Genomic DNA, 111,368 nt, shown 5'->3' with positions numbered 1-111,368 from the left:
GCCGGCGGCGAGGCCGACCAGCGCATAGCCCATGTGGCCGATCGAGGAATAGGCCATCAGTCGCTTGATGTTCTTCTGGCCGATTGCCGCGAAGGAGCCGAGCAGCATCGAGGCAATCGAGATGAAGGTGATGACCTGCTGCCAGTCGGCAAGGATCGGCTGGAAGGCCGTGATGACGATGCGGGTCATCATCGCCATGGCGGCAACCTTGGGAGCGCCGGCCAGGAAGGCGGTAACCGGGGTCGGCGCACCTTCGTAAACGTCCGGCGTCCACATGTGGAACGGAACGGCCGAGATCTTGAAGGCGATGCCGGCGAGTATGAAGACCAGGCCGAAGATGAGGCCGAGCGAGCGAGCGCCATCCGCCGTCAGCGCATGGGCGACGTCGACGAAATGCGTGTGGCCGGTGAAGCCGTAGACCAGCGACATGCCGTAGAGCAGCATGCCCGAAGACAGGGCTCCGAGGACGAAGTACTTGAGACCGGCTTCCGTCGACTTCAGGCTGTCGCGGTTGATCGCGGCGATGACGTAGATCGCGAGCGACTGCAGCTCGAGGCCGAGATAGAGCGAGATCAGGTCGTTTGCCGAGATCATCAGCAGGATGCCGAGGGTGCTCAGCACCAGAAGCACGGGGAACTCGAACTTGTCGAGCTGGTTCTCCGAAGCATGGTTGAGAGACATGAACAGCGCCACGAAGGAACCGATCAGCGCGGTAACCTTCATGAAGCGGGAGAAGCCATCCGCGAGATAGACGCCGCCATAGGCAAGGCCTTCGCTGGGCACGAAGATCAGCCAGAGAGCCGCTATGGCAAACACGATGAGCGCGAGCACGCTCACCATCCGCCCCGAGCGTTCGCCCGCAAAGACGCCGATCATGAGCAGAACAAGTGCGCCGACCGCGAGGATGAGTTCCGGGACGGAAAGATGCAGGCTTGCGAGAATTGTGTCAGCGGTCATGTCGAAAAAGTCCTGTCATCATTTCATCGACAGCGCAACATTCTGCGCGGCGTGCAGGGCTGCGGTGTAGTTGTTCACGAGATGGTCAACCGAAGCAGCCGTCGCGTCGAAGATCGGGGCCGGATAGACGCCGAAGAAGATCGTCAGCGCGATCAGCGGATAAAGGATCAGCTGTTCACGCGGCGACAGATCGAGCAGCGCCTTCAGCTTTTCCTTCTCCAGCGCACCGAAGATCACGCGGCGGTAGAGCCAGAGCGCGTAGGCGGCCGAGAGGATGACGCCGGTGGCGGCAAAGAGCGCAACCCAGGTATTGGCGCGGTAAGCGCCGATCAGCGTCAGGAATTCGCCGATGAAGCCCGACGTACCAGGAAGACCGACGTTTGCCATGGTGAAGATCATCATCGCAACGGCGTATTTCGGCATGTTGTTGACCAGACCGCCGTAGGCGGAGATCTCACGGGTATGGGTGCGGTCATAGATCACGCCGACGCAGAGGAAGAGCGCGCCGGACACGATACCGTGCGAGAGCATCTGGAAGATAGCGCCCTGAACGCCCTGCTGGTTGGCAGCGAAAATGCCCATGGTGACATAGCCCATGTGCGCAACCGAGGAATAGGCAATCAGCTTCTTGATGTCTTCCTGCATCAGCGCCACCAGCGAGGTGTAGATGATGGCGATGACCGACAGCGAGAAGACGAAGGGTGCGAAATAATGAGACGCATCCGGGAACATGGCCAGCGAGAAGCGGATGAGGCCATAGCCGCCGAGCTTCAGCAGAATACCAGCCAGGATGACCGAGCCTGCCGTCGGCGCCTGAACGTGCGCGTCAGGAAGCCAAGTGTGAACCGGCCACATCGGCATTTTGACAGCGAAGGACGCGAAGAAGGCGAGCCATAGCCACGTCTGCAGCGCCGGCGGGAACTTGTAGGCGAGCAATGCCGGGATATCGGTCGTGCCGGCCTGCCAGTACATTGCCATGATGGCGAGCAGCATCAGCACGGAGCCGAGCAGCGTGTAGAGGAAGAACTTGTAGCTGGCGTAGACGCGATCCTTGCCGCCCCAGACGCCGATGATGAGGAACATCGGAATGAGGCCGGCTTCGAAGAAGACGTAGAACAGGACGATATCGAGGGACACGAAAACGCCGGTCATCATCGTCTCGAGGACGAGGAAGGCGATCATGTAGTCCTTGATGCGCTTTTCGATCGAAAGCCAGCTTGCCAGGACGCAGAAAGGCATCAGGAAGGCGGTCAGGACGACGAAGAGCATCGAAATGCCGTCGACGCCGACATGGTAGGAGATACCCGTGCTCAGCCAATCATGCTTTTCGACCATCTGGAAGCCGGGGTTCGAGCTATCGAAGCCGGCCCAGATTAAGAGCGAGACGATGAAGGTGAATACCGTCGTCGCCAGCGAGATGTTCAGGACATTGCGGCGGCCGTTCGGTCCGTCATCCCGCATGAAGAGCAGGAGCAGGACGCCGACCAGCGGCAGGAACGTGACCGTTGTAAGAATGGGCCAATCGGTCATCAGAAGGAACTCCCGAGCATCATCCAGGTAACGAGGGCCGCGACACCGAGCAGCATCGCGAAGGCATAGTGGTAGAGGTAGCCCGTCTGCAGACGGACAACGCGGTTGGTGACATCGACGACGCGGGCAGCCACACCATTCGGGCCGTAACCGTCGATGACGGTGCCGTCACCCTGCTTCCAGAGGAAGCGGCCGAGAGCCTTGGCGGTGCGAACGAAAAGGAAGTCGTAAAGCTCGTCGAAGTACCACTTGTTGAGCAGGAATTCGTAGAGCACGCGGTGCTGGCGAGCCAGTACCTTCGGAGTTTCCGGCGACCTGATGTACATGTACCAGGCGATCACGAAGCCGAGCACCATCGAAATAAAGGGGCTGAGCTCGACCCAGGCCGGGTTATGCTCCATCTCTTCCAGGATCTTGTTGTCCGGCAGAGTGAACAGCGCATTCTTCCAGAACTCGCTGTAGGCTTCGCCGACGAACGCGCCATGGAAGACGAAACCGGCAAAGACGGCACCGATCGCCAGCAGGTAGAGCGGGATCAGCATGACATTCGGCGATTCATGCACGTGGTGCATCACCTCATGCGAAGCGCGCGGGGCACCGTAGAAGGTCATGAAGATCAGACGCCAGGAGTAGAAGCTGGTGAAGAGCGCCGCGATGACGAGCAACGTGAAAGCGAAGCCGGATGCCGGGCTGTGCGACGCGTAGGATGCCGCAATGATCGCATCCTTCGAGAAGAAGCCTGCAAAGCCGATCGGCGTAAAGGGGATGCCGACGCCGGTGATCGCGAGCGTGCCGATGATCATCATCAGGAAGGTCTTCGGGATATGCGTGCGAAGGCCGCCCATGTGACGCATGTCCTGCTCGCCGTCGACGGCGTGGATAACCGAGCCGGCGCAAAGGAAGAGTAGCGCCTTGAAGAAGGCGTGCGTGAAGAGGTGGAAGATCGCTGCGCCATAAGCGCCGACACCGAGCGACACGAACATGTAGCCGAGCTGCGAACAGGTCGAATAAGCGATGACGCGCTTGATGTCGTTCTGCACCAGGCCGACGGTTGCCGCAAAGAAGGCGGTTATCGCACCGATGACGGTCACGAAGAGCAGCGCATCATGCGACAGTTCGAAGATCGGCGACATGCGGGCGACGAGGAACACACCGGCGGTGACCATGGTTGCTGCGTGGATGAGCGCCGAGACCGGGGTCGGGCCTTCCATGGCATCCGGTAGCCAGGTGTGCAGCAGGAACTGTGCCGACTTACCCATCGCGCCCATGAAGAGCAACAGGCAGACGCCGGTCAGCGCATGAGCGCGATCGAGCTGCATGCCGAAGAGGTTCAGCACGATATCGCCGGGCTGTCCGCCCTGCCCTGCAGCGAAGCTCTGGGCGTTTCCGAAGATCACGTCGAAGTTGATCGAGCCGAAGAGCACGAAGACGCCGGCAATGCCGAGAACGAAGCCGAAGTCGCCGACGCGGTTGACGATGAAGGCCTTCATTGCAGCTGCGTTTGCTGACGGCTTCTTGAACCAGAAACCGATGAGCAGGTAGGAAGCGAGACCAACGCCTTCCCAGCCGAAGAACATCTGGGCAAGGTTGTCCGACGTTACCAGCATCAGCATGGCGAAGGTGAAGAGCGACAGATAGGCAAAGAAGCGCGGACGATGCGGATCGTGATGCATGTATCCGATCGAATAGACGTGAACCAGTGTCGAAACCGAGTTCACGACGATCAGCATGACCGAGGTCAGCGTATCGATGCGCAGCGCCCAGGAGACGTCTATGCCGCCGGACTGGATCCAGCGCAGAACCTCAACCTTGATCGGCAGGTCATGCGGTTCGCCGAGCGCGACGGTGAAGAAAACGATCCACGACAGGATGGCCGCGATGATCATCAGGCCAGTGGTAATATATTCCGAAGCCTTCGAGCCGATCTGATTGCCGAGAAGGCCGACGATCAAGGCGCCGATGAGAGGAAGAAAGACGATAGCCTTATAGAGAAACATAGCTGTATCAGCCCTTCATCATATTGACGTCTTCCACGGCGATGGAGCCGCGGTTGCGGTAGAAGACGACCAGAATTGCAAGACCGATGGCCGCTTCCGCAGCTGCGACGGTCAGAATGAACAGAGCGAAGACCTGGCCGACGATATCGTTCAGGAAGGACGAGAAGGCGACCATGTTGATGTTGACCGCGAGCAGAATGAGCTCGATCGACATCAGGATGACGATGACGTTCTTGCGGTTCAGGAAGATGCCGAAGACGCCGAGCACGAAGAGGATGGCGCTGACCGTCAGGTAGTGGGAAAGTCCGATGACCATGTGTTTGTTCCTTGACCTTGCGTCCGCCTTACATCACGCCTTCGCCCGGCTTCACCTTGACCACCTCGATGGCGGTGGCGGGTGTGCGGGCAACCTGCCTTGAAATATTCTGGCGCTTGATATGCTGGCGATGCTTGAGCGTCAGCACGATCGCGCCAATCATCGCGACCAGCAGCACGAGGCCAGAGATCTCGAAGAAATAGACGTAGTTGGTATAGAGCACGTCGCCGAGTGCGGCGGTGTTCGTCCGCTCCGTCAGCGCCGGGATAGGCATGGCAACCGACTTGGCAACCTGGGGCGAAATCACGCTGCCGCCGACCACGACGATCAGCTCGGCCGCCAGAATGAGCCCGATCACCGCTCCGATCGGCGCATAGTTCAGAATGCCGGACCGCAGCTCGGAGAAATCGATATCGAGCATCATCACGACGAAGAGGAAGAGAACCGCGACGGCGCCGACATAGACGACCAGCAGGATCATCGCCAAGAACTCGGCTCCCAGGAGAAGGAACAAGCCCGCCGCGTTGAAGAAGGTGAGGATCAGGAACAGGACCGAATGGACCGGGTTCCGCGCGGAGATAACCATGAACGCCGACGCCACGGCGATAAAGGCGAACAGATAGAAGAATAGAGCCTGCAGACCCATGTTGGTGCCTTTTTCATCTTCCCCCGGGCAGCCGGGAGTGTCCCTGCCCGATGGAGCTTCGCAGACGATTGCCCGGCAAAGCTCCGGTCTCAATTGCACCGTGACGATATCAGCAATGGCCGCCCGTCACGGCATATTCAAATTCCGGCTCAGCGGTAAGGCGCATCCAGCGCAATATTGCGCGCGATTTCGCGTTCCCAACGGTCGCCATTTTCCAGAAGACGCGCCTTGTCGAAATAAAGCTCTTCGCGCGTTTCCGTAGCAAATTCGAAATTCGGCCCTTCGACGATCGCGTCGACCGGGCAGGCTTCCTGGCAGAAGCCGCAATAAATGCACTTCACCATGTCGATATCGTAACGCACCGTGCGGCGAGTGCCGTCGTTGCGGCGCGGGCCGGCTTCGATGGTGATTGCCTGTGCAGGACAGATCGCCTCGCACAGCTTGCACGCAATGCAGCGCTCCTCACCATTCGGATAACGGCGCAGAGCATGTTCTCCGCGGAAGCGCGGGCTGACCGGTCCCTTTTCGAAGGGATAGTTGATCGTTGCCTTCTGCTTGAAAATATAACGAAAGGTCAGCCAGAAAGCGCCGACGAATTCCTTAAGAAACAGCGAGCTGACGGCGTTGGACAATCCTGCCATCTTAACCTCCAAATAGACCGAAACCACGGACGGACATGATCACGCCCATCCCGTCAGTTTCAGCACGAATGCAACGATGACGACCATGGCGAGCGACAGCGGCAGGAAGACCTTCCAGCCAAGGCGCATCAGTTGGTCATAGCGGTAGCGCGGTACGAATGCCTTGACCATCGCGATCATGAAGAACACGAGGCAGGACTTCAAAAGGAACCAGATGACACCCGGGACCCAGTTGAGGATCCAGATATCGACCGGCGGCAGCCAGCCCCCGAGGAACAGGATCGTCGTCAGCGAGCACATCAGCACGATGGCGGCATATTCGCCGAGCATGAACATCATGTAGAGCGACGAGCCGTACTCGACCATGAAGCCGGCAACCAGTTCCGATTCCGCTTCCGGAAGGTCGAAGGGCGGACGGTTGGTTTCAGCCAGCGCCGAGATGAAGAAGACGATGAACATCGGGAAGAGCGACAGCCAATGCCAGTCGAGGAAGGACGCCGGCAGACCGAGCTTGGTGCCGAGGCCGACCTGCTGCGACATGACGATATCCGTCAAGTTCAGCGAACCGACCGTCAGAAGCACCGTGACGATGACGAGACCGATCGAAACTTCGTAGGAGACCATCTGCGCGGCGGAGCGCAGCGCACCAAGGAACGGGTACTTCGAGTTCGAAGCCCAGCCGCCCATGATGATGCCGTAGACTTCAAGCGACGAGATCGCCAGGATGTAGAGGATACCGACATTGATGTTGGCAATCACCCAACCGTGGGCGACCGGAACGACCGCCCAGGTGGAGAGCGCAAGTAGCACTGTCACGAGCGGCGCCAGCAGGAAGACGCCCTTGTTGGCGCCAGCCGGAATGACCGGCTCCTTCAGCATGAACTTCAAGAGGTCGGCGAAGGACTGGAACAGACCGAAAGGACCGACGACGTTCGGACCGCGACGCAGCTGCACCGCCGCCCAGATCTTGCGGTCGGCAAGAAGGATGTAGGCGATGAAGATCAGCAGGCAGACCAGGAGGAGAAGAGACTGACCGATCATGATGATCAACGGCCAGAGATAGGTCGAAAAGAATGAGTCCATTGTCCCCTGCCCTTACTCTGCCGCAACTTTGAAATTGTTGCGGGCCAATGCGGAGCACTCAGCCATGACAGCCGAAGCACGCGCTATCGGGTTCGTCAAATAGAAGTCTTTCACCGGCGACGCAAACCCAGATTTACCCATCTTGCCGGCTTTTTTCGCAAGTGCGGCAATTTTGGCGCTGTCGCCTTCTGCGACCTCGTCAAGCTTGGCGAAATGCGGGAAAGCAGCGAACAGTTTCGCGCGCAATTGGCTCAGCGAATCAAAGGGAAGCTTCTTGCCGAGCACGTCGGAAAGGGCGCGGATGACGGCCCAGTCCTCGCGGGCGTCGCCCGGTGCAAAACCGGCCCGGTTGCCCATCTGAACGCGACCTTCGGTGTTGACCCAGATGCCCGACTTTTCGGTGTAGGTCGCAGCCGGAAGGATGACGTCGGCATTGTGTGCGCCGTTGTCGCCGTGCGAGCCGATGTAGACGGTGAACTTCGCAGTCTTCTTGGTGAAATCCAGTTCGTCAGCACCCAGCAGGAAGAGGACGTCCATCGCGCCCAGCATCTGGGCGGCGTTGACGCCCTTCGCACCCGGCACGAAGCCGAGGTCGAGGCCACCGACGCGGGAGGCCACCGTGTGCAGCATCGCAAAGCCGTTCCAGCCTTCCGTGATCGCGCCAACGTCTGCCGCGAGCTTGGCGACGCTTGCCAGCACGGCTGCCGCGTCCTCGCGGATCAGAGCACCCTGGCCGACGATGATCATCGGCTTCTGAGCGTTCTTCAGGACATCAGCGAAAGCATGAGTGCCCGAGACGACGTCGCTCAGCGTATCCGGACCGGCGCCAAGGTAATCATAAGAGTAGCGCATTTCGCCGCCCTCACCGATCACGCCGATCGGGAACTTGCCGCGACGCCAGCGCTTGCGGATGCGGGCGTTGAGCACGGCTGCCTCGAAGCGCGGATTGGCGCCAACGATCAGCAGCGCATCAGCCTGCTCGATGCCCTCGATGGTCGGGTTGAAGAGGTAAGTCTCGCGGCCGAGCGACGGATCGATTGCCGTCCCATCCTGGCGACAGTCGAGGTTCTCGGAACCCAGCGACTTTACCAGCTCGGAGAGCGCGTACATTTCTTCGACGGAAGCAAGATCGCCGGCGATCGCGCCGATCTTGTCGCCCGAAGTGGCCGATACGGCAGACTTGATCGCGGCGAATGCTTCGGCCCAGGTCGCTACCTGCAGACGGCCGTCGCGGCGGACGTAGGGCTTGTCGAGACGCTGCGTCTTCAGGCCGTCCCAAACGTGGCGGGTCTTGTCGGAGATCCACTCTTCGTTGATCTGGTCGTTGACGCGCGGCAGGATGCGCATGACTTCGCGACCGCGGGTATCGACGCGGATCGCGGAACCGACGGCGTCCATGACGTCGATCGATTCGGTCTTGTTCAATTCCCAAGGACGCGCCGTGAAGGCGAAGGGCTTGGAGGTCAAGGCGCCGACCGGGCAGAGGTCGACGACGTTGCCCTGAAGCTCCGAAGTCATCGCCTGCTCAAGATAGGTGGTGATCTCGGCGTCCTCGCCGCGACCGATGAGGCCAAGCTCCGAGATACCGCCGACCTCGGTCGTGAAGCGGACGCAGCGGGTGCAGTGGATGCAGCGGTTCATGACCGTCTTGACGAGCGGTCCGATGTACTTGTCCTCGACGGCGCGCTTGTCTTCCTGATAGCGCGAACTGTCGATGCCGAACGCCATTGCCTGGTCCTGCAGGTCGCATTCGCCACCCTGGTCGCAGATCGGGCAATCCAAGGGATGGTTGATCAGCAGGAATTCCATCACGCCTTCGCGGGCCTTCTTGACCATCGGCGTGTTGGTGAAGACTTCCGGAAGCTCGCCGTTCGGGCCGCCGCGGATGTCGCGCACGCCCATGGCGCAGGAAGCCTGCGGCTTCGGCGGGCCGCCCTTCACCTCGACAAGGCACATGCGGCAGTTACCCGCCACCGACAAACGTTCATGGAAGCAGAAGCGCGGGACTTCGGCGCCGGCTTCCTCGCACGCCTGGATAAGCGTGTAGTGATCCGGGACTTCGATCTCTTTGCCGTCAATCTTCAGTTTTGCCATCGTCCACTCAGTCCTGTTTCACATTTGCAGCCGAATGCGGCCGCAAACAATTTCATGATCGCAACCCCACTCGCCCCTGACGGCCTTCAACCGCATGGCGTGGCAATTGCTCACAATCACCTTTGCCGAACCTTACCCCCTGGGGTTCGGCGACCCGGCTCCGCAGATTTGCCGCGATGCCCTCTTGCCTTGTCTCTGCTTTTCCCGGCCGCTTGGGTTCGCCCGGAAAAAGAATTACTTGCCGCCCGCAGCCTTCGGCGCGAGCAACGCCTTTGCCTGGCCTACCCAGTCATCGCGAGCAATGCGCCCCTCGAAACCGAGATCAGCATCAATGTGCGCAACGTCCGCGTCAGACCAGGAGGCGATGTCTGCGAAAGTGCCGATACCGCGTTCCCTCAAAACCATCTCCAGCTTCGGGCCGACGCCGGAAATCAGTTTCAGATCGTCCGCCTTTGCAGTCGTTTTCCTTCCGCGGGCCGGCGCCTTCACCACCTTTGGAGCGGCGGCTTCGACCGTCGCATCGGCCTTCGCTTTGACGGGCGCCGGCTTGTCGACTGCCGGCTTTGCCTTTGCCCTGACCTTCACGACCGGAGCTGCCTTCGCAGCCGGAGCGGCATTCACGGCAACATTCGACTCAGTCTGTCGTTGCACCGGCGATGCGCTCTTCTGCTCTTCCAGGGCAGCCGCGAACTTGTTCGTTGCCTCGACCGCTCCCTGAACCGCGCCCCAGAAAGCGCCGGCCATCTGTGTGGAAAAGCCGAAACCGATTGCAGTCACCGCAGCCATAGCCGCGGCGGGATTGGTCATCAGTGGATGCAAGTGCGAATTCTGCAGCATTTCGGCAGCAAGACGACCGAACTCAGCCGATGCATCGGCTGCGTCCCTTCCCTCACCCGCGTCTGCAGACTTCGTCATCATATCCCTTACTCGGCTGCTTCCAGAACGGCGCCGTGATCCATCACGTTGGCGGTATACTGATCGATACGCTTTTCGATTTCCGGGCGGAAGTTACGGATCAAGCCCTGCACCGGCCATGCGGCGGCATCGCCGAGCGCGCAGATAGTATGCCCTTCGATCTGCTTCGTCACCTGGAACAGCATGTCGATTTCGCGCTTCTGGGCGTTGCCCTTGGCCATGCGCTCCATGACACGCCACATCCAGCCCGTGCCTTCGCGGCACGGCGTGCACTGACCGCAGCTCTCGTGCTTGAAGAAGGCGGAGATGCGGGCAATCGCCTTGATGACGTCGGTGGACTTGTCCATGACGATCGCAGCTGCCGTACCGAAGGACGAGCCGACTGCGCGCAGGCCGTCGAAGTCCATCGGGCAGTCCATGATGTCCTTGGCCGGCACGATCGGGCACGATGCACCGCCGGGAATGACAGCGAGCAGGTTATCCCAGCCGCCGCGGATGCCGCCGGCATGCTTGTCGACCAGTTCGCGGAAAGTGATGCCCATGACTTCTTCGACGGTGCACGGCTTGTTGACGTGGCCCGACAGCATGAACAGCTTAGTGCCCACGTTGTTCGGACGACCGAAGGAGGAGAACCAGCCGGCGCCGCGGCGCAGGATGGTCGGGGCAACGGCGATCGATTCGACGTTGTTGACCGTGGTCGGGCAGCCGTAGAGACCCATGTTTGCCGGAAACGGCGGCTTCAGGCGCGGCTGGCCCTTCTTGCCTTCCAGGCTTTCGAGCAGAGCGGTTTCTTCGCCACAGATATAGGCGCCGGCACCGTGATGAACGAAAATCTCCATATCCCAGCCGAGCTTGTTGTTTTTACCCAACAAACCGGCATCGTAGCATTCGTCGATCGCTGCCTGCAGCGCCTCGCGTTCGCGGATATATTCACCGCGAACATAGATGTAAGCGGCATTGGCGCCCATGGCGAAGCTCGCCACCACGCAGCCTTCGATCAGCGTATGCGGATCGTGGCGCATGATGTCGCGGTCCTTGCAGGTGCCAGGCTCCGATTCGTCGGCATTGACGACGAGATAGTGCGGACGACCGTCCGATTCCTTCGGCATGAAGGACCACTTCAGGCCCGTCGGGAAGCCGGCGCCGCCACGGCCGCGCAAACCGGACGCCTTCATCTCGTTGATGATCCAGTCACGGCCCTTTTCGAGAATCTGCTTGGTGCCGTCCCAATGGCCGCGGCTCATCGCGCCCTTCAGGGACTTGTCCTTGAGGCCGTAGATATTGGTAAAGATGCGATCCTGATCCTGTAACATGCTTCACCTCTTACCGCGGCTTCTTGCCGAAGACTTTTATGTATTCCGCTTCGCCACCTCTGGCGAGAGCGTCTGCCTGCTTGACCCAATCGTCGCGTTCGATGCGGCCGTGGAAGCTCAGATAACCGTCAACCCACTCGCGCTCGTGCTGCTTCCAGCTGGCGATCTGGGCGAAGGTGAAGATGCCGATCTCATGGAGAGTGGCTTCAATCTTCGGGCCGACGCCCGAGATCATCTTGAGGTCGTCGGGCGTTGCGGGCTTTTCCACCGCAGCCGGGCGGCTGGCATCGTCCAGCGAAGGCTTGGCCTGGCCTGCAGCCGTATTTTCGGCCTTTGCCGGAGTTGCCTGCGGATGGTCGGCCGGAAGCGCCGTCTTGCCATCGGCGGGGCTCTTCAGCGCAGCATTCGTCTCGGCGTCAGTGCTCTTCGGCCGAGCGGCTTCCGACGGGGGGACGGCGACAGTCTCGACCTCCACTGTCTTGGCAGCCTTCGCCTTGGGCGCCTTGGCGGGCGCATCGAGCAAGGAGGTCAAGCCGCCTTCGGGGGCCGAATAGATACGGTCGATCTGCGGACCGGGCTTGATTTCGCTGCCCTTGCCTGCCTGGAACGTGTCGATGATCTCTTCAAGGCGCTCCGGCGTCAGGTCCTCGTAGGTGTCCTTGCCGATCATGACCATCGGCGCGTTGACGCAGGCGCCGAGACATTCGACCTCTTCCCAGGAAAGCGTTCCCTCGGCATTGCGCTCGAACGGATGGGCGTGGATCTTGCTCTTGCAGATGCTCATCAGCTTTTCCGAGCCGCGCAGCATGCAGGGCGTGGTGCCGCAGACCTGTACGTGGGCGCGAGTGCCGACCGGATGAAGCTGAAACTGCGTGTAGAAGGTCGCGACCTCAAGGACACGGATATAGGCCATCTCAAGCATGTCGGCGACCTTTTCGATCGCTGCCTTCGTGACCCAGCCGTCCTGCTCCTGCGCGCGCATCAGGAGCGGGATAACCGCCGATTGCTGGCGGCCTTCCGGATATTTCTTGATGGTCTTTTCCACCCAGGCCGTGTTCTCGTCGCTGAAGGCGAAAGCGGCAGGCTGGAATTGATCTTCGGCTAATCGACGAACGGACATTCTTTCACGCCTTATCTCAGTTTATGGATCCACACCGCGTGCCCGTCAGGGACGAGAATTCGCAGGCGTAGGCCGACTGGTCCTTTTGCATAAACACAATAAACTTGCCACCGTTTGGCACAGCGGCCTTGATTTCGTAACCGCGCGACACGAGGTCGCCCATCGATGCTTCCGCCGCCGGCGCCGATCCCGAACTCAGGCCCTTGGGAACAAGCTTTCCCTTGTCCTGACCGAGGGTCGGCAGCCCCGTGCCCTTCTGCGCCGCCTGCTGAGCGAAAGCTCCTGACGCGACAAGAAAAGCAGCAATGGCAACCGGCAGGATGCGCATCAGCGATCGACCTCGCCGAAGACGATATCGAGCGAACCCAGCACCGCCGTAACGTCAGCGAGCTGATGACCGCGGCAGAGGAAATCCATGGCCTGCAGGTGCGCAAAGCCCGGAGCACGCAGCTTGCAGCGGTAAGGCTTGTTCGAGCCATCGGAAACCAGGAAGACGCCGAACTCGCCCTTCGGCGCTTCGACCGCCGCATACACCTCGCCAGCCGGCACGTGATAGCCTTCGGTATAGAGCTTGAAGTGGTGGATCAGCGCTTCCATCGAACGCTTCATCTCACCGCGCTTCGGCGGAACGACCTTGCCGTCGACCGACGAGACCGGACCGGTAGAGGCATCGCCGAGCAGGCGGTTGACGCACTGCTTCATGATGCGGACCGATTGGCGCATTTCGAACATGCGGATCAGGTAGCGATCGAAACAGTCGCCGTTCTTGCCGACGGCAATGTCGAATTCCATATCGGAATAGCATTCATAGGGCTGCGAGCGACGCAGGTCCCAAGCGGCGCCGGAGCCGCGGACCATGACGCCCGAGAAGCCCCAGGACCAGGCATCCGCGAGCGAAACCACGCCGATGTCGACGTTACGCTGTTTGAAGATGCGGTTGTCGGTCAAAAGGCCTTCGATATCGTCGAGGATCTTCAGGAACGGGTCGCACCACTTGCCGATGTCCTCGACCAGTTCCTGCGGAATGTCCTGATGGACGCCACCCGGACGGAAGTAGGCGGCGTGCATGCGCGCGCCACAGGCGCGCTCGTAGAAGATCATGAGCTTTTCACGCTCTTCGAAGCCCCAGACCGGCGGCGTCATCGCACCGACGTCCATGGCCTGGGTCGTGACGTTCATGATATGCGACAGGATGCGGCCGATCTCGGAATAGAGAACGCGAATCAGCTGGCCGCGAATCGGGATTTCGAGGCCGAGCAAGCGCTCGACGGCGAGCGCGTAAGCATGTTCCTGGTTCATCGGCGCCACGTAGTCGAGGCGGTCGAGATAGGGAACGGCCTGCAAATAGGTCTTCGTTTCGATCAGCTTCTCAGTGCCGCGATGCAGCAGGCCGATATGCGGATCGACGCGTTCGACGATTTCACCGTCCAGTTCCAGAACCAGACGCAGCACGCCGTGCGCGGAAGGATGTTCCGGTCCAAAATTTATGGTGAAATTACGGACGTTATGTTCAGTCATGGCGACGCGCTCCGCGCTGGCAATCATTGATGGGCAAGGTATGCAAAGAGGCTTTCAACATCGTGACAGCCCCGTTTTTACTTTGCCGCCTTCTCATCTCCCGGCAGCACGTAGTCCGTGCCTTCCCAGGGGCTGAGGAAATCGAAATTACGAAATTCCTGCTTCAGTTCGACGGGCTCGTAAACCACGCGCTTGGCAAGGTCGTCGTAGCGCAGCTCGACGAAACCGGTCGTCGGGAAATCCTTGCGAAGAGGATGGCCCTCGAAACCATAGTCCGTCAGCAGGCGGCGCAGGTCGGCATGGCCCGAGAACGGAATGCCATACATGTCCCAGGTCTCGCGCTCGAACCAGTCGGCACCTTGGTAGACGGCGCAGGCGGACGGAACGGCCTCATCCTCCCCTGCCCGCAGCTTAACGCGGATGCGCAGGTTCTTCTTCGGCGACAGTAGGTGATAGACGACGTCGAAACGCTCGGCGCGCTGCGGCCAGTCGACACCGCTGATGTCGATCATGCTGACGAATCCGCACTTGGCGTCATCACGCAGGAAGGTCAGCAGCGCGATGATATTTTCACGGCTGGTTCCGATCGTCAGCTCGCCATAGGCGATTTCGCTGGACGAAATCAGATCGGCACGCACCTCGCCGAGATAGGACGCAAGCTCGTTCAGGGCTTCACTCATAATGCCTCGTCCCTTGCCTTACCGTTCAATCGTGCCGGTGCGGCGAATCTTCTTCTGCAGCAGGAGCACGCCGTAAAGCAGCGCTTCTGCCGTGGGAGGACAGCCCGGCACATAGATGTCGATTGGCACGATGCGGTCGCAACCGCGAACAACCGAGTAGGAATAGTGATAGTAACCGCCGCCATTGGCGCAGGATCCCATCGAGATCACGTAACGCGGCTCCGGCATCTGGTCGTAGACCTTGCGGAGCGCCGGCGCCATCTTGTTGGTCAGCGTGCCGGCAACGATCATCACGTCCGACTGGCGCGGCGAAGCGCGCGGGGCAACGCCGAAGCGCTCCATGTCGTAGCGCGGACCGGAAACCTGCATCAGGCCTTCGACGGCGCAGCAGGCGAGACCGAACTGCATCCACATCAGCGAGCCGGTACGGGCCCAGGTGATCAGCGCGTCGGCGGTCGTCAGGATGAAACCCTTGTCGGCCAGCTCATTGTTGACTTCGCCGAAGAAAGGATCGTTGGCGCCGACCGGCTTGCCGGTCGAGGGATCAATGATCCCCTTCGGCTGCTGCGAGACGAGCGTCGTGTTGCTCTGCGGGGCTACTCCCATTCCAGGGCTCCCTTCTTCCATTCATAGATAAAGCCGATGGTCAAAACAGCGAGGAAGACCATCATGGACCAGAAGCCGAACCAGCCGATGGCGCCGAAGGAAACGGCCCACGGGAAGAGGAAGGCGACCTCGAGGTCGAAGATGATGAAGAGAATCGACACGAGGTAGAATCGGATGTCGAACTTCATGCGGGCGTCATCGAATGCGTTGAAGCCGCATTCGAAAGCCGACAGCTTTTCAGGATCAGGCGCCTTGAAGGCGACGGCAAACGGCGTGATCAACAGCGCCAGGCCGATAACCAGGGCGATACCAATGAAAATCGCTATCGGAAGATAGGAACTGAGCAGTTCAGTCATCATGTCCATCCCTGCCTGCCGAGAAGCGCCGGGCGGCGCTTTGAGCATTTGCTCAGCAAGCGAAAGAGCGTTGCAACAAGCCGTGGTTAGCGCAGGCGGAGCGTCGGCGCAAGACTTTTGAGCGCGTCATTTCGAGACCCGATCAAACGATTTTACCAAGGCGATGCAAGGATGTCGCGGCAAAACACAAACGAAGCCCCAAGGGGATTTCGCAAGTGCAGCAAATTCATCATGGATTGTAAGGACTTGTGCGAAAATGGCGCGAGTGACGGGGCTCGAACCCGCGACCTCCGGCGTGACAGGCCGGCACTCTAACCGACTGAGCTACACCCGCGCATATCGTGACCCAATGGGTCGGGCGCACGATCCGGAAAAAAGGTCCAGGACCTCTTTCATGCTTGGAGATGGCGCGAGTGACGGGGCTCGAACCCGCGACCTCCGGCGTGACAGGCCGGCACTCTAACCGACTGAGCTACACCCGCATTCATATCCAAGTATTCCGGATGCTTTTGCACCCATCAAAGCGGCCTCGGCCGTTCGATGAGCGGCTAACTAAGGGGTTCGCGTTGGGGTGTCAAGCGCGTTTGAATACAAATCCATGACAGATCGTGAATTGTTTGGGGAACAGCTCCCTGCCCTCTCCGATGCGGATGATTCGGGCCTGTGTCTCCGACGGCCGGCAACGGGGCTCTTTCGGGAATTTGGGCGTGGCTTCCTGCCCTGCATCCGCTCCATGCACACGGCAAATCCATCCGTCGGATTGTGAAACGTGAGATGAAGCTCACATTAACGCGGCAGTCATCACGTGTTCAGTTCCCCGGCGTTAGCTTTGAACCAACGTCATCAAGCGACGTTGTTGAAAGCCAGCTAACCGGAGAAATACAGTGAACAAGTTTTTTATCGCTTCTGCACTCGCCCTTGCTTCGCTTGCAGCGACAGCCATTCCGTCCAACGCCGCTTCGGTGGTGGTTAAGACCGACCACGGACACTATGACCATCACCATCATGATCGCCATTGCTTCAACAAGAAGGTGACGAGCTGGCACCATGGCCATAAGGTCGTCCATGAGGAGCGCGTCTGCCGATAACAGAATTGCTCAGGCCCGGTCGAAAGCCGGGCCTTGAGCCGAATTCTCACGTTAGTCGATTCTCTACTCGGAAGACCTACCGAACCAGTGATCCGCATGGATCATCCGTAAACGCGCAATACCTGGCGTTTTCTAATGAATTCTAAGTGTCTGGATTTGTTGGAAAAGAAATTGGCTGGGGAACCTGGACTCGAACCAAGATTAACGGAGTCAGAGTCCGTCGTTCTACCATTGAACTATTCCCCACCGTCCGCCGCAGAGCTTGGCGGGCCGTGTTGGAAGGTCATATAAATGATTCATCCGGGGATGCAAGCCCCATATTCATGTCTCGTCGGATTGTCTGTGACTAAAGGGTGCCGACGACGATCAGGATGGGGAAACGCAGTGGGGAGACGAAAGCGCGCGCTCCCTCAAGACCCGCGATATTGTTCTTCCGTCACATATTCCATCCAGTCGGCCGCCTTGCCGTCTCGCATCTCCTGGATGGCGATGTGGGTGAGCGCGGTTTCCGGGCCTGCGCCGTGCCAGTGCTTTTCGCCGGGGGCGAACCAGAGGACGTCGCCGGCGCCGATCTCGAAAATCTCTCCGCCCCATGACTGGGCGAACCCCTTGCCTGAGGTCACGACAAGCGTCTGGCCAAGCGGGTGGGTATGCCACGCCGTGCGACCGCCCGGCTCGAAGGTGACGCTGACGACCTGCACGCTGGCGGGATCCGGCGCCTGCATCAGCGGCTCCTGGCGCACGTCACCGGTAAAATATTCAGCAGGCGCCTTTACCGACGGCCGTGATCCGTTGCGCTTGATTTCCATCCGGTGTCTCCTCTGTCCTGTTCGCTATCTCGGCGAATCTATGTCATCGCCTCATGCCATCCAAGCGACATAGTCGTGATGTCGATTGGAATATCTGGCGACATCGGCAACGAACTCGGTCTCACCACGAATCCGATCAGCGGAGAGGCGCCGGAATTTTCACCCGGTGGCAATCGTCAAAGCTGGATGAGGTCCAGATCCTTGCCGATTTCGCGCCGGGCGATGTCGACGACGCTCATTTCGTGGGTGAAGAGGATCGTTTGGAAGCGGCCGACGGTGCCGGCGAGCGCGTTCAGGCCGGCGGCGGTGCGATCGTCGTCGAAGGTCTGGAAGATATCGTCGACGATGAGCGGCGCCGGTTCGTTGCGCGCCGAGTAATCTTCGAGGAAGGCCAGACGAAGAGCGAGGTAGAGCTGGTCGCCGGTTCCCTCGCTGAGGCCTGATAGCGGCACCCGCTCGCCGGTGGCGCGTTCTGCGAGAAGCTGGAGCTCGTCGTCGCTGCCATAATCCTGGACGAGACGCGAGAAACGGCTGCCGGTCAGAACGGAGAAGATATCTCCTGCCCGCTTCATGACGGGATCCGCCTGCCGTTCCCGATAGGCCTCCATCGACGTGCCTAGCATATGGGCGGCGAGCTTGAGGACGACCCATTGCCGGGCGAGATCCCTGGCTTCCTCCTCGGCCGCATGTTTTTCGAACACGGCATATTCGGCGCTGGCGCCCGTTTCGAGCGCGCTGCGCTGACGCTGATTCTCGTTGAGCTGGGCCGTCAGCGCGCCGAAGCGCAGCAGCTGGTCGCTGTCCAGCGCCTCCAGCCGCTCGATCTCGAGATTGGCTTCGATCCGGTCGAAGTCGGACAGAGCAACACGGATATGCGCCTCATCCTGCCCATCGGCCTGCTCCTGGAAACGGCGTCGGCAGACTGAGACGCTTTCCTCCAGCCTGCTTCTCTCGCGAAGTTGGGCGAGGAGTTGCGGCAGATCATCCGACGAGACGGAGGCCTCGTCCGCGAGAGCGGCAAGAGCGGTCTCCTGCACATCGAGATTCGATTTGCAGCGAGCTAGTCGGGCCTCGGCCTGCTCCAATGACAAATGCAGGCTCTTTCGCCGCTGCTGGTCGGAGTTGGCGGCAATTGCCCTGTCGTGCAGCACATCGGCGGCGGCGTCAGCGGAAAAGGACGCCAGATCCGGCGCGAGGTCGCTTGCCAGCGCCCGCAGACCGTCCTCGAATGCCGCAATGTCCCGCTGCATGCCGCGTACCCGCCTGCGGCGATTCTCGCGCTCCGTCAGTATCTGCGGCAGGTCCTTCCAGACATCGACCGTCGCCTCGACCATCTCGACGGTCGCGCCTATGGGCAGCCCGACTGAGTCGACGGCCTCGGCCAGGGTCGCTTCCCAACGCTCCGCATCCTTGCGGACGGCTGTTTCCCGCTCCTCGAGCCTTTCAATGACGTCGGCAACGGATTGACGCTCGCCTTCGGCGGAGCGGCTGTCGGCCCAACGCTGGCCGATGTCGGCGATGTGCCGGGAGAGCCCCCTTGCGAGGGCGGCCACCGGCAGGGAACCCGCGCCTGAGAGACCCGTCGCATGGGCAAGGTCGATGAGTACGGGCACGAGCCGGTCCTCGCTCGCGCGCAATATCGCCACTTCGTCGGCAAGGACGTTCACCGAGTTGCGTTGAGCCGCAAGCGTCTCGACCGCACGCCGCCATTCAACCATCTGATCCGGTTCAAGCGGCACTATTCTCGTGGCGGCAAAGAGCGAATGGAATTCGCTCTTGGCATCAGCGATGGATTGCTCGCTTCCGGTCTGTCGGGTTCTGGCCTGCTGGAGCGCCGGCTCCAGTTCGCCACGCCTCAGCATGAGCCTCGCGTGTGTCGATACGCGTTCGGCATCGGTCAGTGCTTCGTCGGCCAGGCGATCAGCCTCGCGGATTGCCGCCTCGAGCGCCTTCGATCCGCCTGACGGCGAGGCTTCGAAAGCCCGCAGCTGCTCATCCCTGAGGAGACGGGCCGTCTCGATTTCCTGGCGGGTGACAAGGCTGCCGCCTTGCTCCAGCGACGCAATATCCTTGGTGAGAGCCCCCTGCTCGGTCTCCAGCAGAGCAAGCGCGGCGGCGGCCTCGCGGGCAGCCGTTTGCAGCTCGCCGAATTTGCGCCGATGTTCGGTGAGGGTCGCGATATCGGGCAGAGGCACGCCAAAGAGCTGATCAAGATCGGCGACGGCGGGCGACAGGCGCCCGGTAGCCTCTGCGAGTTCGGACTGCGCACGCGAGAGCTTTACCTGCAGGCTGTCCAATCGGGAAAGCTCGGCAATATCGGGCTGCAAGGCCGCAAGTTGCTGCGCATAGGATTTCGGGTCGATCAGCCGTCCCGATATCTCGACCGCCTCCAGCCGCCGAAAGTGCTCGCGCTCCTCTTCGAGGCGGCGGCGATTTTCAGCGTGGGCGCGCTTCAGGTCCCGGCCTTCGACGGCAAGCGCGCGCAGGCGCGCAAGATCGGCCTCGGTCGGCTGGTTACGCTCCATCGCCTCGGCATCGGGCATTCCAAGCTTGCGGGCAATCTGGACAAGCCGCAGATCGAAATCCTCGACCTCGCCACGGACCCGAGACATATCGTCCTTAGCCTTGAGATAGGCTCCCTTCTGCGCATATCGCTCCATGATCGCGCCGGCGGCATCCAGGGTGGCTGTATCCACCCTCACTGCCTGAATTTCCTGCTGAAGTCGCAGGACATCCTGCCGGGCGGTTCGCAACGCGGCCTCGCCTTCCTTCCTGAAATCCAGCGCTTCGGCCAGCCGATCCCCAAATCCTTTATGGATTGATTGCAGATCGGAGAAGCCGCGTAGGAGCTCCTCCTCCAAATCGATTTCCCGCAAGACGGGCTCAAGCTTCTTCAGCATGTTCAGGCGATCAAGCGCCGCCTTGGTCTCCTGCCGCTCGCGGTGCAGTGCCGCGAGCCTAGCCTCAGTCTCGGCCGCATCGGCGACGAGCTTCTTCCAGTCGCCGGATCTCAATTCATTGTCGCGCTCGAGCTTTCGTGCGTCTTCGTAGCGGTCGTATGCCTGATAGAAAGCCCGGTCCTTCGAGCGCCGCTGGGCATAGATGCCATCCGCTTCGGTCTCCAGCGATTGCCTGAGGCGTGACAGGCCCGTAAGACCCGAAGCTGCGGAGAAGAGCAGGCTGCCGATCTCGCCGCCGCTCTGCAGCATGGCGGCCGCACCCTGCCTCAATCGGGCCGAGTCGAGGCCGAAAGCGCGCTCGAAGACGTCGCGGCTCAGATTGCCGAGATAGGGCGAAAGCGCATCTTCGGGCAGCGCCGTTTCCTTCTCGTCGGCAGCGAGCAGCGTATTTTTTGTGCCGCGGCGACGGCGGAATTTCAGGCTGGTCCCGTCGCGTAGCGAAATTTCGGCACCGATGCGCAAAGTCGTGGCATCGTGCAGGAAACTGAAATGCGATGTCGTGCGGGGGAAACCGAACAGGAGATCCGAAATGGCGCTGAGGGCGGACGATTTGCCCGCCTCGTTCGGCCCATAGATGACGTGCAGCTTCGCATCGGGGCGAAAATCGAGACCGCAATCGGTAAGGGCGCCGTAACGGATAATGTCGAGCCGATTGAAGCGCATGGATCAGGCCGCCCCTCGCCCACGCGCCAGCAGCAATTGCCGAGCTTCCTCGATCAAGGCTTCGGCCGCGTCTCCAAGTGGTGACGCGGCGGTCGCAAGTCCGCCCGGCAGCCTCGCCGCGATCTCCGCTATGAGCCTGTCGGCTTCGGCCTTTGCATCCTCCTCACCACCGTCACTGCCGAGAAGCTGTGGGAGATCGAGCGATGTGCCCGTCGCTGCGATCCCGACCGTGGGTGGCGGTTCTATGCGAAGTTCGAGTTTCTCCAGCCAGATATCCTGGTGAATGCGGTGGCAAGCAGCTTCCACCTCATCGCGCCATTGCTGACGGTTGGCGGCCATGTCGCCGAAGAGTGACGTGCTGCCCGTCAGGCGAATGCGGAGGGCAGTCATGCGCCCCTCCATATCGTCGACCAGCGGCTGGATCGCGTGCTCCACGCGTCGAAGCACGGCTGCTTGGTCGTCGTCGGGCTCGACGCCCACCTCGACCTGCGCAAAGCGCGCCTCGTCGACAATGAGCCGCTCATGGCTTACCTGGCCGTCATCCACGCTGACGAGAACCGCGCCCCTGGGGCCACGCTCGCGAATGCTGCGGCCTTGCAGGTTCCCGGGAAAGATCACCAACGGATCGCTCGCCACCTGCTCGTATTCGTGCACATGGCCAAGCGCCCAGTAGTCATAACCGCGCGAGCGCAGGTCTTCGACGGAACACGGGGCATAGGGCTCGTGCGGCTCGCGTCCGGTCAGCGACGTATGCAGCACGCCGATATTGAACCAGCCGCGCTCCGGCGGCGGATAGGCGAGCGCCAGATTGTCCGTCGTCGAGCGTTCCGCAAAGCCGCGGCCATGCAGCGCCACCTTGACCGCCTCCAGCCTGAAGGAGCTTGCCTTGGCTGTCGGAAACTCGCTGACATTGCGGGGCAGCGTGATCGTCTTCGTGATGACGCTGACGGCGTCGTGATTGCCGCGCAAAAGGAAGACCGGGATACCGGCGCGCTCCAACCTCGCCATTTCGCGATTGAAGAACAGACCGATCTTGTTGTCCTTCCAATCGCCGTCATAGACATCGCCGGCGATGATGAAAAAATCGACCTTGCGGTCGATCGCCTGCCCGACCAGCGCCGAGAAAGCCTTGCGACTCGCCTCGACGAAGATTGCAGCCACATCGACATCCTTCAGCGCCAGCCCCTGGAAGGGACTGCCGAGATGAAGATCGGCGGCGTGGATGAAGCTGAAGGAGGACATGCGTTCCGATATTCAAGCGGTTCAAGCATACCGTTCTAGGGAAATATGCGCGCGATGAACACCGCTCCCACAGCTTGCCCGAGGGTTTGTCCAAGGGTTTCCCACATTGCCGCCCTCCGTCACAATCCTATGTTACGGAATTGCGATGATGGCCGCTGACTTGCCCGTCAGTTCGATGTATGCGCGGTTGTTGCTTACATATGCCTTTCATTACATCAGGAGGAAATTTCTTGAAACATCATGCTTTTGGCCGCACCCCTTTCACGGTCACGAATGTCGGCTTCGGCGCCTGGCAAATCGGCGGCGCATGGGGCGATGTCAGTGAGGCGGATGGCCGGGCCGCGCTCAACGCAGCACTCGACGCCGGCATGACCTTCATCGACACGGCCGATGTCTACGGCGATGGCCGCTCGGAAAAGATCATCGCCGACGTGCTGAAGGCGCGTGGCGGCGGGCACCCGATGGTCGCCACCAAGGCCGGCCGCCGTCTGAACCCGCACGTCGCCGAAGGCTACAACAAGGCCAATCTCGAAGCCTTCATCGACCGCAGCCTGACGAATCTCGGCGTCGATAGTCTCGACCTTGTGCAGCTGCACTGCCCTCCCCGCGAGGTGCTCTATCAGCCGGAAGTGTTTGCGGCTCTCGACGAGTTGCAGAAGGCCGGCAAGATCAAGGGCTACGGCGTCAGCGTCGAAAAGGTCGAGGATGGGCTAAAGGCGATCGAATATCCGGGCGTTCTCAGCATCCAGATCATCTACAACATTTTCCGCCAGCGTCCGGACCACCTGTTCTTCGCCGAAGCGCTCCGCAAGAAGGTCGCGATCATCGCCCGCGTGCCGCTGGCAAGCGGCCTGCTGTCAGGCAAGATTACCAGTGCCACGACATTTGCCAGCGACGATCATCGCAATTTCAACCGACATGGGGAAGCCTTCGATGTCGGCGAGACCTTCGCCGGCGTTCCTTTCGAGGTCGGCCTGCAGGCTGTCGAGGAAGTGCGGAAGCTCGTGCCGGCCGGCGCCAGCATGGCGGCCTTCGCGCTGCGCTGGATCCTCATGAGTGAGGCCGTCACTGTCGTCATTCCCGGCGCACGCAATGCCGAGCAGGCCAAGGGCAATGCTGCGGCTGCCGATCTTGCGCCTCTGTCTGCCGATGTCATGGCCGCGACCCGCGACATCTACGATCGGCTGATCGCGCCGCACGTTCACCAGCGCTGGTAAAAACGAAAAGGGTCCGGCGATAAACCGGACCCTTCAATCCTCTCCCGCTCCGGGCTGGCGTCAACGCCGTGCCGCAGAAAGGGTGGATGAAAAACGAGATCAGCCGTTAACGGCGTCCTTCAGGCCCTTGCCGGGCGTGAACTTCGGCACGTTGCGAGCCGGGATATCGACTTCAGCGCCGGTGGACGGATTGCGGCCCTTGGTGGCTGCACGGTGAGAAACGGTGAAGCTGCCGAAACCAGCGAGGCGAATATCGCCGCCGTTCTTCAGTTCGCCCTGGACAGCGTCGAAAACTGCATCAACAGCGGAAGCCGCGTCAGCCTTGGTGATGCCCGCCTTCTCTGCCACTGCGGACACGAGTTCATTCTTGTTCATGTTTTCACCCCTTTCGATGGTATGAAACGTCTCGTTTGTAAGTCGAGCAAAGCATACGAATGCTCAGGCCCGCCGCAACTCAAAAACCCTGCAAATCAAGGAAAAGCAAGCACAAACAGGCGGTTTTCACAAAAAAGGCCGGCATTTCTGCCGGCCTTCGTCAGATTTTCGTCAATTAGGCATAAGTGTGGCGGAAAGCGACTCAGTGGGCGATTGCCGAACCTGCGTCGTCCACGCCTTCCACAGTTGCGATAACCGGCGTCTCGATGGAGCCGTCCCACTCGATCGGCTCGGGCCGACGAACGAGAGCATGCTTGATCACCTCGCCCATGCGGGATACCGGGATGATCTCCATGTTGTTCTTCACGTTGTCCGGAATCTCCGCCAGATCCTTGGCGTTTTCTTCCGGGATCAGCACCTTCTTGATGCCGCCGCGAAGCGCTGCAAGCAGCTTTTCCTTGAGACCACCGATCGGCAGGACGCGGCCGCGCAGGGTGATTTCACCCGTCATGGCGACGTTCTTGTTGACCGGGATACCGGTCATGATCGAGACGATCGCGGTTGCCATGGCAACACCGGCAGACGGACCATCCTTCGGCGTCGCACCTTCCGGAACGTGCACGTGGATGTCGCTCTTGTCGAAGCGCGGAGGCTCGATGCCGAAGTCGACAGCGCGCGAACGGACATAAGAGGCCGCTGCGGAGATCGACTCCTTCATGACTTCCTTCAAGTTACCAGTCACGGTCATCCGACCCTTGCCCGGCATCATAACGCCTTCGATCGTCAGCAGCTCGCCGCCGACTTCCGTCCATGCGAGACCGGTAACAACGCCGACCTGATCCTCGCGCTCTGCTTCGCCGTGGCGGAAGCGCGGAACGCCCAAATAGTCGTCGATGTTTTCAGCCGTGACGTGAACGGACTTCGTCTTGCCCTTGATGATCTCGGTGACCGCCTTGCGGGCGAGCTTCATCAATTCGCGTTCGAAGTTACGGACACCAGCTTCGCGGGTGTACTGCTGGCTGATCGCCATCAGGGCATCGTCGCTGACCGAGAATTCATTCGGCTGCAATGCATGTTCCTTGATGGCCTTCGGCAGCAGGTGCCGCTTGGCGATCTCGCGCTTTTCATCCTCAGTGTAGCCGGCGATACGGATGACTTCCATGCGGTCCATCAAAGGAGCAGGAATATTCAGCGTATTCGCCGTCGTGATGAACATGACATCAGACAGGTCGTATTCGACTTCCAGGTAGTGATCCATGAAGGTCGAGTTCTGAGCCGGATCCAGCACTTCGAGCAGGGCCGAAGACGGATCGCCGCGGAAATCCTGACCCATCTTGTCGATTTCATCGAGCAGGAAGAGCGGGTTGGACTTCTTCGCCTTCTTCATCGACTGGATGACCTTGCCGGGCATCGAGCCGATATAGGTGCGGCGGTGACCACGGATTTCGGCTTCGTCACGAACGCCGCCAAGCGCCATGCGAACATACTCACGGCCGGTCGCCTTGGCGATCGACTGAGCGAGCGAGGTCTTGCCGACGCCCGGAGGGCCGACGAGGCACAGGATCGGACCCTTGATCTTGGTCGCGCGAGCCTGGACAGCCAGATACTCGACAATGCGCTCCTTGACCTTGTCGAGGCCGAAGTGATCGGCTTCGAGGATCTTCTCGGCATTGTTGAGATCCGTCTTGATCTTCGACTTCTTGCTCCACGGAATGCCGAGCAGCCAGTCCAGATAGTTGCGCACGACTGTCGCTTCAGCCGACATCGGGCTCATCTGGCGCAGCTTCTTCAGTTCGGCATCAGCCTTTTCGCGTGCTTCCTTGGACAGCTTGGTCTTGGAGATGCGCTCTTCCAGTTCGGCCATCTCGTCGCGACCTTCCTCGCCGTCGCCGAGTTCCTTCTGGATCGCCTTCATCTGCTCATTCAGGTAGTATTCGCGCTGGGTCTTCTCCATCTGGCGCTTGACGCGCGAGCGGATACGCTTCTCGACCTGCAGAACCGAAATCTCGCCTTCCATGAAGCCGAGCGCCTTTTCCAGGCGAGCCTTGACGCTGGTGGTTTCCAGCATCTCCTGCTTCTCGGTTATCTTGATCGACAGGTGCGAAGCAACCGTATCGGCAAGCTTGGAATAGTCGTCGATCTGGCTTGCAGCGCCAACGACTTCCGGCGAAATCTTCTTGTTGAGCTTTACGTAGCTTTCGAATTCCGAAACGACGGAACGGCTCAGCGCTTCCAGCTCGACCTGATCCTCTTGCGGCTCCTCGAGAACGTGGCCGGAAGCCTCGTAGAAATCCTCGCGACCCGTATAGGAATCGATCTGTGCGCGGGCACGGCCCTCGACCAGAACCTTCACCGTGCCATCAGGCAGCTTCAGGAGCTGCAGCACGTTGGCGACAGTTCCGACCTTGTGGATGGCATCGGGCGCAGGATCGTCGTCGCTGGCGTTGACCTGGGTGACCAGCATAATCTGCTTGTCGGAACCCATGACCTCTTCCAGAGCTCGGATCGACTTTTCCCGTCCGACGAATAGTGGCACGATCATATGTGGGAAGACCACGATGTCGCGCAACGGCAATACCGGGTAGGCAGCGCTCTCGTTTGCCGCAGACGTTTTCTTCGTCATATCATTTCCTTTCCGTCCCGTTTCCGGGCTCTTGGCCGGCCCCTTGGGATCGACCGGCGCTCTCACTTGGCTAACAAGTGGAGCTTCACTTTATTCATTTCAAGCCGTGCGGCGGCACACCGCACAAGAGTGTGTCAGACTTATTACAGGGAGGAACGCAAAACGAAAACTGGAACATTCGGCGTTACCCAAATATTGCCGACGACTGGAATCTAAGAAGCAAAGCCTGTTTCAGTCAAAGCTCACAGAATCATTCCATCATTGCCCTTGGCGACATTCTTCGCAACGGGCCGAAGCATAGTTCCAATCACCTTGTTTGGAACTTAACAGGAAACAACACGACTTTTCAAATAGAAAGGGGCCCGTACATGACGAGCCCCTGATAAGTTCACCGTCTATCCACCGGTCAAGCCGAGGCGTTGGCCTTTTCTTCTTGACGATCGGCGTAAATGTAGAGCGGACGTGCAGAGCCGCGGACCACTTCCTCGGATATGACGACTTCGCGAACGCCTTCCAGGGCCGGCAGATCGAACATGGTGTCGAGGAGGATCTTCTCCATGATGGAACGCAGGCCGCGAGCACCAGTCTTACGGATGATCGCCCGCTTGGCGATTTCGCGCAGGGCATCCTCGTGGAAGGTGAGTTCCACGTCTTCCATCTCGAACAGGCGCTGGTACTGCTTCACCAGCGCGTTCTTCGGCTCGGACAGTATCTGGATCAGCGCATCTTCATCGAGGTCTTCCAGGGTCGCCAGAACCGGCAGACGGCCGATGAATTCCGGGATGAGACCGAACTTGACGAGATCTTCCGGCTCCAGCTCGCGCAGCACTTCGCCGACGCGACGGTCGTCCGGAGCCTTGACGGTTGCACCAAAGCCGATCGAGGTCTTCTCGCCGCGGGCGGAGATGATCTTGTCGAGACCGGCAAAAGCGCCGCCGCAGATGAACAGGATGTTCGTCGTATCGACCTGCAGGAATTCCTGCTGCGGATGCTTGCGGCCGCCCTGGGGCGGAACGGAGGCAACCGTGCCTTCCATGATCTTCAGAAGCGCTTGCTGAACGCCCTCGCCCGACACGTCGCGAGTAATCGACGGGTTGTCGGACTTGCGGGAAATCTTGTCGACTTCGTCGATGTAGACGATGCCGCGCTGGGCGCGCTCGACATTGTAGTCGGCAGCCTGCAGCAGCTTCAGGATGATGTTTTCAACGTCTTCACCGACGTAACCGGCTTCGGTCAACGTCGTTGCGTCAGCCATGGTGAAGGGGACGTCGATGATGCGGGCGAGCGTCTGGGCGAGATAGGTCTTGCCGCAACCGGTCGGGCCGACGAGCATGATGTTGGACTTCGCCAACTCGACTTCGCCGTTCTTGGAGGCATGCGCCAGGCGCTTGTAATGGTTGTGGACCGCAACGGACAGAATCTTCTTCGCCTGCCGCTGGCCGATGACATATTCGTCGAGCACCTTGATGATGTCCTGGGGCGTGGGAACGCCGTCACGGGACTTGACCATCGAGGACTTGTTTTCCTCACGGATGATGTCCATGCACAATTCGACGCATTCATCGCAGATGAATACCGTCGGCCCGGCAATCAGCTTCCGGACTTCGTGCTGGCTCTTGCCGCAGAATGAACAATACAGGGTGTTCTTGGAGTCACCGCCGTTGCTGCCGCTGACTTTGCTCATATCACTTTCCTTCCAGCACGCCGTATTTCCAGATTGAAATAGCGGTCCACTCACTGCGCCGCCGCACTTTGCTCCAGACATTGGAGCTATAGCCGGTCGCGGCGCTCCTCAGGGTACTGAACGAAGCCCAAACAAGCATGTTCAGGCTCCGGTGGCAACGAATTACCCTTCGAATGCCGAACGCTATGTCATAAAAACTCAACATAGCATTAATACTTACTATTAGCCTGTTCCGCACCACTTTAAACCCCTCTTCGATCACAAATGGGATAGAACTGTGGCGCGGAAGACACCGTCCGTGGATAAGTTAGGACGCAGATTCGCCTTCCATCTCGGCGCGAGACGTCAGGACCTTGTCGATGACACCCCAGTTCTGGGCTTCATCGGCGTCCATGAAGTGGTCACGATCGAGCGTCTTTTCAACTTCCTCATACGTACGGCCGGTGTGCTTCACATAGACCTCATTCAGGCGACGCTTCATCTTCAGGATGTCGCGGGCGTGACGTTCGATATCCGAAGCCTGACCCTGGAAACCGCCGGAGGGCTGGTGAACCATGATGCGGGAATTCGGGGTCGCAAAGCGCATGTCCTTGTGGCCGGCAGCCAGAAGCAGCGAGCCCATGGACGCAGCCTGGCCGATGCAAAGCGTCGACACGGCGGGCTTAATGAATTGCATTGTATCGTAAATCGCCATGCCGGCCGTAACCACGCCGCCGGGCGAATTGATGTAAAGCGCGATTTCCTTCTTGGGATTTTCGGCTTCGAGGAAGAGAAGCTGGGCGCAGACCAGCGTCGCCATATGATCCTCGACCGGTCCCGTCAGGAAGATGATCCGCTCCTTCAGCAGGCGCGAATAGATGTCGTAGGACCGTTCACCGCGATTGGTCTGCTCCACAACCATCGGCACCAGTGCCATAGCGGTATCGACTGGATTTCTCATGTGCGTCCTTTGTCAAACGTGCACCCGACGCCGAAGCGACGGGAATCGAATAAAATGCCTCACCCCTACATAGAGTGTCCCTGCCCTGCACTTCAAGACACGCAAAAGGATAACGTCAAGAACCATAGCGAGGAGTGTAAGTTCGGAAGGAATTTCTACTGCTTTTCTTCCAGATGCCTATTAATGCGGCGTTACGCCGAAAGCGGCCCACAACTTTTCCAACCGTCAAGGTGAAGGAAGGGTGAATGCCGCCCTCGAATTTGCTTCGGTCTTATCCGGCTATGGAAATACAGCCTCATGCATCGGACGTTATGATGGCAGCTTTCGGCCCTTGGGCACTCGTCGTTTCAGATGGAAGATAACAGCAACGCACTGCACGTGGTCCAGAGGGAAACGTCCTTGAGCTTGAGCGGACCTGAAACCATCCTTGATGTCGCGCGCAATGAGGATTGGAAGGAAACGAACCAACTGAAGGCATGGTGTCAAAGTTGCGATTTGTACCGACACACTACGGCCTGTACAATGTCGTCGACGAGATGACCGGGGCAGTCCGTCGAAGTGGAGGCGATGGCTCGAACGCCACGAGGCGATGCAACGAATCCCCTGCCTGGTTAAACGCGCTCATTCTTATGGCGAGGAGAGAAGGGAGATTTTCGATGGCCGGCGCTCAGACAGATTTCATGAGAATGGTACGCCGAAACAAGCTGGTTGGCATGTGGGCGGCGGAAAAGCTCTCGCTTCCTAGCGAAAATGCCAAGGCCTACTCGGATGAACTTGCAAAGGGGACGTTCGACATCGAACGCAACGATATTCTTCAAATAATTCGAAGAGACTTTGACGCTGCAGGAGTGGTTCAATCCGACGACCAAATTCTGGCGATCATGACCGAATCATGGCTGGAAGCCGGTGGAGACGCGGCGAACTCGGATGCCAGCGATGCCGCGCTGGTGCATATTGCCCGTACTCTCATGGGATGATGCCACCTGTAGGTCCGCAAATTCGTTATCGAAGATCGCTCTTGCCGTTCTTTCCGATCAACGCGCGAATGCGCTCGGCCACGGCAGGATCGACAGGATTGTAGACGACCAGGTTGAGATCGGGCCTGCCGTCCACTGCAAAGCCTGAATACTCCAATTCAATGTCGCCCAAAACGGGGTGTCTGAGGCGCTTGGTTCCTTCGCCATGGGAGATCACTTCATTCTCCCGCCAAAGGGCGGCGAATTCCTGGCTTGTATGGCAGAGTTCTTCGACCAAGTCCGTGATCTCCGACGTCGCTCCGGCACGGGCCACGTCCGCACGGAACGCTCCGACGACGAACCGGGCCATTGCTTGCCAGTCATGCTGAACGTTTCGGATCGTGCGGTTAGAGAACAATAGACGCAGAATGTTCCGATCGCCTGGGGCAAGTTTGTCGTAGTCCGTCATGACCACCGTGGCGGCCCGGTTCCAGGCGACGATATCCCATGCCGCGGTCCGCACCAATGCAGGGCTTGCATCAAGGGTGTCGATCAGACGCTGGAGGCGCGGACTGATGCCCTCAACCGAGCGATAGCGGACCTCGGGTGGATGACCGAGGCCGAGCATGAAAAGATGCTCGCGCTCCGGTTCCGTCAACATAAGGCCGCTTGCGATCCGGTTCAGAACATCGGGCGAAGGCGCGCCGCCGCGCCCCTGCTCCAGCCAAGTGTACCATGTGGAGCTGATATTGGCGCGCTGCGCGACCTCCTCCCGTCTCAGGCCGGGTGTGCGTCTGCGTCCGGAAAATCCGAAGACCGCCGGATCGAGACGTGCGCGACGATCCCGCAAGAATAGGCCCAAAGCATTGCTCTCGGTGGTCATGGCTTACCTGTTGGCGATTATAATAGGATAAACTCACTACTTTAACATCATAAAGGATAGCTTAATTGTCGGGTCCTTATCAATAAGGAGATATACCATGCGCATCTTCCTGACCGGCGCGACCGGCTTCATCGGATCGGCCATAGTGCCTGAGCTCTTGAAGGCAGGCCATCATGTCATCGGCATGACCCGTTCCGACGCCGGAGCAAGGACGCTCGAAGAGGCAGGCGTCGAAGTCCATCGCGCAACGCTGGAAGAGCCGGAGAGCCTGCGCCGCGGCGCGGAAAAGGCGGATGCCGTCATTCACGCCGCTTTCGATCATGACTTTTCCCGATTCGTCGAAAACTGTCAGAAGGACAGCCGCGCAATCCACGCGCTTGGCGAGGCCGTCAAGGGATCTGACCGTCCGCTGATCATCACCTCGGGCACGGGACTGGGCAATGCCGAACTCGGAAAGCCGGCATCGGAGGACATCTGTAACACCGCGCACCCCAATCCGCGTGTCGCCTCGGAACTGGCAGGCAACTCGCTGCTCGAGGCCGGAGTGAACGTTTCCGTCGTGCGGCTCCCACAGGTGCACGACACCTTCAAGCAAGGCCTGATCACCCCGCTTGTGGCGATTGCCCGGGAAAAAGGCGTCTCGGCCTATGTCGGCGAAGGACGCAACCGGTTCCCTGCGGGCCATCTGCTCGACGTGGCGCTACTCTACAGGCTCGCGGTCGAAAGGGCCGAACCCGGTGCGCGTTATAACGCCGTCGGTGAGGAAGGCGTCGAAACTCGTGCGATCGCGGAAGCACTTGGCCGCGGTCTGAAATTGCCAACCGTATCGATTGAGCCGGAGAAGGCCGCCGAGCATTTCGGCTGGATGGCGATGTTTGCGGGGCTGGATTTCCCAGCTTCCAGCGCAAAAACGCGGCAGGTGCTCGGATGGCTCCCGAAAGGACCGGGCCTGATCGCCGATCTCGACGCAATGAACTACGACAGTTTGGCGGCCTAGGCATCAACTCTGGAAGGCTGGCGCCGGACAGCGCCAGCCTTCCGCATCTACGCAGGACAAGGTGATGACTGCCTCCTGACGGCATCAGGCCAAGAAATGGCCCCGATATAAAAAGAAATGATCGTTTACCACGCTGTTTAAAGATGTTGCCAACTTATTCGGCGATAGTGCCCGCACTGGAAAGTGAAGGGACGCCGTGTTCAGCATCGCAACAGGACTGACAATCTGGTGTACGGAAGCGTTGACGCTTGCGTTCACGCTTTTTCTTGCCTGGCGATATGATCGGCAATCGCCTAACTATCTGATGTGGTCCGCGGGCTTCGCGGTCGGCGCGATCGGTTTCGCAATGGTTGCGGCACGCGGCTTCATTCCCAACATCCTGTCGATCGAGATCGGCAACGCAATTACGCTTCTTGGCGAAAGCGCCTGGATCGCCGGCTTTCGCCAGATGGACAAGCGCAAGCTGCAGCTGACCGCGCTGCTTCCGCCTTTGATCTGGACTGCTGGCGTGTGCCTGCCCTGGGTGGCTAGCAACTTCACCAACAGGGTCGCCCTTTACGATCTCTCCAGCGCAGTCGGCGCGACACTTCTTGTCATGGTGGTCTTACCCCACGGCGAACATCGCGAGCAATCGCGAATCCATCTCAGCTTCATCTTTCTGACGCTCGCCTGCGTGAATTTCGTCAGTGCGCTTGCGATCGTGATCATGGGCTTTTCGGACGAAGTGGCGGCAATCTGCCGCGCCATTTCGGCCCTCAGCAGCGCTCTCATGATCACGCTTGCGATCGCGTTTACCGGACGTCTGCTGATGGAGCGCTCCGAACGACGGTGGCATGCGCTTTCGATCACGGACTACCTCACCGGTGCTCTCAATCGCAGGGGCCTGCAGGACGGCTTCCGGCAGATGACCGGCGATTCCGCCGACGGCTCCAGGAAGATTGCAGCACTTCTCTTCGATCTCGATCACTTCAAAAGCATCAACGATCGCCACGGCCATCAGGCGGGTGACCACGTCCTGTCTGAATTTGCCCGCATCGCAAAGCGTTTCATTCCGCGAGACGGCATCTTCGGACGCATGGGCGGCGAGGAATTCATCGGCTTCATCGTGGTCGACGACCAGACGGAAGCGGAAGTCATTGCAGAACTGATCCGGGCGGACTTCTGCCGTGTCCCGCTGCTCGCCGGCGCAGCCCTGATACCCGCCTCCGTCAGCGGCGGGATAGCCATCCTGCCGATCGCTGAGGCAACATGGGACAATCTCGTTTCCGCGGCCGACCGGGCGCTTTATGCGGCCAAGAAAGCAGGCCGCAACTGCACGGTCGTCTTCGGCGAAGAGGAGGCCGCAAACGCGACCAATTCGCCCCCCGACCCCAACGGCGGCGAACTCGTTCCTACGCTCGACGACCAGATCCACGCGCTACGACGGATGGGGACGCTGTCGCGGATGTGAGAGAGGTTTGCACCGCTCTCTGTCTCCTCACAGATTACTCCTCGATAGGATGAAACGTGCACATTGCAGGCCGTGCAGCGACGCGGTCACCGGGGCCTCCCGTAAAAAATGATCCCTGTCTTTCCCTATTCCCGCACTTGCGCTACTCCTGCGCTCATGATCATACCCCCAGCGCTTTCCATCGATCCCGCCACGCGTCACGTCTCCCTCGACGGTCGAGACCCCGCTTTCTACAGCAACCCCAATGCCGTCTATGCCGCTCTGCATGCGCATTGTCCCACTTTCTATTGGGAGCAGCAAAATCAATGGTATTTCACCGGCTACGACCATGTGAACGGGCTGCTTCGTGACCGCCGGTTCGGCCGGCAGATCCTGCATATCACAACAAGGGAAGAGCTCGGGATGGCCGAGCCGTTGCCGCATCTGAAAAACTTCGACCTTGCTGAACAGCATTCGCTGCTGGAGATCGAGCCGCCGGAGCACACGCGGCTTCGAACGCTGGTCAACCGGGCCTTCGTCTCCCGTCATGTGGAGAAGATGAAGCCCGAACTGGCGGAACTCGCGAACGGGCTGATCGAAAAATTCGAGAAGAAGGGCGAAGTCGAGCTGCTTTCGGCATTTGCCGATATCATCCCCGTCACGATGATTGCACGGATGATCGGCATTCCCGAAGAAATGGGTCCACAACTGCTGAAATGGTCGCATGCCTATGTGCGCATGTACATGTTCGGCCGCACGCGACGGGACGAAGACGCCGCCGATCAAGCCGCCAGAGAATTTGCCGACTATGTGAAGAGCGTGATCAAGGAGCGCCGTGCCAATCCGCGCGACGATCTCCTGACCCATATGATCACGACAGAGCACAAGGGTCAGTACCTGACCGAGGACGAACTGGTCTCGACAACCATCGTGCTCCTCAACGCCGGCCACGAGGCGACGGTGCACCAGATCGGCAATTCGGTCCGCGTCATCCTTGAGAGCGGCTATGATCCGGCCAAGCTGTTCAGTGATGAAGGCATCACGGAACGGACCGTGGAGGAGACACTGCGCATCTGCGCGCCCGTCCACATCTTCCAGCGCTGGGCGCTGGAGCCAGCCGAAATCGACGGCGTCTCCTTCCAGCGAGGCGACAAGGTGGCGATGATACTGGCGGCGGCCAACCTCGATCCGACAAAATTCTCCGATCCGCTGGCTTTCAAGCCTGATCGCAACGAGGCTCCGAACCTGTCGTTCGGCGCCGGCATTCATTTCTGCATCGGCGCGCCGCTGGCAAGGCTGGAGCTCAACGTCGTGCTGCCGATCCTTTTCCAGCGCCTGCCCGGCCTGAAGCTGGCGGGAACGCCTGAGGTCAAGGACGTCTATCATTTCCACGGGCTGGATAAGCTTGAGCTGACCTGGTGAAGTCAACGGCAGCGCTCAGGCGGCTGCCGTTGCAACAATGATCGACGGTTAGCGGATGCCGTATCGGGCGGCCGGTTTGTCATGCGACAGGTTCGGGCCAAGGACGCCGCGGGCGGCATCAAGCGCCTGCCAATCCGCGGGATCGGGCAGCGACGGAATGGTGATCAGTTCGCCCTGATCGAAGCCTGCAAGGGCTGCATCGACCATGTCGGTCGCTTCCATGACCATCTTCGGGTCGAGATCGTCCACCGAACCGCCGGCGCGCTCGAAGATTTCGGTGCGCGTCAGGCCTGGCATCACGGCCTGGACCTTGACGCCCCTTTCTGCCAGCTCCGCGTTCAGCGACTGCGTGAGGCTCAACACATAGCTCTTGGTGGCGCTGTAGGTGCCGTTGAAAAGCTCCGGAACGATCGCAACGACAGAGGCGATGTTGATGATTGCGCCTTTGCCGCGCGGCGCAAAGGTCTGGGCGGCCGCAACGGCCAGACGGTTCACCGCAGTGATATTGAGCGCGATCAAGCGGTCGAGCGCATCGACATCGCTGTCGAGCAGCTTCAGGCCATAGCCGATGCCGGCATTGTTGACGACGAGCGTCACGGCAGCGTCTTCGCGGATCTGCTTCTCCACCTTGCGCACATCTTCAGCCACGGTCAGATCCGCCTGCAGCACATCCACCTTCACGCTATGCGCGGCGCTCAGGCGGGCGCTTGCCTCATTCAACCGGCCGAGATCGCGAGCGACCAGGATGAGGTCATAACCGCGCTTTGCAAGCCGCTCGGCATAGGTTGCGCCGATGCCAGACGAGGCGCCCGTGACGAGTGCCGTTCCGAGATTTTCCTTCGACATGTTCCAATCCTTTCGTTGATCTGGAAATTACTGGTATATGCCACTATATTGATGGGACGAGATGATTTTGCAAGAGGCGCCGTGAAGTTTATAAGCTCCGGCCAAGACCGATTGGACCGTCTCGCGCCTGTTGGCGTCACGGCACGAAGGAACGACGATGGAAAATCGAAAAGCGGAGCCCGACACCTGGGAACTGTGCTCCAACACAGCGGTGCGGCGCGCCTCGCGCCAGCTGGGACAGCTCTATGACGACGTCCTGGAGCCCAGCGGTCTGCGGCTGACACAGGTAACGCTGCTCATCCAGATCGACAAGATGAACGGGCCTTCGCTGAAAGCGCTGGCCGAGGCATTGGTCATGGACCTGTCGGCGCTCGGCCATACGCTGAAGCCGCTGATCCGCGACGGCTTTCTCGAACTGGTTCCCGATACGCAAGACCGCCGTGTGAAGCGGGTCCGCCTGACGCCATTCGGCGACAACAAGCGCCGTGAAGCGATCGGCCTCTGGCAGGAGGCCCAGCATCGCTTCGATCGCGTGTTCGGGACGGAAGCTTCAGCGGCGCTGCGCCAGACCATGGCGCTGATCTCTTCGAAGGATTTCGCTGCGGCCTTCCGAACGAAGCCGCAAGGGTGACTGCAACCGTGGTATGGGGCTGCCGGATGATGCTAGCTGCGGCGGACCACTATATGCCCAAAACGAAAATGGCGCCCTAGGAGGCGCCATCCGTGAATTCCCAGTATAGGGCCAATATCAGCCGTAACGACCGGTGATGTAGTCTTCCGTGCGCTTCACCTTCGGAGCCTGGAAGATCTGTTCGGTCGGGCCGTATTCGATGAGATCGCCGAGATACATGAAGGCGGTGTTGTCGGAGATACGGCTCGCCTGCTGCATGTTGTGCGTGACGATGACGACCGTGAACTCGCCCTTCAGCTGCGAAACCAGTTCCTCGACCTTGGCTGTCGAGATCGGGTCGAGGGCTGAGGTCGGCTCATCGAGCAGCAGCACTGATGGCTTGACCGCGATGGCGCGGGCGATGCAGAGGCGCTGCTGCTGACCGCCGGAAAGGCCAAGTCCGCTCTGGTGCAGCTTTTCCTTCACTTCGCTCCACAGCGCCGTGACCGTCAGCGCCTCTTCGACGCGGGCGTCCATTTCCGCCTTGGAAATCTTTTCATAGAGGCGGATGCCGAAAGCGACGTTTTCATAGATCGACATCGGGAATGGCGTCGGCTTCTGGAACACCATGCCGACCTTGGCGCGCAGATCGTTCAGATCGACGTCCTTGGTGAGGATATTGCGACCGTCCAGCAGGATCTCGCCCGAAACCGACTGGCCCGGATAGAGATCGTACATGCGGTTGAAGGTGCGCAGCAGCGTGGACTTGCCGCAGCCCGACGGACCGATGAAGGCAGTGACCGCGTTCTTGCGGATGTTCATATTCACACCCTTCAGAACGCGATGGCCGTTCTGATAGGTAAAGTCGAGGTTCTTTACCTCAAGCTTCGCGAGCGCGGCATCCGACAGGGGGGCGGCGTCCTTCCCCGGCTGTGTGGTGACGCTCTGGAAATTGCTGTCGCTCATGTTCATGGTCGTATTCCTATCGTTCGGCGGCTGCGTCAATGGCGGCGGCCACTCAAGACACGGGCAAGGATGTTGAGGACAAGGATGGCAACGGTGATGATCAGCGCGCCGGCCCAGGCCAGTTGTTTGAGATCCTCGCCTGGATCAGCGGCGAGCGTATTGATGGCGACCGGCAGTGTGGCGATCGGACCGGTCAGGCCCAAATTCGTGAATTTGCTGTAGCCGGCCGTGAAGAGAAGCGGCGCGGTTTCGCCGCTGATACGAGCGACGGCCAGCAGGATGCCAGTCAGGATACCCGTCCATGCGGACTTGTATATGACCATGGTCATGGACTTCCAGCGTGGCGCCCCCAGCGCGGCGGTCGCCTCACGAAGAGCATTCGGTACCAGCAACAGCATATCCTGCGTCGTGCGATTGACAACAGGAAGGGCGATCAGCGCCAGTGCAAGGATGCCGGCGATGGCCGAGTTGCCGTGCATCGGCACGACCACGGCGCCGTAGATGAACACGCCGATGATGATCGAGGGTGCAGACAGCAGGATGTCATTGATGAACTTGGCAACCTCGGCAATCTTGCTGCCATTGGCATATTCCACCAGATAGGTGCCGGCGAGAATGCCGATCGGCGCAGCGATCAGGATCGCGAGACCTGTGACCATCACGGTGCCGTAGATTGCGTTGACCAGGCCGCCACGCGAACCCTGTGCCGGGATCGACATCGTGAACACGTCGAGGCTGAGCGCCGTTACACCACGATAAAGCAGGGTCACAAGGATCACGCTAAGAAAGAATATGCCGAGGACGGCCGCGAGGAAGGACAAGGCCATCATCACCCGGTTCTTCCCGTAGCGCCGCGATACTATACCCTGACGAATTGCATTTTCCATGGTTTTTTCCTCAGAGCGAGTCGACACGGCCGATCATCCACCTTGCCAGCGCAAGCACGCAGAAGGAAAGGATGAACAGGAGCAGGCCGAGCGCCATCAAGCTTGAAAACTGCAGACCGTCGGCATCGCCGAAATTGTTCGCGATCTGGGCGGAAATGGTGGTGGACGGCGAGATGATCGACGATTGCAGACGGCTCACCGAGCCGACAACGAAAGTGACGGCCATGGTTTCGCCGAGCGCGCGGCCGAGGCCGAGCATGATGCCGCCGACGAGGCCGCGGCGTGTATAGGGGATCAGGATGTTGCGGGCCACTTCCCACGTGGTCATGCCCATGCCGTAAGCGGATTCGCGCAGCATCGGCGGAACGGTGCTGAACACGTCGCGGGAGATCGCGGTGATGAACGGCAGGATCATGACGGCCAGGACGAGGCTTGCGGTCAACAGGCCGACGCCTGGCGCCGGCGGCTGGAACAGCAGGCCGATCAACGGCACCTGGCCGAGCGTCATCATGAGGAAGGGCAGAATATAGGTCTGCATCAGCGGCACGAGAATGAACAGACCGACGATGCCGTAGATGATGGAGGGAACGCCAGCCAGAAGCTCGATCGCAGTACTAATCGGACGACGCAGGCTCCCGGGGCAGAGTTCCGTCAGGAAGATGGCAATGCCGATGCCCAGTGGAACGGCGATCAGCATGGCGATAACAGAGCTCACCAGCGTACCGACCAAAGCGGGCACAGCACCATAAATATTAACGGGAACACTCCACCTCGTGCCCCAAAGGAACGAGAGGCCGAATTGCTGGAACGTCGGCACGGCGTCGATGACAAGGATCGCAAGAATCGCCAGCAGCAGAAGCACGACAAGAGCAGCCGAGCCAAGCGTCATAAAATAGAAAATCCGATCCTGTGCCCGGAATTTCCTGGTGCTGGCGGTGGTATCCAGTGCCTTAAAGCCAGCCGTATGAGTCGCGTCGGCCATCGATTTGCCCCTTGTCCTGTGACGAAAGGCGGACAGGGCCATGCCCTGTCCGCCGTAGCTACTCAGCCAGCATTACTTGGCTGCGAAGTCCTTCTTCCAGGACTCTTCGACAACCTTAGCTACAGTTTCCGGAACCGGAAGGTAGGACAGGTCGGTTGCAGCCTTCTGGCCCTTTTCGTAGGACCACTTGAAGAACTTCAGAGCTTCTTCGTTGGCAGCAGCGTCAGCCGGCTTCTTGTAGAGCATAACCCAGGTCGAAGCAGCAATCGGCCAGCTCTTTTCGCCCGGCTGGTTGGTGATGATCAGGTTGAAGTTCTTGGCGTGAGCCCAGTCAGCGTTGGAAGCAGCAGCCTTGAAGGTGTCGAGGCTCGGCTCGATAACCTTGCCGGCAGCGTTCTTCATCTTCGCGAAACCGATGTGGTTGGCGACGACGTAGGAGTATTCAACGTAGGAGATCGAGCCAGCCGTCTGGTTGACGGTGGTGGAAACGCCTTCAGAGCCCTTGGCGCCGAAGCCGACCGGCCATTCAACAGCCGTGTCCGAACCAACCTTTTCCTTCCACTCCGGCGAAACCTTCGAGAGGTAATCGGTGAAGTTGAAGGTCGTGCCCGAGCTGTCAGCGCGATAAACGACGGAGATCGGCGTGGAGGGCAGCTTCAGGCTCGGGTTGAGAGCCTTGATGGCGGCGTCGTCCCACTTGGCAATCTTGCCGAGGAAGATGTCGGCCAGCGTCTTGCCGTCGAGAACGAGTTCGCCGGCCTTTACGCCTTCGATGTTGTAGGAAACGACGATACCGCCGGAGATCATCGGGAACTGAGCAATGCCGTTCTTCTCGAGGTCAGCGTCGCTCATCGGCTTGTCAGAAGCGCCGAAAACGATCGTCTTGTCGAGGAGCTGCTTGATGCCTGCGCCCGAACCAACCGACTGGTAGTTGACGACGTTGTTCGTCGCAGCCTTGTACTGTTCAGCCCACTTGGACAGAACCGGAGCGATGAAGCTCGAGCCGGCACCCGTGATGTCTGCGGCCATAGCCGAAGCAGACATGGTAGCGACCAGGGCTGCGGAAAGGCAAAGTGAACGGATTTTCTGGTTAAACATGATAAACCACTTCCTCGAGTGATGAAAGGATGGCGGGCGGGAGTTCGGCGTATGTCGCCCCTATTGCTGTGACGTCCTCACCTGTTCTCCCGGCTACAAGGATGGCTCTATAGCCGCAATGTTTCAGTTTGATGACAATTCGGTGAAAGGCGGGTGACACATCCGGGAAGGGAAAATCATCGGGACGCATCAGGCATTTAAGCCGCCGTCCCGGTCATCGAAAAACTGGCGCCAGCGTCGCTATCCGGCTCAAATGTTGATGACCTGGCAGACGGGTTGTCAGAGCCGAACAACATAATCCTTGCGTGTGGTTTCGACGACTTCCCATGTGCCGGTGAAGCCCGGCTTGAAGACCATCCGATCCCCTGCCCGGAGATGGAATACGTCGCCATTATCTCCGGTTACGATGGAATATCCCGAAAGGATGTGAAAATATTCCCATTCTTCGTAGATAAGTCGCCACTTTCCCGGCGTCGCTTCCCATATGCCCGCATAGATTCCGCCCTCGGCCTCGTCGAGATTCCAGGTGCGGAACTGGGGGGCGCCTTCGATTACCCGATCGGCGGGTGGTGCGCCAATTTCGGGGGCCGATTCACCGGTTTCAAATCGTAAACAAGCTGTCATAAATCCCCTCCCCAGCGGCGAACCGCCTCCCCGTCAGACCTTCGCAAGCGACTGTTCGAGATCGGCGATGATGTCCTTGATGTCCTCTATGCCGATCGACAGGCGAACGACGTCAGGCCCAGCGCCGGCCGCGATCTTCTGTTCGTCGGTGAGTTGCTTATGGGTCGTCGAGGCCGGATGGATGACCAGGGAGCGCGTGTCGCCGATATTGGCGAGATGGGAGAACAGCTGCAGCCCTTCGACGAAGCCTTTTCCGGCCTCGTAGCCGCCCTTGAGCCCGAAGGTGAAGACGGAGCCGGCGCCCTTCGGCGAGTAGCGCTGCTGCAAAGCATGGTTCGGGTCATCCTCCAGCCCGGCATAATTCACCCAGGCAACCTTGTCGTGGCCCTTCAGCCATTTCGCAACGCCCAACGCATTGTCGCAGTGGCGCTGCATGCGCAGCGGCAGGGTCTCGATGCCGGTCAGGAGGAGAAAGGCGTTGAAGGGCGAGATGGCCGGCCCCAGGTCGCGCAGGCCCAGCACACGGCAGGCAATGGCAAAGGCGAAATTGCCGAAAGTGGCATGCAGCACCATGCCGTTATATTCCGGGCGCGGCTCGGACAGCATCGGATAGTTGCCGGAGGCCGACCAGTCGAAGGTTCCGCCATCGACAATCGCGCCGCCCATAGAGTTGCCGTGACCGCCGATGAATTTGGTCAGCGAATGGACGACGATATCGGCGCCGTGCTCAAGCGGACGAATAAGGTATGGCGTCGCCATGGTGTTGTCGACGATCAGCGGCAGACCATGGCGACGGGCGACCTCGGCGATGGCCGCAATATCGACGAAAGTGCCGCCGGGATTGGCGAGGCTCTCGATGAAGATGGCGCGGGTGCGGCCATCGATCTTGCCGTCAAAACTGGATGGATCGGATGGATCGGCCCAGCGCACATGCCAGTCGAAATTCGCAAACGCATGGCCGAACTGGTTGATCGATCCGCCATAGAGCCTGGTCGCGGCGACGAAATTGTCGCCCGGGCGCATGATCGCATGAAAAACCAGCATCTGCGCTGCATGACCGGAAGCAACCGCAAGACCTGCCGTCCCGCCCTCCAACGCCGCCACCCTCTCCTCCAGCACAGCCTGCGTCGGGTTCATGATGCGGGTATAGATATTGCCGAACTGCTGCAGCCCGAAGAGCGCGGCAGCATGGTCGGAATCGTTGAAGACATAAGCGGTGGTCTGGTAGATCGGCGTGGCGCGAGCGCCCGTGGTCGGATCGGGTTGCGCACCCGCATGAATTGCCAGCGTGTCGAAACCCGGATTGTTTGCCGCCATGATGTTCTCCCGTCGCGATTTCTAGTCTTGGGAGAGCATAGCGCCTCACTCGGTAAAGTTAACCGCGATCTTTCCCCGATCCCCGGCTTCGGTAGAAAATCCATCGCGTTGGGAAGCGGCAGGCGACCGTTTCAGGCCGCGAGCAACCGCGGATATTCGATCGCCGGGCAGCGATTCATGACGACATCGATCCCGGCGGCTTCCGCCGCCGATGCGGCTTTATCGTCACGCACCTCCAATTGTCCCCAGATGACCGACGGAAGCGGCTTCAATGCCAGGGCTTCGTCGACGACGGATTGAAGATATTCAGGCGCGCGGAAAACATCGATCATATCTATGGGCTCGGGGATATCGGCGAGCCTAGCGTAGACGGTCTGCCCAAGGATCTGCTTGCCGGCCTGCCCGGGATTGACGGGAATGACGTGATAGCCATGCGCCAGGAGATAGGCCATGACGCCGTTGCTGGGGCGGGCCGGATTGGGAGAGGCCCCGACCAGTGCAATGGTCTTAACCTTGCGCAGGATATCGGCAAGGTAGGAATCGTCGTAGTGGTCGTGGTTCATCACGTAGCCTCCGGCTGGATCACAACTGCGTTCTCAGGGCTTACCGCGCCGAGCCGGTTCGCCCATCTCTTCTTACATGGTCACGGAGATTATTCATGATGAGGGTCGAGCCAATGAAAAAAATCATTCTTGTAGGATTATTTGCGGTTTGCGCATCGACGCCGGCTTTGGCGATCGGCCGATATAATGCTCTCTCCTACACCTGCGCCGGCGCGCAGGATTTGATTGCGCACGAACGCGCGGTCATCTTTCGCTACCCTGCAGACCGCACGAAAAACATGACGCTCTACGACCGCTACGTGCTGGATACCCGCTCCTGCGACTTTGGCTACTATGCGTACCAATCCTATATGCCGACAAAGGACAACGGGAGCTGCCCCGTTTACACCTGTCGGCCGGCGACCGATTTCGGTGGTCACGACAAGATAATCCCTTAGGAGTATGAGGGGTTACAACCCACCGGGATCGGAGGTGCAAGGAAATGCAAGTTTTTGCATTTCCTAAAAGTTTAGCAGGATTGAGCGCATGTCCTTGTTCGCTTTTTGTATGTGGTAAATTTCTCTTTTGTTCACTGCTCTATTAGAGACATCTCATAGTTGAGTGACCGCTTTTGATTGAACGCCCATGGTGCAGTGCATCATTTGCAAAAATTTGCGAGTATATTTTCGCAAAACTGAAAATAACCACAGAGAGCCTAAAAAATATCAGATATTGCATCATTTTGCGGTAGATGGCGGCAAGTTCGCCACATCTGGCCAATCGCTGCCCCTGCCCGTTCTCGGGCAAATGTCACCCACGGCCCGTCCTGCGCTTTCGCTCCGGTTGCACGCGACCGCAAGCAATGACAAACCAGAGCGGGACAAATCACCGGTTCCGGCGGCATCATGCCTGCCGGCAGGCCGGCATCGGGCTATTCGCCCGTCCAGACTGCCGGCCGCTTTTCGATGAAAGCGCCGATGCCTTCCCTGGCATCGGCCGTCATCATACTCTCGGTCATGACGCGAACTGCATGGTCGTAGGCGTCGGCCACAGGCATATCGATCTGCGCGCAGAAGGCTTCCTTGCCGATCCGTTGGGTCAGCGGCGATTTCGAGGCGATGACATCGGCATATTTGTCGACTACCTGCGTCAGATACTGCTTCGGGACGATGCGGTTGACGAGACCGAAATCCTTCGCTGTCGAGGCATCAATCGTCTCGCCGGTCAGAAGCATTTCCATTGCCTGCTTGCGGTGGGCCGCGCGAGACACCGCGACCATCGGGGTCGAGCAGAAAAGGCCGATATTGACGCCGGGCGTGCAGAAGGTCGACGTATCGGTGCAAATGGCGAGATCGCAGGAAGCCACGAGCTGGCAGCCGGCGGCCGTCGCCAGCCCATCGATCTCGGCAATGACCGGCTTTGGCAAATGGGCGATCTTCAGCATCAGATCTGCAAAGAGGCGGAAGGTCTCCTCGAAGAAGGCACGACCGCCATCCTCGTCCATGCGGTGCGCCGTTAGCTCCTTCAGGTCGTGGCCTGCCGAGAAGACGTTTCCGCCGGAAGCGATGATGACGACGTGAACGGCCGGATCGGCGCCCGCGGCATCGAGCGCCTCCATCAACAGCCGGATCACGCCGATCGACAGGGTGTTGGCGGGCGGATTGTTGAGCGTCAGCCGCAGAACATTGTCCTTCCGCGTAACCGCCAGAGGCTGGGCGTCGCCCTCTTTTTCCTTCCGGAACGATACGACTTCGGCCATGGCCCCTCTCCCTCATGTCCATCTATGCTAAGACCGTTCTGCCATAAGCGGCAGCCAAGAGCCAGCGGAAGCGAGGAGCCGACTATCGATGAAACCCGTCATGACGATCGACGAGATCCATGCTTTCCTGGAGACCGATTTTCCGCAGATTCACACCGAGGGCCGGGTATTTACCGTGAAGGCCGTCGAAGCGGGTCGCCTGAGGATGGCGCTCGATCCTACGGACCGACATCTGCGTCCGGGCGGCACCGTTTCCGGCCCGACGCTCTTTGCATTGGCGGATGTCGCGGCCTATGCGGTCGTCCTTGCCCATATCGGCCCGGTGGCGCTTGCCGTCACGACCAATCTCAACATCAATTTCCTGCGCCTGCCGGCGCCGAAACGGCTCGTCTGCGATGCGAGGCTGCTAAAGCTCGGCAAGCGGCTGGCCGTCATCGAGACCTCGATTTTCCAGGACAATGAGGAGGAATTGGCGGCCCACGCGACCGCAACCTACTCGATTCCGCCGCGCTAAATGTGTGGTATCATAATACACCATATCTAATGCATTGATTTTGCTTGCCTATTTTTGCGACCTTGGAAATCGGTCATATTGACGTTCCGGGGCGTCCGTTTTATAAGCCGCACCAGAACGCAGCCTTTCCGGGCTGCTTTCTTTTTGGCACGGGTCAAACCTGCCAAACCAAGCAACAAGAAACGCCCTGACGCCTTCGGGCCAAGGGATCCTAATAGAGAGTATTCAACATGGCTACCTTCTCCCAGAAGCCTGCAGAGGTTGAGAAGAAGTGGGTCCTCATCGACGCCGAAGGGCTTGTCGTTGGTCGTCTCGCTTCCCTGATCGCAATGCGTCTGCGCGGCAAGCATAAGGCTACCTTCACGCCGCACGTCGACGACGGCGACAACGTCATCGTCATCAATGCCGACAAGGTCGTCTTCACCGGCAAGAAGTACGAAGACAAGGTTTACTACTGGCACACCGGTTATGCCGGCGGCATCAAGGAGCGTACCGCTCGCCAGATCATAGAAGGCCGCTTCCCTGAGCGCGTCCTCGAAAAGGCTGTTGAACGCATGGTTCCGCGCGGCCCGCTCGGCCGTCGCCAGATGAAGAACCTGCGCGTTTACGCCGGCACCAACCATCCCCACGAAGCTCAGCAGCCCGTCACGCTCGACGTCGCCAAGCTGAACAAGAAGAACGTAAGGAGCGCCTGATAATGGCTGACCTCTCCTCTTTGAAGGATCTCGGCACGACCTCCGAAGCCGCTTCGGCTCCGGTTCACGTCCGCAAGGTCGACTCGCTCGGCCGCTCCTACGCGACCGGCAAGCGCAAGAACGCCGTCGCCCGCGTATGGGTCAAGGCTGGATCCGGCAAGATCATCGTCAACGGCAAGGACTTCACGTCCTACTTCGCTCGTCCGGTGCTCCAGATGATCCTGCGCCAGCCGATCGTCGCTGCTGCCCGTGACGGTCAGTTCGACATCGTCGCAACGGTTGCCGGCGGCGGTCTTTCCGGCCAGGCCGGTGCTGTTCGCCATGGCGTTTCGAAGGCCCTCACCTACTTCGAACCGGGCCTGCGCTCGGTCCTGAAGAAGGGCGGCTTCCTGACCCGCGACAGCCGCGTCGTTGAACGTAAGAAGTACGGTAAGGCCAAGGCTCGCCGTTCGTTCCAGTTCTCCAAGCGTTAATCGCTTTTGGATCTATTCTGCGAAAAGGCCGGGCTTTTGCCCGGCCTTTTTGTTTGCATTGGTTTACCGAAAGCCCTGCCGGACAGGTTCCGCAGAGCTGGACGAAATCAAAGTTCCGGCTTGTGAAAATAGGCTTCAAGCCGGTAGCCGTCGGGATCGATGGCGAAGGCGGCGTAGTAGAACTGGCCGTAATCGGGGCGGATACCTGGCGGTCCATTGTCCTCTGCGCCACTCGCGATGGCGGCGTTATAGAAGGCGTCGACCGCTTCCTCGCTTGGCGCGACAAAGCAGAAATGCAAGCCCGATTTCATATCGGGAATGACCGGACGCTCGACTTGCATAACCCAGAAGGACGGTCTTTCCGCGCCATAACCACTCTGGACGTCGAAATTGGACAGGCGTTCATAGCCGAGCGGCGACAGGATGGCGTCGTAGAATTGGCGCGATCTCTCGATGCTTTTTACGCCAATGGAGATGTGGTCGAACATTGGAAGGAACTCCTATTCGCTCTTGTGCGGCAGTCGAAACCATGCGCGGCAAGTGAGCAGCGCGAGGGTCCCTTCCCAATCCGCTCCGTTCAGTCTTGCCGCCACCATCTTTCAAGCATTTTTCGAAGTCAACAAGATCGGCGCCGACGGAGAGAACGGCAAAGCTTGCAATCGCTGCAACGCTCGCTTACCCCTTCTGGCCGAAGGGGGACATGCCATGATCGACGAGCAGCAAACGCGTTTCGCTTCGACGCCAGAACCGCCCTATTACATCGTCGCCTTTTCCTCTGTCCGAACCGAAGGAGACAACGGCTACGGCGCGATGGCGGACAGGATGGAAGAGTTGGCCTTGCAGCAGCCGGGCTGCCTGGGCCTGGAATACGCCCGCGATGCGGAAGGCTTCGGCATCACCAACTCTTTCTGGCGCGACGAGGAAAGCATCCGCGCGTGGAAAGCGGTGGTCGCCCATATGGCCACGCAGAAGATCGGCCGCGAGCGGTGGTACGAGCGCTACCAACTGCGCATCGCCAAGGTCGAGCGGGCCTACGGCTTCACAAACACAAAAGCAAGTACAAGCGAAACCTAGGATCAGGGGAGGATCATATGGAAAAGTCGATCGACCATGCGTTCACCGCAAAGAGCCTGACGTCAGCGGCCACGGACCCGACCTTTGCCGGCGCCCTTTCCTTTATGCGCCGCCGCTTCACCAAGTCGCTCGAAGGCGTCGATGCCGTCGTCTGGGGCATTCCTTTCGATGCCGCAACCTCGAACCGGCCGGGCGCGCGCTTCGGGCCGCAGGCGATCCGCCGGGCGTCCGCGATCTTCGACAACGACCCGCAATATCCCTTCCATCGCGACCTCTTCGCTGAAATGGCGGTCATCGACTATGGCGACTGCCTGCTCGACTACGGCAATCATCAGGCAACGCCTAGCGCAATCGAGCAGCAGGCAAAGACCATTCTCGACAGCGGTGCTTTCCTGCTGTCGCTTGGCGGCGACCATTTCGTGACCTGGCCGCTGCTGAAGGCCCACGTGGCAAAACACGGGCCGCTGGCGCTGGTGCATTTCGATGCGCACCAAGACACGTGGTATGACGACGGCAAACGCATCGATCATGGCTCCTTCGTCGGGCGGGCGGCGCGCGAAGGCCTGATCGATCCGGATCGCTCGATCCAGATCGGCATTCGCACCCACGCGCCGGACGATTGCGGGATAGAAATCGTCTTCGGCCATCAGGTCGAGGACATGACGGCTGCCGACATCGCATCGCATATCATTAGCCATACGAAGGGGGCGCCCTCTTACATCACCTTCGATATCGATTGCCTCGATCCGGCCTATGCGCCGGGCACCGGCACGCCCGTTGCCGGCGGCCCCTCGAGCGCCAAGATGCTGTCCGTTTTGCAGCGGCTGCATCAGCTCGATATCAGAGGCGGCGACGTGGTGGAGGTTGCGCCGGCTTACGATCATGCCGATATAACTGCCATTGCGGGAGCGACGGTCGCGATGTATATGCTCGGGCTGCATGCCGAGCGGCGTGCGAATGGTCGCTGAGCATCCATTTGAGATATGCGAGCGCCGTTATCATTTTGAATCGACTTCATGGCAAACTGATTCCGGAAACATCCTCAACCCTTTGAAAGAGCAGGACTAAAATGACAGCGAAGATCTTCATCGACGGCGAAGCGGGAACGACGGGTCTGCAGATCCGCGAGCGCCTGGCTGAGCGCCGCGATATCGAGCTGCTGTCCATTCCTGCCGACAAGCGCAAGGACACGGCTGTTCGCGCCGAGCTGCTGAACGCGGCCGACATCGCGATCCTCTGCCTGCCCGATGAGGCGGCAAAGGAAAGCGTCAGCCTGATCAAGAACGACACGACCCGCGTCATCGACGCCTCGACGGCCTATCGCGTCGCCGAGGGCTGGGCCTACGGCTTTGCAGAAATGAGCAAGGATCAGGCAGAGAAGATTGCCACTGCCAAGCGCGTCGCCAACCCCGGCTGCTGGCCGCAGGGCGCTATCGCGACGCTGCGCCCGCTCGTCGAGGCCGGCCTCCTGCCCGCCGATTATCCCGTCACGGTCGGCGGCATTTCCGGTTACACCGGCGGCGGCCGCTCGATGATCGAGGACTATCAGGCAAAGGGCGAGGATGCGCCTGAGTACATGCCCTATGGCCTCGGCTTCAAGCACAAGCACCTGCCCGAGATGAAGGCCTATGCGAAGCTTTCGCATGTGCCGCTATTCCAGCCGGTCGTCGGAAATTTTGCACAGGGCATGCTGGTCAGCGTGCCGCTGCAGCTTTCGATCCTGCCGAAGCAGCCCAAGGGTGCGGATATCCATGCCGCTATCGCCGATTACTATGCCGGCCTGAAGAACAGCGTTGTTGAAGTTGCGCCGTTCGAGACCATCGAGCGCACACCGGATCTTAACCCGGAGATATTCAACAACACCAACCGCATGCGCCTGCATGTTTTCGGCAACGACGACACCGCTCAGGTGGTGCTGATCGCCGTCTACGACAATCTCGGCAAGGGCGCATCGGGTGCAGCCGTCCAGAACATGGACCTGATGCTCGCGGCCTGAGGCCGTGACGATCGACAGCATACCCGTATGTCTAAGAAAACGCTGGCACATTCGTGCCGGCGTTTCCATTGCCGATACGCGCAGCAGCCATGTCTATCGCGTCGAGCGCCAGGATGCCGATCCGGCCATCCTGAAAATCCTGAAGCCCGAGGGCATGAACGAACTGCCCGGCATGGCCTTCCTCGAATGGCGCGCCGGCAAGGGCGCGGTCCTGCTGATCGACCGTTTCGAGAATGCCTGCCTAGTGGAGGATGCGGGAAGGCAAATCCTTCGCGACCACTATACCGAACATGGCGACGAGGCCGCGATCGAGATCATTCTGTCGGTCCTCGCGGACCTGCATTCGTCATCACCGCTTCAGCCGCCGAAGGGACTCGTGCCCCTGCGCCGGCATTTCCAGTCGCTGTTCCAGGCGGTTGACCGCGGCGCTTATTCCGACCATGCCGATCTGCTTCGCTGGGGTGCTGCGCTCGCCGAAAGGCTGCTGGCCGAGCAGACCGATATTCGTCCGCTGCATGGCGACCTGCATCACGACAATATCGTCACCGGCGGCCCGCGCGGCTGGCTTGCGATCGACCCGCAGGGATTGATCGGCGATCCCGCCTATGACGTCGCCAATGTCTTCGGTAATCCTCTCGGCGGAGCGAAGGATATCCTCGATCCGAAAAGGATTGCCCGGCTGGCCAAGTCTTTCTCAGAAGTCCTTGGATGCTCGGAGCGCAAGATCTTGAGATTTGCAGGAGCCCATTCTGCCGTGTCGGTCTGCTGGTCGATGGCGGCTGAGCCATCGACTGATAGCCTGGAGAATATTGCCGAGCGCTCAGCCTTCGCACTCATCGTCCGGCGGATGCTCGGCAGTACGCACTGACCCGCGTCATGCCATGCGCTTCGTAAAGCCGGGCCTCCACGCCAAGGTCTCGCCCGGCCCGTGAACGGCCGCGAAGAGCAAGCCGGCCAGGAAGGTGAAGTGGTCGATAAAGAAGCCGAATTCAGCCTGGTTTCCGGTCCAGCGGTTAGGTCCGTGGAAGGAGAAGGCCAAGAATATCACGTAGATGCCGGCCAGCAGAGCGGCCTGCGAGAAGAAAGCGCCGGTCAGAAACGCCAGTGCCAGCCCGAGTTCGAAAAATGCGGCGATCCAGGCGAGAAACAGCGGAATTGGGAAGCCCGCAGCGGCGATGAAATTTGCCGTTGCCTGAATGTCGAAGAACTTGAAGCTCGTCGCCATGAGAAATACGGCTGCGAAAATCAGCCGCGCCACCAGAATTGCGATCGTCTTGCCCATAACAATATCCTTCCTTCCCTCAATGGGTGTTGTCGTCTCCACCCAAGGACGTAGGAAAGGTTCGTTTCCCGACATCCTTTCATCTCCGCAGAAAGAAATTCGGAAAAGCGGCTTCTGCCATATCGTCGAACTATGTGGAGAGCAGGAATATGCTACCTCTTCACAATGACGGCCTACGCCTCGAAGCAGGTCTGCTTCAGGGTGGCGGGCAAGGCGACATGATGGGAGACGAGACGTGGGAAGACTGGATGGCAAGGTTGCCTTGATTTCGGGCGCCGCCCGTGGACAGGGAGCGGAAGAGGCGCGGCTCTTTGCGGAAGAAGGCGCAAAGGTCATCTTGGGCGACATCGAGCATGAGGAAGGACAACGGGTCGCCCAGGAAGTGGGCGGGATCTATGTTCCGCTCAACGTTGCGAAGGAAGCCGACTGGATCGCGGCAGTGGCAGTTGCCGAAGAGAAATTCGGCGCGCTCCACATCCTCGTCAACAATGCCGCCATCCTGCGTCGGGCGCCGATCGAGGATTGCACGCTTGAGGAATACGAGCAGGTGATCGCGGTCAATCAGACCGGCGTCTTCCTCGGCATAAAGTCCGCCGTGCGGCTGATGAAACGGACGGGTGGCAGCATCGTCAATATCTCGTCCACGGCGGGCATTCGCGGGCCGGCAAACAACGTAGCTTATGTCGCCTCGAAATTCGCCATACGCGGCATGACCAAGGTGGCGGCAAACGAATTTGCCAAATACGGGATAAGGGTGAACTCCGTGCACCCGGGCCTGATCGAGACGCCGATGATCGATCCCTTTTTTGATGACGAGGCAATCAGGACCTTCGCGGCCCGGCAGTTGATCAACCGGTTGGGCACATCCCGCGAAGTTGCTGAAATGGTTCTGTTCCTTGCCTCCGACGCATCGTCCTATTCAACGGGCGCTGAATTTATCTGCGACGGCGGCGTGACGACGGGCAATCGTCCATGAGCGGTGGAATGGAGGCTCGTCAGGGTCATTCCTCGGTTCAAGAAGCCGCAGGCTCCCCGCCTCCACTGCGACCGGCAGGATCGGCATCGGAGGTGTTGCGGACATTCCTCAAGCTCGGCCTTACATCCTTCGGCGGTCCCATCGCTCACCTCGGCTATTTTCGTGATGAACTGGTACTGCGGCGCAAATGGATCAGCGAGACGGAATATGCCGATCTCGTGGCGCTCTGCCAGTTTCTTCCTGGGCCGGCCTCGAGCCAGGTCGGCTTTGCCCTCGGTCTGTTGCGTGCCGGCTTTCCGGGCGCCTGTGCGGCATGGACTGCCTTTACCCTGCCCTCGGCCCTGCTTTTGATCCTGTTCGCATTCGGGGCGGCAGAATTCGGCGGACCTGTTGGAACGGGACTGATCCACGGTTTGAAGATCGTCGCCGTTGCCGTCGTCGCCCAGGCCGTCTGGGGCATGGCGCAACGATTGACGCCGGACAGGCGGAGGGCCGGCATCGGCCTTGCGGCGGCGCTGGCCGTTATCTTCATCGGCAGTGCAGTGGGGCAGATTGCGGCAATCGTCTGCGGCGCCTTGGCAGGACTGTGGCTCTGCCGGGATCTGCCCGTTCCGGACAGCGATCATCTGGCCTTTCCGATCTCGCGGCGCGTCGGAGTGACCGCACTTGCCCTGTTCTTCGTCCTGCTGCTGTTCCTGCCTGTCGTATCGGACATGCTCTCGTGGCGAGGCCTGACGCTGTTCGATTCTTTCTATCGAGCCGGAGCGCTCGTGTTTGGCGGCGGCCATGTGGTCCTGCCGCTTCTGCAGGCGGAAGTGGTGCAGACGGGATGGGTCGGCGCCGATTCATTTCTCGCCGGATATGGGGCAGCCCAGGCCGTTCCGGGACCTTTGTTCACCTTCGCCGCCTATCTCGGCGCCGTGATGAAATCCCCGCCTAACGGGGTCGAAGGCGCGGTGATCTGCCTCATCGGCGTCTTTCTTCCCGGCCTGCTGCTCGTTGTCGGAGCGCTCCCCTTCTGGTCCGCCTTTCGCATTCGCCCATGGGCGCAGGCAGCAATGCGCGGCGCCAACGCCGCCGTGGTCGGCATTCTCGCCGCAGCGCTTTATGATCCGGTATGGACCAGCGCCATCCTCAATTCCCGCGATTTCGCGCTGGCGCTGACCGGCTTCCTTCTCCTCACGGTCTGGCAGACGCCGCCATGGATCGTCGTGCTGGCGCTGGCTTGCGGAGGTGTGGCGCTCGCCCTCTAGGTGCCATGGCAACGATGGCGGCAGTGAAAAGCTGCCACCGCGCCGCGTGGCATGCAGTCGTCACCGGATCAATTATCCAATTCCTGACGTCCTCGCTATCTCGATACGAAGCGTAAAACCACGACCTTGTTACCGTAACGTACTTACCTCGCTCCCTCTCTCATGTTTCGCTTGGCACCGCGGAGGATCGATCTTCGCGGTGCTGGAGGGTGACGTGAGCCTTGTCGACATCTTTGCCTGGATCGTTCTGGTCATTCTCCTGCTCAGCACGGTCGCCGTTATTGTCTTCCTCGCCATGTTGCCGGGGATGATTGCCAAAAGCCGCAACCATCCCTGGGCAAAAGCCGTGACCGTCGGCGGGTGGGTCACCTTGCTGCTCGGCTTTGCGCTCTGGCCCATCATCTTGATATGGGCCTATGTCGACGTTCCGCGTGCTCAAGGCATGGAGCGCAAACCATGATCGTCGTCCTGCTGAACGTCTATCTGGTCATCCTTTTCTGCCTTGTGAAGCTGCGGATTGTTCCCTTCAACCTTTTCTGGAAAGTCTCGCCGGTCCTGGTGCTCCTGCTGCTTCTGATCGGGCTCTTCATTCCGATGGGCTGGGGTGCGCCCCAAGGCTCGGCGCTGGTCGTCCGTAACTCGGTGGCAATCGTTCCAGACGTCGCGGGCGAAGTGATCGATGTACCCGTGCTGGCAAACACACCGCTGAAAGCCGGGGACATATTGTTCCGGATCGACCCTGTCCCCTACCAGTCGAAGCTCGACGCCCTGAACGCCCAGCTCGCACTCGGCCAGCTCAGGGTATCGGAGACGACGGAGTTGCGGTCCCGCGGTGCAGGCCGTGCGTATGACGTCGAGCAAGCGCAGGCTGAGGTCGATCAACTGCAAGCAGAGATCGTCGAGGCGAAGTGGAACCTCGACAAGACCGTCGTTCGCGCACCCGCCGACGGCTATGTCACCAATCTTGCGCTTCGCAAGGGCGCCCGCGTCTCCAACCTGCCCTTGTCGCCCGTCATGGCCTTCATCGATACCGCGGAGACGATCATCGGCGTCGAGGTGCCGCAGATTGACGCCCGCTACATAGACACCGGCCAGCCGGTCGAAGTCACCTTCAAGTTCATGCCTGGCAAGGTCTATACGGGACAGGTCGAAAGCGTTCTTCAGGCGGTTGCCAGCGGCCAGACCCAGACTTCGGGCACGGCCGTCACCTCCAGAGCGATCCTGAGCATGCCGCTTGTCGTTCGGGTGAAGCTTGATGACAACGGCTTTGCCGATCAGCTGCCTGCCGGAAGCACGGGAGTAGCGGCCATCTTCACCGACCATGTCAAGCCCGCGCACCTCATTCGACGAGTGCTGCTGCGACAGGTCGCGATCCTGAACTACGTCAATCCTTTTTGACGGTGGTCATAAGCTGAGGCACCGACCGACAGCAACGGCGCACCTCAATCTCTGAGGGCAATTTCCGTTTCGCGCGGATATTCGCCATAGAATCCCCGCCAGTTGGCGATGGCGAAGCCGAAGACGATCAGTGCACCCGCCTGGTGGGTCAGCGCCAGATGCAGTGGCACCTGCATCAGCAACGTCGAGATGCCGAGTGCGGCCTGGATGGTCACAAGCACCAGAAGCACGATGGAGCGGCGGGCGTGGGTCGTCTGCGGGGAGGCGCCCAGCGAGATCACCATGTTAATCAGCACCACAGCGAAGAGCGCGTAGGCGCCGAGGCGGTGAACATATTGAACCATCTTCGGGTTCTCGAAGAAATTGATCCAGGCCGGCATCTGGGCAAAGAGGCCGTCGGGCACGATCGCGCCATCCATCAGCGGCCATGTATTGTAGGAAAGGCCGGCATGGAGGCCGGCGACAAGTGCGCCGAGATAGATCTGGAAGAGAGCCATGAAGGCGATGAGGCCCGCGAGCTTGCCAGAATAAGGTGTCGGCGCAGCATCCTTCGAATGCGGCGACAATGCTCGCATGACCCACACACAGGACGCGAAAATCAAGCAGGCCATGACGAGGTGCGTGGCGAGGCGGTACTGGCTGACTTCGGTACGCGCCTCAAGGCCCGAGGCCACCATCCACCAGCCGATCGCGCCCTGCAGGCCACCCAGCAAGAAGACGCCAACCAGCGGCCAGCGCAGGCTCTTTTCAATGCGGCGCGTGACGATGAAATAGATCAGCGGCAGAGCGAAGATGACGCCCATACCGCGGGCGATCAACCGGTGCGCCCATTCCCACCAGAAGATGCTCTTGAAATCATCGACCGTGATGTCTTTGTTGATGATCTGGTATTGCGGGATGCGCTTGTAGAGGTCGAACTCCTCCTGCCATTGCGCTTCGTTGAGCGGCGGGATGACGCCGTGGATCGGCTTCCATTCGGTGATCGAGAGACCTGAATTGGTCAGCCGCGTCGCGCCGCCGACCAGCACCAGACAGAAGAGCGCAAAGACGACGAAACCAAGCCAGATGCGCACGGCGCGGCGATTGCGATCCTGCCTTGCGATTTCGCTTAGGACGGCCTGTTCCGAGGTGAAATTTGCGACAGCCATGGTCTCTCCTTCAATCCGCATGTTGATTTGCCCGATAGGGCCGTGCAAAACAAGGCCCAAGGCTTTGCGGCATGCCGTCGCGGAAGAAACGCCTCGCCGATGCCGGAGCCGAAGGGGAGGATGAAGACATGCCCGTGCGCTTGCGCAAATTCATCGGTACGATCCTGCTGATCGTGCTCGTTCTCGGCTATGCCTGGCTGGCGAATTCTGTCGCGGTTTATGCGCTCGGCAATGCGCCCTGGTGGACGCAGTTTCTCTATTTCCTGCTCACCGGCCTCATCTGGATCCTGCCGGCCATGCTGCTGATCAAGTGGATGGCAGGGCCGAAGCAGCGGTAATGCCGCCTCGATTAACGCAGGGATAACCCTGATCGGCGGAAAATCCGCAAACTTCCCTGCCATAAACCAAAAATAGGCGAGCCAGGCCTATGGTCTCCAGCGTTTGGATTTACGGGAGACATCCGGTGCAGACGCCGAAGCTGGATATCGAAACTATGCCGGTCGCCAATGCCGCGCCTGACAGCACCGCTGCGCCGGCACGTCGGGCTGCGAATGACACGTTGCGGATCGACCTCTTCGACAGCATGGAGCCGCTGGAGAGCGAATGGCGGGCGCTGGAACGCGACAATCTCGCCTCCCTGCATCAGGGCTATGACTGGTGCTCCGCCTGGGTCGCGACCTACAACAACCCGCTCGCGATCGTGCGCGGCTCGTTCGGCGCTCGGACGGCCTTCATCCTGCCGCTGGAAATCGTCCGCGCCAATATGGTGCGCAGCGCCCAGTTCATCGCCGCGCGTCGTAGCAATATCAATACGGGACTGTTTTCGCGGGAATTCCTCGAAGCGGCAGAAGGCGGGCTGACGGCCTCGCAGCGGGACGCGATCGCGCAAGCGCTGCAGGGCAAGGCCGATCTCGTGGTCCTGCAGAACATGCCATTGGGCTGGCGCGGGCGCAGGAGCCTCCTCTCCCATATGCCGCTGGTCGAAAACCAGAACCATGCCTTCCAGCTGCCCTTCCTCTCCTCTTTCGACGAGACGCTGAAGCAGCTGAACGCCAAGCGCCGGCGCAAGAAGAACCGTCAGCAGACGCGGCTGCTGCAGGATCTCGGCGGCTTCGAGCATATTGCCGGCGGGCCTGTTGACGAGCAGCATATGCTTCTCGATCTCTTCTTCCAGCAGAAGGCCGTTCGCTTCAAGGAGGCGGGGCTGCCTGATGTCTTCCAGTCGCCTGACGCAAAGGCCTTCCTGCATCGGCTGATCGATAGCGTCCGGAGCGACCCGTCTTCCGTGCCGCTCGAAATGCATGCGGTCCGGCTAAAGGGCACGCATGAGGGACACGTCCCGGCGGTTGCCGCGATCTCGCGCAAGGGCGATCATGTCATCTGCCAGTTCACCTCGATCGACGAAACCGTCGTGCCGGCATCGAGCCCAGGCGAGTTGCTGTTCTGGGTGATGATCGAGCATTTCCACAAGCAGGATGTCGCGCTCTTCGACTTCGGCATCGGCGACCAGCTTTACAAGCGCTCCTGGTGTCCTGCCGAAACGGTGCAGTATGATGCCATCCTGCCGATCTCGGCCCTCGGCCATGTCGCAGCCTTCGCGCAGCGCGGCGTCACGCGGACCAAGGCAGCGATCAAGGCCAATCCGAAGATCTATGGCTTCATCCAGCGGCTGAGGTCACAGGCAAGCCATGCGCCGACCGCCGAGCCGGTGGACAAGGATTAAGAAACGCTATGGCTGAGGTACATGAAAGCGCCGCATCTCTCCGTTTTCATGGGGACGACATTGATCCCGAAGAGATATCGCGCATCCTCGGCTGCCAGCCGACGAGCGGCGCGAAAAAAGGCGGTCTTTGGACCACGCCCAACGGGACACAAGTCGTGGCTCGGACGGGCCGCTGGCTGCTAAAAACTCCCCAGGAAAGCCCCGGCGATCTCGACAAGCAGGTGGCCGCGCTCTTTGCCGACTTAAGGGATGACCTCGACGCGTGGAAGGCGCTTGCGGGGCGCTTTCGCGGCAACATTTTCGTCGGCCTGTTCCTCTCCACCTATAATGAAGGAATTGGTCTCTCTCCGAACACGCTCAGTGCAATCGGATTGCGTGGATTGGAACTCCAGCTCGACATCTACAGTGGCCGCGACGACCCGGAGATCGACTAAAGCCGTCCAGTATAAGTTTGCTGAGCAGGACAGGCGAGCGCTTACGTCACGCAGCGTGGCGCTGCGTGCCCGGTTCGCCCTCGTCGCGCCAGCCGGACATCAGGATCAGATGTTCGTAGCCGGCCTTCTGGAATTCCGTCATTGCCGCAACGAATTGCTTCTCGTCAGGCTCCGGCATGGAGAGGACGATCTCGACATCCTTGTTGCGGGTTAGCCGTGCGACGCCATCGACATCGGCAGCGCCGCACTCGACCAGCACCAGATCATAGGCAGAAGACAGCGCTTCGAGGATGATCGACAGGCGGTCGGCTCCGCGCATGGCGCGGCGGAGATCGCTGGTTCCTTGCGGAACGAGATGGGCGTCGGACAACCGGTCCGGATGGATGGTGTCGACAAAGGCTGCTTCATTGCAAAGCAGATCGGTGATACCGGGCAGATCCGCCGCTTCAGCCATCAGCCGCGTCGGGCAGCCGGTGCCGGTCATGTCGACGAGGACGATACGGTGACCCGTATCGGCAATCGTGCGCGCCAGCATCACCGATGCCGTAGAGCCGTTGTCACCGCTCGGTGAGATTGCCGCCACGATCTTCGTATCCAGTCGGATGAGATAGTCGGCAACGGACTGGATCGAAAAGTCCTCTTCCTCCTCGGCAGGGGCGGACTGTTCGACATGAACGGATTCTTCCATTTCCCGAGCCAGTTCCTCGTCTGCCGCAACCGAGAGCATGCTCGCGGGTACATCGGCACGCTGGGCGACCGGCGCCGCGGCAACAGTCTCCCGCTCGACGACCTTCTCCCTGGCGTCGGTCGTTTCGGCTTCGACTTTGCCGGTTGGGCGCAGGGCGCGGCCGCTGAAGAGCTCCATCAGCATGATGACGATCGAGCTTAGGATAAAGGTTGCGAGCGTGGCGACGACGACGATCGGCCCGACCTTCGGAAAATAGGGATCGACCGGCTCGACAGCCTTGGAAACGACGCGGGCGTCGGCCGGGCTGGAGTTCTTGTCGGCGCGGGATGCGGCCTCGCGGTAGCGGGCAAGATAGGTCTCGAGCAGTTGGCGCTGGGCGGTCGCCTCGCGCTCCAGCGCGTTGAGGCCGACCGTGCTTTCGCCTGCCTGGGCGCTGGCGGCCTTGAGCTTGTCGGCCTGCTGCATCAGCTGCTGCTCGCGCAGATCGGCAACCTTCGCCTCGTTTTCGATGCTGGCGAGGATTTTCTGGGTCTCACGATCGATCTGCTGGCGGATGTCGGCGAGCTGGGCGCGCAGGGCCTTCAGGCGCGGATGCCCGTCCATCAGCGTCGTGGAGAGATCGGAGATCTGCGATTCCAGATTGGACTCTGTCGCCTTCAGGCGCTGCATGTTCTGCGAGCCGGAAACATCGGCAAGCGTATCGGTTGATCGGCCGGTGGAGAGCGCATTGCGGACTGCCTGTGCACGCGCCTCGGCATTGGCCTTGTCGCCGCGAACCTGGGCGAGCTGGCCGGAGATATCGGAGAGCTGCTGGCCGGCAAAGGTGTTGGTATCGCTGGTCTGCAGCAGGCCATTGGCGGAACGATAGTCGGCCACCTTCTTCTCTGCGTCGCTGACCTTCTGGCGCAGGTTTTCGATTTCAGGCTCCAGCCAGCGGGTCGCCTCGGAGTTGGAGTCCAGCTTCGCGCCGCTCTGCATGGAGAGGTAGACCTGCGCCATCGCGTTCGGGACGCTTGCGGCAAGCTGCGGGTCGCGGGAGGTGAAGGTGATGCCGATGACGCGGGAGCTGTTGATCTGGTAGACCTGCAGGCGATCGGTGAAAGCGTCCAGCATGCGCTCTTCAGGCGCCTTGTCCATGACGCTCTTCTTAAGGTGCAGCAGGACCAAGATCTTCGACATGGCCGAGCTTTCGTCGGGAGCCTCGAATTCGGGCTGATCGTAAAGCTTCAGATTGGTGATGACCTGCTTGATGAGATCGGCCGACTGAAGAATCTGCACCTGACTGGCGATATTGAGTTCATCGAGAACATTGCTCGACGTCGCATCCGCCCCTCCGGGCGCCGTCGTCGCAAAGGCCGGAGCGCGCTGCTCGATGAGAATACGGGTTTCGCTGCGATATTCGGGGGAGACGAGTTTGGCGATCACCAATGCGGCGCAAGCACCAATGACGGTGATGATCAGGACCCTTACGCGCCGCTGCCAGACAGCTCGAAAAAGCTGACCAAGATCAATATCCACATCCTGCTGGCTGCTGTTTACGCCGGACATACCCGTACTCCACACTATGAGTTCGCGAAAGCGTAAACGACCATGGTAACGCAACGGTTAATATTGGCCCTTCCCCGGCGTTACTGGCCCCATGTTACTTGTCGTAACGATATCAAATGGAATTGATCGGCCTCTTTACCCGCTGTTAACCCTAACGGATCGATAACAGCGTCATGATTTCCATCTTCCTGTGAGCATGCGGATGTCTTTCGCAAAGCCTAAGATTGTTCTGGCCCTCGGCATGGCTGCGCTCGGCGTAGGCCTCACCGGCTGCATGAGCTATCAGCCCGCGCCGCGGGCTTTCAATCAGGCAACGATCCAGCCCTATACGCTGGATAGCGGCGATCGGCTGCGCGTCACCGTCTTCGATCAGGAAGGCCTGACCAACACCTATACGGTGGATCAGGCCGGTTACATCTCCTTCCCGCTGATCGGTCAAGTCACCGCTCGGGGACGCACCATGCAGCAGCTTTCCGGCGAGATCGCCCAGAAGCTTCGGCAGGGCTATGTGCGTGATCCTGACGTCACGATCGACGTCGATCGTTATCGCTCGGTCTACATCATGGGCGAAGTTGGCCAGCCGGGCCAATATTCGTACGTGCCGGGCATGACGATCCAGAATGCTGTCGCAGTTGCAGGCGGATTCTCGAGCCGCGCCAACCAGGGCACTGTCGACGTTACCCGCAAGATCAACGGTCAGGTCATGACCGGGCGCGTCAACATTTCCAATCCGGTGCTCGCAGGCGATACGATCTACGTTCGTGAACGGTTGTTCTAACCATTCATGAACACCCCCCGCCCCCTCCGCATCCTTCATTGCTTCAGGTCCCCGGTCGGCGGAATTTTCCGCCATGTGCGCGATCTGGCGGAGGAGCACAGCAAGGCGGGACATGATGTCGGCATATTGTGCGACAGCTCGACCGGCGGCGAACATGAGGATCGGCTGTTCGATGACATTCGTCCTTATTTGTCGCTCGGGCTGACGCGGATGCCGATCCAGCGCTCCGTCAGCCCGGCGGATTTCGGGGCGCTGTGGGAAGGTTACAAGACAGTCAAAAGTTTGCGGCCGGACGTGCTGCATGGGCATGGCGCCAAGGGCGGCCTGCTTGCACGCGTCATCGGCTCAGCCCTGCGGGTGAACAGGTATCGCGTAGCCCGCCTTTATACGCCGCATGGCGGCAGCCTGCATTTCTCTCCCACCATGCCGCAGGGCAAGCTGGTGCTGTTTCTGGAGCGCTTGCAGGAGCATTTTACCGACGCGCTGATCTTCATCTGCGATTTCGAACGGCAGACTTACGAGCGCAAGGTCGGCATCCCCAAGGCGAAGACGAGACTGATCTACAATGGCATCAACGAGCGCGACTTCAGACCCATACCCACACGGTCCGACTCGGTCCATTTTGTCTATATCGGCATGCTTCGGGACCTTAAGGGTCCCGATCTCTTTGTGGACGCCTTTGCCAAGACCGAGCGGCGCGTCGGGCGGCCGCTGTCGGCGCTGATGATTGGGGACGGGCCGGATCGCGACAAATATCGCACCATGATGGTCGAGCGTGGCCTCGGGCATCGCATCGGGATATTGCCGGCCATGCGCATCGATGAAGCCTTCGCCATGTCGCAGAACGTCGTCGTGCCCTCGCGCGCCGAATCCATGCCCTACATCGTGCTCGAGGCACTTGCGGCCAGCAAGGCGGTCATCGCTTCCAGAGTGGGTGGTATTCCAGAAGCACTTGGGCTGGAAAGCCCGGCTTTGGCCGAGCCGGACAATGCCGATGATCTGGCGCGGGTCATGGCAGAGGCCGTGGTCACACCACGGTGGGGAGATCGTGTCATGCCCCCCACTGAATCCATCAAGTCTGTCTTCTCCGCGCCCGTTATGGCACGGGATGTCCTAAAACTGTACTATGAAATACTTGGCATTCGTGGCGATGCGTAAAATTTAACCTTTTCTTCTAAGCGTTCCTTAGGTGCTTTTCTGCTAGGTCGATTTCCGGCGAGGACCGGATATTCAAGACCATGAATCAGATAGACAAGCCTGAGCAATTCAACATCGAAAACATTCGCAGGCAGGTCTCCGAAGTACGGGCCCGGTCGGCTGACGAAAAGGCAGGCGAGATTACGCCTCCTGCCATCAATCCGTTTGCAGCCAAGATCGCCGAGCAGTTCCGCGAAGCCAACCAGACGCCTTCGATCATCATCGGGCAGTTTCGGCTTTTCGAGTTCCTGTCATTTCTCGCCATCGGACTTGGTGTCTCCTATGCCTATATCGATGCGCACGTTCAGCCCTTCCTGATCCAGGCGGCCGTCGCGATCGGGCTGTCTGCACTGACCGTCTTCATCCTGCAGGTGGTCGACGCCTATCAGATCCCGGCGCTTCGCGCTCCGCTTCATTGCGTGCGACGTCTGTTGCTGGCCTGGGGGGCATCCTTCATCCCGCTTCTCGTCCTGGTCGCGCTGCTGCGGGCCGGCTCGATATATTCCCCCCGCCTGTTCATTGTCTGGCTCCTGACCGGCATCGTCTTCCTGTTCGTAGAGCGTATCGCCTTTGCCTATGGCATCCGCAACTGGACGAGAAACGGCGTCATGGAACGGCGGGCCGTCATCGTTGGCGGCGGCGAACCGGCCAGAGAGCTGATCCGCGCGCTCGAAAGCCAGCAGGACAATGATATCCGCATCTGCGGTATTTTCGACGACCGCGGCGATGGCCGTTCGCCGGTCGTCGTCGCCGGTTATCCGAAGCTCGGTACCGTCGCCGAACTGGTCGAATTCGCCCGGGTTGCCCGCATCGACATGCTGATCATCGCGCTGCCGATGAGCGCCGAAAACCGCATTCTCCAGCTTCTGAAAAAGCTCTGGGTGCTGCCTGTCGATATCCGGCTGGCGGCCCATGCGAACAAGCTGCGGTTCCGCCCGCGCGCCTATTCCCACGTCGGCGCCGTGCCAATGCTCGATATCTTCAACAAGCCGATCCGCGATTGGGATTCCGTCGCCAAGCGCGTGTTCGACATCTTCTTCAGCCTGGTTGCGCTCTCGCTTCTCTGGCCTGTCATGATCGGGGCGGCGATCGCCGTAAAGGCGACGTCCAAGGGGCCTGTCTTCTTCATGCAGAAGCGGCACGGCTTCAACAACGAGATCATCAAGGTCTTCAAGTTCCGCTCGATGTACACCAATATGAGCGATCCGTCGGCGCGCAACGCCGTCACCAAGAACGATCCGCGCGTCACGCCGGTCGGCCGCTTCCTGCGCAAATCCTCGATCGACGAACTGCCACAGCTTTTCAACGTGCTGATGGGCAGCCTGTCCCTAGTCGGTCCTCGCCCGCACGCCGTCCTCGCGCAGAGCCATGACCGCACCTATGCCGACGTCGTCGAAGGCTATTTCGCCCGTCACCGCGTCAAGCCGGGCGTAACCGGCTGGGCGCAGATCAACGGTTGGCGCGGCGAGATCGACAATGACGACAAGATCAAGTTCCGCACCGCCTACGACCTCTTCTACATTGAGAACTGGTCATTGTTCTTCGACCTGAAAATCCTCTTCCTGACACCCTTCCGCCTGCTCAACACGGAAAATGCATATTGAGTGCTATCGCAACCACTACGCTGCACGTCCCGCAGCCGCAGCTTGCCGCCATGCGCCTTGTCGGCACAGCTTGCGTTGCGTTCGGTGTCTTTCTTTCCGGCTTCGTCATTGACGAGCCGGCACCGTACGAGCTTTGGCTGACGCTTCTGATCGGCGTCTGGTTCATTTTGGGTCTGCGGATTTCGCGCAGCACTGCGCCGCTCCTGGCGCTGTTCCTGACATTCAACGTCGGCGGCATGCTGTCGATGACGCAGATGCGGGATCTCACCAGCACCGAAATGGACGCCCCCATCTACATCGCGGTGTCGACTTTCCTGGCGCTGAGTTCCGTCTTCTATGCCGCGATCATCGAGGACAATGCCAATCGTCTGGCGCTGATTTTCAAGACGCTCACCGTCGCCGCGATCATCACCTCTGTTCTCGGCATCATCGGCTATTTTCATGCCCTGCCCGGCTTCGAGATCTTCACGCGCTACGACCGCGCCATGGGCGCCTTCCAGGACCCGAACGTCTTCGGCCCCTATCTCGCCGCGCCCGCGCTCTACCTGATGCACGGCATCCTAATCGGCGATCTGAAGAAGGCGCCGCTCAAGACAGTCGGCCTTGCGATCCTCGCATTCGGCATCTTTCTCTCTTTCTCGCGTGCCGCCTGGGCGCTCTTTGCCTTTGCCGCCGCGATGCTGATTTTCATCATGCTGCTAAAGCATCGCAGCAACGCCTTCCGCCTGCGCATCCTGATCATGTCGCTGACCGCCGTCATCCTTATGGTCACGGTGCTTGTTATCGCGCTGCAGTTCCATCAGGTCAGCGACCTCTTCTCGCAAAGGACGCAGCTGGTGCAGGATTATGACGGCGGCCACCTGGGGCGCTTCGAGCGTCACCGCATCGGCTTCACGATGTCGATGGAGAAGCCGCTCGGCATCGGCCCGCTGGTCTTTGCGACCATGTTCAACGAGGACGAGCACAATATCTGGCTGAAGACGCTGACCACCTATGGCTGGCTGGGCTTCTTCTGCTGGGTCACCATGATCTGCTGGACGATCTATATCGGCTTCCGCTGCCTGCTCAAGGAGCGGCCGTGGCAGCCCTACGTGATGATCTCCTGGATCGTCATTCTCGGCCATGTCGGCATCGGCAACGTCATCGACACCGACCACTGGCGCCATCTCTACATGCTGATCGGGATCGTCTGGGGCTGCTGGGCGCTGGAACAACGCCATCAGCATCGCCTCGCCCGGGGAGAAATCGTGACATGAACGTCAACGTATCGATCAAACGCCTCTCGCTGCTGCAAGTCCTGGAGCCGAGCGGTGGTGGATCCGGTCGCCATTTCCTCGATCTGTGCCGCGCCATGCAGCGCCGTGGCCATTCGGTAACCGCGATCTATTCGCCAGTCCGGGCCGAAGACGCGTTCGTTGAAGAACTGGAGGGAATGGGCCTCGACGGCGTGCTCCCCGTCATGATGCATCGCTCGCCCGGAATTGCTGATATTCCGGCCTGGTGGAACATCCGCCAGATCGTTTCGAAACACGGTCACTTCGACCTGATCCATGGCCACAGTTCCAAGGCGGGTGCGCTCACGCGTCTGCGCCTGCCCGGGGTACACACGCCGGTCATCTATACGCCTCACGCTTTCAGGACCATGGACCCGACGCTGGGCTCCAAGGGTCGCATGATCTATGGCGGCATCGAGCGTTTCCTCGGCAACGCCCTCTCGGATCGTGTGATCTGCGTCTCGCGCGATGAATATGAGCATGCGCTGTCGATCGGCTTGCCCCGGGACAGATTGCGGGTGGTCGCAAACGGCGTCGCCTCGCCTCCTCCCGGTCAGCGCGCTGCTATCAGGTCTCGGTACGGCATCGGCGATGACGCGCTACTGTTCGGCTTCGTTGGTCGACTGACTCAGCAGAAGGCGCCGGAGCGTCTGGTCAATGCCTTTGCCCGGATCGCGGCAAAGCTCCCGAACGCTCATCTGCTGATGATCGGCACTGGGGAGCTGGAGGCCGAGATCGACGCACGCATCAAGGCACTCGGGCTCCAGGGTCGCGCACATCTCAATAGCAGCATTCCCGGCGCCGTCGCGATTGATGCCTTCGACGCGGTCGTGATGCCCAGCCGCTATGAGGCCATGTCCTATGTGATGCTCGAGGCAGCGGCAGGCGGAAAGCCGCTGGTGCTGACGAAGGTCGGCGGCGCCAGCATGGTGCTGGAAGATGGACGGAATGGCCTGCTCGTCGCCAACAGCGATGATCCGGAGCCGCTTGCCGACGCGATGATGCGCCTGGCGGATCCTGATATCCTGCGCCGTTTCACCGCTGAAGCGCGGCGTCGGAAGGATCGCAACACGATTACAGGCATGGCCGACGAAACCGAGGAAATCTATTTCGAATTGCTGGGTTATCGTTCGCCGGCCCTCTTGAGAATGGCCGAGACGGCGCTACAATTGCAGGCATGATCACCTCTGCACAACTCCGAGGCGCCCGCGCCATGATCGGGCTTTCCACAGAAGAACTCGCAGCCGACAGCCGGCTGTCCGTCGCCTCCATCGAAGCGCTGGAGACGGATGTCGGGTCAGTCGAGCATCATACGCTTTCGGCGGTCCGCGCAGCGCTGGAAGCGCGAGGCATCCTGTTTCTAGCGAGCGGCAGCCAGGGGGTCGGCGGACCAGGCGTACGGCTGAAATCCTGGGACGAGGACGAAGGCATTCGTCCGGAAAACCTCAACGCTACCAACGACGATTAGGGCGCTACCAAACCTTCATGGAACCAAAGCGGAGTTTCGCGCGTTTATCCTGCGAAATCATTGGTTTGCATGGGGGATTGAAAGATGAAACGTAGCAACGGCCTTTATCGGCGCTTTGGTGGTCGTGGTCATCGGTCTCGGGACCTATATCTATCGCGAGCAGACCAAGCCGGAAGGTATTCAGATGAATATCGGCAAGAACGGCATCTCCGTCGAGCAAAATTGACGGCGAGACTGCTGGGTCTCAGCGCTGATCAAGCCGCCAGGAATGGACCATTGCTTCCGGCGCCGAAACGGATGCCGGAAGCATGAAGCGGTCAGTCTCGTTGGAGGGGTTGCGGGTTGCGCACGTTGAGCGGACCGGCAGCCCGTGACCGAAATCATCGAGGGTCACCAGTTCCACAATCGTCCTGCCGCGGCTGTCCTGCCATCGCTTGCGGCTGGCGCCGTTACGTCGGTCGTCTTTCGCCTCTGCCCAGTCCAGCCCATGCAATGCCAGCCACTGCGATAGCGAGGCTTCGGCATTGCCGATCGCGACGACTTGGTCGGAGGCGCCATGCCAGATGGAAACGGCAGGAAAGCTCCCAGCATCCGGGGAGACATTGCGGACGAACTGCGCCCATTCATCGGGCGTATGCTGCACCGGATTTTGCATGACATGCAGGGCCGACATCGCGTCCCGCGCAGAACCGAAGGGCAGACCGGCAACGATCGTTCCGGCGGCAAAGAGATCGGGATAGGTGGCAAGCAAGGCCGCCGCCATGGCGCCGCCAGCGGAGAGGCCCATGACGAATACACGATCAGCATCGATCGAATGGCGCTCGGACGCAAAAGCGATCATCTCCCTGATCGATCCCAATTCGCCACGGTCGCGTGTGACCTGGCTCGGCCGGAACCAGTTGAAGCATAGGTTGGAATTGTTGGAGGGCTTCTGCTCCGGATAGAGCACCGCAAAACCGTGCTCTCGCGCCAGTGCTGTCCAGCCGCTCGCCCGATCGAAATCCGGAGCGTTCTGCATGCAGCCGTGGAGAACAACGACCAGCGGCATCGCTCTGCCGGCCGGCCGTGGCGGCACATATTCCAACATCCTGAGATTGCCGGGATTGCGACCGAAGCCCGTTACCTCGACAAGACGCCGCGCCGGGGATCCTTGTCCGCGATCGGGCTGATCGGACCCAAAGGGAGATTCCAGTCCGGACAATATCTGTTGTTGAAAAGCAAAGGGATCGGCGAGCAGACGGCTGAGCCGTGTGGGAAATTTCAGACGCATTCGGAACCTTTCCGGTTCGATCAGGAACCGTCACTTTTGCCGCCACCGCAATGCGATAATATTTGTGCACCGCAGCAATAATAGGGCAAAAGTTGCTTCCGGATAGGCCTAAAATGCCAAGCCGTCGAAAATCATCCAAAAGATGGAATTGATCGGTGGGGAATCAGAGATAGGCCTTGGCAAGGGCCAGCAGCTTTGCGTCTTCCTTGACGCCATGGCGATAGAGCTGAATGATCACTGCGCCGAGCCGTTCGGCTTCAGGACCCTTTCGGGCGATGCCCCGCTCCTTGCATGCCGCCGCCAGCACGCCGTCGAGCACGTCAAGATCGTCCGAAAACAACGGCAAATCCTGCGGATGAATGGAAGATTTCAACATCTACGCCGCCACTTCTTGCCAAAAATTAGATGAGACTGGGTTATCGCCAGCCCCCTCTTTTAGCCGCCGATGAAATGAGTATGCTCTCCGACCTTACCCTTGGCAAGAAAGCTTTTCGTGATTGGAACAAATAGAGCGGCGATGCGTTTCATGACTTTATTTGCGCTGTTTCCGAGAGCAAGTGAGGGAAGCGGCAAGGTCTTCACAGGCAAGCCAAAATCGGGTTTGCGCCTTACGATCCGATCTCGATCCTGGCGCATTCAAGGCGCCTGCCATGGGACCACTTTTCTGGCACTCCGGCAGCGCGGTTTTACTCATTCGGCTGCCATCTGCGGATTGCTGATGGACATGGTGGGCATCGTGGACGCCGAAAAGGCGTCCACGGGAGGAAAATCGATCTATCGGGGCATCTCGCTGCGGATCCATTCCGTGATCGAGGTTGTCTTCGGCTTCCATCCCAGATCCCTGGTCGCGATATGGCCCCTGACGCGGCTGTTGGAGCCCAGTCCGAACACGGCCATTTCACGTCCCCAGGTGGCAATAGCCTCGTCCGCTGACATGGATCCCGCTTCGCCCAGTTCAAGACGGTCGGCGACGGCACGCACGACATTGCCGAGTTCTTCCTCACCGCTTTCGACATAGAGGAAAGTGCCGGGCTTCGCGCTATCAAGGGCAAGCAGGTATAGATCTACGACATCGGCGATATGGACGTTGGACCAGCGGTTGAGGCCGCGTCCGATGTAGCGTGCCTTTCCTGTCTCGCGCGCGTTACGGGCGAGGCGCGGAACCTGGACGCTCTCGGCCGGAGTGCCGAGCGTGTTGCCGTAGATCATGGTGTTGCAGAGAACCACGGAGCGGACGCCGGACGCGCCGAGCACGAGCTGGTCGATCGCTACGCGGGCGACCTTGTCCGGCTCCGGCTCGATCTTGGCGTCTTCGTCATAGATGCTGTCCGAGGGCTCGCCCATGGCTTCGTCACCGACAATGCTGCTGCCGCTCGTATGAAGGAACGCCTTGCCGCTTCCCTCGATCCCCCTAAGGATGGCTTCGACCGCGCCGCGATGATCGCTGCTTGCGGTATTGATCACAGCGTCCGCCGCGCGGGCCTCTTCGGTGAGGAGCGAGGTGTCATCAAGGGTTCCGATCACGGGTTCGATGCCCGTGCGCACCACATCGGCCGCCTTTGCCTGATCGCGGACGAGGCCGCGAACGGTATGCCCCTTGGCGACGAGGGCGGCGCCGACCGAACCACCGATATAGCCGCTGGCGCCTGTGAGGAAGATTTTCATGTTCGAATTCCTTTCCGGGATGTTTGTCTCATTCCAGATAGACATGTCGGGCTGCGATGATTATATCTGCAGGGAGAACACTTATTGTGAACTGCAGGACATAATGTCGAAGCTGGTCATGGAGCGCCTCGGCGAAATGGAAGTCTTCGTCCGCGTCGTGCACGAAGGCGGTTTCTCGAAGGCCGCGAGAAGTCTGGACTTGACGCCGTCAGCCGTCAGCAAGCTGATTGCGCGACTGGAGGAGAGGCTTGGCGCGCGTCTGCTGGTACGCACCACGCGCAGCCTGACACTCACGGATGAAGGCCGGGCTTTTTTCGAGGCGAGCGGTCGGATCCTTCAGGAGGTCAGCGACGCCGAGGACGCGGCCGCCTCAGGTTCGGTTCGCGGAAGACTGCGGATCACGTCTTCGCTGACTTTCGGAAACATGTATGTTGTTCCCCACCTTGACGATTTCCTCGCCCGCAATCCGGACCTTGCCGTCGAGCTCGCCTTCACCGACGACCTCGTCAGCCTGCTTGCCCAGCAGGCAGATGTCGCGATCCGCATCGGGCCGCTCTCCGACAGTTCGCTGACCGCACGCAAAATCGGCGACGTTCGCCGCGTGGTTTGCGCGTCGCCGAACTATCTCGACAAACATGGGGTGCCCGCCGTTCCAGCCGACCTTGAACCCCACCAATGCATGAGCTTCACATTCAGGACACCCAAGGACCGGTGGCCGTTTCTGATCGGAGGAAACGTCGTCGAACAGCTTGCGCCCGGCAGCATCGAGGTCAACAACGGCGAGACCATGCGCCACCTCCTGCTTACCGGCGCCGGCATCGCCCGGGTCGGCCGTTTCATCGTCGCGGATGATATCGAGGCCGGCCGGGTCGTGCCTCTTCTTGAGGATTTCAATCCCGGCGACGTGGAGACGATCCATGCCGTCTATGTCGGCGCCGGCCCCCTGCCGCGCCGCGTCCGGGCCTTTATCGACTTTCTCATGGAGGTTATCCCGCCCCGGCTCGCCGTTTTATGAAGGTAGCCGGGGCGGGGCGGCACCGCCCTTGCCGTCGCTCTAGGTTCGCAGGGACCGGAAGGATTCGCGTAATTCCTCGGTGAAGACGGTGGGCTGCTCCCAGGCAGCAAAATGTCCGCCCTTCTGAGGCCTGTTGTAGTGGATGAGCTTTGGATAGGCTTTTTCCGCCCAGCTCTGCGGCGCCTGATAGATCTCGTCGGGGAACGCGCTCACAGCGACCGGGATCTTGATGCCTCTCGGATCGAAGAAGCCCCCTGACGGAAAATGCGCATTGTCCCAGTAAAGGCGGGCGGAGGAAATCGCCGTATTCGTCAACCAATAGAGCGTCACGTTGTCGAGGATGTCATCGCGTGTCAGCCCTTCAGGCTTACCATCGAAGACACGGGCGATCATGTCGTAGCTGCGGATGTCATGATCGAGCATCCAGGCGGCAAGGCCGATCGGAGAATCCACAATCCCGTAAAGGGTTTGCGGCCGATTGTTCATCTCGATCGCATAGCCGAGACCATTCTTGTAGAAATCGTCAAGTTGCTCATAGGCGTGCTTTTCGTCGGGCGAAAGATCCGCCGGCGCCGGCGCGCCCGATGCGAGTGCCTTGGCGATGTCGGCTGGGACGGTGGCGGCCATGTTGGTGTGAATGCCCAGCAATCCCGGCGGTTGCTGCACGGCCATCAGCTCGGAGATGGCATTGCCCCAGTCTCCGCCCTGGGCGACATATTGGGTGTAGCCGAGGCGGTCCATCAGTACGGCCCAGGCCTTCGCAATACGCGGCGGATTCCAGCCCGGTTCGGTCGGCTTGCCGGAGAAACCATAGCCGGGGATCGACGGAACCACGACGTGGAAGGCATCCGACGCAGTGCCCCCGTGAGCCGTCGGATCCGTCAGGGGAGCGATGATCTTCATCTGCTCGATGATCGAGCCCGGCCACCCATGCGTGATGATGATGGGCAGCGCATTTTCCTGTTTCGACTTCACATGGATGAAGTGAATCTCCACGCCGTCGATTTCGGTTACGAATTGCGGAAGGGCGTTCAGCCGCGCTTCGACCTTGCGCCAGTCATAGTTCTTGGCCCAATAGTCGGCGAGCTTTTTGATCGTGGCAAGCTGCACCCCTTGGGTATGGTCCTTCACCGTTTCCTTGTCCGGCCAGCGGGTCGCTACGACACGCTGATGCAGATCCTTGAGTTCTTTGTCGGTCGCGGAGAAATGAAAGGGCTTGATGGAGGCGCTATCATTGGTGGCGGCAAATGCTGCGGGCACCAGACCCGCGGCGCTGGCGGCGGCGGCAGTGGCAAGTATGCTGCGCCGGGTGACCGGCGATGATAGGGCCGACATGGCTTCCTCCTATGCGTTGGTGTTGATCTACGCGGCTTGAGGGTCGTCACTTAAATCGGGCTGCATTCAATAGCTTTGGATCGGCTTGGACCGGTACACCGGCGCTCTGAAGATCAGTCGCTCGTAGTCCGCGAGCATTGCCGGCTGCGGGGTCAGGATGGCCAATTCAGGACGGCTATTCTATTGTACCATGGTGTCGCCGATGGCCCAGCATTTGCGGGGACGGGTAACCTTGGGTTTGATGGCGTTCGCAGCCACGCCACCAGTCCACATTGATATGCTGAGTTTCCTCGATCAAGCGGGCCGAAGGGTCGCTTGATCGGTGCTAACTGTCAAGCAGCAACCACAGCCTTGCCGAGAGCGACCAGAGCAGTCTCGTAGAGCGTTCGGTCTCTCCCAAGATTTATTGTACCTCGGTTCCGGCCTTTGTTGTTGCCATCCGAACCAACATCCGCCGACACCTTGGTGCAATAGTCGTCCCCTCAATTTCGCGCGATGATCCACTCAGTCGACGGGCGACGAAGTCACCGGGCGGTCGACACAAATGCAGATCGGCAGTGAATTCGAGGTGATCTCCCCTGGATGACCGCCACGCGAACGGCTGCCGTTTTCGCATCCAGAGACACGGAGGCAGGAATGGATTCGAACAAGACCATCTTGATCACCGGCGCATCCCAAGGCATCGGCGCCGGGCTCGTGAAGACGTTTCTCGACCGTGAATACAACGTCGTCGCGACGTCGCGGAACATCAGCGAGACCGCAAGATTCGACCGATCGAGCCGGCTGGCGCTGGTCGATGGCGACATCGGCGACCCCACTACGGCGGAGAAGGTCGCCCGCACCGCCATTGAAAAGTTCGGATCGATCGACGCGGTTGTGAACAATGCCGGGATCTTTTTCACGAAGCCGTTCCTGGACTACACGATCGAGGACTTCAGACGGCTTTCCTCAACCAATATCGAAGGTTTCATCTATCTGACGAAGCACGCGATCCGACAGATGCTGCGCCAGAAATCCGGGGGAAGCATCGTCAGCATAACGGCATCGCTGGCCGATCATCCCATTGCCGGCATAACAGCCTCTGTCGCGATGATCACCAAGGGTGGCATCAACGCCATCACCAAAAATCTCGCCATGGAATTTGCGAGGGAAAACATCCGGGTGAATGCCGTCGCACCTGGGAGCGTCGAGACGCCGCTGCACGAAAACAGTCCAAAGGACTTCCTCAGATCGCTATCGCCAATGGGCACGATTTCCAGTGTCCAGCAGATCGCCAATGCGGTCGTCTATCTGACCGAGGCGGAGGATATCACCGGGGAGGTGCTGCACGTCGATAACGGCGCACATCTCGGCAAATGGTAGACGTTGGAAAAGCTGCCGGCATCGAGCCGGACCGCCGCCTGGTAGAGCTGGACATCGCCCTTCCACCTGCGCCGACGCCCTTCGGCGCCTATGTCGAGGCGATCCAATGCGGGCCTCTTTTATTCCTCAGCGGCATGCTTCCTGTCATCGGCCATGATCCGAAATATATCGGGCGGATCGGCGACGAGCTGGGAGTTGCCGAGGGTTACAACGCAACAAGGACGGCGTGCCTTAGCGGACTGGCTGCCGCGAAGGCTCACCTTGGTTCCCTCAACCGGATAAGCAACATCGCCAAGCTTGGCGTCTATATCGCCACTGCGGGCGATTTTCGAGAACATCCCAAGGTCGCCGACGGAGCGTCCGAACTGCTCCTGGAACTGTTCGGAGCGGACAGGGTCCCTCCCCGCATCGTCCTGGGTGTCGCCAGCATACCGCTGGGAATGCCGGTCGAAATCGAGCTCGTCTTCGAGATCAAACCCTAGCGATCATCTCGCGTATCAACCTTCGTATGGAGAGAGTCATGGAAGCCAAATCACCTGCCCAGATCAAAGTTGACAAGCGCACGCCTGGCTACTGGCGGGTGACGTTCAACAACCCTCCATTCAACATCTTCGGGCCTGAAACCATTCCGCAGTTCGAGAAGGTGATCTCGGCCATCGAGACTGATCCGGACCTCAAAGTCGTTGTCTTCGACAGCGCCGTGCCGGGCTTCTTCCTGACCCACTACAATTTCACGCCACCACTTGCGGAATCGACCGGCCTGCCCTCCGGGCCGACAGGGCTTCATCCGCTCCCCGACATGCTGGTGCGGATCAGCAGATCGCCGGTCGTCTCGATCGCCCTCATCCGCGGAAGAGCAACCGGCGTCGGCAGCGAGTTGGCGCTGGCAAGCGACATGCGTTTCGCAAGCCGTGAGAAGGCGATCTTGTCTCAATGGGAAGTCGGCGCAGGCCTGGTGCCCGGCGGCGGCCCGATGGCGAGGCTGCCACGGCTGATGGGACGAGGACGGGCGCTTGAGGTCCTGCTTGGGTCCGACGACATCAATGGCGATCTCGCGGAAAGATATGGCTATGTCAATCGTTCTTTCCCCGACGATCAACTGGATCCCTTCGTCGACGCACTGGCTCTCAGAATATCCGGCTTCGACCGGCAGGCGATCGCGGATACGAAGAGGCTGGTGGACTTTGCAAGCCTCCCCTCGAATCCCGAGATCGGGGCGGGCTGGGATGCGTTCATCACCTCGGTGCAACGCCCGACGACGCAAGCCAAGATCGGAAGACTGATGGAGATGGGGCTTCAGACGAATGCCGACATCGAAAGAAGGTTAGGCCATTACACCCAGACCTTGGCTGGCATATAGGCTGGAAGGTGCCCGCGCCGGCGGTCTATAACAGGCAGCGCGGGCACCCAACTCGCAGTTCTAGGAGTCGAGGCCGACGCCGAGCTTGGCCGACATTTTGACCAGATCCGGGAGAGAGCGTGCGTTCATCTTCCTCATCACCTGTCCGCGATGCGCCTTGACCGTGATTTCGCTGATACCCAGCTCGAAGCCCACCTGCTTGTTCAGCATCCCGGTCACGACGAAACGCATCACCTCACGCTCGCGGCGGCTGAGGGAATTATAGCATTCCCGCAGCACCTCCTGCTGGGCCTCCAGTCCCACCGTCTCGGCACTCCGTTCAAGCGCGCTCTCGATCGCGCCGATCAGGACATCGTCGCTGAACGGCTTCGTCAGGAACTCGACGGCTCCGGCTTTCATCGCCTTGACCGTCGTAGGCACGTCTCCGAAGCCGGTGACGAATATGATCGGCATGTCCGTGCGATCTCCGGATACCAGCTCCTGCAGCTCGAGCCCGCTCAGATCCGGGAGATTGACATCCAAAATCAGACAACTCGGAACATGCATTCTGGGGAACGAGAGAAAGTCTTTCGCCGAACTGAAGAGCTCCGGTCGCCATCCGGCCTGGCGGATGAGCAGTTCGAGCGATTCCCGTATCGAGATGTCATCATCAACAACGAAGACGACCGGCATGATATCTTTCGTGGCAACCGCACTCAGTTCTTGTGGTCTGGTCATCAGAAGCCTGTACATGCGATCTCTCCTTGACGTAGCCAGTTAACAAACAAATCAGTGGGATTGGAAAACGAGATCGAGCGCGCCGCGCAGGTCGGTGTCGCTGAATGGTTTGAACAAGCACTCCACCGCACCGGACTCAAGCAAAGGCTCACGATCCGCCTCTTCGCGGTGAGCGGTGATGAAAACGACGGGAATGGTCTTGCCGCGCCGGGTGAGTTCGCTCTGAAGTTCCGGCCCCGTCATCCCGGGCATTGCGATATCCAGGATCAGGCATTCGGTCTGCCCCAGAGCCCCGGAGACCAGGAACTCCTCTGCAGAGGAAAAGGCCTCGACCTTAAATCCGAACTCTCTGAGCAGGTCGGGCAGCGACTCTCTGACTGACTCGTCATCATCGACAACGGATACGAGGGAGGACAAGGGTTTCATGGCCGCTCCGCCTTACGCAAGACATGGACAGGGGCAAGCGAAATGGCCTCGGAATTGATATCCGTTTGAGTGTAGGCAGGAACGGAAAACGCGAACGTGGCGCCTGGGCCGTCATTGGCCATCGCCCAGATCCGTCCCTTGTAGCTTTCAATGATAGATCGGCTGACGGAAAGGCCGATGCCCATCCCCTGCTCCTTGGTGGTATAGAAAGCCTGGAAAAGACGTTCACGCTCCTGGTCGCCGAAGCCCGGGCCGTTATCCTCGACCAGCAGGCAGACATTCCGGTCGCGCTGGAGTTCGGTGCGCATGACAAGATGCCTGGGACGATCACTGACCGAGCTCAGGGCTTCGGAAGCGTTGCGCAACAGGTTCATGATGACCTGTTGCAACTGAATGCGGTCGCCGCAGACAAGTGGCAGGTCATCGGCGTATTTGACGTGAAGATCGACCTTGCCTCTGCGAAGGTCGCTCCACAGGAGTGCGACAACCTCACGCGCAGCCTCGTTTAGGTCAGTCTTCTCGACGACCGCGGCCTTCTTCCGGAACAGCGCACGCAGGCGCGCAATCACATCGGCGGCTCTGTTGCCGTCGCGGATGGTCCGACGCGCTGTCTCCAACGCGCCGGCAACATTCGGCGGATCGGCCGAAAGCATCCGCAGACAGGTGCTCGCATTGGTGACGATCCCCGCCAGCGGCTGATTGACCTCATGCGCAATCGATGCCGCCATCGTGCCGAGGCTCATAATCCGGGTCACTCTGGCAAGCTCGGTTCGAACTTCATCGCGCGATTCCTCTGCCAGGCGCCGCTGCGTGACATCCTGGACGGCCCCGAGGCACTCGAGCCTGCCATCCCCGTGGTGGATGACATTGGCCGTTACCCGCACATGCTTGATGGCCCCGTCCCTGCCCTTCAGCCTGATCTCGTATTCCGAATTGTCCAATCCGTTGCGGACCTGCTCCATCTTTTCGGTCAGCATCGCCAGGTCGTCGGGATGAATGCGATCGACGATATTGTTGATGTTCACCGCTGTGCCGTCTTCAAACTCGAAGATCCGGTTCAATTCTTCGGAGAAGGTCATCTCGTCGGTATCAATCTGCCAGGAAAACGTACCTGTCAGGCTGATCCTCTGGCCCGCAGCGAGAAACATCTCGCTGCGCCGTATCCGCTCCTCTGCCCGCCTGCGTTCATCGATGTCCGTCAGGAGGGCATACCACCGGATGATGCCTTTGCTTGCGTCGCGAAACGGCAAGCCGCGCACCTGAAACCAGCGGTAGACACCGTCCGAACGCCGCATGCGCGCTTCGAAATCGTAGGCCTTTCCCGTGCCGATCGCCTTTGTGAAGTCTCTGATGACTTGCGGCAGGTCGTCGGGATGGACGAAGTCACTCGTCGCCCATTGCTTGAATTCCTCGAGTGTCAGTCCGGAGTATTTGACGAACTGATTGTTGACCGCCTCCACCTCGCCCAGCGGGGTAAAGATGGCGACCAGCCCTGAGATGCTGTCCACGATCAGCCGCGAGTTGCTCTCGCTGTCGCGAAGAGCAGCTTCGGCTCGTCGACGCTCGGCGATCTCGCGCCTGAGGGCCTCGTTGGTTGCCGCAAGTTCGGCGGTCCGCTGCGAAACCCTGGTGTCGAGTTCCGAGGCAAGGCGCCTTTGCACCGATAGCAACCGCGCTTCCTTCAGGGCTACCGTCGCCTGGTTGACCGCAACGCTGATCAGCAGCCGTTCTTCCCGCGACGGAAACTGAGGGCGACGGGAGCCCGCCACCAGAATACCTTCCTCTCCTTGCATTCCAAGCCGCAGCAGAGCCACTGAGAACGCAATGCCGTCCAATGTCAGCACAGTTCTCTGCGGCCACGCCGCGAGGCTTTCACCGAGCGTTGAATAGAGCGCCTGCCAGATATCCTGGGATCGGCCGAACTGTATCGCATCCGCCATCCTGGCTATCGCAGAAGGAATGTCGTCGCCTCCATCCGCGGAGCGCAGAAGCAGGAAGTCGACATCCAGCATGGTACGCAGGGCATCGGGCAAGGTATTGGCGATCTGGGCAAAACTGCCTCCGGCCCACATCGCTGAAAGCGTGAGAAGGCCGACAAGGTCGTTCATGCAGCGGCGCAAGCCGTCGACCTCAGCGGAGGCGCGCTCAAGTTCCATCATCATTTTCTACCTCAGAACATGTCCAAGGGGACCCGGCGGCTCGTCGGCTACGGAACTCTTCCAGGAACTGCGCGGGAGGAACGAAGAAGGGATTTTCGTGCAATATCCCGCCGATGACGACCAGGGGATGACTTCTCATGATGTCCACGACGGTGTCACCGCCGAATTTCGCCAGGTCGTAAACGCAGATCACCACGTCATCATGCTGGGACCAGACATCGTTGACCCGCGCTTCGAACTCGATCAAGTCGGCGACGTGGGAGCGGCCATCAGCGGCCCAATCCATGTGGCAAACAATCCTGCTTAGCGGATATGGGCCCTCAGCATTGCCGCTGGCAAGTTCGGTGAAAACCGCAATCATCCGATCCTGATCAAAGCGGCCCTCAGACAGATAGGTGTCTGTGTTGGTACTGAGTTCCAGTTGCCCGCTCTTCTCGGCCGCCTGCGTATCGATCCCGGCTTGCGAGAGCCGCTCGAGATGGTTGGCGCGCTCGCCCGGATTGAGGAGATGCACGGCCTTGTGGCCACAGCAAAAACCATCGGCAATGAAGGGCAGAAGCACATGATAGGCTTCCTCATTGCTGTTGAAGAAGGCGCAGACATGGCGTCGCTGGCGCAGCTCGAATCCGGCAAGGCGAACAGGCTCAGCATCAGATTTCACCCGAAACCCTCCACGTCTTGGTAACAACTTTGCCTGCCATCATGGAGGGCCGCACCAAGGGCGCATCGCCGGCCGCACTCCCCCGACCCCACGATGCGCCTTTTGCGATCAAAGGTCTATTATTCCTTGGTGTCGACCTATCATTTCGGTCGTCGCCATCTACCATTCCGCAGTCGTGCGCCTAAGATACAAGACGGCTCACAGAAACAACCGCAATATTGCCTTTCACCGCGACCGGAGAGACATTCCAATGATCGAAATACTCAGCCGAGACGAACTCGAGACCAGAATTGCCGAGGTCAGCGAAAACATTCGCACGCTGATCGAGCAGGCCGCCGCAGTTAGCGGCCCCGCCGATGAGGAGCGGATCAACGACCGGATCGAAGAGCAGCAGGCGCTCTATGAGGAACTCGTAAAACAGCGCGACGCTCTCGATCAATCGAAATAGCCTGCGGTTCCAATAGAGGAGCGCGGACAGAGCGGGTTTGCGCTCCTGTACTTGCCAACAACTCAAAGGGGGAGAGCAGATATGGTGGATTTCAAGGCCGAGGACGAAGCGATCGGAACGTTGATCCTGATGGAGGAACTGTTTCAAACCATGGTGAAATCAGGCATATTGCCGGCGGCCGATATGGCGGACGTGGTCCGCGGCGCGGTCGCAAGGCTGGATACGACCGATCATTTCGGCGCAGGCGCCGCTATCCGGCACTACTTTGAAAGCTGGCTGTCGAAGTAGTCTAATTCGGCGTGCTTCCCAAGCGATTTCAGACGACGCCACCGGTTATCGGATCGACAACGGGACGCTCGCTTTTATCCTTGGCACCGGCCGGCTGTACCGTCGGCGTCGCGACGGATTCTTCATCCGCAGGCTCCGGCTTTTCCGGTATCCTGTGAACATCCCTCGGCGCGCGTTGCTCGGGTTTCACATTCTGATCATTGGTAGACATGGGACTTCTCCTTTAGAGGAGGAAGCCTATGGGAACCGGATTGGTTCCGCAGGTAACGACGTTCGTTTGTCTTTTCCGGTTGCGTCCGGATCGATTTTTTACGCCCGTGCGATTTTCCGCTTGCGCTTAGAAACCCAATTTCATAAAGCATGCAAGCCGTTTCGGCAGGTCGGGGCGTAGCGCAGCCCGGTAGCGCACTTGACTGGGGGTCAAGGGGTCGCAGGTTCAAGTCCTGTCGCCCCGACCATTGAAATCCTTGATAGCCCTAGTCAAAATCTGAATATCCGGAGCCCAAGACGCAAGAAAGCGGGCCGAGGTCGACAACGTCTGTTCGGGAAAGACTAGGTTCCCAACGATTCCACCAAGCAATCACCGGAAATTGGTGCGTCTTCCCGGTTCCGGGAGACTGCCTTGTGCGCCCTGATAAGCGGCATATTCAAACCGCCAAAACTTCGGCGCAGTCGATCATCATCGATGGCTTGACAGTGTGATGTAACGGTACACATTACCCCGATAATCAGGGGGATTTTAGGATGGGAATGAACGGACGTATCCTGATCGTCGAGGATGATGCGCTAATTGCCATGGTGCTGGAGGATATGCTGGCCGAGCTATCCTACGAGGTTGCCGGCAAGGCAGCCGATCTGAATGAGGCACTGGCATTGGCCGGCAGCATCACATTCGACGCCGCGGTGCTGGATGTGTCGCTGGCAGGCAAGAGTTCTCTGCCGGTCGCCAAGCTGCTCGACGAAAAGGGCAAACCCTATCTTTTTGCCACCGGCTACGGCAGCCTGCCTGATGGGATGGCAAGCGGCAAGCATCAGCTGCTGAACAAGCCCTACCAGCTTCATCAGCTGCAGGCGGCGCTCGCCAGCCTTAAGACCACATCCTGATTCAGCGCACCTGATCGAGCAGACGCTTGCATTCGAGAAGATCGTAGAGCGTTTCCTGCAGCAGGGCTCTGTCTTCCTTGCCGACGCTCGATTTGCCGAGGGAAACCTCCGGCATGTCGTCGGTGCCGCCGAAATTGAAGAAGCGGCGGCTGATCGGCGCCTTGGCTCTTCCGACGATCTGATCATCCTCGGGGCCGGCAACCCGCGGCTCTGCCGGCGCCGGCTCCTGGGCCGTCGAAAGCGCCTCGACGCTTGCCAGGTCGCCATGGCCAACGGCAATGACGAACTTGTTGCCGTTCGTCTTCAGGAGCTTCTGCACGCCCTTGATCGTATAGCCGTGATCGTAAAGGAGATGGCGAATGCCCTTGAGCAGATCGACATCCTCCGGACGGTAATAGCGCCGTCCGCCGCCGCGCTTCATCGGCCTGATCTGCAGGAAGCGCGTCTCCCAGAACCGCAGGACGTGCTGCGGCAGATCAAGATCATCCGCAACTTCGCTGATCGTGCGAAAGGCATCGGGGCTCTTGTCCATCGTCATACTCCCAACGCAGCATCAAATATGAAGAAGGCGTTCCCTAGAACGACTCATCATATTTCAACGGTTTGCAGGAAGAAATTCAAGTCACATCTTGAATTGTTTCACAGCGAAACGACCGATATCCCGCCGGAAAGGCAAAGAAAGGGTCCCATTTCGGCAAACCTGGATATGTAGAATTATGGGAAGCGGAGGCTGCTCAGGAGGCAGGATTCTGCGGCCGTGCCTTTATCTTGCGGCTCGCATGCGACTTCAAAATCCGCGTCTTCAGGACATTGGAAGCCTTGAAGGTCATGACGCGGCGGGGCGAGATCGGGACCTCTTCGCCGGTCTTCGGATTGCGACCGATGCGTTCATTCTTGTCGCGCACCTGAAATGTCGCGAAAGAGGAGAGCTTAACCGTTTCGCCACGGACGATGGCATTGCAGATCTCGTCGATAACCGTTTCGACGAGCTCAGCCGATTCTGTCCGGGACAGGCCGACTTTCCGGAACACCGACTCCGCCAAGTCCGCCCGCGTCACTGTCTTACCAGTCATGGTTCCCCGCCCGTTTTGCAATCGAATTTTGTGTAAGCCGCACGAGACTATTGCCCTTGCGCCAAGCGGTCAAGCTCTTGTTCGGAATCAGATTTTAGGTATTGGGCGCGCTACCAGCGCAGCAGAACCGCACCCCAGGTAAAGCCGCCGCCCATGGCCTCCAACATCACGAGGTCGCCCTTCTTGATGCGACCGTCGCCGGCTGCCGCGGCGATGGCCAAAGGGATGGACGCAGCCGACGTATTGCCGTGAAGATCGACCGTAATCACAACCTTCTCGGGAGCAATTCCAAGCTTCTTTGCGGAGCCGTCGATGATGCGGCGATTGGCCTGGTGCGGGACCAGCCAGTCCAGGTCGTCGGCCGTCGTGCCCGTCGCGTCGAATGCCGCCTGGATGACGTCTGTGATCATGCCGACCGCATATTTGAAGACCTCGCGGCCCTCCATGCGGAGCTGACCGACCGTGCCGGTCGACGACGGGCCGCCGTCGACATAGAGCTTGTCCTTGTGCGCCCCGTCGGAGCGCAAGCTCGCCGTCAGCACGCCGCGATCCCTAGAGGTCCCCTCGCCTTCAGCGGCTTCGAGGATAAGGGCGCCGGCACCGTCGCCGAAGAGAACACAGGTCGTGCGGTCCGTCCAGTCGAGGATGCGCGAGAAGGTCTCTGCACCGATAATGAGTACGCGCTTTGCCAATCCGCCGCGAATATAGCTATCGGCGGTGGTCACGGCGTAGACGAAGCCGCTGCAGACGGCCTGCATGTCGAAAGCGAAGCCGTGATGCATGCCGAGGCGGTTCTGGATGTTGACGGCCGTTGCCGGGAACGTGTTATCCGGCGTCGAAGTGGCGCAGATGATCAGGTCTATATCGGCAGCGGTCAGGCCCGCATTGTCGAGTGCCGCGCGGGCTGCCTGCTCGCCGAGGGAGGCGGTGGTCTCGCCTTCGCCGGCAATATAGCGCTGGCGAATACCGGTACGCTGGACGATCCATTCGTCGGACGTTTCGACAATCTTCTCCATATCGCGATTGGTGACGACACGCTCTGGAAGAGCCGCCCCAAACCCGCGAACAACTGAACGGATCATGCTGATTTTACCTCGCCCTCATGCTGCTTCCGGCCCGATGGGTGGCTGCCGCTTGGCATGATATCTTTTAAGATCGTTTTCTATTTTCTGAGTAAGGCCATTCTTAGCCATGTCGTAACCGACATCGATGGCCGCGGCAAAGCCCTCGGCATTTGCGCCGCCATGGCTCTTGATGACGATGCCGTTGAGGCCGAGGAAGACGCCACCATTGACCTTGCTCGGATCGAGCTTTTCACGCAGGAGGTCGAACGCACCCTTAGCGAACACATAGCCGATCCTGGCGAGCAGCGTGCGCGACATAGCGGCCCTTAGATAGCCGGCGATCTGCTTCGCCGTGCCTTCCGCCGTCTTCAACGCGATATTGCCGGAGAAACCTTCCGTCACGACGACGTCGACCGTGCCCTTGCCGATATCGTCGCCCTCGACAAAGCCGGCGTAATCCAGCGATTCGAGATTAGCCTCGCGGATCAGGCGGCCGGCATCCTTGACCTCTTCCTGCCCCTTGATCTCTTCCACGCCGACATTCAGGAGGCCGACGGTCGGACGCTCGATCTCGAAGAGCGCGCGCGCCATGGCGCCGCCCATCAGCGCGAAATCGAGAAGCTGCTGCGAATCGGCTCCGATCGTCGCTCCGACGTCGAGAACGATGCTTTCGCCCCTGAGGGTCGGCCAGATTGCGGCAATTGCCGGACGCTCGACATTGGCCATGGTGCGTAGACAGAATTTCGCCATGGCCATGAGCGCGCCGGTGTTGCCCGCCGAGACGACGACATCGGCCTCATTCTTTTTCACAGCCTCGATCGAGCGCCACATGCTGGAGACGTAGCGGCCGCGGCGCAGCGCCTGGCTCGGCTTCTCGTCCATGGCGACTGCGACCTCGCAATCGTGGAAGACCGATTTTCCCTTGAGCTTCGGATATTTATGGAGGAGCGGTTCGCATTGCTCCTTCAGGCCGTACAGTAGAAAGGTTATATCGGGATGCCTTTCCAGCGCCTTGGCTGCGCCGGGGATGACAACTTCCGGACCAAAGTCGCCGCCCATGAGGTCGAGAGAAATTCTGATCACGCGTCCCTGATCCTTGCTTTTCGCCACTTCCAGCGAAATTGGCGCCAAAATACCGTTTCTGCCTTCGCTTACAACTAATTTATGTCGAATGCGATGCAGGCTAGTCCTTTTTCCAGTCTTTCAACGCGGCAAAGGGAGAAGGTTTCCGGTCGGCCTCGCCGGAGTCTTCGATATGGCCATCGAATTCGATTCCGGGCTTGCGCGGATAGGGATCGATGGCGAGTGCTGCGAATTCGGTGACGACAGCACCGACATCGATCGTGTCGCCGCTGAAGCTCTCCGGCAGGTCGGGACCATCGGGATCGAGAATCATCTCGCCCGCCTCTCCCGAGGGAGCGCGCGCAAGCTTGGAGCCTTCCGGAACGAAGATCTGCTCCAGGTCCTCGGAGATCTCGGAAGGAACCGGGTCGAGCGTCACGACACAGGCCTGAACGAGCTTTGCCCGCACGTTGCCCTTGACCCGGATGCCGTCCCGCTTCCAGCGAGAGATCTTCAGGTCGGCGGCGAGACTCTCTACGGACAGCACGTCCCAGAGCTTGGCAAGATCCTCCAGTTCGGACTTGTCCGCCTCGATATGCACGTCAACCGGATTGGCGGAGATATGGCCGACCTTCACCGGATAGGAAAAGGGGTTCTCCGGATCTCGCTTTGTCTTCGTCATCGTCTTCATCCTACGCCGGCAGCGGCAACGTCGCAGAGCCGGTCGCTATCTCGGTCTCCGAAACAGCCGTCAAATGGCGTTCGGCAACCATCATCCATTCCGCAAGATCATCCATCGCAGGAGCACTCTCGTCTTGCTGCGGATAGATATTGCGTCGAAGCGCGGATGCCAAGGCCGCGCAATCATTGCCGTCCATCGCCGCCGCGTAGGATTCCAACCGCCCGTAGAACATTCCGGCAAGCTTCTTCATGCGCTTGGGCACGCTGTTGTCGCCGATCCCCAGTTCGCGGATCGAATAATCGATATCCTGGAAAAAGGCATCGACGATCTCCTGGGCGATCTCCTGCCCGCTCGTTTCGGACGAGCGCGTCCGGCGAAAGAACAGGATCATGACAACGGACAGCATTTCGAAGCGGCCCATGACCGTATCCGGCACAGCCAAACGCTCGTAGAAAACCGGCGTCCGCGCAATCGCGGTCAAAGCCGCATATTGCCGTTCGACGATGATGTGATTGTGGTTTTTTTTGCCAAAGAGCCCGAAGATCATGAAAATTCCCAGAATAGGCTCATTCTGAGCGCTGAGCGGCGTAAGGCCTTGTTGCATCCATCAGAAAGCTGGTTTACCGAAGCAGGCGCGAATTGCAATGCCGTTTGTGCCCGCTTCGAGGACCCGCCCCCCAACCTGTCGTCACGCTCCTGCAACGATCGGTCATGAAGAGTGCCGGACAAACATCGCCATGGTTTTCCGTTTATCGCGGAAAGGCCACAATGATGTGCACAGCAAGGTCGGGCCGTTTTGGCCAGAGGATTGATTACATTAGGGGAGATGTCGTTGAAGAGACGGGATTTCAAGTCTGACAGAACTTTCATCAGCAACGCCGCCATCGCCCTTGTGATCGCGACCGTAAGCCTTTCCAGCTGCCAGACCAGTGAGGTCATCAACGGCGGCTACATTTTCGATCAGCAGTCGCTCAATCTCGTCCCGGTCGGTTCCAGCCGCGAGCAGGTCCTCCTGTCGCTGGGCACGCCGTCGACAACGGCGACCTTCGATAACGAAGTCTTCTATTACATTTCCCAGAAGCGCGTGCGCCGCGCTGCCTTCATGAAACAGCAGGTCGTCGACCAGCACATCCTTGCGATTTATTTCGACAAGGACGGCAACGTCTCGCAGCGAGCCGACTACTCGCTCAAGGACGGCAAGGTCTTCGACAACATCAAGAGCGTAACGCCGACGGGCGGCAAGGATCTTACCTTCCTGCAGCAGATTCTGCAGGGCAGCGGCACCGGTGCCGGCGCTGCGAAGAACTTCCTCAACAACCTCAATCCCGGCCAATAAGCCACCGGGAGACGGAACGAAAAACCCGCGAAGCTCTCGCTTCGCGGGTTTTTTATGCGGTTCGCTTTACTGCTGAAATCAGGCGAGAACGGCCAGCAGCAACAGGGCGACGATATTGGTGATCTTGATTGCAGGATTGACGGCCGGACCTGCCGTATCCTTGTAGGGATCGCCGACGGTATCGCCGGTCACCGACGCCTTGTGCGCCTCCGAGCCCTTCATGTGACGGACGCCGAGCTTGTCGACGAAGCCGTCCTCGAAGCTCTTCTTGGCATTGTCCCAGGCACCGCCACCCGAGGTCATCGAGATCGCGACGAACAGGCCGTTGATGATGACGCCGAGCAGCGAGGCGCCCAGAGCCGCGAAAGCGGATGCCTTGGAGCCGGAAATGATCAGCACGCCGAAATAAACGACGAGCGGTGCCAAAACGGGCAACAAGGACGGGATGATCATTTCCCTGATTGCCGCCTTCGTCAGAAGGTCGACGGCACGGCCGTAGTCCGGGCGCTCCGTACCCTGCATGATTCCCGGCTTCTCCTTGAACTGACGGCGAACCTCCTCAACGATCGCTCCCGCCGCACGACCTACCGCCGTCATGGCGATGCCGCCGAAAAGGTAGGGAATGAGACCGCCGAACAGCAGACCGGCGACCACGTAGGGGTTGGAGAGATCGAAATTGATCGCCCCGATATTGGCGAAGTACGGGTACTGGTCGCCATGGGCCGCAAAATACTGGAGGTCGTTGGAATAGGCAGCGAACAGGACAAGCGCGCCGAGGCCGGCAGAGCCGATGGCGTAGCCCTTGGTTACGGCCTTGGTGGTGTTGCCGACTGCGTCGAGCGCGTCGGTCGACTTGCGAACCTCCGGCGGCAGATGCGACATTTCGGCGATACCGCCGGCATTGTCGGTGACCGGGCCGAAGGCATCGAGGGCGACGATCATGCCGGCGAGACCGAGCATGGCAGTAACGGCAATGCCGGTACCGAACAGGCCGCCCAGCTGATAGGTGGCGAGGATGCCGCCGACGATGACGAGCGCCGGGAGTGCGGTAGATTCCAGCGAGACAGCCAGGCCCTGGATGACGTTGGTGCCGTGGCCTGTGACCGAAGCCTGGGCGATCGAGACGACCGGGCGCTTGCCCGTGCCGGTATAATATTCGGTGATGACAACGATCAGGGCGGTTACGATCAGGCCGACGAGACCGCAGACGAAGAGACGCAAGCCGGTAATCTCAAAATTGGCGACGGTGCCGAGCGAACCCCAGCCGACCGTCAGTGACGTCGCGGCGGCAAAGCCGATGATCGACAGGACGCCGGTTGCGATCAAGCCCTTGTAGAGCGCACCCATGATCGATCCGTCGGTACCGAGCTTGACGAAGAAGGTGCCGATGATCGAAGTGATGATGCAGGCGCCGCAAATGGCCAGAGGATAGGTCATGGCGGCGCTGAGAACGGGCGTGCCGGCAAAGAAGATCGAGGCCAGCACCATGGTGGCGACAACAGACACCGCATAGGTTTCGAAGAGGTCGGCCGCCATGCCGGCGCAGTCGCCGACATTATCGCCGACATTGTCGGCGATCGTCGCGGGATTGCGCGGATCGTCTTCCGGAATGCCGGCCTCCACCTTGCCGACGAGGTCACCACCGACGTCAGCGCCCTTGGTGAAGATGCCGCCGCCGAGACGGGCGAAGATCGAGATGAGGGACGCACCGAAACCGAGCGCCACCAGCGCATCGACGACTTCACGCGAGCCATCCGGCAGGCCGAGTATCTTCGTCAGGATGAAATAGTAGATCGAGACGCCAAGCAGGGCGAGGCCTGCGACGAGCATCCCGGTTATGGCGCCGGATTTGAAAGCGATCTCGAGGCCGGCTGCCAGGCTGTGGGACGCTGCCTGTGCCGTGCGGACATTGGCACGGACGGAAACATGCATGCCGATGAAGCCTGCGGCACCCGAAAGGACGGCGCCGATCAGGAAACCGATGGCAGCGGCACCCGACAAAAGGAGCCATGCGGCGATAAAGACGACGACGCCGACAACAGCAATGGTTCTATACTGGCGCGTCAGGTAGGCCTGAGCCCCCTCACGAATATAGCCGGCGATTTCCTGCATGCGTGCGTTGCCCTGATCGGCAGCAAGCACCGATTGGGTTGCCCATATGGCATAGACCACAGATAGCAATCCGCATACTATTACGCCTATAAGAATGCTCATGTTGCTTTTTCCTCTCCCCAAAAAGCCGGAAGTCCGACAGACCTCCGTGGCAGTCGGCAATGCGTGCCTCCCCCTCCAAGGATGGCAAACATGGCGCATGGCGAGATTGCTTTTGCGACAACGGCGCGTCAAGAGCGCCGGGCCGTAAAATACGACCCTTCTTTGAAAGAATATTCGGAAGTAGTGCAAAGGTGCAAAAGGCTGGTATTGCACGTATTTTTACGAGAAGGCCCAATCGCCGACAACCGAGCGGCCGAAGTCGGCATTGGGCTCGCGGGCGCATTCGGCCCGCGACAAATCAGCCTACTTCTTGGCTTCGCCGCGAACCTGCTTGGCAATCCTATCGAGAACGGCGTTGACGAGCTTGGGTTCGTCTTCCTCGAAGAAGGCGTGCGCAATCTCGACATATTCCGTCACGATGACGGGAACGGGCACGTCCTTGCGATCCAGGAGTTCGAAAGTGCCGGCACGCAGGATGGCGCGGACGGTGCTATCGAGGCGGGAAAGAGCCCAATCGTCCTGCAGGGCGGAGCCGATCAACGGATCGAGCTTCTTCTGGTCACGGACGACACCCGACACGATGGAGCGGAACCAGGATGGGTCTGCCTTCAGATAGGTCTCGCCGTCCAGCTCCTGGCCCAGGCGATGCGCTTCATATTCGGCGACCACTTCGAGCACGCCGGAACCGCCGATATCCATCTGATAGAGCGCCTGCACGGCCGCAAGGCGCGCCGCGCCTCGCTGGTTGGCCGTCTTCGCAGGTCGCTCGGCATCCTGATTGCTCATATCTTATGCACCCAACTTCTTCTTCAGGGCGATCATGGTGAGCGCCGCACGGGCGGCAAAACCGCCCTTGTCCTTTTCCGAACGGCGAGCGCGCACCCAGGCCTGGTCGTCGTTCTCGACCGTCAGGATGCCGTTGCCGATTGCCAGCGACTCGCTGACGGCAAGATCCATCAGCGCCCGCGACGATTCATTGGAGACGATATCGAAATGATAGGTCTCTCCGCGGATGACCATGCCGAGCGCGACATAGCCATCATACTCCGTTCCGCCGTTGTCGGCACCATCCAGCGCCATGGCAATCGCAGCCGGAATTTCCAGCGCGCCGGGAACGGTCACGACATCATAGGTTGCGCCGGCTTCGTCGAGGGCCGCCTTTGCGCCATCGAGAAGAGCGTCAGCCATGTCGTCGTAAAAACGTGCTTCGACGATCAGAATATGCGCATCGGAAGAGCTGGACATACATCACCTGCAGATGTGGGAGGGCGAAACGCCGAACAAGCGGCGGTCAAACCACGCCGCACCGCGCTTGGCAAGTGTTTTTCGGCCTTTCACGGGGATTTGGGGATCAGGACCGCAGAAATCGCGCCTTCCCCGATGGGGATCGGTTCTATAACAATTGGCGCCGAATTGGAGGGTATGAAATGAGCGAAGACCCACGTCCCGTTATCAATGTCGGAGAGCTCAAGCTCGAACATTGGACGCAAGGCGACTTCTTTGAGGGCCGCGATACCTCCTTCGGTGCTTTGCTCGGACTGAAGGATCTCGGCATCAGCTATAACGAAGTGCCGCCAGGCAAGTCCGGCTGTCCCTTCCACAACCACCATGTCGAGGAAGAGATGTTCTTCATCATCAGCGGCGAAGGTGAATACCGGATCGGCGCCGACCGAATCGCCATCAAGAAAGGCGACGTGCTGGCAGCCCCTGCCGGCGGGCCGGACACGGCGCATCAGCTGATCAATACCGGATCGGCTCCCCTCGTCTATCTCGCCATGTCGACCAAGGCGAAGGCGGAGATCGTCGAATATCCGGATTCCGGAAAGTTCATGGCAAAGACCTATCCCACGCGCGAACGACCCGTCCGCTTCAGCTTTATCGGCCGTGACGATACGGCCGTTGATTATTGGGACGGCGAACCCGGCGCATAGTGCCGGGAGCCCGATACGCATTCTTCTCTATTCGTTTTTGAAAGACGCCCTTTATGCCTGACATGCCGACCATTGAAACCGAACGCCTGATCCTTCGCCCGCATCGCCTCGACGATTTCGACGCCTGCAGCGCCCTGTGGGCGGATGCTGATGTCGTGCGTCACATCGGCGGAACGCCCTCGACCCGCGAGCAGAGTTGGGCGCGAATGATCCGCTATGCCGGGCTCTGGCACCATCTGGGCTTCGGCTTCCTGGCCATCGAGGAAAAGAGCAGCGGTCGGTTCGTCGGCGAGGCCGGCTTCCATGAAGTGCTTCGGGATATAGTGCCGTCCATCGAGGGGACACTCGAAGCCGGCTGGGCATTTTCACCCTCGGTCCATGGACGCGGCTATGCCACGGAAGCTCTTCAAGCCATGATAGGCTGGGCCGAGGCCAAACTCCCCGACCGCCGCATGACCTGCATCATCGCGCCGGAAAACGCCCCTTCCCTGCGCCTGGCGGAAAAGCTCGGCTTCCGGCAAATCGCCGTGACCACCTATTCCGGCAAGCCAACCATTCTGTTTGAGCGTTCAGCGGAAAACTCCGTCGCCTGATCCAATCGATCGATAACTGCAGAGCGTTGGGACAGCGAAACAGGTCCGTGGGGGCGGTTGCGGACGAGCCTGTGGTCATGTGCGCACGAGGAAGCTATTGCGGGTTCTTGGGATTTCTCTCCAGCACAACGGTCTGTGCCTGGGGGTGAAAACCACGTTTTTCGGCGACCAGCTTATATCCGGCGCTCAACAATACGTCCTCATGGACCGGATTGTTATAGATGGCGATGACCGATTGGTTCTGAAGCTTAGCCAAAACCGGGCGCAATATAGTCTCGTCAAAAGGGTGATAGAGATAGACGATAACGTGCCCGCCCAATATGCTGTAGTCGAATTCGGTGGCGTCGGCGCAAAAGAAAGCGCCGTCCTTTCCAATGACTTTTCGATAGTTATATTTCGCCTGCTCAATCAGATAATCATAATAATCCATTCCATAGACGTTTTGCTCAAGGCGGCGCTTTCGAAGCATTTGCTTCCATTTGATCGCCACCTTCCCGCGGCCGCATCCGATATCGATGAAAGCGTATTTCTCAAAGTCCGGGCCGAGCTTGTTTCGGCATATCTCGAAACCGAAGACTATTTCGCTGGTCCAGGAACTCGAATAGTGGACACCATGCGCCAAATTATTGATTCTGCTTGAAAAAGCGCCTTTCTGTACCTGTGTGATCGTGTCTATTCCATTGACGGCATCGAACAGTATGCGTTCCTTCACGTTCGCGTAGATCAGGCGCAGACTTTTCTGCCTGACATACTTCAGAATTGTCGATGGACCGCCGCCAAAAATTGAACCCATCCGCCACCTGCCGGCAAAGTTAGCCCCATTGGAAATTGATCGTCGCCTGACGTCTTCTTGTCGCGCGGCATGAGAGGCGCGATCTTGCCAAGCCCGACCACTCCGGCTGCGTCAGCGTCTCGTCGTCAACCGGCCCCATGACGAAAGCACCTCTTCCGCCCGTTCGATCGAAGGCGCAGCGGATGGCGCTGAGAAGCGTGTACCAGCCCACACCGGCGACCGCGTGCTCTGCGCCTCCTTCAAGATAGAAGATATGCCTTCCCACGTCGACGCAGGTAGCAAACCCTAGGACGGTCTCGTCTTTCCGACAAACGACCGACCGGATATGTTTCCTCAGGACTGCATATCGCAAGACATGCCGCAGCAGGGTCAACGGAATTATATTCCCGATCTTCTTCCTGAGAAACGTTGCGTTTTTTAATCGGAACAACGCGAGCGTATACTTAAGGCCATTTATGGCTTCGTATATTTTAAGTCTTTCCGCTTCTTGCGTGTTGTTTATTTTGTTGAAGTTACGCCGCGCGTTTGAACTGATGGACTTCCAATAGCTGCTCCAATCGGGCCAGGTCTCGAATTCGACAACTTCCAGATAGACGGGGCGAACATTCTTGATCTTTAAACCGTCTATACATGCCAAATCCTGATCTCTTGCGATCTCGGTAGACCACTCGGATCCGTAGATATATTCTCCGGGGCCAATATTTTCGAGCACCCCGAGCAATGCATCTTTCCAGAGATAGTTATAATCGGGCAACAACTGAATTTGGTCAGAGAACGTGCGAACGCTTGAACCTACCAAAACCGCACATTGACCTACCTTCAGCAATCCTCCTTCACTCTGAACAAAGAAATCAAATCTTTTTATGTATATTGCTCTACTAGCCAGTAAATAAAAAAGGTTAGCCCTATATAGGCATCTATAAGAAACGTCACACTTTCCCGCGAAAAGATCCCACTCTTCCGGATTAGATTTACTTCGCCTAACTAGTAATTTTAGTTCGACATGTGTGAGCATAAACTTTATTTATATTCAATTCACGCATTTTTCAATATATCCGCTGATCGCTTTCGATTTTAATTTTTGGCGACACTTGATTTCTATTATCTTCTGGATGGTGCCGTTAAAGATTTTTTATTTCGGATCTTGCTTCTTCGGGCTCATAACCGAGCAGTTGAGCTGATTTCTGATCAAGATTCCCGATGGAGCGCCGGACACAAACAGGCCCGGCGCCCGATTGATCAGTTGATCGGCAGCATGCGCTTCAGGACGTTATCCTTCAGCAGGTAGTGGTGGGTCAGAGCCGCAACGGCGTGACCAAGAGCAAGGATAATGATTGTCCAGGCCGCATAGTTGTGCAGCCATTCGAACCATTCAGCGAGCGGCTTGCTCGGGCCAAAGAGGCTCGGAATGGAAAACAGGCCGAAGAACATGAAAGGTTCGCCCTGCGCCCAGCGCAGGAGATAGCCTAGCACGATCTGCGCGGTCAGCAGGAGGTATAGCAGATGATGCATGCCCTTGGAGAGGACGCGCATCAGGCCTTGTTCGGTCGACGCCAGCTTGCGGCCGCTCGTGTTGCGCCAGTAGAGCCGCGCGATGAAGACCACCGTGAAAAGAATACCGAGGGAGATGTGCAGCGCCTGCAGGAACTTGCGCGGCGGCGAGCCTCTCGCAAACTCGTTGTTCCAGAGATAGGCGGCGACGAAAAGCGCGATGACGAGAAGCGCGGACAGCCAGTGAAGGGTGATCGTCACCCTGTCATATCGGGATTTCGGGCTTTCAACAGAAGTTACAAGGGTTTGGTCGACGGCCATGGGAGGTCTCTTCCTGCAGGTTCGAATTGGGGCTAAATCGAGGCCCGCGACATAACGCGCAGCAAAAAACCCTGCAACAGCAATAATTTAAGAGATTCTTGACGGTGAGGATTTCAATGCCGCTAAAATATGATTGAAATTATCATCTTACGTCCGAAAATTTATGAGTTTTACAGACAACAATCCATTAATCACAATTGCGTGTGATCGAACTCATGGCCTGCAAATGCAACAGGGCGGAGATGATCTCCGCCCTGTTGCATGGATCCCAAAGCTCGACGAGATGGATCAGATGGCTTTCGACGCCGGGAATTCGGCAAGCCGCGCGGCATAGCGCGCCATGGTGTCGACCTCGAAATTGACGAAGTCGCCGGCCTTCCGTTCGCCCCAGGTGGTGACTTCGAGCGTATGGCGGATGAGAAGCACGTCGAAATCCGTGCCCTCGACGGCGTTGACCGTCAGCGATGTGCCGTCGAGCGCGATCGAGCCCTTGGGCGCGACGAAACGGGCAAGGTGTTCGGGGGCGCGCAGGCGGAAACGGGTTGCGTCACCTTCCGCTGTCACCGACAGGATTTCCGCCTTGCCGTCGACATGGCCGGAGACGATATGGCCGCCGAGTTCGTCGCCGATCTTCAGCGAGCGTTCCAGGTTGATATGGCTGCCGGACTTCCAGGTGCCAACAGTCGTCAGGCGCAGGGCCTCTTCCCAGGCTTCCACCTCGAACCAGCGACCGTTGCTGCCCTCTTCCGGCAGGCCGGTCACGGTCAGGCAGATGCCGGAATGGGAGATGGACGCGCCCATGTCGATGGTCGCGGGATCGTAATTCGTCGCGACACGCAGCTTGATGCCCTCCTTCAACTCCGAAACAGTCTCAATCGTGCCGATATCGGTGACAATGCCGGTAAACATCAAAGCTCTCTTTCAAATTCATCGCTGCGATCCTCGCCGAACTGGCGCGTGGCGACATGTGTAAAACCGGAAGGCATATCGGTTGCCTTGAGCGGCGATTCAATACCGCCCTCGCCGATCATGTCCGGCCCCTGGAACAGCAGTATCCGGTCGACCAAGCCTGCCTCAAGGAAAATGCGCGCCGTTCTGGCTCCACCCTCTACCAGAAGCGAGGAAATGCCGCGCGACGCCAGCCCCGGCAGCAGTTGATCCGGGTGATACGGGCGGCAATAGAGGATCTCGACGCCGGCAGCCTCAAGAGCGGCGCGGCGGACATCGCTACCTTCCGCCTTTTTCCTGTCGGAGGGACTAAGGTGCTCATCGCCCCCCTCTTCAGGAGATACTTCCTCGTTGGCAACGGAGATCACGGGCACCTGCCTGGCGGTCCGCGCGAGCTTGCCGGTGACGGGCAAATCAAGCCACGGATCGAGGACGATCCGGATTGGCGAGCGATGTTCGTCGCCGGGTATCCTCACAGTCAACTCCGGATCATCGGCAATAGCGGTTCCTATCCCGACAAGGATCGCGTCGCTCTCGGCGCGCAGGGTTTGGACTGCGGCGCGGGCGGAATCGCCGGTTATCCTTATCTGCCCCGCGCCCTGTCGGCCGATCATTCCGTCAGCGGAAACGGCAATCTTCAGAGTCACATAGGGCCGCTTGCTCGTCTGGCGCATAAGATAACCGGCAAGTGAGCGGCGGCCCTCCTTTTCCAGAATTCCGGTATCGACCGTAATGCCAGCGTCCCGCAACATCTGAATGCCCCGTCCAGACACCCGCTCATCGGGATCGGTGACGCTGATGGCGACACGCGCGACCTTTGCCGCAATAAGCGCGTTGGCACAGGGTGGTGTCTTGCCGTAATGCGAGCAGGGTTCCAGAGTGACATAGGCGGTGGCGCCTTCAGCGCGTGCGCCGGCTTCGGCCAAGGCTTGGGGTTCGGCATGCGGACGGCCGCCGATCGCGGTAACCGCGCGCCCCACGACGGCGCCGTCCTTGACGATCACGCAGCCGACGGATGGATTAGTACCGGTCTGGCCGAGATGGCGGCGCGATATCTCGATCGCCTCCGCCATGAACCGTTCGTCGTCCGCCGCTGTTGTCATGGCTCAATGGTCCAATGGATCACGCGCTATCTTGGCATTGATCTCGGAAATAAGCTTCTCGAAATCCTCGGCATGCGTAAAATCACGATAGACCGAGGCATAACGCACGAAGCCGACGTCATCCAGGCTCTTCATGGCTTCGAGCACCTGCAGGCCGATCTGCTCGGAGCTGATTTCCGTCTCGCCGGAGCTTTCGAGGCGGCGGACGATTCCGGATACGGCGCGCTCGATGCGTTCCCGCTCGATCGGGCGCTTGCGCAACGCCACCTCGAAGGAGCGAACGAGCTTGTCGCGATCGAAGGGAACCTTGCGACCGGTCTTCTTGATGACCATGAGCTCGCGCAGCTGCACGCGCTCGAAGGTCGTGAAGCGGCCGCCACAATCCGGGCAGATGCGCCGCCGGCGGATGGAGGTATTATCCTCCGCCGGGCGCGAATCCTTGACCTGGGTGTCTTCCGAGCCGCAATAGGGACAACGCATGAGCTGGCTTAGCCCATGTAGTCGTACATCGGGAAGCGACCGGTGAGATCGACGACCTTTCCGCGCACCGCAGCCTCGACGGCCGCATTGCCCTCGTCGGAATTGGCAGCCTTCAGGCCATCCAGAACCTCGATGATGAGATTGCCGATTTGCCGGAACTCGGCTTCCTTGAAGCCGCGCGTCGTGCCGGCCGGCGCGCCAAGGCGCACGCCCGAGGTGACGAAAGGCTTTTCCGGATCGAAGGGAATGCCGTTCTTGTTGCAGGTGATGTAGGCGCGGCCGAGGGCGGCTTCAGCGCGCTTGCCCGTTGCGTTCTTCTTGCGCAGGTCGACCAGCATCAGGTGGTTGTCCGTGCCGCCAGATACGACGTCGAGGCCGCCCGCGATCAGCGTTTCGGCCAGCGCCTTGGCGTTCTTGACGATCTGAGCCGCATAGTCCTTGAATTCCGGCTGCAGAGCCTCACCGAAGGCAACGGCCTTGGCGGCGATGATGTGCATCAGCGGGCCGCCCTGCAGGCCGGGGAAGACGGCCGAGTTCAGCTTCTTTGCCAGTTCTTCGTCATTGGTCAGAATGACGCCGCCGCGCGGGCCGCGGAGCGACTTGTGCGTGGTCGTGGTGGCAACATGGCAATGCGGGAATGGCGACGGATGCTGGCCACCGGCAACGAGACCGGCGATGTGGGCCATGTCGACCATCAGATAGGCGCCAACGCTGTCGGCGATTTCGCGGAAGCGCTTCCAGTCCCAGATGCGGGAATAGGCCGTGCCGCCGGCGATGATGAGCTTCGGCTTGGTTTCCTCGGCCTTGCGGGCGACTTCGTCCATGTCGAGCAGGTTGTCGCCTTCGCGAACGCCGTAAGAAACGACGTTGAACCACTTGCCGGACATGTTGACCGGCGAACCATGCGTCAGGTGGCCGCCCGAGTTGAGGTCGAGGCCCATGAAGGTGTCGCCCGGCTGCAGCAGCGCCAGGAACACTGCCTGGTTCATTTGGCTGCCGGAGTTCGGCTGGACGTTGGCGAAATTGACGCCGAACAGCTTCTTGGCGCGTTCGATCGCGAGTTCTTCAGCAATATCGACGAACTGGCAGCCACCATAGTAGCGCTTGCCGGGGTAACCCTCGGCATATTTGTTCGTCATGATGGAGCCCTGCGCTTCGAGAACGGCGCGGGAAACGATGTTTTCCGAGGCGATCAGCTCGATTTCATGCCGCTGGCGACCCAGCTCCTTGCCGATCGCGCCAAAGATTTCCGGATCGGTTTCGGCAAGCGAGCGATTGAAGAAGAGTTCGGTGGAAGCGTTTGTCATGGTGAAGGCTCCTGAACGGGAATGGCGAAGGTATTAGCGTTCCGCCATTCCAAGAGCAATACGATCAGCGACATTTGCTGGGCAAACTACGGTGAGACGAAATGAAGGAGAGGATGCCGAAGCCCGTGGCGGCATGCTGGTGGCATGTTCCAGCAAAATCCGGGAATTTCAGAACAATAGAGATAACTAAAACAGCATCCACGGATTGACAGATCATTACAGCCAGAGCTAGAAGAAATGACGGTTTACTCGCAGGTCTTCTCCAATGCGCATCGCTGGCGGACTTTTGCAATCGGGTGCATCAGTCGGTTCTGCCGTCGGGGGCAGAGGCGCAAAACTTGCCTGCAAGTCCGCAACAGCTCGCGATACTTCTATCTATATTTCAAGCTATATATTTGCAGTAATCGCCTCTGCTGCTGGACAATTTCGTCTCTGTATTTCCCATTATGAGATGACCTCTCGATCAAATCTTGCGATTTCATTCCCTAAATTTCCAAAAATATTTCCCGATATTCCGCCGCCCCGGGATTTCGGTCCTCTTGGCATTTGGTGTAACGTTTTATGCTTCACCTTTGCCATTCTTACCCTGTGAATTTGGACCATGCCCGGTTCGAAGACAGGTAGCGCTCACAAAAATGGGGGTCGTAAGAAATGTATTTTATTCTCTGGATCATCATTGGCTGCATCTGCGCGGCCATCTGCTCAAACATGGCCAGAAGCCGTGGACGCGGCAGCGGCCTTTGGGCGGTTCTCGGCTTTTTCCTGGGATTGCTGGCAATCCTGATCCTAGCGGTCATGGGGAATACCAACGAACGGCTCACGGTCAGTTCCGCCTCAAGGGGCGAGGAAATCGCTAAGCTCAAGCAGCTCCACGACGAGGGCGTGCTGACGGAGGATGAATTCGAGCAGGAAAAGCGCCAATTGCTGGCAAGGGGCTGAACGCCACGTGCATCGAATGGCCGGATTTCGGGATCCGGCCATTCGATGCACACGGATCAGCCACTGTTGCCGGCTGGATCAATCGGCTATTGGGCCTTGCGGCAAAATAGAGCGGCGGCAGCCCAAGAAAAAAGGGGCTTGCGCCCCTTTTCAATCACGAAAGTCTTTCGCCCTAGGCCTCTCCCGCAAGAGAGGGCTACAGGCAAATGCCGCTTACTGAACCGGCTGCTCCATGCCCTGCGTCGTGTCGAGCGCGAGTTGGGCGTTGCCATCGAGCTGATAGATGTCGTCACGGAACTGCACGACATTGTTCTGCATGGCCCAGGCGGAGATATAGGCGAAATACACCGGCACTTCTTCCGGCAGCTCGATCGGCGTGTTGACGCGGCTGGCGATGACGCTCTCGATACGCTGGCGCGGCCATTCCGGGTTTTCCGACAGCAGCCAGACGGCAAGGTCGCGGACGTTCTGTACGCGCACGCAGCCCGATGAGTCGAAACGCATCAGCTTGTTGAACAGGCCCTGCTCCGGCGTGTCGTGCATGTATTCGTTGTTCGGATTGTGGAAGTTGATCTTCGTGGAGGCCATGGCGTTGTTCTTGCCCGGGTCCTGACGGAACATCAGGTTCGGCGCCTTGTCGGCATTCCAGTCGATCGTCTCCGGCGCAATTTCCGTGCCCTTGGGATCGAAAAGGCGGATGTTGTTCTTCGTGAGGTAGGTCGGGTCCTTGCGCATCAGCGGAACGATATCCTTCTCGATGATCGAGCGAGGCGCCGTCCAGTAAGGATTGAGCATGACCTCGTAGATCTTCGAATTGATGATGTGCGTCGGGCGGCTGATGCGGCCGACGATCGCCTCGTGGCGTAGCGCCACCTGACCATCCTGAACCGCTTCGACATAGGTCGCCGGGATGTTGACCATGACGTGACGGCGGCCGAGATCGGCCGGAAAGGTCTGCAGGCGGATGAGGTTGGTGTTCAGCTGCTGCAGGCGAACGTCAGCCGGCACGTTGAGCGCCTTGATCGTGTATTCGCCGAGCACGCCATCCGGCGGCAGGCCGTGACGGGCCTGGAAGCGCTTGACGGCACCGTCGACGTAGGAATCGAAGGAAGACGACATGCCAGCGCCGCGCGGCAGGTCGCCGACGATCGCCAGATGCTGGCGCAGAGCCTGGACGGCTGGATCGGTCACGCCGAGCTGCAATTTCTGCTGACCGGCCGGGTTAACCTGCGGCCAGCCGCCATTGGCAACAATGCTCTGATACTGGGCAATCGCCTGCTGGATGTTCGGAACCGAATTCGGGCTGAGGATCGGAGTGTTGGACAGCACCGGGATCGCGGTACGCGAGGCGGCGCCTGCATCGAACTGGTCGTCCCAGTTGCCGCGAGAGCGCGCATTGATCAGCTCATCTAGCGCCGATTGCTGCGCAAGGGCGGGGGCTGCCAAGGCTGCCGCACCAAAGGTTGCCGCCGACCGCAGGAAAGAGCGGCGCGAGAAAGATCCAGTTTCGTTTTTCTTCGACATGTCCCACCGTTAAAAGCTGCAGGGAATTTTGCCGTCCGCAGCCGAGAGCGAAATGAGTTTCAACTCATGCACCTAACGCAGTCCCTACCAATCGGTTGCCCCTGCACACCATAGAAACTTCGCGTCCGGACATCACAATATTGCGAGCCCAGAACGCAGGGCATGATAGATAGTGATCATGAAAGCGCTGGTTGCCGTGTCTTTCCGCTCTCACACCATTATGGCCAATTCGTGTTCCGCGGCATGAAACTTGCCTTCACGCGGGGTCAGGAGGCCGATAGCTCTGTGGATTGCAGAAAAACCACGGTATTGGCGGGGTTAATAGCGCAAGGCATCGGAGCGTCAATCGCTCAAATGACGCCGGTTGGCGCAATCCGCAAAGTTGCGGTGGAGCGTGGCAAAAACCGCACAGCCTAGAGATGCGGAATCCCAAATGGCAGTTCTAGCCCGGCCTGATATCGCCGCTTGACTCATTCATAGCTGTCTGGCTATACGTTAATTCATAGCCAACGAGGTATGAATTAGTGTCTGACGCTCATGACGTGCTCTTCAGGACCCTTGCCGATCCGACTCGCAGGGCGATTTTCGAGCGGCTGTGCCGTGAAGGAGAAAAGACGGTCGGGGCGCTGACGGCTCACGCCGGCGTCTCGCAGCCGGTCGTCTCGAAACATCTAGGCCTCCTGAAGCGCGCCGGCCTTGTACTCGACCGCCACGAGGGCCGCCAGACGCACTATAGCGCCAAGGTCGCAGCGCTTGCCCCGCTGGTCGACTGGACGAGCCAGATGGCCGGGTTCTGGGAAAACCGCTTCGACGATCTCGAAGACCTGCTCCAAAGGATGGACCAATGAACGAAGCATCGGCCGAGACACGCACCGTCGTCGTCGAGCGCAACATCCCTCACCCGCCGGAAAAGATCTGGCGCGCGCTGACGCAACCGCACCTGATCGAGGAATGGCTTATGAAGAACGACTTCAAGCCTGAGGTAGGTCACCGTTTCAATCTTCGAGGAGACTGGGGCGGCGTTCTGGACTGCGAGGTCCTGACCCTCGAGCAGAACAAGAAGCTCTCCTACACCTGGAATTACGTGCACGACGATGCTGCCTACGACCTGAGGAGCGTCGTGACCCTGACCCTCACGCCGACGAGCACGGGGACCCATCTGCGCATGGAACAGTCAGGCTTCAGGCCGGGCCAGAAGCAGGCCTACAACGGCGCGCATCACGGATGGCAGGGCTTCTTCGGAGCTCTCGAGAAAGTTCTGGCACGGATAGATTGAGGTCTGCCTGGCGCCACTCGATGACGAACATTTTAAAAGAACGGACGCACCGGAAAGGTGTCAAACGGAGGAAATACCAATGAAAATCAAGCTGACCACCCTATATGTCGACGACCAGGAAAAGGCACTGCGCTTTTACACCGACGTGCTGGGCTTCACCAAGAAGGCCGATTTCAGCAATGGGCCGTTTCGCTGGCTGACGGTTGCCTCGGCCGACGAGCCCGATGGAACCGAACTGCAACTCGCGCTCAACGACAATCCGGCGGCAAAGGCCTATCAGCAAGCCATGTTCCAGCAGGGCCAGCCCGCACTCATGCTCTTCACAGACGACATCAAGGGCGACTACGAGCGCATCAAGACGCGCGGCGGCGAGTTCAAAATGCCACCCACCGAGGTAACCGGCTCGACCATCGCCCAGTTGAACGACACCTGCGGCAACCTCGTTCAAATCACCCAGCTGGCGCGGTGGTAAGGCCGGCGTTCACCGGTCGGACAGATCCACGATAGGCAGCCAGTACTCAGCTTGTTCTCAACAGGAGATACCATTGAACTGGAACAAATATCTTCGGCAAGCCCACCGCTGGCTGTCGATCATTTTTACGCTGACGGTGATCGCCAACTTCGTTGCGATGGCACTGGGGCAGCCACCTTCCTGGGTGGTCTACTCGCCCTTGCCCCCGCTCTTCCTGTTGCTGTTCAGCGGGCTGTATTTATTCGCGCTGCCGTATGCAGCGACGCGGCGCGGCGTCGGACGGGTACGCGGATAGAAGTGCGTCGATAAGGCACGTCTCGAACACGCAACAAAGCGCAACGCGGCGTCTTCTCTCGCCCCGTTGCGCTCTTTTGTGCCATGCAGGAGGTCCGGTGGGCCGGAGGGAAGGCCGGCCTAGGCGGAGATTACAGGCGGTAGAGGATTTGGTCGTTCCAGAAGCGGTCGAGGCGCTGCAGGAGCTTGTTCATCTGGGTGAATTCGTCGGTGCCGATGCCGCCGACCTTGTCGATCGAGGCGATGTGGCGCTCGTAGAGGCGGCCCACGGTTTCGGCGATATCCTGGCCCGTCTCCGTCAGGCTGATGCGGACCGAGCGGCGGTCGATGCGCGAGCGCTGATGGTTGATGAAGCCGAGGTCGACCAGCTTCTTGACGTTGTAGGAGACGTTCGAGCCGAGATAGTAGCCGCGCGAGCGAAGCTCGCCTGCAGTCAGCTCGGAGTTGCCGATATTGAAGAGAAGGAGTGCCTGGACGGCGTTGACGTCGCTGCGGCCCTGACGGTCGAACTCGTCCTTGATGACGTCGAGAAGACGGCGGTGAAGGCGCTCGACAAGATGGAGGGACTCCATGTAGAGATCACGGATTTCTTCGACCTTCTGGTCACGCGGATTTGCAACGGCCTGCGGCTTGATTTTCGTGTTCATGATGACTGCCTCACTGTTTTGTTTGGCGGTGTTGGTTTTCTTCCCGCCTTGAGACAGACCCTATCGAATACACATAAAATTCTACTTAAACCGCAGGCTTAACAGCGTCTTACCGGAAACCCTTCGTTGTCTCAGGGTAAATCAACCATTACCCGTTGCCGCTGGCGGCGCTTTTCAAGCCATAGCGCGATACGGAAGGCGCAATAGAGAATGGCGACACCCCCGTGTAGGATCATGATCAGCGGATTATAGCCGAAGATCGCTGGCCAGAGGCCGTACATCAGGATCTGGCCGCCGGCGGCAACGATCCAGATGACAGGTCCCCAGGAGACCGTCAGCCACAATCCAAGCGCAGCAACCGGGAATACGACCGCAAGGCCGACGCCCGCGACTTTCCATGGAAGATCGAGCAGATCAAAGCGCGCATGTCCCGCCAGCGAGTAGCCGACGAGCATAGACCAGTATTGCAGACCGAACCAGAAGCAGACGATCGCGATCAGGCGCAGGAAGACGACGAACAGAATGTCCGTGAGTGTTTGTTTGGGCAGGGTCGAAGAATCAGGTTCCATACGCGAACAATAGGTGCGGGCCAACGGACGGGCCAGACCGATAATAAATGCGGCCTTTCGTCCGGTTTCGCATTACACTTACGACATGATAAGCAGTCCGCCAACCGCCCAGGTGGGCAGAACGCACAAACAAACAACATAGACAGATATGCAAGAAGGACGACGGGCGATGCAGGACAAGACGCATCTCGTTGACGACATAACCGGGCATCGCCGCATGCGGCGCAACCGCAAGGCGGACTGGACCCGCCGGCTGGTGCAGGAAAACCGACTGACAGTCGACGATCTGATCTGGCCGATCTTCCTGATCCCCGGCCATGGCATTGTCGAGCCGGTCGACGCCATGCCTGGTGTCAACCGCATGACGGTCGACAAGGCGGTGGAAGCGGCCAAGGAAGCAGCCGACCTCGGGGTGCCGGCGATCGCGACCTTTCCCAACATTGAAATGCACCTGCGCGACGAGACCGGCTCGAACAGCCTTGTCCGCAACAACCTGATCAATCTCGCAACGACGGCCATCAAGAACGCCGTTCCTAATATCGGCATCATCACCGACGTGGCGCTCGATCCCTTCACCAGCCATGGCCATGACGGCATCCTGCGCGAAGGCGAGATCGTCAACGACGAGACTGTGGAGCAGGTGGCCAAAGCCGCCGTCATGCAGGCCGATGCCGGCGCCGATATCATCGCGCCATCGGAAATGATGGACGGGCGCATCGGCGCCATCCGCCGCGCGCTCGACGCCGCCGGCCACCAGGGAGTCGGCATCATGAGCTATGCCACAAAGTTTTCCTCCGCCTTCTACGGCCCCTATCGCGAGGCGATCTCGACCGGCGGGCTGCTGAAGGGCGACAAGAAGACCTATTATATCGACCCGGCCAACGGCACCGAGGCGATCCGCGATGCGGCCCTCGATGTCGAAGAAGGCGCCGACATGCTGATGGTCAAACCCGGCCTGCCCTATATCGACATCTGCTGGCGCATGAAGGAGGCCTTCGGCCTGCCCACCTTCGCCTACCAGGTGTCGGGCGAATATTCGATGATCAAGGCCGCGGGCGCTAATGGCTGGATCGACGAAGAGCGGGTGATGCTCGAAACCCTGCTCGCTTTCAAGCGCGCCGGCTGCGACGGCATTCTCACCTATTTTGCGCCTGAGGTGGCGCGGCTTCTTTCGAAGAGAGGCTAGTCGGGCTTCGAGCGGCATCGCCATCGAACAAGTTCGCCGAACTCGGTTGTCGGCGGCAGCGATAGCCGCAGTTGACCTGTAACGGCTATCGCGATGGCCTGGGCACAGCGCCCCTCACATCAGGGCGCTGCGTCTTCGCCGATTTACCACTTCACACGGAAGCCGGCGGTGCCGCTCAGTGCGTAGCTGTCGCCAAAATCCTTGAGCGAGGATTTGGCGGCCACTTCGCCATAGAGCGAGAAGCGGTCACCATTCCAATCATAGGAAGTGCCGAGGGTAAGGCCTCCCCAGACAGGATCGTTCTTGCTCTTGAAGCCGACACCCGACACATCGACCGTGGTGCGATCCAGGGCCTCGCCGTAGAGGTTGGCAATACCGTAGAACTTTGCCCGTGCCGTCTGGCCGTTGGCCCGCTGCCAGCTTTCCTCGCGGTCGAGCGCCACACCGAGACGGCCGATCAGGCTGTCGCCGTCGCCGGACGAAACCCTGGCGCCGAACCGGTCGTCAAAGCTGTCGAAATCGACCGCGGAATAGATGACCTGCGCCTGCGGCGTGATCGACCATGGGCCGGAGGTCGCAAAACGCTTCCCTGCCTCAAGGCTGAGCGCATAGCCGAAGCCCTTGTTGCCATTCTCCATCGTGCCGGCGAGATCGGATTTCAGGTCGCTGTCGTACCAGGTCAGCTGGCCCTGGGCGTCAGCATAGAAGCCGTCATTGCCATACCAGGTCAGCGTCGCGCCGCCGCCGTAGCCGTTGGTATCGACATCGCCGTTGCCGTAGAAGGAGCTGATATTGCCTGACAGGGTCTCGTAATGCGCGGTGATCCCGCCGATCAGCGTGCCATTGCCGTTCGTGTAGAGCTCGCCGTCGGCACCTGCCTGAAGCTTCCAGAAATCATAGTCGTAGCTGGTGGCGCTGGTGCTGGAATCCGGCTCTACCCTGCTGTGCAGGCCCTCTGTCCGGATCCAGGCGCCTTCCGCTGCCGTGCCGGGTGCGCCTTCGCCATCATTCGACCATTGACGGTTGCCGACACGCTGCTGCAGCGTCGGCAGCGTGTTCGCGTCGATCAGCAGCTGCGCATAGGCTTCGTAGAGCGGGACACCGGGCTGGTAGAGCGACGCTGATGGCGTTGTGGGATCAGCCGGAGTGCCGGGAGAACTATCGGGATTGATCAGCGTCGAGCGGAGATACCAGTCGCCATCCGTCGGCGTGGAGACGCCATTCTTGTAGAGCCGATAGGCGTAGGCACCCCCAACAACGGCCTGGTCGCCCTGGAAGACATAGTCGCCCTGCAGCGTGAAGGTTCCGGAGGAGATGCCGCCGACGTCGACGACCTTGATGCCCTCGACGGTCGGCGCACCGGCGCCGCCGACATTGATCACCTTGACGTTCGTCGTACCGGCGGTGTTGCCCGTGACGACGAGGCGGTCGCTCGGCGAGGCGTCGTTGCCAAGCTCGGACTCGATCTCCAGCGTGCCGGCGTTACCGGTATAATTGCCTGATATCGTCAGCGTGCCGATCGAGTTGCCGGGTGCGATGGTGCCGTTGGCAGCAAGCGTGAGATCGCCGCCGAGGATACCGATCCCCTTCAACGTGCCACCGTCGGCGACGAGGTTCGTGCCAGTCACACCCGAGTAATCGCCATTGACGGACAGGACGCCTGCATTGATGGTCGTGCCACCGGTATAGCTACCGGTGCCATCAAGGCGAAGCGTGCCGTCGCCGCTCTTGGTCAGCCCGCCCGCGCCGGTCATCGTACCGTTGAGAGTGAGCGTCGTGCCATCGTCGGTCGAGATGGTGCCGACGGAGTTCAGGTTCACAGCGCGGCTGGACGTCATGTAGGCCGTCGTGTGCAGGGTGCCGCCGTCGAAGGTCAGCGCACCAGTCGTGCTGCCGAGGTTCGCATCGCTGGAGATGGACAGCATTCCGCCCTGGATCGTGGTACCGCCGCTATAGCTATTACCGACCGTGCCGGTAAGGTCGAGCGTTCCGGCGCCGGTCTTGATGAGGCCACCCGCGCCGCTCAGCGAGCCTCCTGCGGTCAGGCTTGCTCCGGAAGTCACGTCAATGGTGCCATCGCTGTTGAAAATCATGTCACGAGTGCTGGCTACGCTGGCGCCCGTCACCTGCAAGGTGCCCCCATCAAAGGTCAGGCTGCCGGTCGGCGCGCCGAGATTGGCATCGCTGGAGATGGACAGCGTGCCATCGGTCAATGTCCAGGCGGTTTCCTTGGAGGTCGTTCCCGTCAGGGTCCAGGTACCGGCTCCGGCTTTATCATAATGCTCGAAGCCATCATATTGGCCGCCGGCATCGAAACGGGAAACATCGAAGCTGTCGCTGGTCGTGCCCCCGAGCGCGAAGGTGTCGTCAGTGCCGCCGGCCACGATATTGCCCACGATGCTCGAGCCGGACCAGATTTCCAGCCTGTTGCTACCGCCGGTGAACTCGACGGCATTGCCGTCATTTCCGCCAACTCCGCCGCTAGAGCCGCCGGTGATCGTACCCTTGTTGACGACCGTTACGCCTGAACCCTTGATGCCCGCGCCACCGTTGCCGGAAGATGTTGTGGGATTTGTCGTCGTATTCAGTGTACCCAGACCACCCGCGCCGCCGGTGATCGAACCGCCGACTTCATTGATGATGATTCCGCCATTCAAAATCTGCACGCCAGCGCCGCCATTGCCGCCGCCTGAGTTTGCGCTTGCTGACCCACCCGCACCTCCGGTCAGAGTTCCGCTGTTGCTGATGGTGCTGCTGCCGGTTAGCACGACAGCTGCTGCTCCTCCTCCGCCGCCGCTGCCGAAGCCTCGCCCGCCCGCGCCGCCGGTGACCTGGCCGTTTGCCTGAACCGTTACATTGGCATTCGAGAAAATGCCGACTCCGCCGCCGCCGCCGCCGCCACTGAGGGTGGGGCCTGTGCCGCCGGCCCCAGCGCCGCCCGTTACCTCCCCGGTTCCCGTCACGGTAACATCCGCTGTGGCCGACACACCCACGCCGCCACCGCCGTGTCCGCCCGCCATGCGTGCCGAGTTGCCAGTCTGGCCTGTGCCGCCTGCCCCACCCGAGATCGCCGTCGAGATAGTGGTGGCCGTCGTGACGCTCGATCCCATGGTACCCGTTGTGCCCGCGGTGCCATCAGGGCTGCCGACAGCCGTATTGACGGACGATGCCCCACCTGCGCCACCGTTGCCGGTCGTAAGGTCGACACCGCCGCCACCGCCCCCGGAAAAGGCGGAGCCGCTGGTGGTGGCATCCCTGCCGGTCGCATCGGCCAGCGAGCCGTCGACACCACCGAGACCGCCTGCTCCAACGCCGATCGTCGCCTGCCGGCCCGCGCCGCCGTCAGCCAAGGCAGGCACCGCGCCCAGAACAACTCCGCCAGCCACGATTGCGACTGCGGAAACGCTGGCACCAAGCAACAGGGTCGGCTTGCCGCAAGTGCGAACATGAAAACCAAATATTGGATCGAGCCCCTTCAGGGAGCGAAGAACTACCCCCTGAGGAAACTTCGATTTTCCGGTACCCCTGCTGCCCACGCCGCCGCCCATGACTGGCTCCTTAAAGTTGATTCGAGTCTGAAATAAGTACGATTTTATGGTGCACGTCTGTTGCACTTGGACCTGCCGATCGGCAACTATTCAACCGAGAAAAAAGCGACAAATTCTTGATCAAAAACGGCATATGTTGCGACGCAGCAACAAAAATAAAAATGTGACATTATTGTAAATCAATGTGTTATACGTTTGTTAACCGAACGAACTATCGTTCACAGAATCCGCTGGCAGCAAGCGAAATATCCGCTCGCTGGAAGCGTGATCACGGTGCTTCGCGATACCCTCAATCATGACGGGCCGCGGCAATGCTCCAGAGTTTGAACGAGCGGAGACTGCGTCCGCAAATGGTGCACGGATGCACCAAGCTCGCGGGCATCCGTGGGGCGCGAGATCGGCCCGATCGCCGGCATGGTTCGAGTGGTCCGCTTATTGCATTCCCCCCTGCCCACACCATATTGTGGTGGACCTTTCGAAGGAGGAAGCAATGAGCTGGACACCTGCACCGATTTATGGAGCACCTGACGATTGGCGCGCCTATAGCGGCGTGCTCAGCAGGCGCGTATTTGCGTTCATCGTCGACTACATCATTGTCGCGCTTCTATGCATCCCGGCAGCGGTCGTGCTGTTCTTCGTATCGATCGTAACGCTCGGGCTCGGCTTCCTGCTTTACCCTGCGCTCTTCGTCATCGTGGCCGGCCTTTACTTCGGCCTCACGCTCGGCGGTCGCAACCAGGCTTCACTCGGCATGCGCGCCATGGGCATTGCGATTGTCCGCGTTGATGGGCGACCAATGGATTTCCTGACCGCCATCGTGCATCTCGCACTTTTCTGGATCCTCAACTCCGTGCTCACGCCGCTGATCCTGCTTGCGGGCCTTTTCATCGAGCGCAGCAGACTGATCCACGATCTTCTCTTGGGAACGGTGATTGCCCGGACTGCTTGAGGGCGCCGGACAACACTAAAAAACGCCCATGCCAGCTTGGTCACAAAAGGACCATCTGATAAAGAAAAGACGAAAACAACACTTCCGAAACCAAGGACGCTGTTGACGTTTTGTAATCTTGAGCCATGCTTGAAAAAAGCGCGACGCCGAATGAAAGGTTGACCAGCGGCAAATGAACACGCAGTCGACGCCATCCCCTCAGTTTTATCTGACGGCTCCGGCTGCCTGTCCCTATCTGCCGAGCGAGATGGAGCGAAAGGTCTTCACGCATCTGGTCGGACCGCGCGCAGCCGAGATGAACGACATTCTGACACAAGGCGGTTTCCGCCGGTCGCAGAACATCGCCTATCGCCCCGCCTGCGAAGCCTGTCGCGCCTGCGTATCCGTTCGCATACTTGCGGAGGAATTCGAGCCGACGCGATCGATGAAGCGGGTGATGTCTGCCAATTCAGATGTCGTCGCCACCGAATTTCCGGCACAGCCTTCCAGCGAACAATATTCTCTCTTCCGCCGCTACCTCGACTATCGCCACCAGCAGGGCGGCATGTCCGACATGACCGTGCTCGATTACGCGATCATGGTCGAAGACACGCATGTGAATACCCGCATCATCGAATATCGCCGGCGCGAGGAAGGCTCCGGCCTTGAGCAGCGCCCCAAGGGCGAGTTGTTGGCGGCGGCACTGACCGACGTCATGAGCGACGGGCTGTCGATGGTCTATTCCTATTTCAACCCCGACGAGGACCGCCGCTCGCTCGGCAGCTTCATGATCCTCGATCACATCAAGCGGACCCGCGCTCTCGGCCTGCCCCATGTCTATCTCGGCTACTGGGTCAAGGGTTCGCGCAAGATGGACTACAAGACACGCTTCCAGCCGCAGGAGCATTTGACGCCGCGTGGATGGGAACGGTTCGACCCCGCAGAGCTTGGGGCGGATCCCCTGTAAATGTCATCCTCAGCTTTGTCGGATCATAGAAAAGGCTTGCTGCTGACGGCTGTCGGCGGCCTGGCCATATCGTTCGACATGCCGCTCATCCGCTTGGCGGAAGGGAACGTCTGGTCGACCCTCACCCTTCGCGGCACCATCATGCTGACGGCGACGGTGGTAATCCTGGCGTTTCTGCGGCTATTTTCGAAGGCACGGCCGGTCCTGATCCCCGGCATCTGGGGCCTTGTCACGCTGGTCCTTTACGGACTGACCACCGTCTTCTTCCTGGTCGCGATAGCCTATGCGCCCATCGCCAACATCGCCTTTCTGCAGACGTTCAATCCGATGTTCGGCGCGCTGCTGTCCTGGTTTTTCCTGAAGGAGCGCCCATCCGGCGCGACGCTCGCCTCCATGGGCGCGATGACCCTTGGCGTCGGGCTGATTGTCGGCGACGGCATGGCGAGCGGCCATCTGTTCGGCGATGCGATGGCGCTGCTGACGGCGTTGCTGATCGCAGCCGCTATCACGATGACGCGCGCCTCTGGCCGCGACATGGGTTTCGTGTCGCTGATTTCAGCCATCGTCCCGGCAGCGCTCGGCCTCTATCACACCATCCCGGCGGGATTGTCGGTCAATCATCCGGTCTGGATCTTCATTGATGGCGGCCTCGTCATGCCGATCGCCTTCTGGTGCCTGGCGACCGGCCCGCGCTACCTCTCCGCCCCCGAGGTCGGCATGTTCTACATGCTGGAGACGGTGCTCGCACCGATCTGGGTCTGGCTGATCTTCGCCGAGGCGCCGACGCCGATGACCATGCTCGGCGGTCTCATCCTGCTGCTCGCGCTGATGGCGCATTCGCTCTGGCAGGTCAGGGCAAGGCGGAATGCCGCGGCTTGAGGCGGCAGTCTCCTGATGTTATAACTTTGTTATTACATCAGGAGAGCAAGCCATGAACGTCACCATCCGCAAGATCGGCAATTCGGAAGGCGTGATCATTCCGAAGGAATTGCTTGAGCAGCTTGGCCTGCGCGCCGGGGACTCCATGGACATTACTGTGGCCAACGGCGGCCTGCAGATGCAGCCACTGGACGGCGATTTCGAACGCCAGATGAAGCATGCCGAGCGCTTCATGGACAAATACAAAGTCGCTCTCAAGAAGCTCGCCGAATGACCGCGTTCCGCTTCCTCAGCCGTTTCGTTGTTGAGTACCTCCACAAGGCGCAGATCGATCGCTTTGGTGGGTCGCATGGTTTGCGAGACGAGGGTATGCTCGAATCCGCGCTTGCACGCCCCATCAACAAAGCGGCTTACGGTAGCGAAGATGTTATCGAACTGGCTGCCGCCTATCTTTTCGGTCTTGCCCGAAATCATTGCTTTATTGACGGCAACAAGCGCATCGCCATTGCCGCCGCCGGCATCTTCCTCATGGACAACGGCTACGAAATCGAAACGAGCGACGCAAATCTCTACACGTTCGTTATGGGAATCGCCGCGGGCGAGATCGATGAAGACGGCGCTATTCGATTTCTCAGGGACTTCGTCGTGCCCTATGAAGGCTGACGGTTAGCCGCCAGCCCTCCCTCACCCCGAAAACTTGCCGCTGCGTGGGAAGCCCTTCGGCACGGTGCGGCCGGCGGAGGCGCGGTCGGCCAGCCATTCGGCGAGCTCGTCCTTGTTCTTCGTGAAGAGCCGGCCGGCGCTGTCTTCCCAGGTCAGGCCATCGGCAATCGCGAAGCAGCGGACGTCGGAAATGCCGCCGTCCTTGTAGCGCTGCAGGCGGACACCCTTGCCGCGCGACATTTCCGGGACCTGCGATAGCGGGAAGACCAGCATCTTGCGGTTCTCGCCGACGACGGCCATGTGATCGCCCCGGACGGGCAGGATCATCTTGGTTTCGTCGGGCATGGAGACATTCATGATCTGCTTGCCCTTGCGGGTATTGGCGGCCATTTCCGCTTCCGGCACGATGAACCCGTTGCCCGCGGTCGAGACGATCAGCATCTTGCGGCTTGCGTCATGAACGAAGGCGGTCAGCACATCCTGATCGTTTTCCATGTCGACCATGATGCGCAGCGGCTCGCCGTGGCCGCGGCCGCCCGGCAGCTTGTCGGCGCCGAGCGTGTAGGCCTTGCCGCCTGTCGTCACGATCAGGATCTTGTCCGTCGTCTGCGCCGGGAAAGCCACCTTGAGGCCGTCGCCTTCCTTGAAGGTCAGCGTCGAAGTATCGGAAATATGGCCCTTCAACGCGCGGATCCAACCCTTTTCCGAGACGACGATCGTGACCGGCTCCTTCTCGATCATGGCCTGCTGGATGGCCTGCTCGTCCGCCTCCGGCGCATCGGCAAACTGGGTGCGGCGGCGACCGAGTTCGGTCGCCTTGGCGAACTTCTTCTTCACCTCGCCGATTTCCCAGGCGACGGTCTGCCACTGCTTGTCGTCGGAAGCGAGCAGCGCCTCGATATCGGCCTTTTCCTTGCTGAGATTGTCGAATTCGGTGCGGATCTCGAATTCTTCCAGCTTGCGCAAAGAGCGCAGCCGCATGTTGAGGATCGCCTCGACCTGATTGTCGGTCAAACCCCAGCGCGCGATCATAACCGGCTTCGGCTCATCTTCC

General features: G+C 59.7%; 118 protein-coding genes and 4 tRNA genes (2 of these 122 running past the window's edge). 51 read left to right on the top strand and 71 right to left on the bottom strand.

Annotation, left to right across the window (positions count from 1 at the left end):
• The 18 genes from nuoN to DTW90_RS15915 all read right to left on the bottom strand — a co-directional run.
• Positions 1-957 carry the 5' portion of an NADH-quinone oxidoreductase subunit NuoN gene (nuoN, locus tag DTW90_RS16000; protein ID WP_149339522.1) on the bottom strand. The gene continues 489 nt to the left of window position 1, outside the view, so only the first 957 of its 1,446 coding nucleotides appear in the window; its start codon is at positions 955-957; its stop codon lies beyond the left edge, outside the window.
• Between the two features lie 18 nt (positions 958-975).
• Positions 976-2,487, bottom strand: coding sequence for an NADH-quinone oxidoreductase subunit M (locus DTW90_RS15995; protein WP_149339520.1), 1,512 nt, complete (start codon positions 2,485-2,487; stop codon positions 976-978).
• Positions 2,487-4,484, bottom strand: coding sequence for an NADH-quinone oxidoreductase subunit L (nuoL, locus tag DTW90_RS15990; RefSeq protein ID WP_149339518.1), 1,998 nt, complete (start codon positions 4,482-4,484; stop codon positions 2,487-2,489). Before nuoL ends, DTW90_RS15995 begins: the two co-directional genes overlap by 1 nt.
• 7 nt (positions 4,485-4,491) lie before the next feature.
• A complete protein-coding gene (gene nuoK, locus DTW90_RS15985) occupies positions 4,492-4,800 on the bottom strand; it encodes an NADH-quinone oxidoreductase subunit NuoK (RefSeq protein WP_132516835.1) in 309 nt (102 codons plus the stop codon).
• 28 nt (positions 4,801-4,828) lie between these two features.
• Entirely contained in the window at positions 4,829-5,446 is a 618-nt protein-coding gene (locus DTW90_RS15980; protein WP_132516837.1) for an NADH-quinone oxidoreductase subunit J, read from the bottom strand.
• A gap of 149 nt (positions 5,447-5,595) precedes the next feature.
• Positions 5,596-6,087, bottom strand: coding sequence for an NADH-quinone oxidoreductase subunit NuoI (gene nuoI / locus DTW90_RS15975; protein ID WP_132516839.1), 492 nt, complete (start codon positions 6,085-6,087; stop codon positions 5,596-5,598).
• Between the two features lie 39 nt (positions 6,088-6,126).
• Complete coding sequence (nuoH, locus tag DTW90_RS15970; RefSeq protein WP_132516841.1) at positions 6,127-7,170, bottom strand: NADH-quinone oxidoreductase subunit NuoH; 1,044 nt, start codon at positions 7,168-7,170, stop codon at positions 6,127-6,129.
• 12 nt (positions 7,171-7,182) lie between these two features.
• On the bottom strand, positions 7,183-9,264 hold the full coding sequence (nuoG, locus tag DTW90_RS15965; RefSeq protein WP_132516843.1) for an NADH-quinone oxidoreductase subunit NuoG: 2,082 nt from the start codon (positions 9,262-9,264) through the stop codon (positions 7,183-7,185).
• Between the two features lie 234 nt (positions 9,265-9,498).
• Positions 9,499-10,179 carry a helix-hairpin-helix domain-containing protein gene (locus DTW90_RS15960; RefSeq protein WP_348633719.1) on the bottom strand — a complete coding sequence of 227 codons (681 nt, stop codon included), beginning with the start codon at positions 10,177-10,179 and terminating at the stop codon, positions 9,499-9,501.
• A gap of 8 nt (positions 10,180-10,187) precedes the next feature.
• Positions 10,188-11,492 (bottom strand): NADH-quinone oxidoreductase subunit NuoF, encoded by a 1,305-nt coding sequence (gene nuoF, locus DTW90_RS15955; protein WP_132516847.1) that lies wholly within the window; start codon positions 11,490-11,492, stop codon positions 10,188-10,190.
• A gap of 10 nt (positions 11,493-11,502) precedes the next feature.
• Positions 11,503-12,612 carry an NADH-quinone oxidoreductase subunit E gene (locus tag DTW90_RS15950; protein ID WP_149339516.1) on the bottom strand — a complete coding sequence of 370 codons (1,110 nt, stop codon included), beginning with the start codon at positions 12,610-12,612 and terminating at the stop codon, positions 11,503-11,505.
• Positions 12,613-12,628: 16 nt separating this feature from the next.
• Positions 12,629-12,940, bottom strand: a complete 312-nt coding sequence (locus DTW90_RS15945; protein ID WP_132516851.1) for a hypothetical protein — start codon at positions 12,938-12,940, stop codon at positions 12,629-12,631.
• Positions 12,940-14,130, bottom strand: a complete 1,191-nt coding sequence (locus tag DTW90_RS15940) for an NADH-quinone oxidoreductase subunit D (protein ID WP_132516853.1) — start codon at positions 14,128-14,130, stop codon at positions 12,940-12,942. Before DTW90_RS15940 ends, DTW90_RS15945 begins: the two co-directional genes overlap by 1 nt.
• Before the next feature lie 77 nt (positions 14,131-14,207).
• Positions 14,208-14,810, bottom strand: coding sequence for an NADH-quinone oxidoreductase subunit C (locus DTW90_RS15935; protein WP_149339514.1), 603 nt, complete (start codon positions 14,808-14,810; stop codon positions 14,208-14,210).
• Positions 14,811-14,828: 18 nt separating this feature from the next.
• Positions 14,829-15,416: an NADH-quinone oxidoreductase subunit B gene (locus DTW90_RS15930; RefSeq protein ID WP_132516857.1), complete on the bottom strand. Its 588-nt coding sequence runs from the start codon at positions 15,414-15,416 to the stop codon at positions 14,829-14,831.
• Positions 15,407-15,772, bottom strand: a complete 366-nt coding sequence (locus tag DTW90_RS15925; RefSeq protein WP_132516859.1) for an NADH-quinone oxidoreductase subunit A — start codon at positions 15,770-15,772, stop codon at positions 15,407-15,409. The genes DTW90_RS15930 and DTW90_RS15925 overlap by 10 nt, the downstream gene beginning before the upstream one ends.
• 257 nt (positions 15,773-16,029) lie before the next feature.
• A tRNA-Asp gene (locus tag DTW90_RS15920) sits at positions 16,030-16,106 on the bottom strand.
• A 71-nt stretch (positions 16,107-16,177) separates the two neighbouring features.
• Positions 16,178-16,254: transfer RNA gene (locus DTW90_RS15915), tRNA-Asp, on the bottom strand.
• A 402-nt stretch (positions 16,255-16,656) separates the two neighbouring features.
• Between DTW90_RS15915 and DTW90_RS15910 the strand changes: the two genes are divergently transcribed.
• Complete coding sequence (locus tag DTW90_RS15910; protein ID WP_132516861.1) at positions 16,657-16,860, top strand: hypothetical protein; 204 nt, start codon at positions 16,657-16,659, stop codon at positions 16,858-16,860.
• Between the two features lie 172 nt (positions 16,861-17,032).
• Here the strand turns inward: DTW90_RS15910 and DTW90_RS15905 are convergent.
• From DTW90_RS15905 to DTW90_RS15890, 4 genes are all read right to left on the bottom strand, one after another.
• A tRNA-Gln gene (locus DTW90_RS15905) sits at positions 17,033-17,106 on the bottom strand.
• A gap of 164 nt (positions 17,107-17,270) precedes the next feature.
• Positions 17,271-17,669, bottom strand: a complete 399-nt coding sequence (locus DTW90_RS15900; RefSeq protein WP_149339512.1) for a cupin domain-containing protein — start codon at positions 17,667-17,669, stop codon at positions 17,271-17,273.
• 176 nt (positions 17,670-17,845) lie between these two features.
• Complete coding sequence (locus DTW90_RS15895; protein ID WP_149339510.1) at positions 17,846-21,292, bottom strand: YhaN family protein; 3,447 nt, start codon at positions 21,290-21,292, stop codon at positions 17,846-17,848.
• Positions 21,293-21,295: 3 nt separating this feature from the next.
• A complete protein-coding gene (locus tag DTW90_RS15890; RefSeq protein ID WP_149339508.1) occupies positions 21,296-22,534 on the bottom strand; it encodes a DNA repair exonuclease in 1,239 nt (412 codons plus the stop codon).
• Positions 22,535-22,764: 230 nt separating this feature from the next.
• On the opposite strand from DTW90_RS15890, the gene DTW90_RS15885 reads away from it, so the two are divergent.
• The gene (locus DTW90_RS15885) at positions 22,765-23,751 is read left to right on the top strand and encodes an aldo/keto reductase (protein WP_149339506.1); all 987 of its coding nucleotides are present in this window, start codon (positions 22,765-22,767) and stop codon (positions 23,749-23,751) included.
• A 99-nt stretch (positions 23,752-23,850) separates the two neighbouring features.
• On the opposite strand, the gene hupB is transcribed toward DTW90_RS15885, so the two are convergent.
• From hupB to clpP, 4 genes are all read right to left on the bottom strand, one after another.
• Entirely contained in the window at positions 23,851-24,126 is a 276-nt protein-coding gene (gene hupB / locus DTW90_RS15880; RefSeq protein WP_149339504.1) for a DNA-binding protein HupB, read from the bottom strand.
• Positions 24,127-24,328: 202 nt separating this feature from the next.
• The gene (gene lon, locus DTW90_RS15875) at positions 24,329-26,749 is read right to left on the bottom strand and encodes an endopeptidase La (protein WP_132516873.1); all 2,421 of its coding nucleotides are present in this window, start codon (positions 26,747-26,749) and stop codon (positions 24,329-24,331) included.
• A 406-nt stretch (positions 26,750-27,155) separates the two neighbouring features.
• Positions 27,156-28,433: an ATP-dependent Clp protease ATP-binding subunit ClpX gene (clpX, locus tag DTW90_RS15870; protein WP_132516875.1), complete on the bottom strand. Its 1,278-nt coding sequence runs from the start codon at positions 28,431-28,433 to the stop codon at positions 27,156-27,158.
• Between the two features lie 307 nt (positions 28,434-28,740).
• A complete protein-coding gene (gene clpP / locus DTW90_RS15865; RefSeq protein ID WP_132516877.1) occupies positions 28,741-29,373 on the bottom strand; it encodes an ATP-dependent Clp endopeptidase proteolytic subunit ClpP in 633 nt (210 codons plus the stop codon).
• Positions 29,374-29,849: 476 nt separating this feature from the next.
• Here clpP and DTW90_RS15860 point away from each other — a divergent pair, with 476 nt between their 5' ends.
• Complete coding sequence (locus DTW90_RS15860) at positions 29,850-30,350, top strand: ATPase inhibitor subunit zeta (RefSeq protein WP_348642639.1); 501 nt, start codon at positions 29,850-29,852, stop codon at positions 30,348-30,350.
• Between the two features lie 25 nt (positions 30,351-30,375).
• Here DTW90_RS15860 and DTW90_RS15855 read toward each other — a convergent pair whose 3' ends face one another.
• Entirely contained in the window at positions 30,376-31,212 is an 837-nt protein-coding gene (locus tag DTW90_RS15855; protein ID WP_132516881.1) for a helix-turn-helix transcriptional regulator, read from the bottom strand.
• 97 nt (positions 31,213-31,309) lie between these two features.
• On the opposite strand from DTW90_RS15855, the gene DTW90_RS15850 reads away from it, so the two are divergent.
• From DTW90_RS15850 to DTW90_RS15840, 3 genes are all read left to right on the top strand, one after another.
• Positions 31,310-32,209 carry an SDR family oxidoreductase gene (locus DTW90_RS15850; RefSeq protein WP_149339502.1) on the top strand — a complete coding sequence of 300 codons (900 nt, stop codon included), beginning with the start codon at positions 31,310-31,312 and terminating at the stop codon, positions 32,207-32,209.
• A gap of 196 nt (positions 32,210-32,405) precedes the next feature.
• Entirely contained in the window at positions 32,406-33,659 is a 1,254-nt protein-coding gene (locus DTW90_RS15845; protein ID WP_149339500.1) for a GGDEF domain-containing protein, read from the top strand.
• 156 nt (positions 33,660-33,815) lie between these two features.
• On the top strand, positions 33,816-35,060 hold the full coding sequence (locus tag DTW90_RS15840) for a cytochrome P450 (RefSeq protein WP_149339498.1): 1,245 nt from the start codon (positions 33,816-33,818) through the stop codon (positions 35,058-35,060).
• Between the two features lie 48 nt (positions 35,061-35,108).
• Here DTW90_RS15840 and DTW90_RS15835 read toward each other — a convergent pair whose 3' ends face one another.
• Entirely contained in the window at positions 35,109-35,906 is a 798-nt protein-coding gene (locus tag DTW90_RS15835) for an SDR family oxidoreductase (protein ID WP_149339496.1), read from the bottom strand.
• 157 nt (positions 35,907-36,063) lie between these two features.
• Between DTW90_RS15835 and DTW90_RS15830 the strand changes: the two genes are divergently transcribed.
• Entirely contained in the window at positions 36,064-36,537 is a 474-nt protein-coding gene (locus tag DTW90_RS15830) for a MarR family winged helix-turn-helix transcriptional regulator (protein WP_149339494.1), read from the top strand.
• 117 nt (positions 36,538-36,654) lie between these two features.
• On the opposite strand, the gene pstB is transcribed toward DTW90_RS15830, so the two are convergent.
• The 7 genes from pstB to DTW90_RS15795 form a co-directional block, all read right to left on the bottom strand.
• Positions 36,655-37,488: a phosphate ABC transporter ATP-binding protein PstB gene (gene pstB, locus DTW90_RS15825; protein WP_132516892.1), complete on the bottom strand. Its 834-nt coding sequence runs from the start codon at positions 37,486-37,488 to the stop codon at positions 36,655-36,657.
• A gap of 29 nt (positions 37,489-37,517) precedes the next feature.
• Positions 37,518-38,369 (bottom strand): phosphate ABC transporter permease PstA, encoded by an 852-nt coding sequence (gene pstA, locus DTW90_RS15820; RefSeq protein WP_132516894.1) that lies wholly within the window; start codon positions 38,367-38,369, stop codon positions 37,518-37,520.
• Positions 38,370-38,379: 10 nt separating this feature from the next.
• Entirely contained in the window at positions 38,380-39,351 is a 972-nt protein-coding gene (pstC, locus tag DTW90_RS15815) for a phosphate ABC transporter permease subunit PstC (protein WP_149339492.1), read from the bottom strand.
• A gap of 72 nt (positions 39,352-39,423) precedes the next feature.
• Positions 39,424-40,449, bottom strand: coding sequence for a phosphate ABC transporter substrate-binding protein PstS (gene pstS, locus DTW90_RS15810; protein WP_132516898.1), 1,026 nt, complete (start codon positions 40,447-40,449; stop codon positions 39,424-39,426).
• A 279-nt stretch (positions 40,450-40,728) separates the two neighbouring features.
• Positions 40,729-41,073, bottom strand: a complete 345-nt coding sequence (locus DTW90_RS15805) for a cupin domain-containing protein (protein ID WP_149339490.1) — start codon at positions 41,071-41,073, stop codon at positions 40,729-40,731.
• Between the two features lie 33 nt (positions 41,074-41,106).
• Positions 41,107-42,390, bottom strand: a complete 1,284-nt coding sequence (locus DTW90_RS15800; protein WP_149339488.1) for an O-acetylhomoserine aminocarboxypropyltransferase — start codon at positions 42,388-42,390, stop codon at positions 41,107-41,109.
• Positions 42,391-42,521: 131 nt separating this feature from the next.
• The gene (locus DTW90_RS15795; protein WP_149339486.1) at positions 42,522-42,953 is read right to left on the bottom strand and encodes a CoA-binding protein; all 432 of its coding nucleotides are present in this window, start codon (positions 42,951-42,953) and stop codon (positions 42,522-42,524) included.
• A gap of 95 nt (positions 42,954-43,048) precedes the next feature.
• On the opposite strand from DTW90_RS15795, the gene DTW90_RS15790 reads away from it, so the two are divergent.
• Positions 43,049-43,390 carry a hypothetical protein gene (locus tag DTW90_RS15790; RefSeq protein ID WP_246664959.1) on the top strand — a complete coding sequence of 114 codons (342 nt, stop codon included), beginning with the start codon at positions 43,049-43,051 and terminating at the stop codon, positions 43,388-43,390.
• Between the two features lie 473 nt (positions 43,391-43,863).
• Here the strand turns inward: DTW90_RS15790 and DTW90_RS15785 are convergent, their stop codons facing one another.
• Entirely contained in the window at positions 43,864-44,691 is an 828-nt protein-coding gene (locus DTW90_RS15785) for an enoyl-CoA hydratase (RefSeq protein ID WP_149339485.1), read from the bottom strand.
• An 88-nt stretch (positions 44,692-44,779) separates the two neighbouring features.
• Between DTW90_RS15785 and DTW90_RS15780 the strand changes: the two genes are divergently transcribed.
• From DTW90_RS15780 to rpsI, 3 genes are all read left to right on the top strand, one after another.
• A complete protein-coding gene (locus DTW90_RS15780; RefSeq protein ID WP_149339483.1) occupies positions 44,780-45,205 on the top strand; it encodes a PaaI family thioesterase in 426 nt (141 codons plus the stop codon).
• Positions 45,206-45,435: 230 nt separating this feature from the next.
• Complete coding sequence (rplM, locus tag DTW90_RS15775) at positions 45,436-45,900, top strand: 50S ribosomal protein L13 (protein ID WP_132516910.1); 465 nt, start codon at positions 45,436-45,438, stop codon at positions 45,898-45,900.
• A 2-nt stretch (positions 45,901-45,902) separates the two neighbouring features.
• Positions 45,903-46,373, top strand: coding sequence for a 30S ribosomal protein S9 (gene rpsI, locus DTW90_RS15770; RefSeq protein WP_149339481.1), 471 nt, complete (start codon positions 45,903-45,905; stop codon positions 46,371-46,373).
• A gap of 107 nt (positions 46,374-46,480) precedes the next feature.
• On the opposite strand, the gene DTW90_RS15765 is transcribed toward rpsI, so the two are convergent.
• Entirely contained in the window at positions 46,481-46,861 is a 381-nt protein-coding gene (locus DTW90_RS15765) for a VOC family protein (protein WP_149339479.1), read from the bottom strand.
• A gap of 217 nt (positions 46,862-47,078) precedes the next feature.
• Between DTW90_RS15765 and DTW90_RS15760 the strand changes: the two genes are divergently transcribed.
• The 4 genes from DTW90_RS15760 to DTW90_RS15745 all read left to right on the top strand — a co-directional run bounded on the left by DTW90_RS15760 (position 47,079) and on the right by DTW90_RS15745 (position 50,311).
• Complete coding sequence (locus DTW90_RS15760) at positions 47,079-47,447, top strand: antibiotic biosynthesis monooxygenase (protein WP_149339477.1); 369 nt, start codon at positions 47,079-47,081, stop codon at positions 47,445-47,447.
• Positions 47,448-47,464: 17 nt separating this feature from the next.
• Positions 47,465-48,415, top strand: a complete 951-nt coding sequence (speB, locus tag DTW90_RS15755) for an agmatinase (RefSeq protein WP_149339475.1) — start codon at positions 47,465-47,467, stop codon at positions 48,413-48,415.
• Between the two features lie 101 nt (positions 48,416-48,516).
• Positions 48,517-49,443 (top strand): N-acetyl-gamma-glutamyl-phosphate reductase, encoded by a 927-nt coding sequence (argC, locus tag DTW90_RS15750; protein WP_132516920.1) that lies wholly within the window; start codon positions 48,517-48,519, stop codon positions 49,441-49,443.
• Between the two features lie 4 nt (positions 49,444-49,447).
• The gene (locus DTW90_RS15745; RefSeq protein ID WP_132516922.1) at positions 49,448-50,311 is read left to right on the top strand and encodes an aminoglycoside phosphotransferase family protein; all 864 of its coding nucleotides are present in this window, start codon (positions 49,448-49,450) and stop codon (positions 50,309-50,311) included.
• Between the two features lie 6 nt (positions 50,312-50,317).
• Here DTW90_RS15745 and DTW90_RS15740 read toward each other — a convergent pair whose 3' ends face one another.
• Positions 50,318-50,725 (bottom strand): DoxX family protein, encoded by a 408-nt coding sequence (locus tag DTW90_RS15740; protein WP_132516924.1) that lies wholly within the window; start codon positions 50,723-50,725, stop codon positions 50,318-50,320.
• Positions 50,726-50,960: 235 nt separating this feature from the next.
• Here DTW90_RS15740 and DTW90_RS15735 point away from each other — a divergent pair, with 235 nt between their 5' ends.
• The 4 genes from DTW90_RS15735 (at position 50,961) to DTW90_RS15720 (ending at position 54,352) form a co-directional block, all read left to right on the top strand.
• Positions 50,961-51,701 carry an SDR family oxidoreductase gene (locus tag DTW90_RS15735; RefSeq protein WP_132516926.1) on the top strand — a complete coding sequence of 247 codons (741 nt, stop codon included), beginning with the start codon at positions 50,961-50,963 and terminating at the stop codon, positions 51,699-51,701.
• Positions 51,698-52,954, top strand: a complete 1,257-nt coding sequence (chrA, locus tag DTW90_RS15730; protein ID WP_246664958.1) for a chromate efflux transporter — start codon at positions 51,698-51,700, stop codon at positions 52,952-52,954. The genes DTW90_RS15735 and chrA overlap by 4 nt, the downstream gene beginning before the upstream one ends.
• Positions 52,955-53,168: 214 nt before the next feature.
• Positions 53,169-53,414, top strand: coding sequence for a DUF3302 domain-containing protein (locus DTW90_RS15725; RefSeq protein ID WP_149339473.1), 246 nt, complete (start codon positions 53,169-53,171; stop codon positions 53,412-53,414).
• The gene (locus DTW90_RS15720; protein WP_149339471.1) at positions 53,411-54,352 is read left to right on the top strand and encodes an efflux RND transporter periplasmic adaptor subunit; all 942 of its coding nucleotides are present in this window, start codon (positions 53,411-53,413) and stop codon (positions 54,350-54,352) included. Before DTW90_RS15725 ends, DTW90_RS15720 begins: the two co-directional genes overlap by 4 nt.
• 44 nt (positions 54,353-54,396) lie before the next feature.
• Here DTW90_RS15720 and DTW90_RS15715 read toward each other — a convergent pair whose 3' ends face one another.
• Positions 54,397-55,500: a COX15/CtaA family protein gene (locus DTW90_RS15715; RefSeq protein WP_149339469.1), complete on the bottom strand. Its 1,104-nt coding sequence runs from the start codon at positions 55,498-55,500 to the stop codon at positions 54,397-54,399.
• Positions 55,501-55,628: 128 nt separating this feature from the next.
• Between DTW90_RS15715 and DTW90_RS15710 the strand changes: the two genes are divergently transcribed.
• The 3 genes from DTW90_RS15710 to DTW90_RS15700 all read left to right on the top strand — a co-directional run bounded on the left by DTW90_RS15710 (position 55,629) and on the right by DTW90_RS15700 (position 57,657).
• The gene (locus tag DTW90_RS15710) at positions 55,629-55,838 is read left to right on the top strand and encodes a DUF2842 domain-containing protein (protein WP_149339615.1); all 210 of its coding nucleotides are present in this window, start codon (positions 55,629-55,631) and stop codon (positions 55,836-55,838) included.
• Positions 55,839-55,963: 125 nt separating this feature from the next.
• On the top strand, positions 55,964-57,223 hold the full coding sequence (locus tag DTW90_RS15705; protein ID WP_246664957.1) for a GNAT family N-acetyltransferase: 1,260 nt from the start codon (positions 55,964-55,966) through the stop codon (positions 57,221-57,223).
• 8 nt (positions 57,224-57,231) lie between these two features.
• Positions 57,232-57,657, top strand: a complete 426-nt coding sequence (locus DTW90_RS15700; RefSeq protein WP_132516934.1) for a DUF4279 domain-containing protein — start codon at positions 57,232-57,234, stop codon at positions 57,655-57,657.
• Between the two features lie 46 nt (positions 57,658-57,703).
• On the opposite strand, the gene DTW90_RS15695 is transcribed toward DTW90_RS15700, so the two are convergent.
• Positions 57,704-59,893: an exopolysaccharide transport family protein gene (locus DTW90_RS15695; protein WP_132516936.1), complete on the bottom strand. Its 2,190-nt coding sequence runs from the start codon at positions 59,891-59,893 to the stop codon at positions 57,704-57,706.
• 202 nt (positions 59,894-60,095) lie between these two features.
• On the opposite strand from DTW90_RS15695, the gene DTW90_RS15690 reads away from it, so the two are divergent.
• From DTW90_RS15690 to DTW90_RS15665, 6 genes are all read left to right on the top strand, one after another.
• Positions 60,096-60,671: a polysaccharide biosynthesis/export family protein gene (locus DTW90_RS15690; protein ID WP_132516938.1), complete on the top strand. Its 576-nt coding sequence runs from the start codon at positions 60,096-60,098 to the stop codon at positions 60,669-60,671.
• 6 nt (positions 60,672-60,677) lie between these two features.
• Positions 60,678-61,829: a glycosyltransferase family 4 protein gene (locus DTW90_RS15685; RefSeq protein WP_132516940.1), complete on the top strand. Its 1,152-nt coding sequence runs from the start codon at positions 60,678-60,680 to the stop codon at positions 61,827-61,829.
• Positions 61,830-61,909: 80 nt separating this feature from the next.
• Positions 61,910-63,472, top strand: a complete 1,563-nt coding sequence (locus tag DTW90_RS15680) for an undecaprenyl-phosphate glucose phosphotransferase (protein WP_149339467.1) — start codon at positions 61,910-61,912, stop codon at positions 63,470-63,472.
• Positions 63,469-64,728, top strand: coding sequence for an O-antigen ligase family protein (locus tag DTW90_RS15675; protein ID WP_188079953.1), 1,260 nt, complete (start codon positions 63,469-63,471; stop codon positions 64,726-64,728). Before DTW90_RS15680 ends, DTW90_RS15675 begins: the two co-directional genes overlap by 4 nt.
• Entirely contained in the window at positions 64,725-65,927 is a 1,203-nt protein-coding gene (locus DTW90_RS15670) for a glycosyltransferase family 4 protein (RefSeq protein WP_149339465.1), read from the top strand. Before DTW90_RS15675 ends, DTW90_RS15670 begins: the two co-directional genes overlap by 4 nt.
• Positions 65,924-66,214 (top strand): helix-turn-helix domain-containing protein, encoded by a 291-nt coding sequence (locus DTW90_RS15665; RefSeq protein WP_149339463.1) that lies wholly within the window; start codon positions 65,924-65,926, stop codon positions 66,212-66,214. Before DTW90_RS15670 ends, DTW90_RS15665 begins: the two co-directional genes overlap by 4 nt.
• A gap of 244 nt (positions 66,215-66,458) precedes the next feature.
• Here the strand turns inward: DTW90_RS15665 and DTW90_RS15660 are convergent, their stop codons facing one another.
• The 4 genes from DTW90_RS15660 to DTW90_RS15645 all read right to left on the bottom strand — a co-directional run bounded on the left by DTW90_RS15660 (position 66,459) and on the right by DTW90_RS15645 (position 69,149).
• The gene (locus DTW90_RS15660) at positions 66,459-67,484 is read right to left on the bottom strand and encodes a PHB depolymerase family esterase (RefSeq protein ID WP_149339461.1); all 1,026 of its coding nucleotides are present in this window, start codon (positions 67,482-67,484) and stop codon (positions 66,459-66,461) included.
• A 163-nt stretch (positions 67,485-67,647) separates the two neighbouring features.
• Positions 67,648-67,860, bottom strand: a complete 213-nt coding sequence (locus DTW90_RS15655) for a hypothetical protein (protein ID WP_132516950.1) — start codon at positions 67,858-67,860, stop codon at positions 67,648-67,650.
• 59 nt (positions 67,861-67,919) lie between these two features.
• The gene (locus tag DTW90_RS15650; RefSeq protein WP_149339460.1) at positions 67,920-68,120 is read right to left on the bottom strand and encodes a hypothetical protein; all 201 of its coding nucleotides are present in this window, start codon (positions 68,118-68,120) and stop codon (positions 67,920-67,922) included.
• Between the two features lie 138 nt (positions 68,121-68,258).
• Positions 68,259-69,149 (bottom strand): NAD-dependent epimerase/dehydratase family protein, encoded by an 891-nt coding sequence (locus tag DTW90_RS15645; protein WP_132516952.1) that lies wholly within the window; start codon positions 69,147-69,149, stop codon positions 68,259-68,261.
• Positions 69,150-69,252: 103 nt separating this feature from the next.
• Here DTW90_RS15645 and DTW90_RS15640 point away from each other — a divergent pair, with 103 nt between their 5' ends.
• The gene (locus tag DTW90_RS15640; RefSeq protein WP_149339609.1) at positions 69,253-70,164 is read left to right on the top strand and encodes a LysR family transcriptional regulator; all 912 of its coding nucleotides are present in this window, start codon (positions 69,253-69,255) and stop codon (positions 70,162-70,164) included.
• A 39-nt stretch (positions 70,165-70,203) separates the two neighbouring features.
• Here DTW90_RS15640 and DTW90_RS15635 read toward each other — a convergent pair whose 3' ends face one another.
• Complete coding sequence (locus tag DTW90_RS15635; protein ID WP_149339457.1) at positions 70,204-71,499, bottom strand: epoxide hydrolase family protein; 1,296 nt, start codon at positions 71,497-71,499, stop codon at positions 70,204-70,206.
• Positions 71,500-72,135: 636 nt separating this feature from the next.
• Between DTW90_RS15635 and DTW90_RS15630 the strand changes: the two genes are divergently transcribed.
• From DTW90_RS15630 to DTW90_RS15620, 3 genes are read left to right on the top strand one after another with little or no spacing between them, the layout of a single operon-like run.
• The gene (locus tag DTW90_RS15630) at positions 72,136-72,861 is read left to right on the top strand and encodes an SDR family oxidoreductase (protein ID WP_149339455.1); all 726 of its coding nucleotides are present in this window, start codon (positions 72,136-72,138) and stop codon (positions 72,859-72,861) included.
• Complete coding sequence (locus tag DTW90_RS15625) at positions 72,855-73,343, top strand: RidA family protein (RefSeq protein ID WP_149339453.1); 489 nt, start codon at positions 72,855-72,857, stop codon at positions 73,341-73,343. Before DTW90_RS15630 ends, DTW90_RS15625 begins: the two co-directional genes overlap by 7 nt.
• A 38-nt stretch (positions 73,344-73,381) precedes the next feature.
• Positions 73,382-74,221: an enoyl-CoA hydratase/isomerase family protein gene (locus DTW90_RS15620; protein WP_246664956.1), complete on the top strand. Its 840-nt coding sequence runs from the start codon at positions 73,382-73,384 to the stop codon at positions 74,219-74,221.
• Positions 74,222-74,281: 60 nt separating this feature from the next.
• Here DTW90_RS15620 and DTW90_RS15615 read toward each other — a convergent pair whose 3' ends face one another.
• Genes DTW90_RS15615 through DTW90_RS15600 form a run of 4 tightly spaced genes read right to left on the bottom strand, consistent with a single transcriptional unit; the run spans position 74,282 to position 78,184 of the window.
• A complete protein-coding gene (locus DTW90_RS15615) occupies positions 74,282-74,953 on the bottom strand; it encodes a response regulator (RefSeq protein ID WP_149339450.1) in 672 nt (223 codons plus the stop codon).
• 36 nt (positions 74,954-74,989) lie between these two features.
• The gene (locus DTW90_RS15610; protein ID WP_132516967.1) at positions 74,990-75,364 is read right to left on the bottom strand and encodes a response regulator; all 375 of its coding nucleotides are present in this window, start codon (positions 75,362-75,364) and stop codon (positions 74,990-74,992) included.
• Positions 75,361-77,526 (bottom strand): PAS domain-containing protein, encoded by a 2,166-nt coding sequence (locus DTW90_RS15605; RefSeq protein WP_149339448.1) that lies wholly within the window; start codon positions 77,524-77,526, stop codon positions 75,361-75,363. Before DTW90_RS15605 ends, DTW90_RS15610 begins: the two co-directional genes overlap by 4 nt.
• On the bottom strand, positions 77,510-78,184 hold the full coding sequence (locus tag DTW90_RS15600) for an MEDS domain-containing protein (RefSeq protein ID WP_149339446.1): 675 nt from the start codon (positions 78,182-78,184) through the stop codon (positions 77,510-77,512). The genes DTW90_RS15605 and DTW90_RS15600 overlap by 17 nt, the downstream gene beginning before the upstream one ends.
• Before the next feature lie 250 nt (positions 78,185-78,434).
• On the opposite strand from DTW90_RS15600, the gene DTW90_RS15595 reads away from it, so the two are divergent.
• The gene (locus tag DTW90_RS15595; protein WP_149339444.1) at positions 78,435-78,632 is read left to right on the top strand and encodes a hypothetical protein; all 198 of its coding nucleotides are present in this window, start codon (positions 78,435-78,437) and stop codon (positions 78,630-78,632) included.
• Between the two features lie 81 nt (positions 78,633-78,713).
• The gene (locus tag DTW90_RS15590) at positions 78,714-78,920 is read left to right on the top strand and encodes a hypothetical protein (RefSeq protein WP_149339442.1); all 207 of its coding nucleotides are present in this window, start codon (positions 78,714-78,716) and stop codon (positions 78,918-78,920) included.
• A 28-nt stretch (positions 78,921-78,948) separates the two neighbouring features.
• On the opposite strand, the gene DTW90_RS15585 is transcribed toward DTW90_RS15590, so the two are convergent.
• On the bottom strand, positions 78,949-79,131 hold the full coding sequence (locus DTW90_RS15585) for a hypothetical protein (RefSeq protein ID WP_149339440.1): 183 nt from the start codon (positions 79,129-79,131) through the stop codon (positions 78,949-78,951).
• A 170-nt stretch (positions 79,132-79,301) separates the two neighbouring features.
• Here DTW90_RS15585 and DTW90_RS15580 point away from each other — a divergent pair.
• A tRNA-Pro gene (locus DTW90_RS15580) sits at positions 79,302-79,378 on the top strand.
• Positions 79,379-79,670: 292 nt separating this feature from the next.
• On the top strand, positions 79,671-80,024 hold the full coding sequence (locus DTW90_RS15575; RefSeq protein WP_149339439.1) for a response regulator: 354 nt from the start codon (positions 79,671-79,673) through the stop codon (positions 80,022-80,024).
• A gap of 1 nt (position 80,025) precedes the next feature.
• On the opposite strand, the gene DTW90_RS15570 is transcribed toward DTW90_RS15575, so the two are convergent.
• From DTW90_RS15570 to DTW90_RS15545, 6 genes are all read right to left on the bottom strand, one after another.
• Complete coding sequence (locus DTW90_RS15570) at positions 80,026-80,562, bottom strand: MerR family transcriptional regulator (RefSeq protein ID WP_149339437.1); 537 nt, start codon at positions 80,560-80,562, stop codon at positions 80,026-80,028.
• Positions 80,563-80,758: 196 nt separating this feature from the next.
• Complete coding sequence (locus tag DTW90_RS15565) at positions 80,759-81,097, bottom strand: integration host factor subunit alpha (protein WP_132516983.1); 339 nt, start codon at positions 81,095-81,097, stop codon at positions 80,759-80,761.
• Positions 81,098-81,207: 110 nt separating this feature from the next.
• Positions 81,208-82,179 carry a beta-ketoacyl-ACP synthase III gene (locus tag DTW90_RS15560; protein ID WP_149339435.1) on the bottom strand — a complete coding sequence of 324 codons (972 nt, stop codon included), beginning with the start codon at positions 82,177-82,179 and terminating at the stop codon, positions 81,208-81,210.
• Positions 82,180-82,197: 18 nt separating this feature from the next.
• Entirely contained in the window at positions 82,198-83,244 is a 1,047-nt protein-coding gene (plsX, locus tag DTW90_RS15555) for a phosphate acyltransferase PlsX (protein ID WP_132516987.1), read from the bottom strand.
• A gap of 100 nt (positions 83,245-83,344) precedes the next feature.
• Positions 83,345-83,905, bottom strand: a complete 561-nt coding sequence (locus tag DTW90_RS15550) for a DUF177 domain-containing protein (protein ID WP_132516989.1) — start codon at positions 83,903-83,905, stop codon at positions 83,345-83,347.
• A 10-nt stretch (positions 83,906-83,915) separates the two neighbouring features.
• Entirely contained in the window at positions 83,916-84,509 is a 594-nt protein-coding gene (locus DTW90_RS15545; protein WP_188079952.1) for a ubiquinol-cytochrome C chaperone family protein, read from the bottom strand.
• A 222-nt stretch (positions 84,510-84,731) separates the two neighbouring features.
• Here DTW90_RS15545 and DTW90_RS15540 point away from each other — a divergent pair, with 222 nt between their 5' ends.
• Positions 84,732-85,241: an outer membrane protein assembly factor BamE gene (locus tag DTW90_RS15540; protein ID WP_132516993.1), complete on the top strand. Its 510-nt coding sequence runs from the start codon at positions 84,732-84,734 to the stop codon at positions 85,239-85,241.
• A gap of 78 nt (positions 85,242-85,319) precedes the next feature.
• On the opposite strand, the gene DTW90_RS15535 is transcribed toward DTW90_RS15540, so the two are convergent.
• The 3 genes from DTW90_RS15535 to DTW90_RS15525 all read right to left on the bottom strand — a co-directional run bounded on the left by DTW90_RS15535 (position 85,320) and on the right by DTW90_RS15525 (position 88,700).
• Complete coding sequence (locus DTW90_RS15535; RefSeq protein WP_149339433.1) at positions 85,320-87,455, bottom strand: sodium-translocating pyrophosphatase; 2,136 nt, start codon at positions 87,453-87,455, stop codon at positions 85,320-85,322.
• Positions 87,456-87,758: 303 nt separating this feature from the next.
• On the bottom strand, positions 87,759-88,241 hold the full coding sequence (gene nusB / locus DTW90_RS15530) for a transcription antitermination factor NusB (RefSeq protein ID WP_149339431.1): 483 nt from the start codon (positions 88,239-88,241) through the stop codon (positions 87,759-87,761).
• A gap of 3 nt (positions 88,242-88,244) precedes the next feature.
• The gene (locus tag DTW90_RS15525; protein ID WP_132516999.1) at positions 88,245-88,700 is read right to left on the bottom strand and encodes a 6,7-dimethyl-8-ribityllumazine synthase; all 456 of its coding nucleotides are present in this window, start codon (positions 88,698-88,700) and stop codon (positions 88,245-88,247) included.
• Positions 88,701-88,882: 182 nt separating this feature from the next.
• Here DTW90_RS15525 and DTW90_RS15520 point away from each other — a divergent pair, with 182 nt between their 5' ends.
• Both DTW90_RS15520 and DTW90_RS15515 read left to right on the top strand, forming a co-directional pair.
• A complete protein-coding gene (locus DTW90_RS15520) occupies positions 88,883-89,386 on the top strand; it encodes a cupin domain-containing protein (protein WP_149339429.1) in 504 nt (167 codons plus the stop codon).
• A gap of 53 nt (positions 89,387-89,439) precedes the next feature.
• Positions 89,440-89,979 (top strand): GNAT family N-acetyltransferase, encoded by a 540-nt coding sequence (locus tag DTW90_RS15515; RefSeq protein ID WP_149339428.1) that lies wholly within the window; start codon positions 89,440-89,442, stop codon positions 89,977-89,979.
• Positions 89,980-90,073: 94 nt separating this feature from the next.
• Here DTW90_RS15515 and DTW90_RS15510 read toward each other — a convergent pair whose 3' ends face one another.
• The 7 genes from DTW90_RS15510 to glyA all read right to left on the bottom strand — a co-directional run bounded on the left by DTW90_RS15510 (position 90,074) and on the right by glyA (position 96,422).
• Complete coding sequence (locus DTW90_RS15510; RefSeq protein WP_132517005.1) at positions 90,074-90,772, bottom strand: class I SAM-dependent methyltransferase; 699 nt, start codon at positions 90,770-90,772, stop codon at positions 90,074-90,076.
• Between the two features lie 19 nt (positions 90,773-90,791).
• The gene (locus DTW90_RS15505; RefSeq protein ID WP_132517007.1) at positions 90,792-91,598 is read right to left on the bottom strand and encodes a hypothetical protein; all 807 of its coding nucleotides are present in this window, start codon (positions 91,596-91,598) and stop codon (positions 90,792-90,794) included.
• A gap of 413 nt (positions 91,599-92,011) precedes the next feature.
• Positions 92,012-92,584 carry a cytochrome b gene (locus DTW90_RS15500; protein ID WP_149339426.1) on the bottom strand — a complete coding sequence of 191 codons (573 nt, stop codon included), beginning with the start codon at positions 92,582-92,584 and terminating at the stop codon, positions 92,012-92,014.
• Between the two features lie 288 nt (positions 92,585-92,872).
• Positions 92,873-93,493 carry a riboflavin synthase gene (locus DTW90_RS15495; RefSeq protein ID WP_149339424.1) on the bottom strand — a complete coding sequence of 207 codons (621 nt, stop codon included), beginning with the start codon at positions 93,491-93,493 and terminating at the stop codon, positions 92,873-92,875.
• The gene (ribD, locus tag DTW90_RS15490; protein WP_149339422.1) at positions 93,493-94,635 is read right to left on the bottom strand and encodes a bifunctional diaminohydroxyphosphoribosylaminopyrimidine deaminase/5-amino-6-(5-phosphoribosylamino)uracil reductase RibD; all 1,143 of its coding nucleotides are present in this window, start codon (positions 94,633-94,635) and stop codon (positions 93,493-93,495) included. Before ribD ends, DTW90_RS15495 begins: the two co-directional genes overlap by 1 nt.
• A 3-nt stretch (positions 94,636-94,638) precedes the next feature.
• Complete coding sequence (gene nrdR, locus DTW90_RS15485) at positions 94,639-95,115, bottom strand: transcriptional regulator NrdR (protein WP_132517014.1); 477 nt, start codon at positions 95,113-95,115, stop codon at positions 94,639-94,641.
• Between the two features lie 8 nt (positions 95,116-95,123).
• Positions 95,124-96,422, bottom strand: a complete 1,299-nt coding sequence (gene glyA, locus DTW90_RS15480) for a serine hydroxymethyltransferase (RefSeq protein WP_132517016.1) — start codon at positions 96,420-96,422, stop codon at positions 95,124-95,126.
• A gap of 265 nt (positions 96,423-96,687) precedes the next feature.
• Here glyA and DTW90_RS15475 point away from each other — a divergent pair, with 265 nt between their 5' ends.
• Positions 96,688-97,014 (top strand): hypothetical protein, encoded by a 327-nt coding sequence (locus DTW90_RS15475; protein ID WP_132517018.1) that lies wholly within the window; start codon positions 96,688-96,690, stop codon positions 97,012-97,014.
• A 59-nt stretch (positions 97,015-97,073) separates the two neighbouring features.
• A complete protein-coding gene (locus DTW90_RS15470) occupies positions 97,074-97,361 on the top strand; it encodes an SHOCT domain-containing protein (RefSeq protein ID WP_132517020.1) in 288 nt (95 codons plus the stop codon).
• Between the two features lie 213 nt (positions 97,362-97,574).
• Here the strand turns inward: DTW90_RS15470 and DTW90_RS15465 are convergent, their stop codons facing one another.
• Positions 97,575-98,885: a L,D-transpeptidase family protein gene (locus DTW90_RS15465; RefSeq protein WP_132517022.1), complete on the bottom strand. Its 1,311-nt coding sequence runs from the start codon at positions 98,883-98,885 to the stop codon at positions 97,575-97,577.
• Between the two features lie 524 nt (positions 98,886-99,409).
• Here DTW90_RS15465 and DTW90_RS15460 point away from each other — a divergent pair.
• The 4 genes from DTW90_RS15460 (at position 99,410) to DTW90_RS15445 (ending at position 100,928) form a co-directional block, all read left to right on the top strand.
• Complete coding sequence (locus DTW90_RS15460) at positions 99,410-99,733, top strand: metalloregulator ArsR/SmtB family transcription factor (RefSeq protein ID WP_132517024.1); 324 nt, start codon at positions 99,410-99,412, stop codon at positions 99,731-99,733.
• Positions 99,730-100,161 (top strand): SRPBCC domain-containing protein, encoded by a 432-nt coding sequence (locus DTW90_RS15455; protein WP_132517026.1) that lies wholly within the window; start codon positions 99,730-99,732, stop codon positions 100,159-100,161. Before DTW90_RS15460 ends, DTW90_RS15455 begins: the two co-directional genes overlap by 4 nt.
• A gap of 79 nt (positions 100,162-100,240) precedes the next feature.
• On the top strand, positions 100,241-100,633 hold the full coding sequence (locus DTW90_RS15450; RefSeq protein ID WP_132517028.1) for a VOC family protein: 393 nt from the start codon (positions 100,241-100,243) through the stop codon (positions 100,631-100,633).
• A 73-nt stretch (positions 100,634-100,706) separates the two neighbouring features.
• Positions 100,707-100,928, top strand: a complete 222-nt coding sequence (locus tag DTW90_RS15445; RefSeq protein WP_132517030.1) for a hypothetical protein — start codon at positions 100,707-100,709, stop codon at positions 100,926-100,928.
• A 130-nt stretch (positions 100,929-101,058) separates the two neighbouring features.
• On the opposite strand, the gene DTW90_RS15440 is transcribed toward DTW90_RS15445, so the two are convergent.
• Both DTW90_RS15440 and DTW90_RS15435 read right to left on the bottom strand, forming a co-directional pair.
• Positions 101,059-101,574 carry a MarR family winged helix-turn-helix transcriptional regulator gene (locus tag DTW90_RS15440; RefSeq protein WP_132517032.1) on the bottom strand — a complete coding sequence of 172 codons (516 nt, stop codon included), beginning with the start codon at positions 101,572-101,574 and terminating at the stop codon, positions 101,059-101,061.
• A 131-nt stretch (positions 101,575-101,705) separates the two neighbouring features.
• Complete coding sequence (locus DTW90_RS15435) at positions 101,706-102,143, bottom strand: DUF6163 family protein (RefSeq protein ID WP_132517034.1); 438 nt, start codon at positions 102,141-102,143, stop codon at positions 101,706-101,708.
• 169 nt (positions 102,144-102,312) lie between these two features.
• Between DTW90_RS15435 and hemB the strand changes: the two genes are divergently transcribed.
• A complete protein-coding gene (gene hemB / locus DTW90_RS15430) occupies positions 102,313-103,329 on the top strand; it encodes a porphobilinogen synthase (RefSeq protein WP_149339420.1) in 1,017 nt (338 codons plus the stop codon).
• Between the two features lie 143 nt (positions 103,330-103,472).
• On the opposite strand, the gene DTW90_RS15425 is transcribed toward hemB, so the two are convergent.
• Positions 103,473-106,877 carry an autotransporter outer membrane beta-barrel domain-containing protein gene (locus DTW90_RS15425; protein ID WP_149339419.1) on the bottom strand — a complete coding sequence of 1,135 codons (3,405 nt, stop codon included), beginning with the start codon at positions 106,875-106,877 and terminating at the stop codon, positions 103,473-103,475.
• 490 nt (positions 106,878-107,367) lie between these two features.
• Between DTW90_RS15425 and DTW90_RS15420 the strand changes: the two genes are divergently transcribed.
• The 5 genes from DTW90_RS15420 to DTW90_RS15400 all read left to right on the top strand — a co-directional run bounded on the left by DTW90_RS15420 (position 107,368) and on the right by DTW90_RS15400 (position 110,314).
• Positions 107,368-107,826 carry an RDD family protein gene (locus DTW90_RS15420; protein WP_132517038.1) on the top strand — a complete coding sequence of 153 codons (459 nt, stop codon included), beginning with the start codon at positions 107,368-107,370 and terminating at the stop codon, positions 107,824-107,826.
• Positions 107,827-107,998: 172 nt separating this feature from the next.
• Positions 107,999-108,772 (top strand): arginyltransferase, encoded by a 774-nt coding sequence (locus DTW90_RS15415; protein ID WP_132517040.1) that lies wholly within the window; start codon positions 107,999-108,001, stop codon positions 108,770-108,772.
• The gene (locus DTW90_RS15410) at positions 108,773-109,651 is read left to right on the top strand and encodes a DMT family transporter (RefSeq protein ID WP_149339417.1); all 879 of its coding nucleotides are present in this window, start codon (positions 108,773-108,775) and stop codon (positions 109,649-109,651) included. It abuts the gene before it with no gap.
• A 52-nt stretch (positions 109,652-109,703) separates the two neighbouring features.
• On the top strand, positions 109,704-109,925 hold the full coding sequence (locus DTW90_RS15405; RefSeq protein ID WP_149339416.1) for an AbrB/MazE/SpoVT family DNA-binding domain-containing protein: 222 nt from the start codon (positions 109,704-109,706) through the stop codon (positions 109,923-109,925).
• A complete protein-coding gene (locus DTW90_RS15400; RefSeq protein WP_149339415.1) occupies positions 109,922-110,314 on the top strand; it encodes a type II toxin-antitoxin system death-on-curing family toxin in 393 nt (130 codons plus the stop codon). The genes DTW90_RS15405 and DTW90_RS15400 overlap by 4 nt, the downstream gene beginning before the upstream one ends.
• 21 nt (positions 110,315-110,335) lie before the next feature.
• On the opposite strand, the gene parC is transcribed toward DTW90_RS15400, so the two are convergent.
• On the bottom strand, positions 110,336-111,368 hold the 3' end of the coding sequence (gene parC, locus DTW90_RS15395; protein ID WP_132517048.1) for a DNA topoisomerase IV subunit A. It continues 1,226 nt past the right edge of the window; the window shows 1,033 of its 2,259 coding nt (coding positions 1,227-2,259); its start codon lies beyond the right edge, outside the window — the gene reads right to left on this strand; it ends in the stop codon at positions 110,336-110,338.

The organism is Neorhizobium sp. P12A, from assembly GCF_008365395.1.
In the GTDB taxonomy this organism is placed as follows: Bacteria; Pseudomonadota; Alphaproteobacteria; order Rhizobiales; family Rhizobiaceae; genus Rhizobium.
Note: the sequence above shows the minus strand (reverse complement) of the source record. Positions and strands in the feature narration are given on the sequence as shown.

Coding starts and splice junctions, on each gene's coding strand:
- DTW90_RS15995 (WP_149339520.1), bottom strand. CDS start 2,487: ATGACCGATTGGCCCATTCTTACAACGGTCACGTTCCTGCCGCTGGTC.
- nuoL (WP_149339518.1), bottom strand. CDS start 4,484: ATGTTTCTCTATAAGGCTATCGTCTTTCTTCCTCTCATCGGCGCCTTG.
- nuoK (WP_132516835.1), bottom strand. CDS start 4,800: ATGGTCATCGGACTTTCCCACTACCTGACGGTCAGCGCCATCCTCTTC.
- DTW90_RS15980 (WP_132516837.1), bottom strand. CDS start 5,446: ATGGGTCTGCAGGCTCTATTCTTCTATCTGTTCGCCTTTATCGCCGTG.
- nuoI (WP_132516839.1), bottom strand. CDS start 6,087: ATGGCAGGATTGTCCAACGCCGTCAGCTCGCTGTTTCTTAAGGAATTC.
- nuoH (WP_132516841.1), bottom strand. CDS start 7,170: ATGGACTCATTCTTTTCGACCTATCTCTGGCCGTTGATCATCATGATC.
- nuoG (WP_132516843.1), bottom strand. CDS start 9,264: ATGGCAAAACTGAAGATTGACGGCAAAGAGATCGAAGTCCCGGATCAC.
- DTW90_RS15960 (WP_348633719.1), bottom strand. CDS start 10,179: ATGACGAAGTCTGCAGACGCGGGTGAGGGAAGGGACGCAGCCGATGCA.
- nuoF (WP_132516847.1), bottom strand. CDS start 11,492: ATGTTACAGGATCAGGATCGCATCTTTACCAATATCTACGGCCTCAAG.
- DTW90_RS15950 (WP_149339516.1), bottom strand. CDS start 12,612: ATGTCCGTTCGTCGATTAGCCGAAGATCAATTCCAGCCTGCCGCTTTC.
- DTW90_RS15945 (WP_132516851.1), bottom strand. CDS start 12,940: ATGCGCATCCTGCCGGTTGCCATTGCTGCTTTTCTTGTCGCGTCAGGA.
- DTW90_RS15940 (WP_132516853.1), bottom strand. CDS start 14,130: ATGACTGAACATAACGTCCGTAATTTCACCATAAATTTTGGACCGGAA.
- DTW90_RS15935 (WP_149339514.1), bottom strand. CDS start 14,810: ATGAGTGAAGCCCTGAACGAGCTTGCGTCCTATCTCGGCGAGGTGCGT.
- DTW90_RS15930 (WP_132516857.1), bottom strand. CDS start 15,416: ATGGGAGTAGCCCCGCAGAGCAACACGACGCTCGTCTCGCAGCAGCCG.
- DTW90_RS15925 (WP_132516859.1), bottom strand. CDS start 15,772: ATGACTGAACTGCTCAGTTCCTATCTTCCGATAGCGATTTTCATTGGT.
- DTW90_RS15900 (WP_149339512.1), bottom strand. CDS start 17,669: ATGGAAATCAAGCGCAACGGATCACGGCCGTCGGTAAAGGCGCCTGCT.
- DTW90_RS15895 (WP_149339510.1), bottom strand. CDS start 21,292: ATGCGCTTCAATCGGCTCGACATTATCCGTTACGGCGCCCTTACCGAT.
- DTW90_RS15890 (WP_149339508.1), bottom strand. CDS start 22,534: ATGTCCTCCTTCAGCTTCATCCACGCCGCCGATCTTCATCTCGGCAGT.
- hupB (WP_149339504.1), bottom strand. CDS start 24,126: ATGAACAAGAATGAACTCGTGTCCGCAGTGGCAGAGAAGGCGGGCATC.
- lon (WP_132516873.1), bottom strand. CDS start 26,749: ATGACGAAGAAAACGTCTGCGGCAAACGAGAGCGCTGCCTACCCGGTA.
- clpX (WP_132516875.1), bottom strand. CDS start 28,433: ATGAGCAAAGTCAGCGGCAGCAACGGCGGTGACTCCAAGAACACCCTG.
- clpP (WP_132516877.1), bottom strand. CDS start 29,373: ATGAGAAATCCAGTCGATACCGCTATGGCACTGGTGCCGATGGTTGTG.
- DTW90_RS15860 (WP_348642639.1), top strand. CDS start 29,850: ATGGTGTCAAAGTTGCGATTTGTACCGACACACTACGGCCTGTACAAT.
- DTW90_RS15855 (WP_132516881.1), bottom strand. CDS start 31,212: ATGACCACCGAGAGCAATGCTTTGGGCCTATTCTTGCGGGATCGTCGC.
- DTW90_RS15850 (WP_149339502.1), top strand. CDS start 31,310: ATGCGCATCTTCCTGACCGGCGCGACCGGCTTCATCGGATCGGCCATA.
- DTW90_RS15840 (WP_149339498.1), top strand. CDS start 33,816: ATGATCATACCCCCAGCGCTTTCCATCGATCCCGCCACGCGTCACGTC.
- DTW90_RS15835 (WP_149339496.1), bottom strand. CDS start 35,906: ATGTCGAAGGAAAATCTCGGAACGGCACTCGTCACGGGCGCCTCGTCT.
- DTW90_RS15830 (WP_149339494.1), top strand. CDS start 36,064: ATGGAAAATCGAAAAGCGGAGCCCGACACCTGGGAACTGTGCTCCAAC.
- pstB (WP_132516892.1), bottom strand. CDS start 37,488: ATGAACATGAGCGACAGCAATTTCCAGAGCGTCACCACACAGCCGGGG.
- pstA (WP_132516894.1), bottom strand. CDS start 38,369: ATGGAAAATGCAATTCGTCAGGGTATAGTATCGCGGCGCTACGGGAAG.
- pstC (WP_149339492.1), bottom strand. CDS start 39,351: ATGGCCGACGCGACTCATACGGCTGGCTTTAAGGCACTGGATACCACC.
- pstS (WP_132516898.1), bottom strand. CDS start 40,449: ATGTTTAACCAGAAAATCCGTTCACTTTGCCTTTCCGCAGCCCTGGTC.
- DTW90_RS15805 (WP_149339490.1), bottom strand. CDS start 41,073: ATGACAGCTTGTTTACGATTTGAAACCGGTGAATCGGCCCCCGAAATT.
- DTW90_RS15800 (WP_149339488.1), bottom strand. CDS start 42,390: ATGGCGGCAAACAATCCGGGTTTCGACACGCTGGCAATTCATGCGGGT.
- DTW90_RS15795 (WP_149339486.1), bottom strand. CDS start 42,953: ATGAACCACGACCACTACGACGATTCCTACCTTGCCGATATCCTGCGC.
- DTW90_RS15790 (WP_246664959.1), top strand. CDS start 43,049: ATGATGAGGGTCGAGCCAATGAAAAAAATCATTCTTGTAGGATTATTT.
- DTW90_RS15785 (WP_149339485.1), bottom strand. CDS start 44,691: ATGGCCGAAGTCGTATCGTTCCGGAAGGAAAAAGAGGGCGACGCCCAG.
- DTW90_RS15780 (WP_149339483.1), top strand. CDS start 44,780: ATGAAACCCGTCATGACGATCGACGAGATCCATGCTTTCCTGGAGACC.
- rplM (WP_132516910.1), top strand. CDS start 45,436: ATGGCTACCTTCTCCCAGAAGCCTGCAGAGGTTGAGAAGAAGTGGGTC.
- rpsI (WP_149339481.1), top strand. CDS start 45,903: ATGGCTGACCTCTCCTCTTTGAAGGATCTCGGCACGACCTCCGAAGCC.
- DTW90_RS15765 (WP_149339479.1), bottom strand. CDS start 46,861: ATGTTCGACCACATCTCCATTGGCGTAAAAAGCATCGAGAGATCGCGC.
- DTW90_RS15760 (WP_149339477.1), top strand. CDS start 47,079: ATGATCGACGAGCAGCAAACGCGTTTCGCTTCGACGCCAGAACCGCCC.
- speB (WP_149339475.1), top strand. CDS start 47,465: ATGGAAAAGTCGATCGACCATGCGTTCACCGCAAAGAGCCTGACGTCA.
- argC (WP_132516920.1), top strand. CDS start 48,517: ATGACAGCGAAGATCTTCATCGACGGCGAAGCGGGAACGACGGGTCTG.
- DTW90_RS15740 (WP_132516924.1), bottom strand. CDS start 50,725: ATGGGCAAGACGATCGCAATTCTGGTGGCGCGGCTGATTTTCGCAGCC.
- chrA (WP_246664958.1), top strand. CDS start 51,698: ATGAGCGGTGGAATGGAGGCTCGTCAGGGTCATTCCTCGGTTCAAGAA.
- DTW90_RS15720 (WP_149339471.1), top strand. CDS start 53,411: ATGATCGTCGTCCTGCTGAACGTCTATCTGGTCATCCTTTTCTGCCTT.
- DTW90_RS15715 (WP_149339469.1), bottom strand. CDS start 55,500: ATGGCTGTCGCAAATTTCACCTCGGAACAGGCCGTCCTAAGCGAAATC.
- DTW90_RS15710 (WP_149339615.1), top strand. CDS start 55,629: ATGCCCGTGCGCTTGCGCAAATTCATCGGTACGATCCTGCTGATCGTG.
- DTW90_RS15700 (WP_132516934.1), top strand. CDS start 57,232: ATGGCTGAGGTACATGAAAGCGCCGCATCTCTCCGTTTTCATGGGGAC.
- DTW90_RS15695 (WP_132516936.1), bottom strand. CDS start 59,893: ATGTCCGGCGTAAACAGCAGCCAGCAGGATGTGGATATTGATCTTGGT.
- DTW90_RS15690 (WP_132516938.1), top strand. CDS start 60,096: ATGTCTTTCGCAAAGCCTAAGATTGTTCTGGCCCTCGGCATGGCTGCG.
- DTW90_RS15685 (WP_132516940.1), top strand. CDS start 60,678: ATGAACACCCCCCGCCCCCTCCGCATCCTTCATTGCTTCAGGTCCCCG.
- DTW90_RS15680 (WP_149339467.1), top strand. CDS start 61,910: ATGAATCAGATAGACAAGCCTGAGCAATTCAACATCGAAAACATTCGC.
- DTW90_RS15670 (WP_149339465.1), top strand. CDS start 64,725: ATGAACGTCAACGTATCGATCAAACGCCTCTCGCTGCTGCAAGTCCTG.
- DTW90_RS15665 (WP_149339463.1), top strand. CDS start 65,924: ATGATCACCTCTGCACAACTCCGAGGCGCCCGCGCCATGATCGGGCTT.
- DTW90_RS15660 (WP_149339461.1), bottom strand. CDS start 67,484: ATGCGTCTGAAATTTCCCACACGGCTCAGCCGTCTGCTCGCCGATCCC.
- DTW90_RS15655 (WP_132516950.1), bottom strand. CDS start 67,860: ATGTTGAAATCTTCCATTCATCCGCAGGATTTGCCGTTGTTTTCGGAC.
- DTW90_RS15650 (WP_149339460.1), bottom strand. CDS start 68,120: ATGCGCCAGGATCGAGATCGGATCGTAAGGCGCAAACCCGATTTTGGC.
- DTW90_RS15645 (WP_132516952.1), bottom strand. CDS start 69,149: ATGAAAATCTTCCTCACAGGCGCCAGCGGCTATATCGGTGGTTCGGTC.
- DTW90_RS15640 (WP_149339609.1), top strand. CDS start 69,253: ATGTCGAAGCTGGTCATGGAGCGCCTCGGCGAAATGGAAGTCTTCGTC.
- DTW90_RS15635 (WP_149339457.1), bottom strand. CDS start 71,499: ATGTCGGCCCTATCATCGCCGGTCACCCGGCGCAGCATACTTGCCACT.
- DTW90_RS15630 (WP_149339455.1), top strand. CDS start 72,136: ATGGATTCGAACAAGACCATCTTGATCACCGGCGCATCCCAAGGCATC.
- DTW90_RS15625 (WP_149339453.1), top strand. CDS start 72,855: ATGGTAGACGTTGGAAAAGCTGCCGGCATCGAGCCGGACCGCCGCCTG.
- DTW90_RS15620 (WP_246664956.1), top strand. CDS start 73,382: ATGGAAGCCAAATCACCTGCCCAGATCAAAGTTGACAAGCGCACGCCT.
- DTW90_RS15615 (WP_149339450.1), bottom strand. CDS start 74,953: ATGTACAGGCTTCTGATGACCAGACCACAAGAACTGAGTGCGGTTGCC.
- DTW90_RS15610 (WP_132516967.1), bottom strand. CDS start 75,364: ATGAAACCCTTGTCCTCCCTCGTATCCGTTGTCGATGATGACGAGTCA.
- DTW90_RS15605 (WP_149339448.1), bottom strand. CDS start 77,526: ATGATGATGGAACTTGAGCGCGCCTCCGCTGAGGTCGACGGCTTGCGC.
- DTW90_RS15595 (WP_149339444.1), top strand. CDS start 78,435: ATGATCGAAATACTCAGCCGAGACGAACTCGAGACCAGAATTGCCGAG.
- DTW90_RS15590 (WP_149339442.1), top strand. CDS start 78,714: ATGGTGGATTTCAAGGCCGAGGACGAAGCGATCGGAACGTTGATCCTG.
- DTW90_RS15585 (WP_149339440.1), bottom strand. CDS start 79,131: ATGTCTACCAATGATCAGAATGTGAAACCCGAGCAACGCGCGCCGAGG.
- DTW90_RS15575 (WP_149339439.1), top strand. CDS start 79,671: ATGAACGGACGTATCCTGATCGTCGAGGATGATGCGCTAATTGCCATG.
- DTW90_RS15570 (WP_149339437.1), bottom strand. CDS start 80,562: ATGACGATGGACAAGAGCCCCGATGCCTTTCGCACGATCAGCGAAGTT.
- DTW90_RS15565 (WP_132516983.1), bottom strand. CDS start 81,097: ATGACTGGTAAGACAGTGACGCGGGCGGACTTGGCGGAGTCGGTGTTC.
- DTW90_RS15560 (WP_149339435.1), bottom strand. CDS start 82,179: ATGATCCGTTCAGTTGTTCGCGGGTTTGGGGCGGCTCTTCCAGAGCGT.
- DTW90_RS15550 (WP_132516989.1), bottom strand. CDS start 83,905: ATGACGAAGACAAAGCGAGATCCGGAGAACCCCTTTTCCTATCCGGTG.
- DTW90_RS15545 (WP_188079952.1), bottom strand. CDS start 84,509: ATGCAACAAGGCCTTACGCCGCTCAGCGCTCAGAATGAGCCTATTCTG.
- DTW90_RS15540 (WP_132516993.1), top strand. CDS start 84,732: ATGTCGTTGAAGAGACGGGATTTCAAGTCTGACAGAACTTTCATCAGC.
- DTW90_RS15535 (WP_149339433.1), bottom strand. CDS start 87,455: ATGAGCATTCTTATAGGCGTAATAGTATGCGGATTGCTATCTGTGGTC.
- nusB (WP_149339431.1), bottom strand. CDS start 88,241: ATGAGCAATCAGGATGCCGAGCGACCTGCGAAGACGGCCAACCAGCGA.
- DTW90_RS15525 (WP_132516999.1), bottom strand. CDS start 88,700: ATGTCCAGCTCTTCCGATGCGCATATTCTGATCGTCGAAGCACGTTTT.
- DTW90_RS15520 (WP_149339429.1), top strand. CDS start 88,883: ATGAGCGAAGACCCACGTCCCGTTATCAATGTCGGAGAGCTCAAGCTC.
- DTW90_RS15515 (WP_149339428.1), top strand. CDS start 89,440: ATGCCTGACATGCCGACCATTGAAACCGAACGCCTGATCCTTCGCCCG.
- DTW90_RS15510 (WP_132517005.1), bottom strand. CDS start 90,772: ATGGGTTCAATTTTTGGCGGCGGTCCATCGACAATTCTGAAGTATGTC.
- DTW90_RS15500 (WP_149339426.1), bottom strand. CDS start 92,584: ATGGCCGTCGACCAAACCCTTGTAACTTCTGTTGAAAGCCCGAAATCC.
- DTW90_RS15495 (WP_149339424.1), bottom strand. CDS start 93,493: ATGTTTACCGGCATTGTCACCGATATCGGCACGATTGAGACTGTTTCG.
- ribD (WP_149339422.1), bottom strand. CDS start 94,635: ATGACAACAGCGGCGGACGACGAACGGTTCATGGCGGAGGCGATCGAG.
- nrdR (WP_132517014.1), bottom strand. CDS start 95,115: ATGCGTTGTCCCTATTGCGGCTCGGAAGACACCCAGGTCAAGGATTCG.
- glyA (WP_132517016.1), bottom strand. CDS start 96,422: ATGACAAACGCTTCCACCGAACTCTTCTTCAATCGCTCGCTTGCCGAA.
- DTW90_RS15475 (WP_132517018.1), top strand. CDS start 96,688: ATGCGCATCGCTGGCGGACTTTTGCAATCGGGTGCATCAGTCGGTTCT.
- DTW90_RS15470 (WP_132517020.1), top strand. CDS start 97,074: ATGTATTTTATTCTCTGGATCATCATTGGCTGCATCTGCGCGGCCATC.
- DTW90_RS15465 (WP_132517022.1), bottom strand. CDS start 98,885: ATGTCGAAGAAAAACGAAACTGGATCTTTCTCGCGCCGCTCTTTCCTG.
- DTW90_RS15455 (WP_132517026.1), top strand. CDS start 99,730: ATGAACGAAGCATCGGCCGAGACACGCACCGTCGTCGTCGAGCGCAAC.
- DTW90_RS15450 (WP_132517028.1), top strand. CDS start 100,241: ATGAAAATCAAGCTGACCACCCTATATGTCGACGACCAGGAAAAGGCA.
- DTW90_RS15440 (WP_132517032.1), bottom strand. CDS start 101,574: ATGAACACGAAAATCAAGCCGCAGGCCGTTGCAAATCCGCGTGACCAG.
- DTW90_RS15435 (WP_132517034.1), bottom strand. CDS start 102,143: ATGGAACCTGATTCTTCGACCCTGCCCAAACAAACACTCACGGACATT.
- hemB (WP_149339420.1), top strand. CDS start 102,313: ATGCAGGACAAGACGCATCTCGTTGACGACATAACCGGGCATCGCCGC.
- DTW90_RS15425 (WP_149339419.1), bottom strand. CDS start 106,877: ATGGGCGGCGGCGTGGGCAGCAGGGGTACCGGAAAATCGAAGTTTCCT.
- DTW90_RS15420 (WP_132517038.1), top strand. CDS start 107,368: ATGAGCTGGACACCTGCACCGATTTATGGAGCACCTGACGATTGGCGC.
- DTW90_RS15415 (WP_132517040.1), top strand. CDS start 107,999: ATGAACACGCAGTCGACGCCATCCCCTCAGTTTTATCTGACGGCTCCG.
- DTW90_RS15410 (WP_149339417.1), top strand. CDS start 108,773: ATGTCATCCTCAGCTTTGTCGGATCATAGAAAAGGCTTGCTGCTGACG.
- DTW90_RS15405 (WP_149339416.1), top strand. CDS start 109,704: ATGAACGTCACCATCCGCAAGATCGGCAATTCGGAAGGCGTGATCATT.
- DTW90_RS15400 (WP_149339415.1), top strand. CDS start 109,922: ATGACCGCGTTCCGCTTCCTCAGCCGTTTCGTTGTTGAGTACCTCCAC.